This is a genomic window from Nonomuraea endophytica, assembly GCF_014203235.1.
Taxonomy (GTDB): domain Bacteria; phylum Actinomycetota; class Actinomycetes; order Streptosporangiales; family Streptosporangiaceae; genus Nonomuraea; species Nonomuraea endophytica.
This window is the reverse complement of the sequence record NZ_JACHIN010000011.1, coordinates 1-111,192: the sequence shown is the minus strand read 5'-3', so window position 1 is coordinate 111,192 and position 111,192 is coordinate 1. Positions and strand designations below refer to the sequence as shown.

Here is a 111,192-nt window from a genome sequence, read left to right as displayed (position 1 = left end):
CATCGCCAGCGACCGCACCGACACCGTGCTGCAGGTGTGGCCGGGCGACGGCGAGCAGGAAGGCGACATCCAGGCCGTCTACGAGGGCGGCACCCTGATGGTCTCCTCCGCCGCGCCCCGCGACCCCGGCCTGGCCGGGACGGTACGCCAAGCCGCCGCCTCCGTGGGCAGGCGGCCCGGCTGGAGCCTGTCCGGGCTGGTGCGCATGCTCGGCGAGTGGGGACAGTCCTCGCCCAGCGTCACGATCGAGGTGCCCTCCGGCTCCCACGTGCAGGGTGAGGCGATGGCCGGGGAGTTCCACTGCACCGGGCGGCTGGGCGAGGTACGCCTGCGCACCGACTACGGCGACATCCGCCTCGACCAGGCCGGCGCGGTCCGCCTGACCACCGACAGCGGCGAGATCTCCCTGGACCGCGCCCACGGCCGCGCCGAGATCACCACCGGCTCCGGCGAGGTCAGGATCCACGAGATCCACGGCAGCGCCGTCATCAGGAACGACGACGGCGAATGCGCCATCGGCGAGGTCACCGGCGACCTGCGGCTGACCGGCGTGCACGGCGACATGCAGGTCGAGCGCGCCCACGGCGGCGTCGAGGCCAAGACGGTGTACGGCAGCGTGCGCATCGGGCAGGTCAGGCGCGGCACCGTGGTGCTGACGAGCACCGGCGGCGACCTGGAGGTCGGCATCCGGCAGGGCACGGCGGCGCTGCTGGACGTGAGCACGGCCGAGGGGCGGCTGGTCAACACCCTGGAGCCGCGCGAGGGGCCGGAGGGGTTCGAGGAGACGGTCGAGATCCGCGCCCGCAGCCACGAGGGCGACATCACCATCCGCCGCGCCTGACCCCCGTCTTTCGAGGTCCCCCGGCGTCCGCACGCCGCCTGGCCGAACGGAGGCGGCGCCTGTCCCCCGGGGGAGGGGGAACAGGCGCCGGTAGTGGCGGGCCCTGGGGGTGGGGCCCGCCACTGGTCTTTCTCACCCCCGCTGTCCTGCCCCGCTGTCCTGCCCCAGGCGTGCCGGCCGCTGCGGGTCCCCGCCACCGGCGGGGCTGACGACCAGTGGGCTGGCGACCACGGGTGTCCGCCCTTGGGCGCGCAGGGCACCCGGGTCTGGCGGTGTGGTCCGCCGCGTCGGGCGGTGGGTCACAGGTAGGGCGGCGGTGAAGAGCTGCGGCGGCGGTAGCGGGGGCTCCTGGTGGGCTCCCTGGTGGGGCTCTTGGCGGTGGTAGGGGTGGTTGGGGGGCTCTCTTGGTGAGGCTCTCGGCCGTGTGGGGGTTAGAAGAGCAGGCCGGGCAGGTGCAGCAGGGAGTTCAGGGCCACGCGGCGCCCCAGCTGCGCGCCGGCGTCGTCGGCGTTGCGGGTGTGGATGCCGGACCAGACGCGGGCGTCCAGGTTCTCCTGGGTGAACTGCCGCCAGGAGCTGTAGGTGCGGTCGGCCCCGGGCGCCACCGCGCTGGAGGCGGTGATGGGCCGGGCCGGGCGGGGACCGGTCAGCGCGGTGAGGATCTGCTCGGCGGCGCCCGCGTAGGCCGCGTGCCCGCTGACGTAGTCGGGGTGGGGCGGCGTCTCGTGCAGCGGCGTCCAGCCCGTGTAACCCGCGGCGCGCAGCGCCGTCACCGGACGCCAGCGCACGTGCGCGTACTTGGCGTCGGAGGTGGCGATCTGCGTGTCGACGGAGGCCACGTGGAAGGCGGCCACCAGCCCGGCGCGGGCGGCCAGCGGCCACGACGCCTTCTGCTCCAGCGCCCCCCGCAGCAGCTGGGTGAAGATCGGCAGCGGGGTGGTGGCCCAGAACTGCGCCACCGCGGTCTGCTCGGGCGTGCGGGCGGTGGAGTCGGCGGCGCCGTAGACGCGTACTTCCTCCATGTCGCGCAGGTAGCGCTCGGAGTCGAGGGCGTCGGGCGTGGGGCGGAACTGGCTGCCGCTGGCCAGCAGGAACGGCTTGGCGTTGCGCAGGCCGTACTGGATGCCGCGGGCGTTGGCCGGCGGGGTGGGCTGCCAGACGCCCGGCGCGGGCGGCTGCGGGTGATAGGCGGCGTCGATCGAAGCCGGGTCCAGGCCGTCGCCGGCCCGCTCGGCCAGCAGGGCGGCGGTGGCGGCCTTGCCGGCGGCGATCCCGCGCTCCTTGGCGTCCCCGTCGGGGATGCGCGCCAGCGTGCCGGCCAGGACCGCGTCCAGCTGCGGCTTTCCGGGCGGCGCGAAGTCGAGCAGGGCCGCGTGCACGGCCGAGGCCAGCGCGGCCTGCTGGTAGGCGGCAGGGGCCAGCGGCTGGCGCACCAGCGCGCGGGTCGCCGCGCTCCAGCCGATCGCCCACACGCGCGAGTTGGTCGCCGCGGCGGAGGCGCCGCCGAGCTTGACGGTCAGGGCGGAGGCGTCGTACCACTCCAGGGCGACGTCGACCGCGCTGCCGGTGCGCGCGGCCGCGGAGGTCGAGGTGAGGGTGATCGGAAGTGCGGCCAGCACGAGCACGGCCGCTATGCGGGATAAGCGCGACATCGAGCCGGTGGTCCTCTCTGTGGGATTGCCTGGGCGTAACGCTCGTGCCAGGAGCCGATCAGCGGCAACCCCTACCCGCGCGTTGGCCTGCGGCTCTGGGGTGTGGCAGGGGGTAAATCGGTGGACACGGTCGTTAGCGTGGCGGGCATGGATGTCATCGACGTGGAGCGTTTCGCGGCCGACGGGTTCGCCAAGGTGGAGGCGGTCGCCGAACCGGAGGTGGCCGACGCGGCCCGCATGCTGCTGTGGCGCCAGATCGGCCTGTCGCCCGAGGAGCCGGCCGCCTGGCGCGAGCCGGTCGTGTGGGCGATGGACACCACGGGAGCGGGCCCGTTCGGGCAGATCATGAGGAGCCCGCGCCTGCACGCGGCCTACGACGCCGTGGCCGGGCCGGGCGGCTGGCTGCCGCGCGGGGCGCTGGGCAGCGTGCCCGTGCGCTTCCCGCACCTGCCGCCGGTGGAGGACCGCGGCTGGCACATCGACTCCAACACCCAGCGGCCCGACGGCAGCTGGGGCGTCAGCGGCCGGTCGCAGACGATGCTGCTGCTGGTGCTGCTGTCGCACGTGGGGCCGGACGACGCGCCGACCCGGGTGCGGGTGGGCTCACACCGCGACGCCTTCGCCGTGCTGGGCGAGGAGGCGGTCGACGCGATGGTCGCCGGGCCGCTGGTGGATGAGGCCAGCGCGCACCGGCCGCTGGCGTACGCGACGGGGGCGCCGGGGGATGTGTACCTGCTGCACCCCTACACCGTGCACGCCGCCGACGAGCACCGCGGCGAGGAGCCGCGTTTCATGTCGCAGGGGCCCATCATGCTGAAGGAACCGGTCAACGGGCAGGGGGCGAACGTCCTGGCGCGGGCACTGTCGCCCTCCTGACCGTCGACGTGCTTTTGTGGGGTCTCCACAACACAGGGGCCCCACCATGCGCGATGCGGACATTGGTATACCCGGCGGCGATCCAGCAGGGTATGGGGACAGGGTGCAGGCGACGCTCCGGGTTTCGGACGTCGCCTTCTGTGCGTTTCGTCATGGGGAGGCTCAGCCGGTGTTCAGTCGTGTGGCCATCGTCAACCGGGGAGAGGCCGCGATGCGGCTCATTCACGCGGTACGGGATCTTTCGGCGGAGACCGGGCAACGGATCGAGACGGTCGCCCTGTTCACCGACGCCGACCGCGGCGCGACCTTCGTGCGGGAGGCCGATCTGGCCGTGCCGCTGGGGCCCGCGTCGGCGCGGCCGTACCTCGACCATGCCGTGCTGGAGCGGGCGCTGGTGGAGTCCGGCGCGGACGCGGCGTGGGTGGGGTGGGGGTTCGTCGCCGAGGACCCGGCCTTCGCCGAGCTGTGCGAGAAGCTCGGCGTCACCTTCGTCGGGCCCAGCGCCGAGGCGATGCGCAGGCTCGGCGACAAGATCGGTGCCAAGCTCCTGGCCGAGCAGGTCGGCGTGCCGGTGGCGCCGTGGAGCCGGGGCGAGGTCGCCACGCTGGCCGAGGCGCTGAGCGCCGGGCGGGAGATCGGCTATCCGCTGATGCTCAAGGCGAGCGCGGGCGGCGGCGGGCGCGGCATCCGCATGGTCGCCTCCAGCGAGGAACTCGCCGACGCCTACGAGCGCACCAGCCAGGAGGCGCTGCGCGCGTTCGGCTCCGGCGTGGTGTTCCTGGAGCGCCTGGTGACCGGCGCACGGCACGTCGAGGTCCAGGTGATCGCCGACGGGCAGGGCACGGCCTGGGCGCTGGGGGTGCGTGACTGCTCGGTGCAGCGCCGCAACCAGAAGATCATCGAGGAGTCGGCCTCGCCGGTGCTGTCGCCGGCGCAGAGCGCCGAGCTGAAGGCCTCGGCCGAACGGCTGGCCGTGTCCGTCGGTTACCGGGGCGCCTGCACGGTGGAGTTCCTCTACCACCCGGGCGAGCAGCTGTTCGCCTTCCTGGAGGTCAACACCCGGCTGCAGGTCGAGCACCCGATCACCGAGGTCACCACCGGCACCGACCTGGTCCGCCTGCAGCTGCACGTGGCCGCGGGCGGGCGGCTGGAGGGCGAGCAGCCGGCCGAGATCGGGCACGCCGTCGAGGCCCGGCTCAACGCCGAAGACCCCGACCGCGACTTCGCGCCCGCGCCCGGCCGCATCGCCCGCCTCATCCTGCCCTCGGGGCCCGGCATCCGCGTCGACACCGGCGTCAGCGAGGGCGACACCATCCCCGCCGACTTCGACTCCATGATCGCGAAGATCATCGCCTACGGCAGCGACCGCGAGCAGGCGCTGGGCCGGCTGCGCCGCGCCATGGCCGACACCACCGTGATCATCGAGGGTGGCGCCACCAACAAGAGCTTCGTCCTGGACCTGCTCGATCAGCCCGAGGTCATCCAGGCCGGCGCCGACACCGGCTGGATCGACCGCGTACGCGCCGAAGGCGGCCTGGTCAGCCACCGCCACTCCGCCATCGCCCTGGCCGCCGCCGCCATCGAGGCCTACCAGGACGAGGAGGAGGTCAGCCGGCAGCGGCTGCTGTCGACCGCGCACGGCGGCCGGCCCCAGGTCCAGCACGACCCCGGCCGCCCCCTGGACCTCAAGCTGCGCGGCGTCGGCTACCGGGTGAGCGTCGCCCGCGTCGGCCACAACCGCTTCCGCGTCGGCGTCTCCGGCGGCGGCCGCTCACACCCGGCCGACGTCGAGGTCGAACGCTTCGACGAGCACTGCGGCCAGATCGTCGTCAACGGCCGCCGCTTCCGCCTGGTCTCCTCCACCCACGGCCCCATCCACCTGATCGAGGTCGACGGCGTCACCCACCGCGTCAGCCGCGACGAGGGCGGCGTCGTGCGCTCCCCCGCGCCCGCGCTGGTCGTGGCCACGCCGCTGGCCGTCGGCGACGAGGTCGAGGCCGGCGCGCCGCTGCTGGTGCTGGAGAGCATGAAGATGGAGACCGTGCTGCGCGCGCCGTTCCGCGCCCGCGTGCGCGAGTGCCCGGTCTCGGTCGGCAGCCAGGTCGAGACCGCCGCGCCGCTCATGCGCCTGGAGCCGCTGTCGGACGAATCCCCCGATGAGCAGCAGGCGGCCGGCGCCGACGTCGAGATCGAACTGCCCGCCGAGCCCGCCCCCGCCTCCCCCGCCGAACGCGTCGAACGCGGCCTGCAGGACCTGCGCAGCCTGCTGCTCGGCTTCGACGTCGACCCCCACGACGGCCAGCGCGTCCTGTCGGCCTACCTGTCGGCCCGCGCCGAGCTCGGCGGCCGGCTGCTGGAGGGCGAGCTCAACCTGCTCACCCTGTTCGCCGACCTGTGCGAGCTCAGCCGTAACAAGCCGGGCGTCGAACTCGACGCCGAACCCGACAGCGCCGTGCACAGCCCGCGCGAGTTCTTCCACAGCTACCTGCAGAGCCTCGACGCCGAACGCGCCGGCCTCACCGAGAGCTTCCAGGCCAAACTCGCCACCGTCCTGGCCCACTACGGCATCACCGGCCTGGACCGCACCCCCGAGCTGGAGGCCGCGGTCTTCCGCATCTTCCTGGCCCAGCAGCGCATCAGCACCGACGTCGCCATCGTCTCGGAACTGCTGCGCCAGTGGCTGGGCGGCACACCCCCGCTGGAGTCGCTGTACGAGCGCGCCGGGCTCGGCCTGGAACACCTGGTCGAAGCCACCCAGGTGCGTTTTCCCACCGTCTCGGACCTGGCCCGTGGCGTGGTCTTCCGCTGGTTCGCCCAGCCGCTGCTGCGCCGCAACCGCGCCAAGGTGTACGCCGCCGTCCGCGACGAGCTGCGCTACCTCGACCACAACCCCGAGGCGCCCGACCGCGCCGACCGTATCCAGGTCATGGTCGCCAGCGCCGAGCCGCTGGTGCGCCTGATCGGCCAGCGCATGCGCCGCCCGGGCCGCGACCACGCCCCCCTGCTGGAGGTCCTGACCCGCCGCTACTACGGCAACCGCGCCCTGTCGCAGGTGGGCCTCAGCCAGGCCGGCGGCAGCCGGTTCGTCACCGCCGAGCACAGCGGCCCCAACGGGCTGGCCCGCGTGGTCACCACCGCCGTCGACATCGCCGCCCTGCCCGAGGCCGTCACCGCGCTGGCCGCCTTCACCGAACCCGACACCGGGCAGGAGCAGGGCCTGCGCCGCGAGCTGGTCGCCGACCTCTACCTCACCTGGGAGGACCAGCCCGACGCCGAGGCCATGGCGCGGCGCCTGGGCCGCATCCTGGCCGAGCACGCCCGCTCGCACGGCGTGCGCCGCATCACCACCACCGTCGCCGGCACCGGCGGCGCCGTCATGCACCACCACTTCACCTTCCGCCCCGACGGGTCCGGCGGGTTCGCCGAGGACCGGCTGATCCGCGGCCTGCACCCGCAGATCGCCCAGCGCCTGCAGCTGCAGCGGCTGCGCGCCTTCGACCTGACCCGGCTGCCGTCGGCCGACGAAGAGGTCTACCTGTTCAAGGCCGTGGCCAAGAGCAACCCGGCCGACGAACGGCTCATCGCCATGGGCCAGGTCCGCGACCTGACCCCGCTGCGCGAGGCCGACGGCCGGCTGGTGGCGCTGCCCGCGGTCGAGGACGCCATCACCGCCGGCCTGGACGCCATCCGCAACATCCAGGCCCAGCGCCCCCAGAACAAGCGCTTCGACACCAACCGCATCATGATGTACGTCTGGCCCTCCACGGAGATCTCCACCGACGAGCTCAACATGCTGGTCCAGCGCATCCTGCCCACGACCGCCGGCGCCGGGCTGGAGGAGGTCCAGTTCGTGGCCCGCCAGCGCACCGCCTCGGGCGAGCTGGCCGAGGTGTCGGTGCGCATCACGCTGGACGCCGGCCGCGGCGCGCACGTGCACGTCGGCAAGCCCTCCACCGAGCCGCTGCAGCCGCTGGACGACTACCGGCAGAAGGTGCTGCGCGCCGCCCGCCGCGGCACCGTCTACCCGTATGAGCTGACCGGCCTGCTGGCCGGGCCGCGCGGCGGCTTCGCCGAGCACGACCTCGACGAGCACGGCGCGCTCGTGCCCGTCCAGCGGCCGCCGGGCAAGAACTCCGCCGCGCTGGTGGCGGGCGTGGTCACCACGATCACCGAACGCCACCCCGAGGGCGTCACCCGCGTGGTGCTGCTGGGCGATCCGACCAAGGCGCTGGGCGCGCTGTCGGAGCCGGAGTGCGCGCGCGTCATCGCCGCCCTCGACCTGGCCGAACGCATGCGGGTGCCGCTGGAGTGGTTCGCGCTGTCGGCCGGGGCGCGCATCTCGATGACCTCCGGCACCGAGAACATGGACTGGGTCGCGGCCGCGCTCAAACGCATCGTCACCTTCACCCAGGCCGGCGGCGAGATCAACATCGTGGTCGCCGGGATCACCGTCGGGGCGCAGCCGTACTGGAACGCCGAGGCGACGATGCTCATGCACACCAAGGGCATCCTGGTCATGACGCCGGACTCGGCGATGGTGCTCACCGGCAAGCAGTCGCTCGACTTCTCCGGCGGCGTCTCGGCCGAGGACAACTTCGGCATCGGCGGCTACGACCGGGTGATGGGGCCCAACGGGCAGGCGCAGTACTGGGCGCCGAGCCTGGCCGCCGCCCGCGAGGTGCTCATGGCGCACTACGACCACACCTACGTCGTGCCCGGGGAGAGCGGGCCGCGGCGGGCGTACACGATCGACCCGGCCGGGCGGGACGTGCGCGCCTACCCGCACCAGATCGGCGGCAGCGACTTCACCACCGTCGGTGAGATCTTCTCCGCCGAGCACAACCCCGACCGCAAGAAGCCGTTCGACATCCGCACGGTGATGCGCGCGGTCTCCGACCAGGACCACCCGGTGCTGGAGCGGTGGGCGGGCATGGCCGACGCCGAGACCTCCGCCGTGCAGGACGCCCACATCGGCGGCTTTCCCGTCTGCCTGATCGGCATCGAGTCGCGCTCGGTGCCGCGGCGCGGGTTCCCGCCCACCGACGGCCCCGACACCTACACCGCCGGCACGCTGTTCCCGCGCTCGTCGAAGAAGACCGCGCGCGCGATCAACGCCGCCTCCGGCAACCGGCCGCTGGTGGTGCTGGCAAATCTGTCCGGCTTCGACGGCTCGCCGGAGTCGATGCGCAAGCTGCAGCTGGAGTACGGCGCGGAGATCGGCCGGGCGATCGTCAACTTCGACGGCCCGATCGTGTTCTGCGTCATCTCCCGCTACCACGGCGGCGCGTTCGTCGTCTTCTCCAAGGCGCTCAACCCGAACATGACGGTGCTGGCGCTGGAGGGCTCGTTCGCCTCGGTGCTCGGCGGCGCCCCGGCCGCGGCCGTCGTCTTCTCCGGCGAGGTCAACAACCGCACCGCCACCGACCCGCGGGTCACCGACCTGCAGGCGCGGGTCTCGGCGGCGAGCGGGGCCGAGCGGGCGGCGCTGAACGCCCAGCTCGCCGAGGTGCAGTCCGCGGTGCGGGCGGAAAAGCTCGGCGAGGTCGCCGCCGAGTTCGACCGGGTGCACAGCATCCAGCGGGCGGTCGAGGTGGGGTCGGTGGATGCCATCATCAGCGCCGCCGAGCTGCGCCCGCGCATCATCGCCGCCATCGAGCAGGCAACGATCGGGCAGGCCACGGGAGGCTGACGGCTCACGCGCCGCCGCGGCTGCCGACCGTTCACGCGTCGCCGCGGCCGAGGCGGCGCGAGCCCAGGGCGAGCGCGAGCGCGGCGTAGGCGGCCAGCACCGCCAGCCCGGCCCAGCCCGGCAGCGGGAAGTCTCCCTCCTGCGGCAGCCCGCCGCCCGGCACGTGCGCGTAGGAGGGCACGCTCTGCTGGACGGCGAAGCCCGCCGCGGGCGTGAGGCGCAGCAGCCACTGCCCCACCGGCGGCGCCAGCAGCGACGTGGTGGCCAGCACGTACGGCAGCACCACGGCGGCCACGGCGACGATGACGGCGGGGGCGGCCCGGCGCAGCCACGCGCCGAGCCCCACCGCCAGCACCGCCGTCAACGCCACCTGCGCCGCCGTGCCCGCCACCACCCCCACCTGGGTGGCGGCGGGCACCGGCAGGACGACGTTGCCGTTGGCGCGCAGGATCGGCAGGCCCACCAGCGCGCTCGCCGTCAGCGCGGCCAGCGCGCCCGCGAAGGTGACCGCGCCGGCGACCACGGCCTTGGCCGCCGGCAGCAGGCCGCGGCGCGGGCCGGCCAGCAGGCTGGCGGCGATCAGGCCACGCCGGTACTCGGCGGTGACGAACACGGTGGCCACCACGATGACGGCGATGAGCGCCAGCACCACCCCGGTCAGCAACTGCTGAAGCGTCGCGCCGCCACGGGCGCCCAGCGGGGCGATGTCACCGCCACCGGACACCGTGTACACGCCGCCCGCCTCGCTCACGCCGCCGATGCCCGAAGGCGTCCACGCCGGGCCGGGACTGTCGCCCTGCAGGGTGAGGTGGTCGAAGACGCCGGTCGCCGCCACCGGGTGCGCCCGGGCGATCACGCCGCCCAGATCGGCGTAGCGCACCGTCTGATCATCCGGGGAGGCGACGAACATCCCCACCCGCGCCCGCGCGCCCAGGCCCGCCGGCCGCACGGTGCCGAGCGTGCGCCACTCGCGGCCGTCGGCGGATTCGGCGCCGCTCACCTGCTGGCCGGTGCGGGTCAGGCGCAGCCACCGGGGCGCCGCGCCCGGGCTGCCGGCACGGTCCTGGGTGAAGTCGTGCTGCAGGCGCGTCCCGTGCCCGGCCGTCACCATCACCGCCGCGTACGACGCTCCCGGCCGCGTCCCGTCCTTGATCAGCAGGCCCGCCTTGGCCCACGGCAGCGCCCCGCGCAGCGACGCCACCCGCACCGTGACGCTGCCATCACCGCTCAGCTCCCGGTGCACGAAGGCGAAGGTGTCCTGCACCGCCTGCCCGTCCGGCCCCGCCGGCGGCACCGGGCAGGCCACCACGGTGTCGTTCACCCCGCAACTGGTCGTGCTGCCCGCCGCCGTCGCCACCGCCAGCACGAAGATCGCCAGCAGCCCGGCCGCCAGCCCCGCCACCCAGGCGCGCACCGTGCGGAACTTCGTCCACTCCGCGCGCACCATCCGGCCGAACGCCACGCTCACCTGGTCAGCTCCATGTAGGCCTCCTCCAGCGTGGCCCGATGGGCGACGATCTCGGTGTACGGCACCGCGGCGCCGTTCAGCACCTGCTCCACCCGCTCGCGCCCGGCGAGCCCCGAGACGGTGAGCACCTCCGGCCCGCAGGCCGCCACCGTCGCGCCCGCGCCGGCCAGCACCGCCATGGCCGCCTCCCGCGCCCCCGTCCGCACGGTGAAACGCCCGCGCGAGGCGTCGGCGACGAGCTCGTCCACGCCCAGGTCGGCCACCACCCGCCCGCGCCCCGCCACGACCAGATGTCCGGCCGTGTCCTGCACCCGGCTCATCAGCCGGCTCGCGACCAGCACCGCGCGCCCCTCACCGGCCAGCCCCCGCAACACCCCGCCCAGCCAGGCGGCCTCCTGCGGATCCAGGCCGGTGAACGGCTCGTCCAGCACCAGGATCGGCGGATCCCCCAGCAGCGCCGCCGCCAGCCCCAGCCGCTGCCGCGACCCGTGCGACAGCGAGCCCGCCCGCCGCCGGATCGCCGCCCCCAGCCCCACCAGCTCGGCCACCTCATCCACCCGCCGCGCCCCGGCCCCCTGCGCGTGAGCCAGCCACAGCAGATGGTTGCGCGCGGTGCGGCCCGGCTGCAGCGCGCCGGCGTCCAGCAGCGCGCCGACGTGCCGCGACGGCTCCCCCAGGCTCCGGTACGGCCGGCCGCCCACCAGCGCCCTGCCCTCCTGCGCCACGTCCAGCCCGAGCACGACCCGCAACGTCGTGGACTTGCCCGCGCCGCTCGGGCCGACGAACCCGGTGACCCGCCCCGGCGCGACCGTGAACGACATGCCGTCCAGCGCCGCCACCGCGCCGAAACGCTTGCGCAACCCGTCGACCTCGATACTCGCCTCCATGTCCGGCAGCGTAGGCGGCCCGCCCGCGTGGGTCGTCCCGCACACGAGCGATCCTCGCCTCCTGGGTGGCTCCCTCCCGGGAGGGATGCCGGGCGCCTTACGGGCAGGCCACAATGGCTAGCGTGAAACAGGGCGATGACCAGCGCCGACAGCGCGGCGGTGGGTGGTGGACGCGGGAGCGGGCGCAGCTCGCGGCGGGCGTGGCGCTGACGGCACTGGCCGTGGGCGAGGCGCTGCTGCGGGTGCGTGGGCTGTCCCCGGACGGGTGGGGCTCGGTGAGCGACATCACCCCGGCCGGAACCCACCTGCCGTCGGGCATGAGCCCGGCGGACCCGGGTGCGGGCGGCCTGGGCTCGGGGGGTGTGGGGTCTGAGGGTGTGGGGCCTGAGGGTGTGGGGCCTGAGGGTGTGGGGCCTGAGGGTTCGGGGCCTGCGGGTTCGGGGCCTGCGGGTTCGGGGCCGAGGGGTGGGCCGTGGCTGGCCGTGCTCGTGGTGCCGCTGCTCGCGCTGGCCACCACCGTGCCGCTCGTGCTGCTGCGCGGCCAGCGGGTGGCCTGCGCGGCGCTGGTGAGCGCCTCGGTGGTGCTGTCGCTGCTGGCCTTCCAGACGCTGACCGCCGCCGGGGTGGGGGCGCTGCTGCTGGCCTGCTACCTGGCCGGACGGACCGGGCCCGCGGTGGCGGCCGTGGCGGTGGCGGCGCCGTACCCGGTGATGGAGCTCATCGGCACGGCCGGACCCGCCACCGCCACCCACACGCTCGTGCTGGCCTGCCTCGCGCCCGCCACGGCGCTGGCCGCCATCGCCCGCCGCGCCCGCGCCGAGGCGCGCGAGCACACCGAGGCCCGGCAGGTCATCGCCGACTCGCTGCTGGAGCACACCGCGCGCGGCGAACGCGCCCGCATCGCCCGCGAACTGCACGACGTGGTCGCCCACCACATCTCCATGGTCGCCGTGCAGGCCGAGACCGCCCGCGTCAGCGTCGCCGGAATGCCGCCCGCCGGGGCCCAGCGGCTGTCGGCCATCGGCGACACCGCCCGCGCGGCGCTGACCGAGATGCGGCGCCTGCTCGGAGTGCTGCGCGAGGACGCCGGTGAGAGCACCGCGGCCCGGCGCCCGCAGCCGGGGCTGGGCCTGGGCGAGCTCAACGAGCTGCTGGACGAGGCCCGCCACGCCTCCGGCACCGGCATGCGGCTCATCCTGCGGGGCACACCGGCCGCGCTGGATCCGGGGGTGGAGCTGGCGGCGTACCGGATCATCCAGGAGGCCCTCACCAACGCCCGCCGCCACGCGCCCGGCGCCGCCGTCGACGTGCACCTCGACTACACCGGGCCGGGCCTGCACCTGAGCGTGCGCGACAACGGCCCTGGCCCTGCCGCCGGCGACGACCGCGAACCCCCGGACCGCCACGGGCTGGCGGGCATGCGGGAGCGGGCCGTCGCGGTCGGCGGACGCCTCAGCACCGGAGCCGCCCACGGCGGCGGCTTCCTCATCGAAGCCCACCTCCCGGGAAAGGAGACGCCATGAGCCAGGTGCGCATCGTGGTCGCCGACGACCATCCGGTCGTGCGCACCGGATACGCGGAGATGCTCGGCACCCAGCCCGGCTTCACCGTGGTCGCCACCGCCGCCGACGGCGCCGAGGCGGTGCGGGTCTGCCGCGAGTACGCGCCGGACGTGGTCCTCATGGACGTGCGCATGCCCGGCATGGACGGCATCGAGGCCACCCGCCGCCTGGCCGCCGACGCGGCGGGGCCGCGCGTGCTGATCCTGACGACGTTCGATCTCGACGAGTACGTCTACGACGCGCTGCGGGCCGGAGCCAGCGGCTTCCTGCTGAAGGACGTCACCGCCGAGCGCCTGTTCGAGGCGGTACGCGTCATCGCGGCCGGTGACGCCCTCCTGGCCCCGGCGGTCACCCGGCGCCTGATCAGCGAGTTCGCCCAGCTACGCCCCAAACAGGACCCGTCGGCTGCGGCGTCCCTGCGCGCGCTGACGCCGCGTGAGACCGAGGTGCTGCGCCTGCTGGCCGAGGGCCTGTCCAACCCGGAGATCGCGCTCCGCCTGACGGTCACCGAGGAGACGGTCAAAACCCACGTCAGTCGCATCCTGACCAAACTCGGCCTGCGCGACCGCACCCAGGCCGTGGTCACCGCCTACGAAAGCGGCCTGGTCATCCCGGGCTCACGGCTCTAGAACGTGAAACCGCCGGGCCGGTCGTTGCGGTCGGCGATCAGCCCGGCCAGGGTGGCCACCGCGATCTCGGGTGGCGTCTGGGAGCCGATGTTCAGGCCGATCGGCCGGTGCACGCGGGCGATCTGCGCCTCTTCCACGCCGAGCTCGCGCAGCGCGCTCACGTGCGGGCCGGTGTGGCGGGGGCTGCCCATGATGCCGATCCAGCGGGCGGGTGTGGTCAGCAGGTCGCGCAGCAGAGGGCCGATCTCCTCGCGGTGGTGGTCGGTGAGCACCATGTCGGTGCCGGCGTCGAGGTAGGGGCCCGGTGCGCGCTCGGCCGGGTGGCCGTCCAGGGCGCGGGCGGGGTCGGGTTCCAGCAGGACCGTGCGGAAGCCGAGCTCGGCGCCGTAGCGGAGCAGGCATTCGGCCACGGGCGAGGCGAACACCGCCACCAGGGCGCGCGGCTGCCGTTCGGCGGGGGCGTGCCCGTGGGCGGCCTCGCACGCCGGGTCGTGGTCGTGACCGTGCGTCATGACGGCAGTCTGCGCGGTGCGGGTGCGTCATGACAAGCGGCAGGTGACCTCCGTGGCCATCGCGTTCTGCGGCTGCTCGGCGACGGCGTCGCGGCCCGGGTACTTCCACTGGCAGACCGTCGAGGGGGAGATCTTGGCGTTCGAACCGCCCATGCACCACAAGTTGGCCCAGCCGCCGCCGGCCATGCTCGCGCCCTGCGTCTTGCAGTAGGCGTGGGCGTCGTCGAGGGTGATCGGCGCCTGGGACGGTGCGGCCGGCTCGCTCGGCGGCGCGCTGGTCTTCGTGGGTTTGGCGGTGGGTTTCTGGGTGGGTTTCTGGGTGGGTTTGCGGGTGGGCGCGGCGCCGGTGGGTTCGACGGGGGCCTGGGTGCGGGGCGCCTTGCGGGTGGCGCTCGGGGTGGCGCGGTGCGGGGCGCTGCTGAGCGTGGGTACGGCCTTGGCCGACTGTGAGCGTTTCGTGGCCCCGGGCGTCGGGGTGCCGTGGACGGCCGGGGTGGCGCCCACGTGGGTGGACGGCGCTGGCGTGGCGGGCGCGGGCGTGACGGGCACGGAGGCCTTCGCGGCGGCCGGGGTGGTCAGGGCGGCGTGGTTGCCGGAGGCGCCGGGCCCCAGCACGAAGAAGCCGGTGACCGCGGCGGCCAGCAGGACGGCGCCGGCCGTACCCAGAACAAGGCCGCGGCGCGCCCTCGCACGCGCGGGCGGGAGCGCCACCGGCGCCGTGGGAACACCGGCGGGCTGGCCGGGGACGTCCGGGGCGGCGAAGCCGGTGGCGGCGGTGCGGCGGACCGGGACGGTGTCCCACGCGGGCGCCGGCAGCGCCCGCAGCCGCTCGATCACCTGGGCCGCGGTGGGCCGCTGGGCGGGGTCCTTGGCCAGGCACTCCGCCAGCAGCAGGCGCAGCGGGCCGTCGAGTTCGCCGAGGTCGGGGTCGCCCTGCAGGATGAGGTGCAGGATGCCGGGGATGGAGTCGCCGACGAAGGCCCGCTGGCCGGTGGCGGCGTAGACCATGGTCGCGCCCCAGGCGAAGATGTCGGCGGCCGGGCCGATGTCGCCGCCGGCGATCTGCTCGGGCGCCATGTAGGCGGGGCTGCCGATGGGCTGGCTGCTGACGACCGACTGGCTGAGGTCCAGGGCGCGGGCGATGCCGAAGTCGATGACGACCGGCCCGTCGGGTCCCAGCAGCACGTTGCCGGGCTTGAAGTCGCGGTGCACGACCCCGGCCTCGTGGATGGCGGCCAGCGCGGTCGCGGTGTTGACGGCCAGGCGTTGCAGTGCGGCGGCGCCGCGGGCGCCGTTGTCGCGCACGGAGGCCTGCAGGGACGGTCCCTCGACGTACTCGCTGACGATGTACGGCCGCGCCCCCACGAACCCGGAGTCCAGCACGTGCGCGGTGCAGAACGGCGCGACCCGTTTGGCGGTCTCCACCTCGCGCAGGAAGCGCTGCTGTTCGCGCTGGTCGGCGATCAGGTGCGGATGCAGCAGCTTGATCGCGACGGGCGCGCCCTTGCCGGTGCGGCCGATGTAGACGGTGCCCTGCCCGCCCGCTCCGAGGCGCCCTTCCAGGCGGTAGGGCCCCACCGCCCGGGGGTCCTCGTCCAACAGGGCCAACACCTCGGGCACCAGGCCTCCAGCCAGTAACGTGGGGCCAAGATCGTACCAAAGTCGGTTAAGGGATGAGTCAGGGCCTTAAGCAACCCGAGTTGCTCCATTCGGTTTAGTCAACTACAGTTGCTCACATGTCCGCTGAAGAGACCCTTGCTCCCGCCGACGGCCTGGCCGCGGTGGCGGCGCTGCGGCGGCTGGCCGACCGGCTGGAGGACTCGGCCGTCGAGCGGGCGCTGCGGGCGGGCTGGAGCCGGCCGCAGGTCGCCGAGGCGCTCGCGGTGACACGCCAGGCGATCCACAAGAAGCACGCCGGGCGGCTCGCCGCCGCGGGCGTCCAGCCGAGGAGGCGCTGAGCCGTGACCCCCTCGACCACTACTTCCACACGATCATGACCCAGGGAGAACACGAGGCCCGCCAGGACCACTCGGCCACCATCGAGGCCCACCACCTGCTGCTGGCCATCGCCGACCACCAGGGCGCCACCGCCGGCCGGCTCCTGTCCGAGGTGGGCCTGGACCGGAGCGGCGTGCGCGCGGCGCTGGATCGCGAGTTCGAGCACAGCCTCACCGCCGCCGGCGTCTCCGCCGCCTTCCACCTGCCCCCGGCGGGCCGCCGGCCCAAGCCCCCCGGCATCGGCGCCTCGGCCAAGCTCGCGCTCGAGCGCGCCTTCACCGCCGTCCGCAAGAAGGACGTCGACTCCGCCCACCTGCTCGCGGGCATCCTGCGGGCCCGGGTCGGCACGGTGCCACGCGCCCTGGCCCTGGCCGGCGTCGACCGCGAAGCCCTGCTCACCCGCACCCAAACCGCCTGACCCAAGCCACTCTGACCCGGGCCGCCTGATACGGGCCTGCCTGCCGTTTCGCCGCATCGTGCGGAACGGTCTCATCGCCATGGCCAAGTAAGCACTTACTCACCGACCCGAACCAGGAGAACCCCCGCCATGTCCCCCGGCACCACCGTGCTGGACGTCGACGGCCTGCGCATGCGCTACGGCAGCACCGACGTCCTGCACGATGTCACCTTCCAGGCCCGCCACGGCGAGGTCCTGGCCCTGCTCGGCCCCAACGGCGCGGGCAAAACCACCACCATCGAGATCCTGGAAGGCTTCCGCAGCCGCTCGGCCGGCCGGGTCCAGGTCCTCGGCGCCGACCCCGCCGACGGCGGCGAACGCTGGCGGGCCCGCGTCGGCGTGGTCCTGCAGTCCTGGCGCGACCACGGCAAATGGCGCGTACGCGAACTGCTGGCCCACCTCGCCGCCCACTACACCGCCTACACCCGCCCCTGGGACCCCGACGAGCTCATCGCGGCGGTCGGCCTCACCGCGCACGCCGCCAAGAAGATCAAAACGCTGTCCGGCGGCCAGCGCCGCAGGCTCGACGTGGCCATCGGCATCGTGGGCAGGCCCGAGCTGCTGTTCCTGGACGAGCCCACCGCCGCCTTCGACCCCGCCGCCCGCCACGACTTCCACGAACTGGTACGCGGCCTGGCCGACGACCAGCACACCACGATCCTGCTCACCACCCACGACCTGGCCGAGGCCGAGAAGCTCGCCGACCGCATCGTCATCCTCGACGGCGGCCGGGTGATCGCCGACGGCAGCGCCGCCGACCTGGCCCGCGGCATCGCCGGCGAGGACGAGGTCCGCTGGGTGCACGAAGGCCGCCGCCACACCCACCGGGCCGCCGACTCCACCGCCTTCGCGCGCGAGCTGTTCGCCCGCCACGGCGCCGCCGTACAAGAGCTGGAGGTGCACCGCGCCTCCCTGGAGCAGACCTACCTCGCGCTGGTACGCCACGCCGAACAGGAGAGCCGATGAACGCCGTGGTCCTGCGCGCCGGGTGGAGGCGCGGCGTGATCGAGCTGCGCCAGTCCTTCACCAACGGGCCCGACGTGGTCAGCCATCTGCTGTGGCCGGTGCTGATGCTCGTCGTCATGTACTTCCTGCGCGAGAGCTCCTTCGGCGCCTCCGGGCTGCTGCTGGGCACGCTCGCGCTGCCGAGCGTGCTGGGCATGAACGCGGCCCTCGGCCTGGTCAGCCTCAGCCAGCAGCTCACCTACGAACGCGAGGACGGCACCCTGCTGCGCGCCAAGGCCACCCCGCACGGCATCCAGAGCTACCTGGTGGGCAAGGTCGTGTCGGTCTCCGGCGGCCTGCTGGCCGATCTGGCGATCTTCCTCGTGCCCGGCCTGCTGATCGTCAAGGGCCTGGACCCCGGCTCCGCCTCCTGGGCGGCGCTGTTGTGGGTGCTGGCGCTGGGCATGGTGGCCACGCTGCCGATCGGCGCGGTGCTGGGTTCGGTGTTCCCCAGCGCCCGTGGCCAGGGGCTGCTGCAGCTGCCGGTCATCGGCATGATCGCGATCTCCGGGATCTTCTACCCGATCACCGCGCTGCCGGAGTGGGTGCAGTGGATCGCCCAGGTCTTCCCCTTCTACTGGCTGGGCCTGGGGATGCGCTCGGCGCTGCTGCCGGACGCGGCGGTCGCGGTCGAGATCGGCCAGTCCTGGCGGCACCTGGAGACGGCCGGGGTGCTGGTCGCCTGGGCGGTGCTCGGGCTGCTGCTGGCTCCGGTGGTGCTGCGCGGGATGGCGCGTAAGGAGTCGGGCTCCAGCGTGGCCGAGCGCCGCGACAAGGCCCTGCGGCGCGCGATGTGAGCTACAGCGAGCGCAGGCCGCGCATCGCCAGTTCGGCCGCCTGGCCGCCGGCCTTGATCCGCTCCGCTTCGGTGTAGCCGAGTTCGTGGCTGAGCAGCGACGCGGCCTGCAGCGCGCCCATGAGGGCGCCGATCGCGGCGGCCGCGGTGACCTGGTCGATCTCCTCGGGGAAGGTCTCGGCGAACGCGGCCGCGATCTTGCGTTGCAGGTCGAGCAGCACCATCAGCGCCTTGGCCTGCACGGAGGGCACGGTCATGACCAGCGTGCGGTAGAGCGCGACCCACTGCGGCTGGTGGCTGAGCGGGCCGTGGTCGAGGAAGCGGGCCACGACCTCCTCGTAGGTGCGCAGCAGCAGGTCGGAGATGGTCTCGTCGGGGCGGCGGCCGGCCAGCACCTCCAGCGTGACCTCGTAGTAGTCGCCGGCGGCGAAGAAGACCACGTCCTCCTTGCTGGGGAAGTGGTTGAAGAACGTCTTGGTGGCCACGTCGGCCGCGGCGGCGATCTGGGCGACCGTGGTCTGCTCGAAACCCCGCTCGGCGAACAGCCGGAAGGCCGCCTCGGCGATGAGTTCCGTGGTCTGCCGCTTCTTGCGCGCGCGGCGCGTCTCCTCCATTCGCGAAGCTTACACCATCAGTATTTTTACATCGGTTGTAACTTTACTTCGAGTGGTGTTACCTGGAGGCATGATGCCTCTGCAACCCCCGGCGGGCCGCCCGTTCGACCCGCCCGACGACCTGGCCCGGCTGCGCGGCGAATGCCCGGTCAGCCCGATGACCTACCCCGACGGGCACGAGGGCTGGCTGGTCACCAGCCACGAGCTGGTCCGCGCGGTCCTGGCCGACCGCCGCTTCAGCCACCGCGCCGACCTCGTGCACACCCCCATGCCCGGCGCGAGCGCCCGCGCGCCCCTGCAGCCGGCCCCGCCCGGCGCGTTCCTGGCCATGGACCCGCCCGAGCACACCCGCTACCGTCACCTGCTCACGGGCGAGTTCACGGTACGGCGCATGCGGCAGCTGACCGGCAGCATCGAAGCCGTGGTGGCCGACCACCTGGACGCGATGCTGGCCAAGGGCCCGCCCGCCGATCTGGTCGCCGACTTCGCCCAGCCGATCCCCGGCGTGGTGATCTGCGAACTGCTCGGCGTGCCCGACGACGAACGCGAGCGCTTCCGCCACCACATGCCCGTCTTCGGCAGCACCAGCGCCAGCCTTGAGGACAAGGCCGCCGCCTTCGCCGCCGCGACCGGCTCCATCGCCGAGCTGATCGCCGCCAAACGCGCCCACCCCACCGACGACCTGCTCAGCGGCCTGGTCACCGGCGGCGAGCTGAACGACGACGAGCTCGTCACGATCGCCTTCCTGCTCATGGGCGGCGGCTTCGACACCACCGCCAACATGCTCTCCCTGGGCGCGTGGGCGCTGATGCGCGAGCCGGGCGGCGTCGAGAAGCTGCTGCGCGAGCCCGGCCCGGCGGTGGAGGAGCTGCTGCGCTACCTCAGCATCATCCCCGTCAGCGCGCGGGCGGCGCTGGAGGACGTCGAGCTCGGCGGCCGGATCATCCGCAAGGGGCAGACGGTCACCGTCTCCATCCCGGCCGCCAACCGCGACCCGGCGCATTTTCCCGACCCCGACCGCCTCGACCTGGACCGTTCGACCGCCGGGCACGTCGCCTTCGGGCACGGCATCCACCAGTGCCTGGGCCAGCAGCTGGCCCGGGTGGAGATGACGGCCGGGCTGCCGGCGCTGTTCGAGCGCCTGCCCGGGTTGCGGCCGGCCGTACCGGATGAGGAGGTGACGCTGCGCACGGACATGCTGATCTACGGCCTGCACGCGCTGCCCGTCACCTGGCAGGCGGGCTAGCCGACCGGCGGCGGATCGCGCTCGTGCCGTGAACGGCGGGGCTAGGATGCACCCCCGTGATCGAAGCCGACTTTATCCTCCGAACCCGTACGTCCTACGACGCCATCGCCGTCGAATACGACGAGCTGGCCCGTGACGAGATGGACCGCAAGCCCCTCGACCGCGCCATGGCCGGCGCCTTCGCCGATCTGGTGCGCGGCCGGGGACCGGTGGTCGACGTGGGGTGCGGCACCGGAAACCTCACCCGGTTCCTGCACGAGCGGGGCGTGGAGGTCTTCGGCGTGGACCTGTCGCCCGGCATGCTCGCCCTGGCCGGCAAGACGCTGCCGGACGTGCGCTTCGTCGAGGGCTCGATGCTGGATCTGCCGGTGCCGGACTCCTCGGTGGTGGGGGTGGCGGCCTGGTACTCCACCATCCACATCCCCGACGAACTGCTGCCCCAGGCATTGGCGGAGTTCCACCGCGTGCTGGCGCCGGGCGGCTACGCGCTGCTGGCCTTCCAGGTCGGCGAGGAGCCGCTGCACCTGACCGACGCGCTCGGTCACCAGATCGACCTGCTCTTCCACCGCCGCCGCGCCGAGCAGATGGCGCGGCTGCTGCGCGCGGCCGGGCTGCCCACGCACGCCCGGCTGGAGCGCGAGCCGGAGGACGAACGCGCGCCTCAGGCGTTCCTGCTGGCCAGGAAAGACGTCACGGACTGAGGTAGGGCGTGGTCGTCGCCAGCGCCGCGAAGCCCAGCCTGGCCAGGATCGGCCGGCTGGTCGGCGCCGCGTCGACCTGCAGGAAGTGGTAGCCGCGCGCGGCCGCCAGCCGGGCGCGGTAGGCCACCAGCGCCCGGTACAGGCCGCGCCCGCGCCAGCCGGCGACGGTGCCGCCGCTCCACAGGCTGGCGAATTCGGTGCCCGGATGCAGCTGCATGCGCGCCGCGCTGACCGGCTGCCCGCCGGCCATCGCCACCACCGCCTCCACCTCTCCCGGCCGCTCGGCCAGTTGCGTCAGCAACTGGTGGCGCACCAGCGAGGAGTCACCGCCGAAGGCCTGCTCGTGCACGGCGGTCATCAGCTCCACCCCGGCCGCGTCGCGCACCGGCCGCAGCTCCACCCCGCCCGGCACCTGCTCGCTCAGGTTCAGCTCGCCGATGCGGCCCACCATGAGCGTCTCGGCCTCATCGGCGACGAACCCGGCCGCGGTCAGCCGTTCGGCGAGGTCCGACGGGCGGTCGTGGCTGTAGAGCTTCCATTCGAAGGTACGGCCCAGCCCGCCGTAGAAGGCGAGCTGCTCGGCGATGACGGCATCGGCCCCGGCGGCGTCCAGGTCGGACCACAGGATGCCGTTCCAGTCCTCGGGCCCGCCCACCTGGCGTACCACCGAGCCGGTCCACTCCACCCGGACGCCGGGGGCGTCGGGCCGCGCCTGCCGGCGCATCTGCAGGTCGAACAGCGGCAACGTCACGCGCCCTACCCTAACGCCCGATTCTTACGTGATCGCGACGGCGGTCTGCCCCGCGGGTTGAGGGTTGGCGGCCTGCCGGCCCTGCTGGAGGCGGTCCAGGGTTCCGGGACGGGTTCAACGAAACGCTGGAAGACATGGATCTCGCACATCGGCGCACGCTGGCGGCCGTCAGCGCCGCCCAACTCCTCGTCGTCCTGGACGGCACCATCGTCAACATCGCCCTGCCCACCGCCCAGCAGGCGCTCGGCCTGACCGACGCCAACCGGCAGTGGGCGATCACCGCCTACGCGCTGGCCTTCGGCGGGCTGCTGCTGATCGGCGGCCGGGTCAGCGGCGCGCTCGGGCACCGGCGCGCCTTCGTCGTCGGACTGGCCGGGTTCGCCGCCGCCTCGGCGCTGGGCGGGGCGGCCTCGGGCCCGGCCATGTTGTTCGCGGCGCGGGCGCTGCAAGGGGTCTTCGCCGCCCTGCTCGCGCCCGCCGGGCTGTCGCTGCTGGCGACCACGTTCACCGAGCCGCGCGAGCGGGGGCGGGCCTTCGGGCTGTTCGCCGCGGTCGGCGCCGCCGGGTCGGCGATCGGCCTGGTGGCCGGCGGGCTGCTGACGGAGTACACGAGCTGGCGCTGGTGCCTGTACATCAACGTGCCGATCGCGCTGCTGGCCGCGCTGGCCATGGCCAGGACCGGCCGGGAGACTCCGGCCGGGGCGCGGGGGCGGATGGACGTGCCGGGCGGGCTGCTGAGCGTGGCGGGGTTCGCCGCCCTGGTCTACGCCTTCAACGAGGCCGAACCGCTCGGCTGGGGCGCGCCCAAGGTGCTCGTGCTGCTGGCCGCCGGGGTCGTGCTGCTGGCGGGATTCGTCGTGGTGGAGACGCGGGCGCCCGAGCCGCTGCTGCCGATGCGGGTGCTGCTGGACCGCGCGCGGGCCGGGGCGTTCGTGGCGATCACCCTGATGTTCGTGGCGATGTTCGGCTTCTACCTGTTCATGAGCTACTACACCCAGGCCACGCTCGGCTACACGCCCGTGCAGGCCGGGCTGGTGCTGATCGTCAACGCGGTCGCGGCGCTGGCCGGGGCCTCGCTGATCGCCGGGCGGCTGCACGGGCGGGTGCCGCCCGGGGTGCTGATCGTGGCGGGACTGCTGGCGGCGGCCGCCGGCATGTTCGTGCTGACCCGGCTGGGTGAGGGAACCACGGGTGTGCTCGGTGGGTACCTGCTGCCGGCGCTCGTGCTCACCGGGCTCGGGCTGGGCTGCGTGCTGCCGCCGACGGCCGCGCTGGCCACGGCGGGGCTGCGCGGGCACGACGTCGGCGCCGCCTCGGCCGCCTACAACGCCGCCCAGCAGGTGGGCGCGGCGCTCGGGGTCGCGCTGCTCAACACCGTGGCCGCCGCGCACCCGGCCGCGGTGCCCGGCTACGTCGCCGCGCTGGGCGTGGCGCTGGCCATCCTGCTGGCCGCCGCCCTGCTCACGGCGCTGCTGCTGCGGCCGCGCCGGGCGCCGAGCCGTCCGGCCCCTGACCCGGACGGCTCGGCCCTGCGGCGCTAGAGCGCGGGCGCGTACCGGCTGGCCGGGCGGGGCAAACCGTAGTGCTCGCGCAGCGTGGCGCCGCCGTACTCGCTCCTGAACAGCCCGCGCGAGCGCAGCAGGGGCAGGACGTGGTCGGCGAAGACCTCGAAACCGCCGTTGAGGTAGGGCGGCATGATGTTGAAGCCGTCGGCCGCCCCGCCGGTGAACCACTGCTCGATGCGGTCGGCGATCTGCTCCGGCGTGCCCGCGGTCACCCAGTGGCCGCGGGCCCCGGCCAGCCGGTGCAGGAGCTGGCGAATGGTGGGGTTCTCGCGCTCGATGATGTCGGTCACGACGCCGAAGCGGCTGCCGTAGCCGCGCTGCTCGTGGGTGGGCAGCTTCTCGCGCGGCACCGGCCCGTCCAGGTCGTGGCCGTCCAGGTCGATGCCGAGGAACTGGCGTAGCTGCTGCAGGGAGTACTCGGGCTGGGTGAGTTCGTTGAACTCCTGCTGCAGTGCCTTGGCCTCGGCCTCGGTGGAGCCGATGAACGGGCTGATGCCGGGCAGCACCTTGACCAGGTCGGGGTCGCGGCCGGCGGCCTTGATCCGGGACTTGACGTCGGCGTAGAAGTCGCGGGCGTTGTCCAAGGTCTGGTGGGCGGTGAAGATCGCCTCGGCGTGGTGGGCGGCGAAGGCCTTGCCGTCCTCGCTGGAGCCGGCCTGGACGTAGACGGGACGGCCCTGCGGGGTGCGCGGGGTGTTCAGCGGGCCGCGTACGCGCAGCCGTTCCCCCGCGTGCTCGATCGCGTGGATCTTGGCCGAGTCGGCGAAGACGCCGGAGGCCGGGTCGATGACCAGCGCGTCGTCCTCCCAGCTGTCCCACAGCGCGCTGACCACTTCCAGGAACTCGTGCGCCCGCGCGTAACGCTCGGCGTGCACCGGGTGCTCGTCCAGGCCGAAGTTCTGGGCGGCCTGCGGGGCGCCGGTGGTCACGATGTTCCAGCCGGCCCGCCCGCCGGACAGGTGGTCCAGCGAGGCGAACAGCCGGGCCAGGTTGTAGGGCTCCAGATAGGTCGTGGAGGCGGTGGCGATCAGGCCGATGCGCTCGGTCACCGCCGCGATCGCCGACAGCCACGTGAACGGCTCCAGCCGGAAGCGGCTGGCGTAGCGCACGTTGTCGGGCAGCGAGGGCCCGTCGGCGAAGAAGACGGCGTCCATCTTGGCCTGCTCGGCGCGCTGGGCCAGCTCCTGGTAGTAGGTGATGTCCAGCACCCGCTCCGGCCTGGCCTCGCGGTGGCGCCAGGCGGCCTCGTGGTGGCCGCCCGGGTAGACGAACAGGTTCAGGTTGAGCTGTCTCATCGGGTCTCTCCCCTCACGCCGAGCGCGCGCAGCAGCTCGGACCTGATCTCGCTGTGCGTCCTGCCGCCGTCCAGGCGCTGCTCGGCGGCGATCCGGCCGTGGGTGAGCACCAGGATCCGGTCGGCCAGCGCGATGGCCTCGTCCACGTCGTGGGTGACGAGCAGGACGGCCGGGCGGTGCTGCTCGTACAGGCGGCGCAGCAGCGCGTGCATCTTCAGCCGGGTCAGCGCGTCCAGCGCGCCGAACGGCTCGTCGGCCAGCAGCAGGCGCGGCTCGCGCACCAGCGAGCGGGCCAGCGCGACCCGCTGCTGCTCGCCGCCGGACAGTTCGTTGGGCCAGGCGCGCTCGCGCCCGCCCAGCCCGACCTCCGCCAGGCTGGCGCGGCCCTTGGCCTCGGCACCGTCCAGGCCCAGGATCACGTTGTCCAGCACCCGCTGCCAGGGCAGCAGGCGGGCGTCCTGGAAGACGACCGAGACCTGCTCGGGCACCTCGACGCGGCCGGTGCCGGCCACGTCGTAGTCGAGCCCGGCCAGGGCGCGCAGCAGCGTGCTCTTGCCCGAGCCGCTCTGGCCCAGCAGCGCCACGAACTCCCCGGCGGGGATCTCCAGGTCGAGGGCGTCCAGGATGACGCGCTCGCCGTAGGAGCGGGTCAAGCCGTGGATGCGTACGGCTGCCGCCGTCAGCCGGCCAGTGTCCGTCGCCATGACAGCGCCCTCCTTTCCACCAGGCGCACGGCGGCGTCGGAGAACAGGCCGAGCAGCCCGTACAGGACGATGCCGACGAGGATCACGTCGGTCTGGCCGTAGGTGCGGGCCAGGTCCATCATGTAGCCGATCCCGCTGGTGGAGTTGATCAGTTCGGCGACCACGAGGAACAGCCAGGCGGTGGTGACGGCGAAGCGCATGCCGAGCAGGAAGCCGGGCAGCGCGCCGGGCAGCACGACCTTGCGGATGAACGCGGCCCGGCTGAGCTCGACGGTCTCGGCCAGTTCGACGTAGCGGCCGTCGATGCTGCGCAGCCCGTTGTGGGTGTGGATGTAGATGGGCACGACGACGCCGAGCGCGATGACGGTGATCTTCATGCCTTCGCCGATGCCGAGCCACAGGATGAGCAGCGGCATCAGGGCCAGCGCGGGCACGGCGCGTTTGATCTGGACGGGGCCGTCGATGAGGGCCTCGCCCCAGCGGCTCAGGCCGGAGGCGAGGGCGAGCAGGGTGCCGGCGGGGATGCCGAAGGCCAGGCCGAGCCCGACCCGCTGGACGGAGGACGCGAGGTTGTCCTGCAGCCGGCCGTTGGCGATGAGCTCGCCGGTGGTGGTCACCACGGTCCAGGGGGCCGACAGGAAGCGGGGGTCGAGCAGGCCGGTGGCCGAGCCGGCCGCCCAGGCGGCCACCAGCAGGAGCGGGCCGTACAGGAAGCCGAGACGCAGCGGGCGGCCGGGGCGCAGGCTGCGGCGGGCGCGGGCCTGGACGAGGGTGTCGGGCGGGGTGGCGAGGAGCATCAGGCACCGTCCCTGACGGTCTGGAAGCGCAGGTCGTAGAGGTCGGCGGCCTTCAGAGGCCGGTTGCCGGTCTCGGCGGCGAGGATGTCGATGGTCTCCTGGTGGCGGGCGACGGCCTGGCTCCAGTCGGTGGGCAGGTCGGGCTCGCCGGCCAGGTCCACCAGGTACTGGCCGTCTGCGGGGGTGAGTCCCTGGTCCTTGACGTAGTAGCCCTCGATCCACTCCTTGGGGTGCTCATGGACCCAGCGGGAGGCGCGCACCCAGGCCGCGACGTACTCGCGCAGCGCCGCCGCCTTGGCCGGGTCCTGCAGGGTTTCGGTGCGGACGTAGAGGTGGCTGGGGTCGTCGCGCAGGTCGTGGCGGATGGTGGTGGCGCCGTCCTTGCCGAACTTGGCCGTGTAGCGCTTGATGTTGACGCCGCCGATGGGCGCCACGTCGACCTGCTTGCTGGCCAGCGCGTTGGGGTAGACGTCGCCGGTGCTGGGCAGCTCGACGAGCGTGACGTCCTGCTTGGTGAGGCCGGCCTTCTTCAGCACTTTGAGCACCAGCGCGCCCTGCGCCTGGCCGGGGCTGTAGGCGATCTTCTTGCCGCGCAGGTCCGCCAGGGTCTTGACGTGCACGCCGGGGGCGATGCCGAGCTCGTAGGTGGGGTGGGCGAGCGGGTCCTTCCTGAACCGCGAGGCGATGATCTTCACGGGCAGCCCGGTCCAGGTGGCGTGGATGGCCGGGATCTCGGCGACCGCGCCCACGTCGAGGGCGTCGGCGCGGAAGGCCTCGGAGGTCTGCGGGCCGCCGCTGAGGTTGGCCCATTCGATCGGGAAGGAGAACTTGTCGATCTCGCCGGACAGCTCCAGCGCGACCTTGGTCGGCGGGTCGCCGACGATCAGCTTGGTTCCCTGGGGCACGGTGGTGGGCAGCGGCGCGTCGGGGGCCAGCGCCTGCTGGGTGGTGCCGCCGTCCGCCTGGCCGCAGGCGGCCAGAAGCACGGACATCAGGAGTACGGCCAGCAGGGGGCGGGGATTTGCGGGCATGCGGAATCGTCCTTCGACGGAAGAGCAGACAGACGGGTTACGGCATGCGGCGGATCGGGTCCGGCGCTAGGACCGGCAACACTGTGCGCTTGCGACGCGGCAGTAGTCGATGTGCGCGCGACGGGTCAGGCCTGGACTCACGATCTTCACGATAGGCGGGCCCGCCCATATTGGCAATATTTCCTACCTGATTTCTAGGAAATATACGCTGACGTCCATGAAGATCAGGACAGGCGGGCCCCAGGACGTGGCGGCCGTACTCGGGATGTTCGACAGCGCGGTGGCCTGGCTGGTGGCGCAGGGACGCACCGGCCAGTGGGGCAGCGAGCCGTTCAGCGGCAACCCCCAGCGCCACGCGCAGGTGTGTGAGTGGGCCGAGGGCGGCGGCATGCGGATCGCGGAGGTGGACGGCGACCCGGCCGGATGCGTGGTGGTCGGCCCGCCGCACCCGTACGTCGACCCGGCCCCCGAGCCGGAGTTGTACGTGCGGGGATTGGTGATCGACCGGCGCTTTTCCGGTCACGGGGTGGGCGAGGCGCTCCTGGACTGGTCGCTGGGCGAGGCCCGCGAGCGGAAGGTGAGGCTGCTGCGCGTGGACTGCTACGCCGGTGACGACGGCCGCCTGATCGGCTACTACGAGCGCTGGGGCTTCACCCGCGAGAAGCCGATCAGCGTCGGCGCGTGGCCGGGCATGGTCCTGAGCCGCGAGGTCGCCTGAGGCTCACTCGCAGCCCTCGAACTGCGGCACCGAGGTGGTCAGCCGCAGCCCCGTCGAACCGAAGCGCTCCCGCAGGAGCCTGGCCGCCGCGCCGCTCTGGTACATGGCGGTCAGCGCCCGGTTGACCTCCTCGCACCCGGCCACGTCGCCGCGCGGCAGCGCGATGCCGTAGCGCTCCTCGGTGAAGGGCGCGTTCACGATGGCGAACGCGCCCTTGTCGGCGGCGGCGAAGCCCGCCAGGATCAGATCCCCGGTGGAGACGGCGTCCACCCGGCCCGCGCGCAGCAGGTCCACGCACTCGCTGTAGGTGGCGGCCGGGACGAGGTCGGCCGGCACCCGGCGCCCCTCGACCACCCGCGAGGCCGAGATCGACCCCTTGGCCTGGCACAGCCTGCGCCCGCGCAGGTCACGCACCCCGCGGATGTCCGTGGTCCGCGCCCGCACGAGGATGTCCTGGTGGGAGACGTAGTACGGCCCGGCGAAGGTCACCTCGGCCTTGCGCTGCGGGCTGATGGAGAAGGTGGCGATCACCATGTCCGCCTCGCCGGAGTTCAGCTTGTCCTCGCGCCCCTCGGAGGTCGTCGGGACGAAGGTGACCTTCTTCCCCAGATGGGCCGCCACATAGGAGGCCACATCCACGTCGAACCCCTCGAACGTCCCGCCCGCGGTCCTGAACCCCAGGCCGGGCTGGTCCGTTTTCACCGCGACGACCAGCTCGTCCTTGTCCAGGATCGACGCCGGTCCGCCCGTCTGCGTGCCGCATCCGGCCACCGTCAGCGCCGCGGCCAGCAGGACGATCTTGCCTGTCATCACACCGGAGCGTAGGCACCGGGCGTGAACGGCGCGTGAATGCCCGGTGGCGCCTACGGCACCGCTGCGGGTATGGCGTCGTTCACGCCTTGCCGTGCAGGGCGCTGCCCTTCTTCCACTGCTTGAACGACATCTGCCAGTAGCCCCAGCCGTTGTTCCACTCCAGCTCGCGGTTGGTGCCGACGATGTCGACGACGTCACCGCGCTGCATGGTGTCGTGGAACCACCTGGCCTGGTCGGGCCGGGAGTTGATGCAGCCGTGGCTGACGTTGCGCACGCCCTGCGCCCAGACGTTGTTCTTGGCGTGGACGTACTCGCCGGAGTTGGAGATGCGCACCGCGTGGTTGATCATCACGTCGTAGTAGCCCGGGTCGCCCTTCTTGCGGCCGGGGGAGATCATGCGTACCGGATTGCCACGCTCCATCGTCAGGTGGACGCCCGAGGTGGTCGTGTACTCGCGGGTGGTGGCCATGCCGGCGCTGATGCGCATGGTCTGCTTCTTCTTGCCGTCCACGTAGACGTACATCATCTTCTTGCGGGTGTCGATCTTGCTGATCTGCTTGGCGCCGATCCGCAGCGTGGTCTCGTGGTCCTTGCCGCCGTACAGGCCCTTGCCGCCCTTGACGCCCTCGATGTCGGCGTGGAACTTGATCTTCTGGTGGGCCGGCCAGTACTTGGCGGTGCGGTAGATCACGTAGGTGTCGTCGATCCAGCGCCAGGCGCCCTCGACCGGCTTTTCCGCCTCGACCTTCAGCGCGGCCTCGACGCTCGCCTTGTCCTTGATCGGCTGGTCGAAGCGGACCATGATCGGCGCCCCCACGCCGATCTTCTCGCCCTTGGCGTTGGGCGTGACGTCCACGACCGTGAACTCCCGTTCCGGCTTCAGCGTCTTGAACGCGCTGGCGGCCTGCGTGACCCCCGACTTGGCGGTGACGTTGTAGTCGGTGGACGGCTTGAGCGGGCTCTTGGAGATCCAGCGCGTCTTGTCGGCGTTGAACTTGCCCTCGATCTGCTCGGCCCCCGCCTGCACCACGACCTCGTCCAGCACGCCGCCGGCCGCCTCGACGACGACCTTCTTGTCCGGGCTCACCTTGGTGCTGCCCTGCTCGGGCGTGATCTTGATGACCGGCGCCTGCGGCGTGGTCGCCGCCTGGCCGGGCTTGCCCTGCTGGCCGGCCGGTGCCCCGCCGCCCGAACACGACACCGTCAACGCGGCGGCGGCCAGCAGCGCCACGCCCGCCGCGGGCCTCCTCCAACCGGGCACAGTACTCACAACGGACCTCTCCCCCATTTACCTAAAACAACTCTCAAAACCTTAATGCTCCTGCATGTATGACGCAGATTCATTCGGGAGAGTTCGGTCACATTTCGATCACTCAGTGACGTCAAGCGCAGGTCAAGAACAGGTCAACCCCGCTGGTACGACGTACCCTGAGCGGATGCTCTCCCCCGGACCGCAAAGGATTGGCAAACGGCTCGCCTGGCTCGACGCGCTGCGCGGGCTGGCGGCCGTCCTGGTGGTCTACGAGCACGCCGTCGCCGGCCTGTCACCCTCCGTGCACGCCGCCAGCGGCGCCTGGTTCGCCGCCGGCTGGTGCGGCGTCATGGTGTTCTTCCTGGCCAGCGGCTACATCGTGCCCGCCTCGCTGGAGCGCCGGGGAGAGGCGCGCGCGTTCTGGATCGGCCGCGTCTTCCGCCTCTACCCGCTGTGGGCGCTGTGCATGGCCGGCGCGCTGGTGCTGCTGCCCGTCACCGGCTCCCCGCTGGCCCACCTCAGCATGCTGCAGGACCTGCTCGGCACGCCGAGCGCCGTCAGCGTGCTGTGGACCCTCTCCTACGAGATGGCCTTCTACCTGCTGGTCACCGCCCTGTTCACGCTCGGCGCGCACCGCCGCAGCGCCGAGATCGCCCTCGGGCTGGCCGCCGTCGCGCTGGCCGGCGCCGCGCTGCTGCCCACCGGCGCCCTCGCGGGCGCCTCCCTGCTCGCGCTGGCCGTCATCGCCGCCGGCCTGGCCGCCGTCCTGGGCGGAGACGGTCGGGTACGGCAGGCCGGCGCGGCCGTCCTCCTCGTCGCGGTCACCACCCTGCTGGCCTTCAACGGCCGGCTGCCCGCCTGGCAGAGCCTCATCGTCGTGGCCACCATGTTCTCCGGAACCGCCCTCTACCGGGCCGAGCAGGGACAGATCACCTGGGCCAGGGCGTGGATCGTGCTGGCCGTACCGGTGGCCGGGGTGCTGCTGTCGCCGGGCACCAACCTCAAGACCGCCTTCGTGGCCGCCTGGGCGATCTTCCTGGCCGGGATGGCGCTGCGCGGGCACGGCGTGCCGTACGTGCTGAGCTGGCTTGGACTGGTCAGCTACTCGGTCTACCTGCTGCACCCGCTGCTGCTGCGGGTGATGCCGGCGCTGTGGGCGGTGCCGGCCACGTTCGCGCTCAGCGCGCTCACCTGGCGCTGGGTGGAAGCGCCCGCCCAGCGTCTGGGCCGGCGGCTGGTGACAGCCGGTGGGTGAGCCCGGTGTGGCGCCGGCCCGCGCCGCGGGTACGCACCGCCTGGGCCAGCGCCCGGCGTGAACCCACGATGACCACGAGCTTCTTGGCCCGGGTGATGGCGGTGTAGAGCAGGTTGCGCTGCAGCATCATCCACGCGCTGGTCGCCAGCGGCACCACCACGCAGGGGTACTCGCTGCCCTGTGAGCGGTGGATGGAGACCGCGTAGGCGTGGGCCAGCTCGTCCAGTTCGTCGAAGGAGTAGTCGACGCTCTCGTCCTCGTCGGTCAGCACGCTCAGCTGGTGCTCGTCCGGCGAGATCGCCTCCACGATGCCGACCGTGCCGTTGAACACCCCCGCTGCGCCCTTGTCGTAGTTGTTGCGCAGCTGGGTGACCTTGTCGCCGACGCGGAAGACCCGGCCGCCGTAGCGGCGTTCGGGCATGTCCTCGCGCGAGGGCGTCAGCGCCTCCTGCAGGGCGATGTTGAGCGCGCCCGCGCCGGCCGCGCCGCGGTGCATCGGCGCCAGGACCTGCACGTCGCGGCGCGGGTTGAGGCCGAACTTGCGGGGGATGCGGCGGGCCACCACGTCCACGGTGAGCTGGGCGATCTCCTCGGGCTCCTCGCAGGGGAACAGGAAGAAGTCCTTCATGCCCTCCAGGACCGGATGCTGGCCCGAGTTGACCCGGTGGGCGTTGACGACCACGCCGGACTCGGCGGCCTGGCGGAAGATCTGCGTCAGCCGTACGCGCGGGATCTCCTCGGCGGCGAGCAGGTCCTTGAGCACCTCGCCCGCGCCCACCGAGGGAAGCTGGTCGACGTCGCCGACGAACAGCAGGTGCGCGCCCGGCGCGATCGCCTTGACGAGCTTGTTGGCCAGCAACAGGTCCAGCATCGAGGCCTCGTCGACCACCACCAGGTCGGCGTCGAGCGGGTTGTCGCGGTCAAAGGTGGCCTCGCCGCCCGGACGCAGCTGCAGCAGCCGGTGGACGGTGGTCGCCTCGTGGCCGGTCAGCTCGGCCAGGCGCTTGGCGGCGCGGCCGGTCGGGGCCGCCAGGATGACGCGGGCGCGCTTGGCCCGCGCCAGCAGCACGATGGAGCGCACGGTGAAGCTCTTGCCGCAGCCGGGCCCGCCGGTCAGCACCGCGACCTTCTCGGTCAGCGCCAGACGTACCGCCTGGCGCTGCTCGGCGGCCAGTTCGGCGCCGGTCTGGCCGTGCAGCCACTGCTCGGCGCGTTCCCAGTCGACGTCGGCGAAGGCCTTGAGCCGGTCGTGGCCGCCCCGCAGCAGCGAGGTCAGCCCGCCGGCCAGCGACAGCTCGGCGCGATGGAAGGGCACCAGGTAGATCGCCGGGACGATGTTGTTCCCGGCCGGGATCTCCTCGCGCACCACCTCCTCGGCGGCCACCGACTCCTGCAGGCAGGCCGCGACCAGCTCGGCGGGCACGTCGAGGATCTTGACGGCGTCGCCGACGAGGTTGGGGGCGGGCAGATAGCAGTGCCCGTCGTCGGCGGCCTGGGACAGGGTGTAGCGCAGCCCCGCCTTGACCCGCTCCGGACTGTCATGGGGGATCCCAACGGCCTGAGCGATGGTGTCGGCCGTCTTGAACCCGATGCCCCACACATCATCAGCCAACCGATACGGCTGACTCTTCACCACTTCCACCGATTTATCGCCATATTGCTTGAAAATGCGGACGGCGATCGAGGTGGAGACGCCCACTCCCTGCAGGAAGATCATCACTTCCTTGATGACCTTCTGCTCCTCCCACGCGGCGCCGATCATCTTGGTCCGCTTGGGCCCCAGCCCCGGCACCTCGACCAGCCGCCCCGGCTCGTTCTCGATCACGTCCAGCGTGTCGGTGCCGAAGTGCCCGACGATCCGCTCGGCCATCTTGGGCCCGATCCCCTTGATCAGCCCCGACCCCAGATACCGCTGAATCCCCTGAATCGTCGCCGGCAGAACCGTGCTGTAGGACCAGACCTCGAACTGCTTGCCGTAGCGCGGATGCGACGTCCACCGCCCCGTCAGCCGCAGCGACTCCCCAACCTGCGCCCCCAGCAACGGCCCCACCACCGTGAGCAGCTCACTGCCGGACCGCTCGGTGGCCACCCGCGCGATGGTGTAGCCCGTTTCATCATTGGCGTACGTGACCCGTTCCAACACGGCTTCAAGGACGCTGCCGGGCGGACGATCAGGTGCCATGCGAGTATTCTGCCGCAGCCCCAGCCCCCCACGACGCGGGCCATCGGTTGCCGCCATCGGGCGGCTACTTCGAGCAGCCCGGCAACGGGATCAAGCGCGCCAGGAACGCATCAGCGCTCTCGAACCTCGCCGGTATGGCGCCCCTCACGGACCCGACTTCCGGTTCCGTCCGTTGACGTTGTCCTGACACCTACGGCCCAGCCCTCTGGCGGTCGATCATCTTGATCTGGTCGGTGCGCCGACGACGTACGGGGTCCTCTGGCTCTGGCCCTAATGTCTCGGGCGGGTGGGGCCCCTATCGTATTCGGCGGATGAGCTGTTCCTGTTCCTTTTTCAGGAGCAGGAATGACGTTGAGATGTACGCGCGCAACGCCGCACCGGGAAACAGAGGGGTGGAGGCGTTGTCATGGCGCAACGGAGAAAAGGAGCCCACCTCTTTCCACCGCACGAGCATCGCTTCGTAGCCGACCACGTGGGCGCACAATTCCTGGAGGCATTCCGGCATGTGGTCTTCGATCAGCAGGTCCGCCCGTCCGATCACGATCTCCATCATGCGTCGGTTCAGCGGCATGAAGGCGTGTTCTATCCAGAGGCGCCACACCTTGGTCTCGTGCTCGGTGGCCAGCCGCTCGCCATCGCCCCAGAAGCTGTGCTTTGACGACAGGTCGCGGAAGATCCGGTCACTGGCCTGAATCAGGCCGTACAACGGGCCGTAGTATTCGCTGAGTTGACGGTTGACCCATTCAAGGTGTTCTTTTCTGCGGGCCAGTCTCAGGCTTATCCCGTAGGTGATGAGGTACCCGCTCAAGGCCAGGATGACGGTGATTGACACGGTCACTGCGGCGCCCACGTTCATGTGGCACCCCTTACCGGAGATCCGAAAAAGGGAGCCGGGTGTTACATGCTCACGCGGCATGGGCGGGCGGGACTCAGCGGATCCTCAACACGTTCTCAACGTCGGCCGCCCTACCTTCCCCTCATCAAAGGAGAGGAAGGCGAGATGAGAGTGAAGCTGTTCGGATCGCTCGCGGCCACCTCCATCGCCGTGGGACTGCTCGCGAGCGTGCCGGCGCACGCCGCGAGCGTCTCCGGCGCGGGATCCGCCGCTGTCAAAGCCACGTCGGTGCTGGGGACGGCTCCGGCCTGTGTCGCGCGTTACGTCAGCGACTTCCACAAGGCGATCGTCCTGCGCAACACGTGCGGCAAGAAGATGTGGGTCAAGGTGATCATCAAGCGCGGCCCCGACAGCCCCTGCTTCGGCATCGGCAAGGGCAGCGTCCGGGCCTGGAAGTGGGGCACGCCGCTGTCCAAGTACGACAAGACCGTCACCTGCTGAAAAGGGGGAAGTCATGACCAGAAGGCTCCGCATCGGGGCGGCCGCGTTCGTCGCCGTCGCCGCTCTCGGGCTCAGCGCGCCCGCGGCGGTCCAGGCCGCCGCCGTTCCTCAGCACGCCGCCGCCGGGTCCGTGCAGATGGCCCGCTGGGTCACCTACGGGCACTACCCGACGAAGTGGCAGTGCAAGGCCGCCGGGAAGTTCTACACGACCGGCAAGAAGCTGGCCAAGGAGTACCGGTGTGTGCGGAAAGTCAAGATCGGTCCGTTCAAGACCTACCGTCTTGATCTGCTGATCACCTGGCTGTGATCCTGCCGGCGTGCCCATGGACCTGTGGTGATATCTCACTGGATATGGGCGCGCCGACGATACCGCTATTGGACAGGGCGGCGCCATGGCTGTTTGGCTCCTGCCGTTCAGTCAAGCGATCAGCAAGGAAATCACGCCCTATGCGCATCTCTCGTATCCCAGCCGGTCTCGCGTTGGCCGCCGCGCTCCTGGTCGGCGGTGTGACGACGGCGCCGGCCGTACAGGCGAAGGAGTCGCCGGAGGCGGCCGCGCGCAAGGAACTGCGCGCGCTGGAGGCGGCCTTCGGCGGCCGCATCGGCGCCTATGCGATCGACACGGGCAGCGGCAGGACGTTCGGTTACCGGGCGGGTGAGAGGTTCCCGCTGCTGTCGACGTTCAAGGCGCCGGTGTGCGGGGCGGCGCTGCACCGGGCGCGCACCGTCGAGCCCGGACTGATGGAGAAGGTGGTGAAATGGACGAAGGCGGATCTGAAGCCCAACTCCCCCACCACCGAGAAACACGTCGAGGACGGGCTGACGGTCGCGCAGCTGTGCGAGGCGACCATCACGCTGAGCGACAACACCGCCGGCAACATGGTGCTCAAGCAGATCGGCGGCCCGTCCGGCCTGACCCGGTACTTCCGCACGCTGAAGGACCCGATCTCCCGCCTGGACCGCTGGGAGACCGAGCTCAACGACTGGAACCCGAAGGAGCGGCGCGACACCACCACGCCCGCGGCCATCTCGCGCGACATGGTCAAGCTCACCGCGGGCAAGGCGCTGCACCCCAAGGACCGCGAGCGGCTGAACGGCTGGCTGATCGCGAGCAAGACCGGTGACGAGCGCATCCGCGCGGGCCTGCCCAAGACGTGGCTCGTCGGCGACAAGACCGGCACCAACACCGAGATCGGCGCCGGCAACGACATCGCGGTCGCCTGGCCGGGCAAGTCGGGCGCGCCGATCATCATCTCCGTCTACACCAACCGCGAGCAGCCCTCGGTCGACAACACGGTGATCGCGAAGACCGCGACCATCCTGGCCCGCGCGCTGGGCAGGGTCTGACCGCTCACGCGCCGGGGTCGCGCGGCAGGAGGGTGGCCAGCGCGGCGGCGCAGAAGAGCGCGGCCAGGATCGCCCACGTCGCGCCGCCCACCGCCTGCAGCAGGCCGGTGACCAGGAGCGGGCCGAGCACGTAGCGGCCGAAGGAGCGGCCCATGCCGAACGCCGCGAGGTACTCGGCGCGCCGTTCGCCGGGGGCCAGCGCGTACGACAGGGTCCAGGCCGCGGCCACCACCGCGATCTCGCCGAACGTCAGCACCACGATCGCCACCGGAAACCAGGACGCCCAGAACGCCAGGCAGGCGGCCGCCAGCGCGACGGCGCCCGCCACCTGGCAGCGCCTGGCCGCCTTGACCGAGGCGGTGAACCTGGCCGACGGCACCATGAGGGCCACGCCCAGCACCGTGTTGATGGCGTACAGCGGCCCGATCCAGGCCCTCGGCACCTGCCCGTCGGCGATCAGCCACAGCGGGAAACCCAGGTTCAGCACCGGCAGCCACAACTGCAGCAGCGTGTCGATGCCGGCGAAGGCCAGCAGCCGGCGGTCGCGCAGCGCGCGCGACCGCCGGACGGGCGAGGGGGCGGGCGCGGGGGCGGTGGTGCCATGCTGGCCGATGGTGCGGACCAGCAACGCGGTCAGCAGGTACGCCACCGCGTTGACCAGCAACGTCACCTGAAAAGCCGACCGCCCCGAGGCTCCCGTCAACAGCCCGCCAAGCGGCCCGCCAACACTGATCCCGATGTTGGCGATCGTGCGGTAGGCGGCCATGACGCGCCCCCGCCGTTCCTCCCCGGCCAGCTCGGCCACGAACGCCTGGGTCAGCGCAGCGATCGCCTGGTCAGCCACGGTCACCACGGTCACGGCGGCCAGGAACCCCCAGAACTCCCCCACGACCGCGTACGCCGCGGTGCCGCCGGCCCGCACCAGGTGCAACGCCACCAGCATGCGGCGTACCCCGACCCGGTCGGCCAGCCGGCCGAGCGGCGTCGCACCGGCCATGGCCACGCATCCGGCCGCGCCCATGCCGAGGCCGACCTGGGCGATGGTCAGGCCGACGAGCTGGGTGAAGTACACGGCGGAGAAGGCCAGGAACAACCCGGCGCCCAGGTAGTCGACCAGCCCCGACACGAGTAACCGGCGAACGGATGCAGTATATTGCGCCATAGACGCAATATACTGGCCGCATGGATCCCGCAGAGCCGGTCAGCCGCGCACTCGCCGCCAACCTCCGCGCGGCCCGGCAGGCACGCGGCTGGCGCCTGGAGGACCTGGCCGAACGTTCGGGGGTCAGCCGCGGCATGCTCCAGCAGATCGAGACCGGCCGGACCAATCCGAGCATCGCCACCCTCGCCCGGATCTGTTCCACGCTGGGCGTCTCCATCGGCCGCCTCGTCGAGCCGCCGGAGGAGCTGGGCCACGTCGTGCGCGCCGCGGAGGTGGCGGTCCGCCCGGCAGGAGCCGGCGGGCAGGCGCGGCTGCTCATCAACGACGGCCGGGCCGAGCTGTGGGACTTCCTCATCGCGCCCGGCGAGGAGTTGCGCTCTCCCGGCCACCCGGAGGGCACCGGCGAGCTCCTGCACGTCAACACGGGTGAGCTGGCGGTGACGGTGGGCGGAGCGGCGTTCTCGCTCGGGCCGGGCGACGCGCTGCGGATGCGCGGGGACCGGCCGCACGTCTACGCCAACCCGGGCGCCGAGCCGGTCCGCTTCACGATGACGGTCATCTACGGCGGCAGGCAGGACCCCCGATATGCCGTGTGATGATCGGTGGATGGTAAGACGGGTCCTCCGCGCGCTGCCGGCCGTACTCCTGACCGCTGCCTGCACGAGCAGCCCCGCCCCGCCCGTACGCACCGCCAAGGCCGAGTGCGCGCTGAAGCCGGGACGGCACAACCTGCGCTTCGCCGGCGAGGAACGCACCTACCTGCTGTCGCTACCGGGGAAGACCAAGGGTCCGTGGCCGATGGTGCTCAACCTGCACGGCCTCGGCTCCAACGCCGGCCGCCAGGCCGACAAGAGCCGCCTGCCCGAGGTCGGCGCCAGGCGCGGGTACGCGGTCGTCACCCCGCAGGTGGCCCGCTACCGCATGGCCTGGACGCTGCCCGGCTACTACGGCCCCGACGACACCGGCTTCCTGACCGCCCTGCTCGACAAGCTGGTGGCAGCGGGGTGCGCGGACAGGGACCGGCAGTTCGCCGCCGGCATGAGCTACGGCGCCGGGATGACCATGGCGCTGATCTGCGCGATGAAGGGCCGGCTGGCCGCCGTCGCGCCGGTGGGCGGGCTCAACATCGTGCCACCCTGCCAGGAGGCGGCGCCCACCACGATCGTGGCCTTCCACGGCACCGGCGACGCCACCGTCCCCTACCGGGGCGGTCATCCGTTCTCGCGGGCGCCCTCGCGGCTGCGGACCCTGGCCAAGCTGGTACGGCTGGCCTCGGTGGAAGGCGCCGCCGGCCGGTGGGCGCGCATCATGGGCTGCCCCGCGCCCGCCACCTCCAAGGTCAGGACCGGCGTACGGCTGCGCACCTGGAAGGACTGCCGCCACCGGGTGAGCCTGCGGCTGTACACGATCAGCGGCGCCGGCCACGTGTGGCCACGCCCGGACGGCGGCCGCCGGATCGACGCGGCCGGGCTGATCCTGGACGCCTTCGACGCCGTCAGTGTCCGGCGGGGCGGGTGATCAGGGCGTCGAGCAGGCCGGGGAAGGCGTCGTCGAGGTCGGCCCTGCGCAGGGTGTTCATGCGCGAGGTGCCGACGTAGTACTGCCGGATCAGGCCCGCCTCGCGCAGCACGTTGAAGTGGTGGGTGGCGGTGGACTTGCTGACCGGGATGTCGAACGCGCCGCATTTGATGTCCTGGCCGGAGGCGTCGAGCTGGGTGACGATGCTGCGCCGTACCGGATCGACGAGGGCTTCGAGCACCTGCTGGAGGTCGAAGGTGTCGGGATGCGGCGGAGTGCGGGCCATGGCCCCATAGTACGACAGACATCAAAGTTTGACACTCGTCGTACTTCTGGCCCACAGTGGTGGCCATGACGAGGACGGTGCGGTTCCACGAGCTCGGCGGCCCCGAGGTAATGCGGCTGGAAGACGTCGATCCGGGCGAGCCGGGGCCCGGCGAGGTGCTCCTGCGGGTGGAGGCGATCGGGATCAACCGGGCGGAGGCGTTGTTCCGCGCCGGCCACTACATCGAACCGGTCAAGGAACTGCCCGCGCGGCTCGGGGCCGAGGCCGCCGGGGTGATCGAGGCGGTCGGGCCGCAGGTGGCGGGGTTCGCCGCCGGGCAGGCGGTCAGCGTGGTGCCCGCCTTCTCCGCCAACGACTACGGCGTGTACGCCGAACGGGCGCTCGTGCCCGCCGCGGCGCTCGTCCACCGCCCCGCTGACGTGGACGCGATCTCCGGCGCCGCCGTCTGGATGCCCTACGTCACCGCCTACGGCGCCCTGGTCGAGGTGGGCGGCCTGCGGGCCGGGGACACGGTGGTGATCAACGCCGCGTCCAGCAGCGTCGGGCTGGCCGCGATCCACACCGCGCTGCGCGTGGGCGCCGTCCCCATCGCGGTGACCCGCACCGGCGGCAAGCGGCGGCGGCTCGTCGAGGAGGGCGCGGCCGAGGTGATCGTCTCCGAGCGGGACGTGAGCGGACGCGTGCTGGAGCTGACCGACGGCCGCGGCGCCGAGTACGTCTTCGACGCCGTCGCCGGCCCCGGCGTCACCGACCTGGCCAGCGCCGTCGCGCCCGGCGGCACCCACTTCCTGTACGGCGCGCTGAGCGGCCTGCCCACCCCCTATCCGGGCTTCGACCTGGGCATGCCCGCCCTGAACCTGCGCACGTACACGATGATGGAGACGACCAGGGACCCGCAGCGGCTCGCCAGGGCCGTCGCCTTCGTCACCGCGGGCCTGCGCGCCGGCGCCTTCCGCCCGATCGTCGACCGCGTCTTCCCGCTGGAGGAGATCGTGGCCGCGCACCGCCACATGGAGTCCGGAACCCGGTTCGGCAAGATCGTGGTGACCACCGGCTGATGGGCCTTCCGGCGCGCGGGCCGGGGCGGTATGAACACCTCGGGGAGATTCTTCATCTTCGACGGGGAGAGTTCATGAGCGACGAGGTTCGCGTCATCATCGAGGCCGTAACGCGCCCCGGACTGTCGGCCGAGCGCGTCCGCCAGATCGTGGCCGAGCATCCGGAGATCCTGGCCGAGCTGGAGGTGGCCGAACCCGGCCGCCTGCTCGTCAGCGGCGCCGAGGCACTCGGCCACGACCCAGGAGACGACGCGCCCTTCCGCGCCACCGTCTTCGACCCGGCCGGCAACCGCGGCCTGGAGCTCAGCGGCACCCTCGGCCGGCTCGACCACACCGAGGTCAGGCCCACCGCCGCCCGCCCCGAACCCAGCAGGGAAGAGCTCGCCGCGGCCGCCGCCGTCCTGCGCGCCCACCCGGTCTTCCCCACGGGCGACGACGTCGTGGTCTACCGCCCGATGCCGCCCCTGGCCGACCTGGACAACCCCGACGGCACCACCACCCGCCGCCCGGCCCTCGGCCTCTACACGCCGAGCGACCCCACCGGCCTTCGCCACCGCATCGTCGCCGTCGACGTCCACGCCCGCACCGTCGACTGGACCCCGGCGGGCATCAACGTGCGCATGCACCACGACTGCGAGGACACCGTCCCGGAGGAGGTCGACGCGCTCACCGACCGCGGCGGCCCCGATCAGGTGCGGGTGCGCGTCGTGCGCGGCGACAGCGAGCTGTGGAACCTCATCGTCGTACGGCCGCGCGCCTCCTCACCCCAGGACGGCGCCGGATCCGGCGTCGAACTGCGCAACGTCCGCTACAAGGGCCGCCTGCTGCTGCGCCAGGCCCACGTGCCCATCCTCAACGTCGAGTACGAGGAGGGCACGACCTTCCGCGACGGCGTCAGCTTCGAGACCCGCTTCTCGGCCACCGGCAGCGACCCGGTCGGCTGGGGCTGGCGCCTGTGCACCAGCGCGCCGCGCACCATCATCGAACGTCCCACCACCGACGCCGGCAACTTCCAGGGCGTCGCCTTCCACCACGACGGCGAGCAGCTGCGCATCGTCAGCGAGCTGGCCGCCGGCTGGTACCGCTACGCCTCCGACTGGCGCCTGGGCGACGACGGCTCCATCCGGCCGCGCTTCGGCTTCGCCGCCACCCGCAACCCGATGACCTGCAAGGTCCACCGCCACCACGCGTACTGGCGCTTCGACTTCGACATCGACGGCGCCGAGAACGACGTGGTCGAGCAGATCAACGAGACCGGCTCGATCATCCCCGAACCGGCGCCGATCATCCGCGAGACCTCCCGCAAACGCCGCCACCCCGCCCTGTACTGGCAGGTACGCGACAAGTCCTCAGGACACGGCCTGCAACTGCACCCCGGCCCCTTCGACGGCACCGCCGACGCGTTCGGCATCTCCGACCTGTGGTTCCTGCGCCACCACCCGGGCGAGCTCTACGACGGCGACCCCGACCCGCGCAACCGCGCCATGCTCAACCGCTTCGTCAACGGCGAATCCATCAACGGCGCCAACCTCGTCATCTGGTACGCCGGCCACTACTACCACGACCAAGCCCACCCGCAGCCGCACCAAGGGGAGCTGATCGGCCCCGAACTGATCCCCATCCCCTGACGGATACGCTGGTCTGCCATGAGTCAGGTTGAGGAGACGACGGCACGCGCCCTGCTGCGCAGGCTCGCCGTCGAGCAGAGTGAGTGCCGGGTCCCGTCGCTCGCGGCGGCGATCGTCCGCGACGGGCAGATGGTCTGGTTCGGCGGGCGCGGGCAGGTCGAGGGCGCCGCACCGACGGCCGACACCCAGTACCGCCTCGGCTCGATCACCAAGAGCATGGTCGCCGTCCTGGTCATGCGGCTGCGCGACGAGGGCGTGCTGGGCCTGCTCGACCCGGTGGGCGGGCACGTGCCGGGCACGCCGTTCGACGAGGTGACGATCGCGCAGCTGCTCTCGCACACCGGCGGGCTGACGGCCGAGCCGCCGACCGACTGGTGGGAGCGCACGCCCGGCCTCACCGCCGAGGACCTGTTCGCCCGGATCGGCCCGGACGAGGCCAAACACCGCCCCGGCCGCACCTTCCACTACTCCAACGTCGGCTACGCGCTGCTCGGCCGACTGATCACCAAGCACCGCGGCATGAGCTGGTACGAGGCGCTGCGCCGCGAGGTGCTGGAGCCGCTCGGCATGAACCGCACCACGCTGCGCCCGGTCGCGCCGCACGCCACCGGCTACGCCGTCCACCCGTGGGCCGACGTGCTGCTGGAGGAGCCCGAGCACGACCACGTCGCGATGGGCCCGGCGGGCCAGCTGTGGTCCACCGCCGCTGACCTGGCCAGGTGGTCGGCGTTCCTGGGCGGCGGCGGCTCCGGCGTGCTGTCGGCCGAGACGCTGGCCGAGATGGGCGAGACCACCGTGGTGGCCGACGGCGACGCGTGGGTGGCCGGGTTCGGACTCGGCCTGCAGCTCGCCCGGATCGACGGCCGCCGCCTGACCGGGCACGGCGGTTCCATGCCCGGCTTCCTGGCCGGCGTCTGGGCCGACGCGAAGGCGGGCACCGGCGTGCTGTTCCTGGCCAACACCACTTCCGGCGTGCGCTACCAGCTGCTCAACGAGCTGCTGGCCATCCTCGACGAGCACGAGCCGCGCCTGCCCGAGGAGTGGCGTCCGGTCGCCACCGACCCCGCGCTGCTGGCGCTGACCGGGCTGTGGCACTGGGGCCCGACCCCCTTCCACCTGCTGGTCCTGCCCGACGGCAAGCTGTCGCTGAACGCCGTCGCCAACTCCAGCCGGGGCTCGCGCTTCGCCCCCCAGGCCGACGGCACCTGGCTCGGCCTCGACGGCTACTACGCGGGCGAGACCCTGCGGGTGGAGGCCGACCACCTGGACCTCAACACCTTCATCCTGACGCGCGAGCCGTACGAGCAGGGGCCGCCGATCCCCGGCGGCGCCGGCGAGTGGCACGCTTGACCAGGTGCGCATAACGATCCTCGGCCCGCTCGCGGCCGGGTCCGCCACCATCGGCGGGACCCGGCTGCGATGGCTGCTGGCCCGCCTGGCCCTGGCCGGCGGCCGCGCCGTCACGGTCGAGGAGCTCACCGACGCCCTGTGGCCGGAGGCCGTGCCCGCCGACCCGGCCAACGCCGTGCAGTCGCTGGTCTCGCGCCTGCGCCGCGCGCTGCCGTCGCCGTCGGCGCTGGAGTCGGTCCCCGGTGGTTACCGTCTGACGGCCGTGACCGACGCCGCCGAGTTCGAGCAGCTGGTACGGCAGGCCGCCGCCACCCCCGACCCCGCCACGTCGGCGACCTTGCTGCGCCAGGCGCTGGAGCTGTGGCACGGACCGGCGCTCGCGGACGTCACCGCCGCCCCCTTCGCCACCGGCCACGCCGCCCGCCTGGAGGAATCCCGCCTGTCGGCCATCGAAGACCTCGCAGAAGCCGACCTCACCCTGGCCGATCTCCGCGGCGCGCCCGGCCTGTCGGAGCTGGTGGCGCGGCTCAGCGAGCTCACCGTCCGCCACCCCCTGCGCGAACGCCTGCACGCCACCCGCATCCGGGCCCTGCACGCCGCGGGCCGCACCGCCGAGGCCCTGGCCGCCTACGAGCACCTGCGCCACGCGCTGGCCGACGAGCTGGGCGCCGACCCCGGCCCCGACCTGCGGGCCCTGCACCTGGACCTGCTGCGCGCCACCCCGTCCCCGCCCCCGCGCACCAACCTGCGCGCCCCGCTGACCAGCTTCGTCGGCCGCACCACCGAGATCGACCGCATCCTCGGCCAGCTCCGCCACCACCGGCTGGTCACGCTCGTCGGGCCGGGCGGCGCCGGCAAGACCCGCCTGGCCACCACGGTCGCCGCCCTCGTCCTCGACCCGGACCGCACGCCCGCCGACGACCTGCGCGAAGGGGCCTGGGTGGTGGAACTGGCCGCGGTCAGCGATCCGGGCGACGTCGCGCCGGCGGTACAGGCGGTGCTGGGCGCGGCGCCGCCGCTGCGGCCGCCGAGCGACACCATGGGACGGCTGGCCGAGGCGCTGTCCGGCGGCCCGGTGCTGCTGGTTCTGGACAACTGCGAACACCTCCTCGACGCCGCCGCCCGGCTGGCCGACGACCTGCTCGGCCGCTGCCCCGAGCTGACCGTGCTGGCCACCAGCCGCGAGCCGCTCGGCATCGCCGGCGAGGCGCTGTCACCGGTCGGGCCGCTGCCACTGGATCTGGCCGCGAGGCTGTTCGTGGAGCGGGCGGCAGCGGCGGACCCGTCGTTCGAGCCAGGGCCGCAGGTGGCCGAGATCTGCCGCCGCCTCGACGGGCTGCCGCTGGCCATCGAGCTGGCCGCCGCCCGGCTGCGCTCGCTGACCCTGAGCCAGGTGGCCGAGCGGCTCGACGACCGCTTCGCGCTGCTGACCGGCGGCAGCCGTACCTCCTTGCCCCGGCACCAGACGCTGCGCGCGGTCGTGGCGTGGAGCTGGGACCTCGCCGACGACGGCGAGCGGGCGCTGGCCGAGCGGCTGTCGGTGTTCCCCGGCACGTTCGACGCCGCGGCGGCGGGCTGCGTGGGCGCCTCGCTGGACGCCCTGGCCGCGCTGGTGGACAAGTCGTTGCTGCAGCAGGCGCCGGGCGGGCGCTACCGGATGCTGGAGACGATCAGGGAGTTCGCCCTGGAGCGCCTGGTCGCCGACGGCGGCGCGGTGGCGGCCAGGGACGCGCACGCCGCGTACTTCCTGCGGCTGGCCGAGACCGCGGAGCCGCACCTGCGCGGCGGCGGCCAGCGCGAGTGGATCAACCGGCTGATCGGCGAGCACGACAACCTGCTCGCCGCCCTTCACCACGCCGCCGCCCGCGAGGACGCCGACACCGCGGTACGCCTGGCCGCCGCCCTGGGCCAGTTCTGGATGACGTGGGGCAACAACAGCGACTCGGTCGGCTGGCTGAGGATGGCGCTGGCGGTGCCGGGTCCGGCGCCGGCGCGAGCCCGTACCATCGCCACGGCCGTCTTCCTGACCAACAGCGCGTTCGGCGGCACGGCGAACGGCCCCGGCGAGGTCCTGGAGGGCATCCAGGAGCTGATCGACGCGATCGACCCCGACGACGACCACCCGCTGCTGGCGCTGATCGAACCGGCGCTGGGCCTGTTCACCGACGACGACGCGCTCGGGCTGGCGGCGGTGGAGCGCAACCTGCACCACCCCGACCCGTGGACCCGGGCGGTGCTGCGCATGGCCAGGGGCGCGCTGCTGGAGAACCGCGGCGACACCCGCGGCATGCGCGCCGACCTGCTGGTGGCCGAGGCCGAGCTGGCCGCGCTCGGCGAGCATTGGGCGCGCTCGCAGGCGCTGACGATCCTGGCGGGCTCTCATGTGCTACTGGGTGAGTTCGACCGGGCGGTGACGGCGCTGGAGACCGCGATCGAGCTGATCCGCGCGCTCGATTCGGCCAACGCCACAGGACACCAGCGGGTCTGGCTGGCCGGCGCGCGCATCCTGCGGGGCGAGGTCGCGCGCGGCCAGGCCGAGCTGCGGGAGCTCGCGGACACGCCGCCGCGCGGCTGGAACGCCAGCAGCGTCGCCTTCGCCCAGCTCGAGCTCGGCGACCTGGCCAGACGCGAGGGCGACCTGACCGAGGCGGCCCGCCTGTACGCCACCTCGTCACGCACGATCGAACGGCTGCCCGTCGTCGCGCCGCAGTTCCACGCGCTGATCCAGGCGCAGCGGGCCCACCTGTCGGCGGAGCTCGGCGACGTCACCGACGCCACGCGGCGGGTGCGGGACGCGGTCGAGGAGGCCCTGTCGGTCAAGGACATGCCGGTGCTGGCCACGATCGGGGTGGGCGCGGCCGCGGTGTGGGCGGCCAGGGGCGAAGCCGCCCGCGCGGCGCGCGTGCTGGGCGCCACCGAGCAGCTGCGCGGCCTGCCCGCCGTCCACCACCCCGACGTGATCGCGCTGTCGGCGCGGCTGCGGGCCGAGCTGGGCGAGGCCGCCTTCGACAAGGAGTACGCCGAAGGGCGCGACCTCACCCGCGAACAAGCGGTCAGCCAGGTCCGCGACCTCGGCTGACCCGCGGCGTCAGTCGGTGCCGACCTCCATGGCGGCGTGGTCGAGCAGCTCGTCGGCGTCGGGACCCTCCGGGCGGGCGGCGATCACGTCGGCGCCGCCCTCGGGCATCGCGCCGATCAGCCCGCTGGCCGCCGTCTGCGTGACGCCGATCAGCGTCGGGTGCGCGCTGCCGACCATGCCGAGCCTGGCATATTGCTCCAGCTTGGCGCGCGAGTCGGCGATGTCGAGGTTGCGCATGGTCAGCTGGCCGATCCGGTCGACCGGGCCGAAGGCGGGCTCCTCGACGCGTTCCATGGACAGCTTGTCCGGGTGGTAGCTGAAGGCCGGGCCCGCGGTGTGGAGGACGGAGTAGTCCTCGCCGCGCCGCAGCCGCAGCGTGACCTCGCCGGTGATCGCGGTGCCCACCCAGCGCTGCAGCGCCTCGCGCAGCATCAGCGCCTGCGGGTCCAGCCAGCGGCCCTCATACAGCAGCCGGCCCAGCCGGCGGCCGTCGTTGTGGTAGGCGGCGAGGGTGTCCTCGTTGTGGATCGCGTTGACCAGCCGCTCGTAGGCCGCGTGCAGCAGCGCCATGCCGGGCGCCTCGTAGATGCCGCGGCTCTTGGCCTCGATGACCCGGTTCTCGATCTGGTCGGACATGCCCAGCCCGTGCCGGCCGCCGATCGTGTTGGCCTCCAGCACCAGGTCGACCGAGGAGGCGAACTCCTTGCCGTTGATGGACACCGGCCGGCCCTGCTCGAAGCCGATCGTCACGTCCTCGGCGGGGATCTCGACGGCCGCGTCCCAGAACCGCACGCCCATGATCGGCTCGACGATCTCGATGCCGGTGTCGAGGTGCTCGAGCGACTTCGCCTCGTGGGTGGCGCCCCAGATGTTGGCGTCCGTCGAATACGCCTTCTCCGTGCTGTCGCGGTACGGCAGGGCGTGCGCGACCAGCCACTCCGACATCTCCTTGCGGCCGCCGAGCTCATGCACGAAGTCGGCGTCCAGCCAAGGCTTGTAGATGCGCAACGACGGGTTGGCGAGCAGGCCGTACCGGTAGAACCGCTCGATGTCGTTGCCCTTGAAGGTGGAGCCGTCGCCCCAGATCTGCACGCCGTCCTCAAGCATGGCGCGCACCAGCAGCGTGCCGGTGACGGCCCGGCCGAGCGGCGTGGTGTTGAAGTAGGTGCGCCCGCCGGAACGGATGTGGAACGCGCCGCACGCGAGCGCCGCGAGCCCTTCCTCGACGAGCGTCTCGCGGCAGTCGACCAGACGGGCGATCTCCGCGCCGTAGGCCGTGGCGCGGCCGGGAACCGACGCGATGTCGGGCTCGTCGGCCTGGCCGACGTCAGCGGTGTACGTGCATGGGATTGCACCCTTGTCGCGCATCCACGCGACCGCTACTGAGGTGTCGAGGCCGCCTGAAAAGGCGATCCCGACTCTTTCGCCGACTGGCAGGGAGGTGAGAACCTTGGACACGAGCAAAAATATATACACACCACTGCATGTCCATGCAAGCCCTTCCGGGAGTGTTCCAGTCTCTGAGACGGGCCGATGTCGAGAAAGTCCCCGGGGTTCCGACTTCTGGATGAAGCCGGTGATCCGAGGGGAGCCCTTGATGAAGTACCTGATCCTGATCTACAGCGGCCCGGAAGGCCCGGAACGGCCGGACCTGGCGGACGAGGTCACCGAGCCCGGCGAACTGGTCGCGGGCGGGGTGCTGGCCGATCCGGTGAACACCGTGACCGTGCGCGTGGCCCGCGGGACCGCGCAGGAGGAGCAGCTGTCCGGCTACCTGGTGGTGGACTGCGACTCGGGCCGGCGGGCCGCCGAGATCGCCGCCCGGCTGCCCGGCGCCCGCACCTCCACCGTGGAGGTACGCCCGATCATGAACCTGTCAGGCCAGGAGATGTGAGCGGGTGCCCGTCGATCACGTGGGCCACCAGTCGGAGACGTCCACACCGTCGTCGTGCAGCCTCCGGCGGATGAAGTCCTCGACGTCGGTCACGGTCCGCGTGTGGCGGCCCTCCCCTGTACGCAGGTCCTGCACCCACGCGGCCAGCCGGGGAGGCGCGCCGGGGACCTCGCGGACCTCCACGTACACGCGCACCAGGAACGCGTGCGCGCCCTGTCCAAGTTGTCCCTCCACCGGCGGCCACCTTTCGGGCGACATCTCGCCCTTTCTACGGCAGGGCCGTCACCCGCCCCTCACCCGAAATCTCCCCGGCGTCACCGGACGGGCTCGCCGCCGGGCGGCGCGCGCCGGGTGAGCGCGCGCAGTTCCTCGGCCGCGCGTCCCAGCACGTCGGCGAGGCCGCGCAGTTCGGTCTCCGCCCGTTGGAGCTGCCCCAGCAGCCGTACGGCGTGCTCCTCTCCCGGTATCCAGGCGACCGGCGCGCCGGAGGCGATGCGGGCCGCGGCGGCGGTCGTCTCCGGCAGCGGGTCCACGCCCAGCTCGTGGGAGAGCAGCCGCCGGCAGACCTCGTACTGGCCCAGCGCCTGCGTGCGGCGGCCCGCCTCGGCGTGCATCTCGATCATGGCGCGGTGCACGTCCTCGCGCAGCGGGTCTGTGTGGAGTATGGCCCGGCCGAACGTGATCGCCGTGTCGAGGTCACCGGTGCTCCGGTGCCAGGTGAGGAGCCTGGCCAGGGCCCGCAGGTGCAGTTCGCGCAGCCGTTCCCGCTCCATGATGACCCAGTCGCCGTAGGCGCCTTCGAGCAGGTCGCCGACGTACAGGCCGACCGCGCCCTTCAGCCGCTCGGCGTCGGCCGCCGACACCCGCCCCGGCCCGAGCGCGGGCGTGACCGCGGCCTCGAAGCGGGCGACGTCCACGCGGGCGTCGCTGCGGCCGTTGAACGACATCGCCCCCGTCGGCTCGACCAGCAGGTACGTGCCCCGCGCCACGTGGGCGGGCTCGATCGCCCGGCGCAGCCGCCAGAGCGCGGTGTTCAGGCGTCGCCTGGCCTCGGCCGTGGACAACTCCCCCCAGAACGCCGCTGCCACCACGTCCCGCGGCTGAGGTCGCTCCCGCTGGAGCACCAGGTAGGCGAGCAGGCTGGCCGCGACCGGCTGCAGCCGCCCTCCGTTGGCGGCGCCTTCTCCCCGGACGATCGAACGATGGTGCCCCAACAGCTTGATCTCAAGCATCCCTGACCCCGTCCCTCACCTACCCGGAGGGCCGGCACGTCCCGCTGATACATCCCTTTGTCTCGCGCTTTCGTGGCGCCGCCGTTCAACCACGCAGTCGCGCGTTGAGCCGCGCGGCCTGTCGCGTGAGGTGCTCGAGTTCGGGGAGGCTGGGGGCCGACCGGGCGGCCTCGGCGTAGAGCCGGGCCGCGGTCACCAGGTCACCGTCACGCTCGTGCAGGTACGCCAAGACGGCGGAGTGACGCGGCAGGGCGGGGTCGAGCCCGGCCAGCGCGGCCAGGCCGGCCCGTGGGCCGTCGGCCTCGCCCACCGCGACGGCCCGGTTGAGGCGGGCCACCGGGCTGTCGGTCAGGCGCACCAGTTCGTCGTACCACTCGACGATCTGCACCCAGTCGGTCTCCTCCGCCTTCTGGGCGTCGGCGTGCAACGCGGCGATCGCGGCCTGGGCCTGGAACTCGCCCAGGCGATCGCGGGCGAGGGCCGCCTGCAGCACGTCGACGCCCTCGGCGATCAGGCGGGTGTCCCACAGGCGGCGGTCCTGCTCGGCGAGCGGCACCAGCCGGCCGTCGGCGCCGGTCCGCGCCGGGCGCCGGGCGTGGTGCAGCAGCATGAGCGCGAGCAGGCCCGCGACCTCCTCGTGGTGGGTCTTGGCGGCGAGCTGGCGGGTGAGCCGGATCGCCTCGGCCGCGAGGTCGACGTCGCCGGAGTAGCCCTCGTTGAAGACCAGGTAGAGCACGCGCAGCACGGTGGCGACGTCACCGGGCTGGTTGAACCGGACCTCGGAGACGGTCCGCTTGGCCCTGCTGATGCGCTGGGCCATCGTCGCCTCCGGCACGAGGTAGGCCTGCGCGACCTGCCGCGTGGTCAGGCCGCCGACCGCGCGCAGCGTGAGCGCCACGGCCGATGCCGGGGTCAGGGACGGGTGCGCGCACAGGAAGTACAGCTGGAGCGTGTCGTCCACCGCCTCGCACTGGCCGGGCACGGGCTCGGCCTCGACGCGTACCTCGCGATTGCGCCGGGAGGTCTCGGCGCGGGCGGCGTCGAGGAACTTCCGCCAGGCCACGGTGACCAGCCAGCCCTTGGGATCTCGCGGCGAGTGGTCCGGCCACACGCGCACCGCCTCGGCCAGGGCCTCCTGCACGGCGTCCTCGGCCGCCGCGAAATCCGCTCCGCGACGGACGAGGACGCCGATCACCGCGGGCACCAGCTCCCGCAGCAGCGGCTCGTTCACTCGGTCACCGTGCACTGCTCGCCGTAGAACGGGCGCACCTCGAGCCACTCGTGGATCGGCTTCCCGCCCGCGCCCGGCGCCGCCGACAGCTCGCCGGCCAGCTCGAGCGCGCGCTCGTAGGTGTCGACGTCGATCACCATCCAGCCGGCGATCAGATCCTTGGTCTCGGCGAACGGGCCGTCGGTGATCGGCGGCCGCCCCTCGCCGTCGTAGCGGACGAACGTGCCCTCCGAGGAGAGCGCCTGCTCGTCGACGAACTCGCCGGTGCTCTCCAGGCGGGTGGCGAAGTCACGCATGTACTGGATGTGGGCCGAAACCTCCTCCGGCGTCCACTGCTCCATCGGCACGTCGTTGACCGATGCCGGTGCGCCTCGGTAGTGCTTGAGCAGCAGGTACTTGGCCATGATGTTTCTCCTTGGTGTGTTATAGGCCCCATTGTGGGCCGTGCTCGGTCCGGGGACGGAGCCGCGCGCGGGTTCTCGACATCCCTGCGCGACTTTTCCCGGCATCTTTTCGCCACGGTTTCCGGCGGGCTTTCGCCGACGCTCGGCAGAGTCGTCTCCCAGGTCGTGCCGTCCTTGGCGGAGGAGCTCCTGGCTGATCGGCAGGGCCGTCAGGTGAGTTCCTCGGCCAGCGCGATGACGATGCCCTCGGGGCCGCGGAGGTAGCAGAGCCGGTAGGTGTCCTGGTAGCGCACCACCTCGCCGACGAGTGCCGCGCCGTGGGCGCGCAGGCGGGCGATGACGTCGTCGATGTCGTCCACCGCGAACATGATGCGGCGGATGCCCAGCGTGTTCGCCGGGGCGTCCTCCGGCACGCCGCTGATCGCCTCCGGCATGTGGTACTTGGCCAGCTCGATCCGCCCGTGCCCGTCCGGGGTCCGCATCATCGCGACGTCGACCCGCTGGTCGTCCAGCCCGACGACACTCGCCGCCCAAGCCCCCTCGATCAGCGCCTTGCCCTCCAGCTCCATGCCGAGTTCCATGAAGAACGCGATCACGGCTTCGAGGTCGTCGACGATGATGCTGACGTTGTCCATCCGCTTGAGCCCCATGGTGGTTCTCCTTCGTCATCGCGCGGCCCGTCCTGGCCACTGGTGTACCGAGGACGGAGCCACCGACACGTTCTCGACACCCGGAGCAGATCTTTTTTGAACCTGTTGGTCTCCGGGGGCGGGTCACGTACTCCTGAAGAGCCGGTCCAGATGCGCGTCGATCGCGTCCAGCGCGTCCTGGGGCTCGATCACGTCGAGTTCGATCAGGGAGGTGAAGCCGGTGAGGGCGAGGAGCAGGTTGGTCTCGGTCGCCGGGTCGCGGCCGGAGTCGATGTGCCCGTCGGCGATCGCCTGGCGTACCAGCTGTTCGACCTGGGCCCGCCCTTGGACGAGGCCGCGGCGCGCCTGCTCGTGCACGGCCTCGTCGTGCAGCGCCTCCAGGACGTAGGCGGCGCTCATCCGGCTGGTCGCGCGGGCGTCGGCATTCAGGGGGAGCATTTCCGCGAGCGTCAGTCGCAGCACGTCACGGGGGTGCGGACGGTCACCGAGCTTTTCGAGCCCCTGGTGTACGCGCGCCGAGGTCTGCTCGGAGGCGAAGTCCATGGCGAAGGAGAGCATGGCGGTCCGGGAGGCGAAGTAGTGCTGCAGCTGCCCGAGTGACATGCCCGCTTCCTGCGCGACCACGCGCATCGTCAGCTGTGTGACGCCGCGCTGCTCCACCACCCGCCACAGTGCGCGGGCGATCGCTTCGCGGCGTCCGCGGTGATCCACCTGTTTCGGCATCGCCGACCCCTTTCCAATACAGTTGACATAATACATCTGACCCATAATCCTGGAAACCACTTGAGGAAAGGAATCGTCATGTCCGAACAGCCGAAGGTACGGACCACGGAAGGCGTGGTGCAGGGGCTCCGGCGGCAGGGGCACGCGGTGTTCCGCGGCATCCCCTACGCCCAGCCCCCGGTCGGAGCGCTCCGCTTCGCCGCGCCCGCGCCGCCGCACCGCTGGGAGGGGACCAGGCAGGCGGTCGAGTTCGGCCCCGTGGTGCCGCTGTCCCTGCCGATCGACGTTCCCCCGCAGGGCCCCGACTGGCTGACGCTCAACGTCGGCACTCCGGATCCCGGCGCGGCGGGACTGCCGGTGCTGGTGTGGATCCCCGTGGGCGGCTACCTCTCGGCGGCGTCGAGCGACCCGATGTTCGACCCGGCGGCGCTGGCCGAGGCGGGACTCGTCGTGGTGACCATCAACTGCCGCGTGGGCGCGGAGGGTTTCGCGTTCCTCGACGACGCACCGCCCAACCGCGGATTCCTCGACCAGATCGCGGCGCTGGAGTGGGTGCAGCGCAACATCGCCGCCTTCGGAGGCGACCCCGGCCGGGTCACCGTGGCCGGGGTGTCCGCCGGGGCGGGGTCGGTCGCCGCCCTGCTGACGATGAAGTCCGCGCGCGGCCTGTTCCGGCGGGCCATGGCCCATTCGGTGCCGGGGCTGAACAGCACCCCCGCGCTGGCACGGCAGGCCACCGCCGCGTTCGCGGACCGGGTCGGCGCGGCGGCCCCCACCGCCGAGGCCCTGCGCGACATCGACCCATGGCATCTGGCCGCCGAGCTCACCTCCTTCAACGCCGGCCTCCACGCGCACCGGGAGAGCTGGGGACGCCTCACGGAGGCCGGCACCGCGCTGTGCCCCGTCGTCGACGGCGAGGTCCTCACCGAGACGCCCTGGCCCGCGCTGACCGGCGGGCGCGCGAGCGGGACCGAACTGCTCGTCGGCCACGCCCGGGACGAATTCCGGTACTTCAGCGTCATGAGCGGACGGTACGGCACCTTCACCGAGGAGGACGCCCAGGCAGCCCTGGAACTGCTCGCCCCGCAGCCGGACGGCGCGCGGGCCTACCGTGCCGCGTTCCCGCAGGCAGGCCCGGAGGAACTGGTGGAGACGGTGTACTCCGACGCCCTGTTCCGCATGCCGTCACAGAAGCTGGCCGAGGCGAACGCCGCGGCCGGCGGCACCTCGTACCTGTTCGAACTGTGCTGGACCACCCCGGTCCTCGGCGGCATCCTGGGCGCCTGCCACAGCCTCGACGTACCCCTGGCGTTCGGCACGCTGGACAGCCCCGTCGGCACCCAGCTCATCGGCGAGGAGCCCACTCCCGAGGCCGTCGCGCTCTCCCGCGAACTCCAGGAGGTATGGGTCCGCTTCGTCACCACCGGCGACGCGGGCTGGCCCGCCCACCGGCCCGGCGGGCGCCTCACCCGCGTCCTGGACACCGAGTCGAAGACTCTGCCCTACCCCGAACAGGCATCCCGCCAGATCTGGGAAGGCCACTCCCCCGCCCCCTTCGACCTCTCGTAAGCGTCCGGGCCACCTCCTGCGACTGCGCCCCCGCCACTCACCTGCCCATCGGCGACTGGCGTACGGCCAGGCGACACCCGGCCCCTCGGCACCAGATCCCACCCGAGGGTGACGGACGATCCCGGCCGGGGCCCGGATGGGCCCGCTGTCCGCCACACCAGCGGCTCCAGACCGGTGACCGGCAGGTAGGCGAGGTCCGGGCCGTGCCCAGTAGCGGGGTCCCCGGATCGGAGCGCGAAGATCAGCCGAGCGTGAACGTCCTGGCGTGGATACGGCGCCGGCTGGGAGGGTGGACCTCATGATGGAAGACTTGCGGGACGCCGAGCACCGACTTCAGGCCGCGCAGCTAGCTGGAGATGTCGAGGCGCTGGATCGGCTGCTGGATGATCGGCTGATCTTTACCTTCGGCGCGAACGTCGCGACCAAGGCGGACGACCTGGAGATGCACCGCACTCGGACGCAGGTGCTGACGAAGGTGGCCGAGGAGGAGTTGACCGTGCTCGCCGACGGGCACACCGGGGTGACGTGGTTTCTCGGCACCGTCGAAGGAACCGTCTCCGGTGCGCCGTTCGCGGCCAGGATGCGCTACACCCGTACGTGGCTGTACGGCGAGACGCACGGCTGGCGAATCATCGCCGTGCACGCCAGCACGACCGATTGACCTAGCCGACACGTTGTCCGACGACCGGCCAGCCGGATGGTCACCGGCGAGGTTCGGCAGCCCCCGTGGGGCGGGCCGAAGCTGGAGGCCAGGCTAATCCGGCAAGATCAAGGACTGGATCTTGGTATTCCAGCTCCGGCCCATGCACGAAAGGATCAAAGCCAGAGGGATCGGAGACACCCTCTCGCCCCCAGGGCAGCGGAGTGCCGGCATCGGGCGCGGCCGAGATGCCCCGGCCGCCGCGGCGAGCGTGACGTGCCCGCCGCGCCACCGTGATTGCTCATGTAGGTCTCTGCCCTGCCCCTGGCTGTGGTGCCCAGGTACCGAATGCAAGCTCTTCTCGCGTAGCGCCAAACCCGGTCCGTTCCTCCCCGGAGGGATGCTTTGTATGCAATGTATGCTGTGCATGCAATCAGGAGGTGGCATGCAGACCGAGTCCGTGTATCGGCGGCTGCGGGAGCGGATCGTGACCGGCGGGTACGCGCCCGGCGAACGGCTGACCGAGTTGTCCGTCAGCGCTGTGCTGGAGGTCAGCCGGACGCCTGTGCGGGAGGCGTTGCGGCGGCTGGAAGGCGATGGCCTGGTCCGCAGCGCCGGGCGGGGTGTGATCGTGGCGGCGCTCAGCGGCGAGGCGCTGGCCCACGCCTACGCGGTGCGGGCCTCCCTGGAGGCGCTCACCGCCGAGACCGCGGCAGCTCGGCAACGGGCCGGCCGGATCGCCCCCGCCGACCTGGCCGACCTCACCCGCGACAACACGCTGCTCGCCGAGGTCACCCAGGCGGGCGACTACGACCAGGCGATGCTGCTCAACCGCCGTTTCCACCGCCGGGTCGCCGAGCTCGCGGCCAACCCGATCGCGCTGGAGATGCTCGACCGGCTCTGGGACCAGATCGTGGTCTCCACGCGTGCCTCCCTCACTCCCCCGCAGCGCCCCGACGCCGTCGTGGCCGAGCACCGGCTGCTGGTCTGCGCGATCGCGGACGGCGAAGCCGAGCTCGCCGGCCGGATCGCCGCCGGTCACGCCCGTGCCACCGCGCTGGCCGCCGAGGCGGGCGTACCCGATGACAGCGGGGCGAACAGCGGCGCAACCGTCAAGAAAGGACCGTGACCCCCATGGCGAAGACGCACCACTACGAGGTCGAAGTGACGTGGACCGGCAATACCGGCACCGGCACCAGCGGCTACCGCGACTACAAGCGCGACCATGACGTCTCCGCGCCCGGCAAGGACGTCATCGCGGGATCGTCCGACCCGGCGTTCCGCGGCGACCCGGCGCGGTGGAACCCCGAGGAGCTGCAGGTGGCGGCGGTGTCGCAGTGTCACATGCTCTGGTTCCTGCACCTGTGCTCGGCCGAGGGGATCGTGGTGACCGGCTACACCGACCGTCCACACGGCACCATGGTCGAGTCGCCCGACGGCGGCGGGCGGTTCGAGGAGGTCGTGCTGCGGCCCGAGGCGACCCTGGCCGATCCCACCACGGCCGCACGCGCGCTGGAGCTCCATGAGCGCGCCCACCAGCTGTGCTTCATCGCCAACTCGGTCAACTTCAAGATCAGCCACGCTCCGGTTTTCCCGGCCTGAGAGCTTCGGTCTCCTCCAGCCGCGCCTTCAGGTAGGCGCGGTCGGCGTCGGTCGGGGCCAGATCCAGCGCTTCCCGGTACGCCCGCGCGGCCCGCGCATACGAGCCCAGCCTGCGCAGCAGATCGGCCCGGGTGGCCGGGAGCAGATGGTATCCGGCGAGCTCGCCCGCGGCGGCGAGCTCCTCGACCAGTAGGAGCCCGGCCTCGGGTCCGTCGGCCATCGCGACGGCGACCGCGCGGTTGAGCCGGACGACGGGCGCGGGCACCAGTTCCAGCAGGTCATCGTAGAGCCGGACGATCTCCGGCCAGTCGGTCGCCTCGACGCTCGGGGCCGTCGCGTGGCAGGCCGCGATCGCCGCCTGGAGCTGGTACGGGCCGGGGGCGCCGGGCAGCAGCCGTACCCCCTCAGTGATCTTCGCCCGATCCCAAAGAGATCGATCCTGGCGGTCCAGCGTGATCAGGACGCCCGCCTCGTCGACCCGGGTCGCCCGCCGCGCGTCGTGCAGCAGCATCAGCGCGAGCAGGCTCCGCGCCTCCGGCTCGGGCAGCAGCCTCACGAGCAGGCGGGCCAGCCGGATCGCCTCGGCGCTGAGGTCCTGCCGGACGAGGCTGGCGCCGGCACTGGCCGCGTACCCCTCATTGAACAGCAGGTAGATCACCGCGAGCACGGCTTGCAGGCGGCTCGGCAGCAGGTGCGCGGGCGGGACCCGGTACGGGATGCCCGCCTCGCGGATCTTCTTCTTCGCCCGGGTGAGCCGCTGGTACATGGCCGGCTCCGCCACCAGGAACGCCCGCGCGATCTCCGCCGTCGTCAGCCCGACCAGCGTCCGCAGCGTCAGCGCGACCCGCGCGTCGAACGGCAGCGCCGGATGGCAGCAGGTGAAGATCAGCCGGAGCCGGTCGTCGGGCACCTCGTCCGGCTCCGGCGGCTCCTCGGCGTGGGTCAGCATGGCGGCCTGGCGCAGCTTGGCGGCGCCGACGGCTTCGCGCCGGAGCAGGTCCATGGCCCGGTTACGCGCCGTCGTGGTCAGCCAGGCGCCCGGGTTGTCGGGAATGCCGGCGTGCCGCCACCGGTCGAGGGCGACCGCGAACGCGTCCGCGGCGCAGTCCTCGGCCAGATCCCAGTCACCGGTCACCCGGATCAGCGTCGCGACGACCTGTCCCCACTCCGCCGCGAACGCCTTCGCCACCGCCGGCTCGACCGCGTCGGTCACTCCCACACCGGCCGCACCTCGACGGTGCCGAAAGCCGCGAACGGGTGCCCCGCCGCGATCTCGATCGCCTCGTCCAGATGCGCGCACTCGACCACGAGGAAGCCGCCGATCAGGTCCTTGGTCTCCGCGTACGGGCCGTCGGAGATCAGCGTCTCGCCGTCGCGCACCCGCACCTTCGTGGTGGCCGTCGGCCGCAGGCGGTTGCCGCCCCGGTAGACCCCGCGGGCCTCCAGGTCGGCGAACCAGGCCTGGTGCTCCGGCCAGGCATCGATCTCCTGCGGCGACTCCGAGTGTTCCTCACCGTGCCAGATCACCAGTGCGTACTTCATCTACAGCACTATGGCACGCCCACCTGCGCGATCAAGGCGCGGTGGTGAGGTCGTCGGAGCGTCCGGCCTCGATGCGCGACCACTGGGAGAGCGGTCTCCCGTCGATCCGCCAGAACTGCGTGGGCTCCTCCTCCCGCCACGCCTGCGGCCAGCCGGGAGGCGAGTCCTCGCCCGGGTGCTGGCGGCCGTACACGGTGAGGTCCATGAGCGCGAGGCTGTAGTCCATCTCCTCCACGCCGCGGCCCGTCGTCCAGTACGTCTCGAAGACCCGGTCGCCGTCGCGCAGGTAGCTCACCAGGTGCATCGAGCCGATCTGGCGCCCGACGAGCAGCGTGTCGACGGAGGGCTTGGACGAGTACCACGGCATGTCCCAGCCCATGAAGTCGCGATAACGGCGGCTTTCCTGGTACGGGCCCTGGCAGAAGACGGCGTAGGTGATGTCGCGCGAGTGCAGGTAGGACAGCTCCGAGATCTGCCCGCCGCACCACGTGCACCCTTCACACTGGTCGGCGGCCGGCCGGCCGTCGCGCCACATGAAGTAGTAGGCGAGGAGCTGCCGCCGTCCCTCGAACGTCTCCAGCAGCGTGACCGGCCCGTCGGGCCCGATCAGCTCGGTCGTGGGGTCCACCTCGACCATGGGCAGACGGCGCCGGGCCGCCGCGATCGCGTCGCCTTCGCGCGTGTGCGCCTTCTCCCTGGCCCGCAACTCGTCCATCTGGGCCTGGAAAGTGGCCCGGTCGACGGCCGCGGGCATGGCAGGCGCGTTGCGGGCGAGGGCTGTCGGCTGGCTGAGGTCGTTCTTCATGGTCTGTCTCCTCCTTTGGTACGTGGCTTCGCCCACCGACGAACGGGGCACCGGGGGATTCGACATCGCCGGAAAACAAACTTCAGCGCGTGGTCACGGAGCCTCCCAGACGGGGCGGATCTCGATGCCGGCGCCGATCGGGCAGTTGCGGGCCACCTCCTCGGCCTCGTCCAGGTCCGCGCAGTCCACGACGTAGAAACCGCCGAACTCCGCGCGCCTCGGCGTGAACGGACCACCGGTGGCGGCGGGGCCGTCGGCGGTCGGGCGCAGGGTGCGGGCCTCCCGCTCGGGGTGCAGCGCCTGCCCGGTGTGGGTGACGCCGCGTTCGTCCAGATAGCGGGCGAACGCCTGGTGCTCGGCCAGCGCGGCCGCCATCTCCTGCTCGGAGACGGCGTCCCAGTAGCCCTCGGGGTCGAACAACAGCAGTGCGTACTTCATTTTCAGACCTCCCTACCCCATGACGCGCAGGTCATCCGAAAATCGACAGCGCTCAGGCGCGACGCCGATAAGCACGCACGGCCAGCGGCGCGAACACCGCCACGATCCCCAGCGCCCACGCCAGCGAAGCCAGCACCGGTCCGCCCGCCGGGCCGCCGAGCATGAGCGCCCGTGAGGCGTCCATCACCCGCTCGACCGGATTGACGTTCAGCCACACCTGCAGCCAGCCCGGCATGGTGCCCTTGGGCGCGGTCATGCTGGTGCCGAACGTCAGCGGGAAGATCACCAGGAACGACAGCCCCTGCACCGCGCCCGGCGTCCTGGCCACCATCCCGAACAGCACGAACACCCAGCTCACACAGAACGCGAAGAACATCGTCAGCAGGCACGCCGCGAGCACGCCCAGCAGCCCGGTCTGCGCCCGGAACCCCAGCAACGTGCCGAATCCCAGCATCGAGGCGGTCGCCACCACGTACCTGATCACATCGCCCAGCACCGACCCCAGCAACGGCGCCGAGCGGCCGATGGGCAGCGCGCGGAACCGGTCGAAGACGCCCTTGTCGATGTCCGTGCTGAGGTTCACCCCGGTGGCCATGGCGGCTATCAGCATGACCTGCACCAGCATCGCGGGCAGGACGAGCTGCAGGTACGCGCCGGTGGAGCCGGACACCGCCCCGCCCAGCAGGAAGACGAAGATGACCAGGAACATCAGCGGCTGGACCGTCACGTCGAGCAGTTGCTCGGGGGTGCGCAGGGTCTTGGTGACGCTGCGTCCGGCCAGGGCGAGGCTGTGCCGTACCAGGGCGAAAGGGCGCGGCTGGAGGCGTGCGGGAGCTTGCTTGTGCACGGTGAGGGTCATGCGGCGGCCTCTCGTTGTCCGGTCAGGGTGAAGAAGACCTCGTCCAGGCTGGGCAGGTGCAGCGACAGCTCGGCCGCGGTGATGCCGGACGCGGCCAGCGCGGCCACGATCTCGGCGAACGCGGCGTCGCCGTCCACCGGGACCGTGACCACGCCGCGGCCGGGGCGCTCGGGGCGGCGGCCGGACAGGCGGGCCAGGATCGACTCGGCTTCGGGCAGGCGTTCGGGGTCGGCGGGGCGTACGAGGGCGGTCTGGCCGCCGACGATGCGCTTGAGCTGGGCCGGGCTGCCGTGCGCGATGACCTTGCCGTGGTCGATGACCGAGATGTCGTCGGCCAGCGCGTCGGCTTCCTCCAGGTATTGCGTGGTCAGCAGCACGGTGACGCCGTCCTCGACCAGATCGCGGACGATCGTCCAGACGTCCTCGCGCTTGGCGGGGTCCAGGCCGGTGGTCGGCTCGTCCAGGAAGATCACGTCGGGACGGCCGACCAGGCTCGCTGCCAGGTCGAGGCGGCGGCGCATGCCGCCCGAGTAGGTCTTGCACCTGCGGTCGGCCGCCGCGTCCAGCCCGAACTCCGTGAGCAGTTCGGCCGCTCGCTGCTTGGCCTGGTTGCCAGGTAGGTCGAGCAGGCGTGCGATGAGCACCAGGTTCTCCCGGCCGGTCAGGTCCTCGTCGACCGAGGCGTACTGGCCGGTCAGGCCGATCAGGCGGCGTACCCGGGCGGCGTGCCGTACCACGTCGAGCCCGCCCACGGTGGCGCTGCCGGCGTCGGCCCGCAGCAGTGTGGCCAGGATGCGTACGGCGGTTGTCTTGCCGGCGCCATTGGGGCCGAGCACCGCCAGCACGCTGCCCTGGCGGGCGGCCAGGTCTATTCCTGCCAGGGCGGTGGTCTTGCCGAAGCGTTTGACCAGCCCTTCGGCTTCGAATGCGTTCATGACCGCCAGCGTGCTCGACGGCCCTGGCAGATCCCGCACAGATCGCTGTCAAACCCGCGCACAAGGGCCTGGCCACTACCTTCTTAGCTGCGAAGGATTTCGACGAGGCTGGCGAAGCTGTCCTTGCCGTGGCCTGCGTCGATGCCCCGGGCGGTGAGTGACTGGATGAGTTCGGGCAGGGCGGTGTCGAGGCCCCGCGCTCGTACGGCGTCGACGAGGTGGTCCATCAGCGGGGCATCCAGCTCCAGCCATTCCTGGTCGCCGGGGTAGCGGTGGTCATCGACCTGGCGGGCGTAGTCGGTGATCACCTCCGTGACGGTCGTGGACAGCCAGTGCGTCAGCAGGGGCGCCACCGTCGTGGCCTGGACCTGGGCGGTGCCGAGCAGGGCGGCGGTCTGCAGGAAGCCGATCAGGGTGGCCCAGGCGAAGTTGAGCATCGCCACGTCATAGAGAGCCGCGGTGCCGGGGGCCGGGCCCAGGTAGGTGGCGCCGCCGAGGTGCGCGAGCGAGCTGTGACGGCGCTCGAACACCTCCCGGGAGCCGCTGTAGACCAGCACCGTTTCCGGCTGACCGACATGCTCGGGATGGGCCATCAACGCGCCGTCGAGGTAGTGCCCGCCCCGGGCCCGCACCCAGGCGGCGGCCCGCTGGGCCTGCTCGCTTGTGCCGGACGTCAGGTTGACCAGGTCGGCGGAGACGAGGTGCGGCCCGGCCCGGCCCAGCACGCGCTGGACGGCGTCGTAGTCGTCCAGGCACATCAGCACCAGTGAAGCCGTGAACGCCGCCTGCGGCGAATCCGCCCGCCGTACGTCCTCGACGGGCTCGGCCGACGCGCCGGCTTCATCCCAGACGACGACGTCGTGACCTGCCGCAGCGATGGCCTTGGCCAGCGCCGCGCCTCGCGGGTTCAACCCTATGACCGACGTACGCACGTTCATCACTCCTCGGATCGGCGCCCTTCGCGTGGTTAGGCTAGACCTTCACATGGATGTGAGAGTCAACAGGAGGCGTGGGTGCGGATCGGAGAGCTGGCGGGGCGGACCGGCGTCAGCCCGCGGCTGTTGCGCTACTACGAGGAGCAGGGCCTGCTGCGGCCGCGGCGACGGCCGAGCGGATACCGCGAGTACGGCGAGGGCGACGTGGAACGGGTGCGACGCATCCGCGTCCTGCTCTCAGCCGGGCTCCCCACCACGACCATCGCCGACGTGCTGCCGTGCACGGTCGACGTCGGCGACGGCCTGGCCGCGGCATGTCCCGGCCTCCTGCCCGAACTGCGCCGTGAGCGGGACCGGATCAGCCGGTCCATCACCGACTTGTCCACCGCCCGGACGATGCTCGACACCATCATCGGCGCCACCTCCCACTGAGCAGAACCTGGGTGGCCACCGGCGTCGCGGCAGTTGAGCGTGGCTCGGAAGTCGGTCAGGAACCGCGCGCCGAGCTCGGGCCCAGCCCGATCGCGGGCAGGATGGCCTGGTCGACGATCGCCGCGAGGTCCTCGTCGGTGGGCGGCGCCGCGGCATCGATCAGGCGCTTGGTGACGAGGGCCTCGCCGATGTCGGCCACGACCGGGGTGAGCAGTGCGGCGGGGAAGTGGCCCCGTTCGGCGTAGTGTTCCAGCACGGTACGGGTGAACGTGCCCCCGCGACCGGCGAAGACCCGCTCGAACAGGGCGTCGGACATCAGTGCCACGCTTCTGGGGTCGGTGAGGATGGCCGCGACCGCCCGGCCGGCCGGGCTGAAGGCCCACTCCACCATGAGCCGCAGGGCGCGGATGAGATCGCCGCGCAGGTCGTCGGCCCCGGGCGTCGGCTCCTCGACCGGGTGCTGGTGGTAGAGCGCGTCGAGCAGCACGTCGATGGGATCCGCCCAGCGGCGGTAGAGGGTCGTGCGGGGTGTCGCCGCGCGCCGGGCGATGCCGTCCATGGTCAGCCGCCCCGCGCCCACCTCGATCACCTCTTCCAGCGCGGCGTCGTGAATGGCCTTGATCAGCTCTTCGCCGCGACGGCGCGTCCGGGATTCGTTCATCGCCACCCCTTGCTTAGCTACGCGCTTGTATCTTACCTTGTGCCTCAGCTACAGTCGTGTATCTAAAGCCGAGGGGACATCCATGTCCATCGCCCCACCGCCTCCCGTCGAGGGAGCCACCCCCATCACCCAGCGCGCGTTGGCGCCCGATCTCGCCCGCGGGTTGATGCTGCTGCTCATCGCGTTAGCGCACGCGCACATGTACCTGTCCGGTCACGCGACCGGCTTCCGCGGCTACGCCCTCGACGGCGGGCTGCCGGACCGGCTGGTCGCCGGGGCACAGATCTTGCTGGTGGACGGCCGCGCGCTGCCGATGTTCGCCGCCCTGTTCGGCTACGGCCTCGTACGGCTCGCCGACCGGCAACTCGCCACCGGCAGGAGCTGGACACAAGTTCGCAAGGTACTGCGCCGGCGGAGCCTGTGGCTGCTGGCGTTCGGGTTCTGCCACGCGCTGTTGCTGTTCTTCGGTGACATCCTCGGGGCGTACGGACTGGTCGGGCTGGTGCTCGTCGGGTTCGTCCGGCGAGCGGACCGGTCAGTGCTCCGGGCCGCCGCCGTCGGGCTGGTGCTGCACGTCGTGGTGATGTTCGGCTTCGGGCTGCTCACCGTCTCCGCCCCCAAGGGCGACACGCCCGCCGCCATGGCCGACCCCATCGCGGCGCTGGTGATGCGGCTCATCGGGTGGTTCGGGATGACGCCCACGTACTTCGCCGCGAGCGTGGTGCCGGCCTTCCTGTTCGGGATCTGGGCGGCCAGGCGCCGCGTGCTGGAGGACCCCGCCGCGCACCGGGACCTGCTGACACGGGTCGCCTTCGTGGGCACCGCCGTGGCCGTTGTCGGCGGGGCGCCGCTGGTGCTGGTCGACATCGGGCTCTGGATGCCGTCGGACCTGGTGGCCGTGTCGGCGTACGCGCTGCACAGTGTGAGCGGCATCGCCGGAGGGCTGGCGTACGCGGCGATCGTCGGGCTCGTCGCCGGCCGCGCTCGCCGCGGTGGTCCGGTGGTCAAGGCGCTCGCCGCGTGCGGTCAGTGGTCGCTGACCTGCTATCTCCTCCAGTCCGTGGTCTTCGTGGCGCTCTTCGCGCCGTACGCGGGCGGTCTCGGCACCCGGGTCGGCGACGCTGCGGCGTCCGGCATCGCGGTGCTGACCTGGCTGAGCACCGTGGTCCTCGCCGCGCTGCTCGCGCCGGGCGGGCGACGGGGACCGGCAGAGGTCGCGCTGCGGCGGCTCACCTACGGCCCCCGGTAATTCTGGCAACCAGTAATTCTGGCCGCCGGTAACTCGTACGGCCCGCCCTGCCCTCACCGGGCCCAGCCTTTCCCTGACCGCGCGTGGGCCCCGGTGTCCAGCCCAGAACTATCTGTAGTCACGGATGCACCGCTCGCGAGTGCGCAGCTGTAGGACATCAGGTCAGGTGGCTGGCCGACTCCGGTGGCTTGTCAGGCCAGGTGGCTGGCCGACTCCGAGGCTTGTCAGGCCAGGGCTTGTCAGGCAACGGAAGGTGTCAAGCCACGACGCGTGCCAGGCCAGATGGCTTGTCAAGGGTGAGCGGCGTGGTGGAGGGATTGGAGGCCTGGGATGGGGATGGTGGCTTGCTGGGTGCCCTTTGCGTCCAGGGCCACCAGGTGGTCGCCGGCGCCGGCCAGCAGCTGCCCGTTCAGCGCGGCCAGTCCGCGCGCCGGGCCGGGCAGCTGCCAGGTTCCGAGAGGTGCCAGCGTGGCCGGGTCGGCCACCTGTACGGAGGTGCCGGCCGCGAGGTAGAGGCGTTGGTGCTCGGCCAGCGCGTACGACTCGCCCGTGTGTTTGGCGCCGAAGGCGGTGCGTTTCACCGTGAGGTCCGTGGTGTCGGCTTGGGCGATGCGGCCGCTGGTGGCGTCGTAGATGAAGAGGGTGCGGCCGTCGGGGCTGAGGGTCAGTGTGTGCGCCTCGGGTGGGCCCATGCCGAACGGCTGCGGCAGGTCGAGGCAGTACGCCCACCGCTGGTCCAGCTGGAGAACGTGCACAAAAGCATGCACGCCGGGCGCGGAGTCGCCGCCTGCGACCAGGTCGCGGGTGTGCAGGTGGTCGGGCTGGTGGGTGTACAGCGTGTAGAGGACCCCCGCGTCCCGGTCCAGCACCGCCTGGCGGCCCTGCCCGCGCATCTCCTCCTCCTTGCCCTCCGGCACGGGCTTCTTGTCGCGCGTGTTGAGCGGCTTCGGGGTGCCTGAGGGCAGGTCCAGCACGCGTACCCGGTAGCGGTCCGGCTTGTCGGGTGGCAGGTATTCCAGGACGTACATGGCCTGGCCGTCGGTGGAGAACGCCTCCGGCTCGACGTTGCCGTCGAGCCGGAGGTCTCGGCTGCCGTCCGGTCCGGCCAGGGAGATGAGGGTGCTGGTACGCGGGCCGGGCGGCGGGCCGACCGCGACGAGCTCTCCCGTGCGGGAGACCGCCTTGACCTGCGCGCCGCTGACGGGCGTTTCGCGCCGCACCTTGCCGTCCGGGAGGTCGAGCACGCGCAGGCGCCCGTCCTTCACCTGGTGCAGCCGCTTCCAACCGGCATCCGGTACGGCTTCGCCGTACTCACGGAGCTGCTTGCCGGTGGCCAGATCCACGGCGACCAGCCCGGACGCGGTCCTGGCATACAGCGTCCCCACCATGGGAGCGGCCGGCGAGCTCACGGGCTTGGCGGCCGCGGGCTCCACCTGGCTCCCGGCGCAGGCGGACAGGGCGGGCAGGGTGGCCAGGGCGAGGGCCCCGGCCAGCAGTTCACGTCGCGTCGTCATCACACCTGCCCTACACCGCCCGGCCACGAAAGGTTCAGCGCCTTCTTCCCCACCGCTCGACCGCGAGAGGTCAGGCGTCTTCCCGGCCACCGTTCTAGCCGCAAAAACCCAGAATCTTCTCCCTCACTGCCCAGCTGCGAAAGCCCAGAGCCTTCCCCCTCACTGCCTACCGCAAATGTCCAGAGCCTTCCCCCTCACTGCCTACCGCAAATGTTCAGAGCCTTCTCCTAGCCGCGAGAGGTCAGCATCTTCTTCGCCGCCACATGGCGTGCGAGCCCTTCGCCACCACCCGGCCGCGAAAGGTTGGCGCTTCTTAGTGGTGGGGTGTTAGGCGGCCGGAGGGCCGTGTTCGATCCGGCGCAGGACTGGGACCAGCTTGTCCAGGGTGTCGCCGCCGATGTGCTGGCGTTCGTCCCACCAGGTGACGCCCTCCTCGGCCAAGGGCGCGATGATGGCCCGTGCCTGCGTGGAGTCCGTGGGGGTGACGCCGCCGGCGACGATGTCGAAGGGGTCGGTCCGGTCCAGGCGGGCGCGTTCTTCGCGGATGAAGGCGATCAGGTCGTGTACCTCCTCGACGCGTGGAGGTTGCCCATGTCTGGCCGACTCGAACAGCGGGACCGCGCCGTCCCAGCGGGCCGCGCGGCGCATGGGGCGGCGGTTCGGCCAGTATCCGGCCACCCACACGGGCGGGCGGGGCTGCTGAACGGTGGCCGGTAGCAAGGCCACGTCGTGGGCCTCGAAGAACCGGCCCTTGTGCGTGACCGGCTCTCCGCTCCAGTAACGCGCCATCAGGTCGAGGCCCTCATCCAGGCGTGCGGCCAGTTCGATCGGGTCGGTGCTCTCGCCGAACGCGCCGTACTCCTCCTCGATCGGCGCCCCCAAGCCCGCACCGAAGATGACCCGGCCGCCGCTGAGGGAATCGAGGGTGGCGACCTGGCGGGCGAGTTGCTGCGGGCGGCGCCTGGCCACCGGGGTGACCAGCGTGCCCAACCGGAGGCGGGTGGTGGCCAGCGCGGCGGCGGTCAGCAGCATCCAGGGGTCGCCGAAGGGGATGCGTTGTTTGCGATGTACCACGTGGTCCCAGACGAACAACGCGTCCCAGCCGGACTCTTCCGCAGCCGCGGCGACCTTGGCCACGTTCCTGGCGTCGGCGAACTCCCCGAAGTTCGGGATGTTGATCGAAAAGCGCATCCTCGCATCCTGTCCCACCCGCAAACACCCCAGCAATCGACAGGCCGCACCAACCTCCCCAGCAACCCGACAACCACCTACCCACCTGCCCCGCCAGCCCACCCGGGTTGCCGGGTTGCCGCGTAGGCGCGTAGGCGGGTAGGCCAGATAGGTGGGTGGGTGCGTGGGTGGACAGGTGGGCTGGCGGACAGACGGGCAGGGGGTCGGTGAACAGACAACCCGACAACGCCTGCCAGGGCGGGGCCACCTCCGCGGCGCTACCGGTGCGACCCGTGGGGCAGCCGCTGGCCGGCACACCGGCGACGATCACGGCGGCACAGGCCACACTGACGACAGACCATCCGCCGAGCCTCATGGCGGGGGCCACCTCTGCGGTGACACCAGTGCGACCTGTGGAGTCCGCCGAGTTCTTCAGCGCCGATCACGCCGGGATCGTGGCGGGGGTGGCACCCATGCTCGCCGGCCGCCTGGGACTGGATCGACCGGCTGGGCCTGAGGAACCCGAGTGCCTGCCGGGGCTACGAGAACCGCCGACCGGGGGCCTGAGAACCACATGCCGGGGGCAGGAGAGCCACATGCCAGGGGCAGAACCGCCTGCTGGGAGGCTGTGAGAACCGCATGCCAGGGGCCTGTGAGAGCCGCCTGCTGGGAGCCTGGCAACCGTGTGCCAGGCGGTCTGGCAGCGGCGGTTGCCGGGCAACCTGACAAGCGGGCGGACGGAGCGATGTGGTGGTGGGCTCTCAGGCGGACGGGGCGGTGTCGTGGTCGGCTCTCAGGCCGACAGGCGGGGGTGGGTAACCTCCTGGCATTCGGGGGCCAAGGTTCCATCGAGGGGTCGGGAAGGGTGGGGAGAGCTGCGACGATAGCCGTTTCATCATTGCCGGATGACGGATATCGGTCTTGGACATATCCCTGCCCGATCTGATCTTATTTGGTGCGAAATTTCGGGGAAAGGGAACGGGGGCACGGGGTGGGGAAGCGGGTTGGCCGGGGCGTCGCGCAGTTGGCGGGGGTGGGACTGGCGGCGGGGGTCGTCGCGGCGGGCATCTGGGCGTTGCCTGTCGGGGGCGCCGGTGTGGCGATCATGGCGGCCACCGACGAGCTGCAGCCGGTCGAGCTGAAGGAGCCGCCGCTGGCGGAGAAGTCCACGCTGCTGGATGCCGCGGGCAAGCCCATCGCTCAGTTTTACGAGGTCTATCGCGAGATCGTCCCGCTGACCGACGTGGCCGAGACGATGAAGACGGCGATCATCGCGATCGAGGACTTCCGCTTCTACGAGCACGGCCCCATCGACTTCCAGGGCATGGCCAGGGCGCTGGCCAAGAACCTGTCGGCGGGCGGTGTGAGCGAGGGCGGCTCCACGATCACCCAGCAGTACGTCAAGCAGGTGCTCCTGACCACGGCCCGTACCAAGGAGGAGAAGGCCAAGGCCCTGGAGACCAGCTACGCCCGCAAGCTCAACGAGCTCCGCTACGCCATGTCCGTGGAGGAGAAGTACACCAAAGACCAGATCCTCGAGAAATATCTGAACATCGCGTACTTCGGCGCCGGCGCCAACGGTGTCGAAGCTGCCGCCAAACGGTTCTTCGGCGTCCCGGCGGCCAAGCTCACGCTCGGGCAGGCGGCCACGCTGGCGGGAGCCGTACAGTCGCCCAGCAACACCGACCCCTCGGTCAGCAAGGCCCACCGCGCGCGGCTGCTGGAGCGCAGGAACATCGTCCTGGACCGGATGGCCGACCTCGGCAGGATCTCCAAGGAGGACGCGGCCGCCGCCAAGGCGAAGAAGCTCGGCTACAAGGGCGTGCCGCTGCCGGGCGGGTGTGAGTCCAGCTCGTACGCCTACTTCTGCCTGTACGCGCGCAACGAGATCCTCAACGACCCGGCCTTCGGCAAGACCAGGACCGCGCGCAAGCAGTTGCTGGAGCGCGGCGGCCTCACGATCCGCACGACGCTCGACCGCCGCATGCAGACCGCGGCCGACCGGGCGATCAAGAAGCGGGTGTTCACCACCGACAACCCGGTGGCCGCCGAGGCGCTCGTCCAGCCGGGCACCGGGAAGATCAAGGCGATGGCGGCCAGCCGCGAGTACGGCAGCGGCAAGGACCAGATGTCTTACAACCTGGTAGCCGACGTCGCGCACGGTGGCGGGACCGGTTTCCAGCCCGGCTCGACGTTCAAGACGTTCACGCTGGTCGCCGCGCTGCAGCAGGGCATGCGGGTCAACGACGGAATGACCGTGGGCGCCGGTTACCGTGCGCCCGGCTATGCCTCGTTCAAGAACTGCAAGGGCGGCAACGCCGGCGACCCCACGCACACCGTCACCAACGACGAGGGCTCGGGCGGGTACAAGACCCTGCAGACCGGGACATGGGGCTCGGTCAACACGTTCTTCCTGGAGCTGGAGCAGCGGGTCGGGCTCTGCGAGACGGTCAAGACCGCCAAGGCGCTCGGCAGCAAGCGGGCCGACGGCAAGCCGCTGGGCGAGGTTCAGACGTTCACGCTCGGCGTCAACGAGAGCGACCCGGTGACGGTGGCCGCCTCGTACGCGGCGCTGGGCGCGCGGGGCAAGTACTGCGAGCCGATGGCGATCACCGCGATCACCGACCGCGACGGCAAGAAGACCGACTACGAGCCGAAATGCCGGCAGGCGATCGACCCTGAGGTGGCTGACGCGACCGCGCACGTGCTGTCGGGGGTGTTCACCAAGGGCACGATGCGCGGTGTGGGCGGCATCGGACGCCCGGCGGCGGGCAAGACGGGGACGACCGACGACTACGCGGCCGCCTGGTTCGCCGGATTCACCCCAGATCTGGCGGCCGCGGTCAGCATCGGCGACCTGCGCGGCGCGCAGCGCTACAAGCTGACCGGCGTCACGATCGGCGGCCGGTACTACGGCCTGGTGGCCGGGGCCACGATCTCCGGGCCGATCTGGCAGGAGACGATGATGGCGGCGCTCAAGGGGGTGCCCCAGACGCCGTTCACGCCGCTCAACACCGCACGCTTCGGCGGCGGCGAGCCGCCGCCCAGCCAGGACGAGCCGACGAACGACGACGAGACGCCGGACGAGGAAGGGCCCCTCCGAGACAACGAAGAGCCGCTCCAAGACGACGAAAGGCCGCGACAGAACGACGAGACGCCGCTGCCGGACGAAGAAGAGGACGGGCCTCAGCGCTGAGCCAGCTCCCCCAGCCTGACCAACGACCGTCGCACCAGCAGCACGGTCGCCGCGTGCACCACCGGCCAGCCCGGCAGCGCCCACCTGGGCACCTCGACCCGCTCTGCCCACACCACCCGGCACCACCGCGGGCCGAGCGGCCGTACCCGGAAGGCGCCTTCCCCGCGCACGATCGCACCAGTGTGCTCCACCCGCACCCGGTGCGGCGGCTCCCACTCCGTGATCGTCATCGTGTCGAGGAAGCCGAACGGCCTGATCCCGGTATAGGCCTCGATCATGTCAGGCCCGGTCTGCCGGGCGTCGGTCATGAACATCCACTCGTGGTGGCGGGGCCAGTCGGTGATGAGGGCGAAGACGTCCTCGGCGGGTGCGTCCAGCTCGACGGCCACGGCGGCGTACCTGAGGCTCATCAACCCAGCCTACGGTGGACAGGTGCAAGGAGATCGCCAGCCCGGACTCAAGGGCTTCCTCGGCTTCGGCCTGCTGGGCGTCGGCGTGCTCTGGGACTGCCTGGCCGGCGTCTACCAGCCGGTCTGGCCGGCCTGGGCGGGGCTGGCGCTCACGCTCGGCCTGTACACGCTGCTGATCCTGGCTCCGCTGCCGGTCGCCGCCGCCCGCTGGGTGGTGGGCGCGATGGCCGCGTTGGTGACGGGCATGGCGCTGGTCTACGCGAACGGCTGGTTCTACCTGTTCCCGTTGCTCGCGCTGGCCTGCGCGCTGGTGCTTCAGGACCGGGCGGTACGGCTGGCGCTGGGCGCGCTGGCGGCGGTGACGGCGTTCGCGGTGTGGCGGGGCGGCGAGGGCATCGGGCCGATCATGGGCTTCGCCTGGGGGTCGTTCAGCACGGGCGTGGTGATGGCGGCGTTCCTGCGGCTGCACGTCGTGATCGCCGAGCTGAACCGCACCAGGGAACGGCTGGCCGAGGCGGCCGTGGCCGAGGAACGGCTGCGCTTCTCCCGGGACCTGCATGACCTGCTGGGCCACACGCTCTCGGTGATCGTGGTGAAGGCGGAGGCGGTGCGGCGGCTGGCCGTACGCGATCCTGAGCAGGCGGCGCGGCAGGCGGCCGACATCGAGTCGGTCGGGCGGCAGGCGCTGACCGAGGTGCGTGAGGCGGTGACCGGCTACCGCGAGGTCAGCCTGGCGGCTGAGCTGGAACGGGTCCGTGAGGCGCTGGAGGCGGCGGGCGTGGAGGTGGTCGTGCGCCGCGACGGCGCGCCGCGTTCCGCGCAGGCCGAGGCGCTGCTGTCGTGGGTGGCCCGCGAGGCGGCCACGAACATCCTGCGCCACAGCACCGCCGCCCACGCGCTCTTCGAGGTGGCCGGCGCCGCGCTCACCGTCCGCGATGACGGAACGCCCAAGCACCCGGACCGGCCGTCGGGCGGCGGCCTGCGCGGCCTGTCGGAACGCCTGGCCAGGGCCGGGGGCAGCGTCCACGCCGGTCCGCTGCCCGGCGGTGGCTACGAGGTGCGGGCGAGCCTGCCCGTCACGACTGCAGATAGCTGAGTACGGCCAGCACGCGCCGGCTGTAGCCGGTGGTGTGGGAGAGTCTCAGCTTGTCGAAGACGGCGTTGACGTGCTTTTCCACCGCGCTCTGCGACACGTGCAGGGCCTGGGCGATCGAGGCGTTGGTCAGCCCCTGGGCCATGTGCTCCAGCACCTGCCGCTCGCGCGCGGTCAGCCGCGACAGCGGATCGGTGTGGCTGGTACGCGCCAGGAGCTGCCGGACCACCTCCGGGTCGAACGCGGCGCCGCCCTCCCCCACCCGCTCCAGCGCGTCGAGGAAGTCGGCCACCTGCGCCACCCGATCCTTCAGCAGGTAGCCGACGCCGTCGACGCTGCCGGTCATGAGCTCGGTGGCGTACTTCTTCTCCACATATTGCGACAGGACGAGCACCTTGACCGACGGCCAGCGGCGCCGGATCTCCAGCGCCGCGCGCAGGCCCTCGTCGGTGTGGGTGGGCGGCATGCGCACGTCCACGACGACGATCTCCGGCTCGTGGACCTCGACGGCCGCGATGAGCGCCTGCCCGTCGCCGACGGCCGCGGGCACCTCGTGGCCCTCCTCGTGCAGCAGCCGTACCAGGCCCTCGCGCAGCAGTGTGGAGTCCTCGGCCAGGATCACCCGCATGGCAGCTCCGCGGTGATCACGGTGGGGCCACCGGCCGGGCTGTCCACGAGGAGCCTGCCGTCGATCGCGGCCACCCGCCGCGCCAGCCCGGACAGTCCCCCACCCGTGGGTACGGCGCCGCCGCACCCGTCGTCTTCGATACGCACGACGACCATTGTCCCGTCCTGCCGGATCTCCACGCTCACCCCGGTGGCGGCGGCGTGCTTGGCGGCGTTCGTGACCGTTTCCGAGACCACGAAGTAGGCGGCGGTCTCCACGGCCATCGGCGGCCGGGAGGTCAGGTCGCAGCGGACGTGCACGGGGACGCTCGATCGTTCGGCGACCCCGGCCAGCGCGTCGGCCAGGCCGAGGGTGTCCAGCCCGCTGGGGTAGACGCGCCAGGCGACCTCGCGCAGTTCGGCCAGCGCCCGCTGGGCGTCCTCGTGCGCCTGGGTCAGCAGTTCGGCCTTGCCGCCGCGGCGGGCGCGGCCGATGAGCATGGACAGCGCGACCAGGCGTTGCTGCAGCCCGTCGTGCAGGTCGCGTTCGATCCTGCGCCGCTCGGCGTCGACGGCGGCCACGATGCCCGCCCTGGTCTCGGCCAGTTGCTCGATGCGCCTTATGAGCGCGGCGGTGGGGTCGGGGGCGAGCATGTTGCGGACCAGGCGGCGCTCGACCACGCGTACACCGACAAGTCCTGAAATATCGAGGAACAGCAGGACGATGCCGATGAGGCCGAAGTAGAGCAGCAGCGGGACCGTGGGCAGCATCCCGTCGTGCGGCTCGTTGTGCGTCCACGCCCAGCCCGCACGGATCACGGTCGCGACACCGAGTTCCAGCAGCGACAGCACGAGGCCGCCGAGCAGCCCGAGCGGCGCCCGTGCGGCCAGGTAGGCCATGGCCCGCCCGGCGTCGGCGCTGTCGTCCACCGGCACCCGCAGCCGCCGAGCCTCGAACCGCGCGAGCCACAGCGCCGCCCGGTCCAGCGCGGTCGGCGAGGTGGCCCCGCGCACCTTCCGCAGGGCGCGGACCGGCGCGGCGACGATCAGGAAGAGGAGTTCGGCCACCGCGGTGAGGGCGCCGAGCGCGATCTCCCAGAGCAGGCGCAGCGCGTCAGCGACGCGCCCCATGCTTGCCCTTCCGCCGCTCGCTGAGGCGCATGCCGATGAAGATCAGCACGGCGAGCACCGCGAGGCCGAGCACGACCTTGCTCCCGATGCCCACGTACGCCTCGACCAGGTGCCAGCTCTCCCCCAGGTAATAGCCGGCGAGCACGAAGATGGAGTTCCAGATCGCGCTGCCTGCCAGCGTGAGCAGGGTGAAGGTGGGCAGCGGCATCCGCTCCACACCGGCCGGTACCGAGATGAGGCTGCGGAAGATGGGGATCATCCGCCCGAAGAAGACCGTCTTCTTCCCGTGCTTCTGGAACCAGGCCTCGGTCTTCTCGATGTCGGAGATCTTCACCAGAGGCAGCTTGCCCGCCAGGCGCAGCGTGCGTTCGCGGCCGAGCATCGCGCCCACCCAGTACAACACCAGCGCCCCGACCACCGAGCCCAGCGTCGTCCACACCAGCGCGTCGATGAGGTCCATCTCGCCACGGCTGGCGGTGAACCCGGACAGCGGCAGGATCACCTCACTCGGCAGCGGTGGAAAGAGGTTCTCCAGCGCGATCGCGAGGCCCGCCCCCGGTGCGCCCAGGGTCTCCATGAGGTCAACCACCCAGTCCGTCATGTCATGAAGGCTAGGCAAGATCCGGGTAAAGCGAGAATGAGGCGTACTCCCGAATCGTGGTGGGGTAAACCACAGGTCTATGTACCGTACACTGTACGGCTGTGACTTCCTTGGTACGGCATGCCGTCGTCTTCGAGCCCGGTGATCCACCACGAACAGGCACGATGGCCTTCCTCGACCCCAGCGGCGAGGACGGCGTCACGGTGGCCGAGCCGGATGGCGGTGCGGTGCGTACCCTCCGGGTTCCGGTGCGCAGAATTCCCGTTTCTGAAGCGGTCGCCGTGCTCGCCAGGGCCAGGACCGACCATGAGGCGCACCCAGCCGCCCGCTTCTGGGGCGCCGCCGCGCTGGTGGCGCTCCAGCTGGTGACCAGGGGGCGGATTCTGCCCGGGGTGTCGGCCGGCGACCACGACGCGTGGCGGGCGGGGCCGTTCGACGCCGCCGACGTGGCCAGGATCAGGGAGCTGGCCGACGCCATGCCCGCCGCGGCGCGAGCCGTACCGCTGGAGGAAGGCCCTGAGGGGCCGGTGCTGCCCGACGCGGAAAGTCTCGTGCGGGCCTTCCTCGACGCGGTCGCCGACGCGATGCCGCGCTCGCCCGGCGCGGTGCGCGCGACGGGAACCTCCGCGTTCGCGGCGATGCGTCCGGTAAAGGTGCCGCAGTTGCGCCCGTGGGCGGAGGAGGTCGCCGCGGGCCTCGATTCCGGGGTACGGCTGTCGCTGCGCGTGGAGTGCGACGACCCGGCCGGATCGGAGTTCCGTGCCGTGGTCCAGCTCCACAGCCTGGCCGACCCCTCGCTCGTGGTCGACGCGGCCGATCTGTGGGCCGGTGAGGACCCCGGCTTCGGCGCCCGCGCCAGGATCGAGACGATCATCGCCGTGCGCCGTGCCGCCAAGGCCTGGACCCGGCTGGAACGCCTGCTGGAGAGCGCTGTCCCCGACGAGCTCACCCTGACCGACGGCGACGTCGAAGAGCTGCTGGCCGGCGCGTCCACCCGGCTGACCGGCGCCGGCGTGGACGTGCACTGGCCCCGGTCGATGGTGCGCGGGCTCAGCGCCCGCGCCGTGCTGGGCGAGAGCGAGCAGGCGCCCTCCGACCTGCCGTCCTACCTGGGCGGCGCGCAGCTGACCAGCTTCAACTGGCAGCTCGCGCTGGGCGGGCAGCGGCTGACGGCGGCCGAGATGGACCAGCTCGCCGAGTCGCACCGCCCGGTCGTCCGCCTGCGCGACCAGTGGGTGCTCATCGACCCCGACCTGGCGCTCAAGGCCCGCCAGCGCGACCTCAAGCCGCTGAGCGGCATCGACGCCCTGGGCGCCGCGCTGACCGGCACGGTGGAGGTCGACGGCGAGCAGGTCGAGGTCGAGCCGAGCGCCTGGCTGCTGGAGCTGCGCGACCGGCTGGCCGAGCCCGAGGAGATCGGCGTGCCGTCCGGGCTGGCCGCGACGCTGCGCGACTACCAGCTGCGCGGCCTGCGCTGGCTGGCCAGGATGACCTCGCTGGGGCTGGGCGCGTGCCTGGCCGACGACATGGGCCTGGGCAAGACGATCACGCTGATCGCCCTGCACCTGCACCGGGGCGGTGGTCCCACACTGGTGGTCTGCCCGGCCTCGTTGCTGGGCAACTGGGAGCGGGAGATCACCCGGTTCGCGCCAGGCGTGCAGGTGCGCCGCTATCACGGGACAAATCGCGATTTGTCGGACGAAGGCTTTGTTCTGACGACATATGGCACGATGCGGTTGGATGCCGAGAAGCTGGCCGCCCATCCGTGGGACCTTCTCGTCGCCGACGAGGCCCAGCATGTCAAGAACCCCGCCTCCAGCACCGCCAAGGCGCTGCGCGACATCCCCGCCACCGCCCGCGTCGCGCTGACCGGCACCCCGGTCGAGAACAACCTGTCCGAACTGTGGGCGGTGCTCGACTGGACCACGCCGGGTCTGCTCGGCTCGCTGGCCCGCTTCCGCGCCCGCTGGGCCAAACCGGTCGAGTCCGGCGACTCCGTGGCGGCCGAGCGGCTGGCCAAGCTGGTCGGGCCGTTCCTGCTGCGGCGCCGTAAGTCCGACCCCGGCATCGCGCCCGAACTGCCGCCCAAGACCGAGACCGACCGGCCCGTGCCGCTCACCACCGAGCAGGCCGCGCTCTACGAGGCGGTCGTGCGCGAGATCATGGAGCAGATCGAGTCCGCCGAGGGCATGGCCAGGCGCGGGCTGATCGTCAAGCTCCTGACCGGGCTCAAGCAGATCTGCAACCACCCCGCCCAGTACCTGCACGAGGCGACGCCGCAGCTCACCGGCCGCTCGGGCAAGCTGGAGCTCCTCGACGAGCTGCTCGACACCATCACCGCCGAGGACGGCGCGGTGCTGGTCTTCACCCAGTACGTGGCCATGGCCAGGCTGCTGGAGAAGCACCTGGCCGCACGGGGCGTCGCCACCCAGCTCCTGCACGGCGGCACCCCGGTGCCCAAACGCGAGGAGATGGTCCAGCGCTTCCAGGACGGCGAGGTCCCCGTCTTCCTGCTCTCCCTCAAAGCCGCCGGAACGGGGCTCAACCTCACCCGCGCCGACCACGTCATCCACTTCGACCGCTGGTGGAACCCGGCCGTCGAAGACCAGGCCACCGACCGCGCCTACCGCATCGGCCAGACCCGGCCCGTCCAGGTCCACCGGCTGATCACCGAAGGCACCATCGAGGACCGCATCGCCGAGATGCTCGCCGCCAAACGCTCGCTGGCCGAGGCCGTGCTGGCCGGCGGCGAGGCCGCCCTCACCGAACTCACCGACGCCGAACTCGCGACCCTGGTGGAGCTGAGATGACCGCCGTCAAGGGATTTCCCGCCTTCCCGCCGCAACGCGCCGGGGCCCGCTTCGCCACCTCCTGGTGGGGTCTGGCGTGGATCAAGGCCATGGAGGACACCTCCCTGGACCACACCCTCCTTCGCAAAGGCCGCGCCTACGCCAAGACCGGGCAGGTCGGGCCCATCGCCGTCTCCCCCGGACGGCTGGCGGCCACGACCGAGGGCGAGTACGACACCGTCGTCCGCGTCGCCCAGCTCACCGACGCCGAATGGGAACGTTTCCTCGACCAGGTGGCCGCCCAGTCGGGGCACATCGCCGCGCTCCTGGACGGGGAGGTGCCGCACGCCCTGGTCGAAGCGGCCGAGGACGCCGCCGTCCCGCTGCTGCCGACGGTCGGCGACCTGGAGCCCGAGTGCGACTGCCCCGACTGGGGGCATCCGTGCAAGCACGCCGCCGCCCTGTGCTACCAGACGTCCTGGCTGCTGGACGGCGATCCGTTCATGCTGCTTCTGCTGCGGGGGCGGGGCCGTACCGAACTGCTGGAGGCCCTTCAGCTACGCGACGCCCCGACGCCCGCCGCGACGGGCATGTCGGCATTGGCGGCGTTCTCGCTGGGCGTCCCCCCGCTGCCCGCACCTCCGCCCGTCGCGGTGGAATACGTCCCGCTGGAGCTGGAGGAGGCCGCGGGCGTGGACGTCGCGGCCCTGAAGGTGCTGGCCGCGTCGGCGTCCGCGCGGGCGCGAGATCTGCTGTCGGGCGGCAGCCCCGCCGTCCTCACCGAACGTCAGGACCGCGTCCGGCTGGCCGCCGAGCACGACCTGGACATCGGCGACGCGCCCGCGGTCCTCGCCTGGCAGTACGGCGGGCCGGCCGGCCTGGAGGTGCTGGAACACGCCTGGACCCCCGGCAGGCAGGAACTGGCCAGAGCCGAGGCCGCCTGGCAGCGCGAGGAACTGCCGCCCGTGCAGGCCGCCCGCAACCGCTGGACGCTGGGCTCCCTGCAGTTGCGGCTGGGGCGGGACGGCCGCTGGTATCCGTTCACGCTGCGCGAGGGCGAGTGGTGGCCCTCCGGAGCACCAGAACGCGACCCCGCGGCCCTCGCCTACTGACCGGCCGCGTAGCTCTAGTCGCGTAGCCAGGACTCCAGGGAGTCGGCCTCCTGGAGAGTTCTGAAGCGACGCGGGCCTGCTCCTCCGAGGTCAGCGAGAGCGCCTTCAGGTCGGTGATCAGGTCGTCCATCCTGTGACGCTCGTCCAGGGCGATGGCCAGCTCGATCATCGTGGCCAGGGCGAGCGCGCGATCCACCGCCGGCGCGTCGTCGGCGTGCCGGCGCAGCGCGGAGGTCAGGGCGCGGAAGGCGGCCCGGTCGTCGTTCTTGAACTCCCGCAGGATCCGCGCGTTGTCGATCGCCTGGGCCAGGCGGGGCAGGCTCCTGTCGCCGCCGTACTCCAGCTCCATGGGCTCGTCGCGCTGGATGAAGATGATCGAGTTGCCCGACGGGTCGATGAGCGTGAAGCGGGAGGCGCCTTTGCGGTAGCGGGTGATGCGCGGCCGTCCCGACGCCAGCACCTTTCCGTAGGCGCCGCGCATCGCGGCGCTGAAATGTTGATGGTACGGCGCCGCCGCGTCGATCATCACCAGGCAGCCACCGCCGTCTTCGTTGGCCGGGTCCATGCCCTCGGGCGGCTTGCCGAAGTGGAGCTCGACGTTGCTCCACCGCAGCGCCAGGTACAGGTACGGCTTGGTCATCTTGTACGTGACCTCGAACCCGAGCGCCTGGTAGAACTCCAGCGTCTCGTCGAGGGACACACACGGCAGGACCGGGATGGTGGTCTCGTTCTGCGGCATCGTTGGAGTCACGGGGTGAGGGTAGGCCGGATCACGAAATCTCGCCTATGGACCGGTCCAAAGCGGCAAGTAGGATGCCCGTGTGTCCTATGAGATCTTGACCGTCGCGCTCGCCCAGACCTCTGCCGTGGCCGGCGATGTGGTCGCCAACGCTCGTGCCGCCGCTGCCTCGATCGAGACCGCTGCCGCTTCTGGCGCGAGCCTGGTCTTGTTTCCTGAACTCTCACTAATCGGCTATGACCTTGACCTTCTTGATGATCCTGGCGTTTGGGTGACTGATGGTGACCCTCGGCTGGATGTCGTGCGCGGGGCCGTACAGGAGGGTGGGCTGACGGCGGTCGTCGGCGCGGCCTACCGGCACCCCGACGGGACTGCGTGGCTCGCGTCGCTGGCGTTCTCGCCGGACGGGCGGGTGCACGTGCACGGAAAGTGTCATCTGCATGGGCGTGAGCGGGAGCTGTTCCGGGCTGCCGGGGCGGGGGCGCTGCTCGACGTGGATGGGTGGCGGGTGGCGCTGGCCATCTGCTACGACGCTGGTGTGCCTGGGCATGCGGAGGATGCGGCTCGGCGGGGGGCTGAGGTTTACGCGGGGTCGGCGTTGTACACGCTGGAGGAGGCTCGCCGGATCGATCTGCATTTCGGGGCGCGGGCGATGGATCACCGGATGTTCGCCGTGGTGGCCAATTATGCTGGTCGTGGGGCGGGGTGGGTGTCGTGCGGGGGTAGTGGCGCCTGGCATCCGGACGGGACCCGGCTCACCCAGGCCGCTACCGGTCCTGGGGTGTTCACTGCTGTGTTGTCGCGGGCTGAGATGGCGGGATTGCGGGAGAAGGACGCTCGTGCGGGGTACCCGCGCGCCGAGTACCAGCGTGCGGCGGACACCCCGTAGCCGCGGCCAGCCTGGACAGGGTGGCTGTACTGAGCCGGGTCGCTCGGTGCTTCGGCTTCCGACTATCGGGCCTCGAATAAACTGCGCGGCATGGACGCGTTCGACGGCATCCTCGCCGCATGGCAGCGGGAACGGCCCGATCTGGATCTTTCGCCCATCGGGGTGTTCGGGCGGCTCGCCGGGGTGACACGGCGGATCGAGACTGCGGTCGAGGAGGTGTTCGCCCGGCACGGGCTGCGGCAGGGCGAATTCGACGTGCTGGCGGCGCTTCGGCGATCCGGCCCGCCGTACACGCTGATCCCGTCGGAACTGGCGGCGGTGCTGATGATGTCCCGCGCCGGAATGACGAACCGCCTGGACCGTTTGGAAGCGGCAGGCTTCATCGAACGCACCCTGGACGCCGCCGACCGCCGCAGCTTCCGCATCACCCTCACAGAACAGGGCCGCCAAGTAATCGACGAAACCCTAACCGAACACGCGGCTACTCTGGCCCGCCTGGCCGCCACCCTCTCCCCCGAAGACACCGCCACCCTCGACCGCATCACCCGCACCATACTCACCAACCTGGACACCTAACCCACCCCATCACCACCTCCGCCACCCCTCAGCCACCCACCCACCCCTCAGCCCCGGCCTCCCCGCTTGCCCCGCCCACCCCGACCACCTCCAGCCCCCGCAGCCCCGGCCGCCCCGCCCACCCCGACCACGTCCAGCCCCCGCAGCCCCGGCCTCCCCCGCCGGCCCGTCCGTCGCCGGCCCCTCCGCCCCGCCCCGCCCCCCCGCCCCCCCGCCCGCGCCCCGCCACTCCACAGCGCCTGACCTTTCCTTTTCCCGGCCGAGGGGCCCGTAGCCCGCACCCCACCCGAACCAGAGCCCACATCGATCCGCACCCGATCCACCCCGCGCGTCAACCCCGAGCCACAGCGGCCCCCAGCCCGTGCCCCAGCCCGGAGCCGCCACGGTCCCAGCCCGTGAGCCCGTGCCCCAAGCCCGTGATCCCGCGCGTCAACCCTGAGCCACAGCGGTGCTCGGCCCGTGAGCCCGTGCCCCAACCCTGAGCCGCCACCGGCCCCGACCAGCGTTGTGACCACGCGGCGCAAACCCGAGGCGCGAGCAGTAGCGGGCCAGGCAGGCGTGCTGGCCTGCTTGCCTGGCCACGCAACGTGCATAGCCGAACGGTCCTGGTGCGGCCCGGTCAAAGCGGGTTGGGTCGTCGAGAAGGTGTCAGGTTGCCTAGCCGCGCGCTAAGATGGCGATCAAACAACATGGCCACACGACGAGGGGTTCCAGGCGATGGCGACGGGCAGCTCGAAGTTCGAGGTGACCCCTGTGGTCAAGAAGAGCGCGGCGGTGCAGGTCGCCGACCAGCTCGTGGTGGCCATCCGCGACGGGCACCTCAAGCCGGGTGACAAGCTGCCGCCCGAACGCGAGCTCGCGCAGAACTTCGACGTCAGCCGCCCGACCATCAGGGAAGCACTGGCAGCCCTTGAGCTTGCCGGGCTGGCCAAGTCGCACAAGGGTAGAGGGACGATCGTCACTGGATCGTCCGCCGTCGTGGCCACCTGGGGTGTTGAGGTGCTGCCGCCACAGGTGTTCGAAGCCCGGCTGGCCATCGAACCGGCCCTGGCGGCACTGGCCGCCGAGAAGCGTTATCCCGAGGACCTCGACGCGTTGGAGTCAACGCTGGCGGAGCTCGAGGACGAATACGCGCGGACCGGGGCGTACGTCAGCGACCTGCCCCTCCACCGCGCCATCGCCCGCGCGGCCCGTAACCCGATCCTCGAGAAGTCCCTGGAGGAGGCGCTGCGCCACCTCGACGGCCCCCTGTGGTCGGAGCTTCGCCGCCGCGCCCTGTCCACGCCGAGTGCGCGAGGCGGACATGTGGCCGAGTTCCGCCTGGTGTTCGAGCACATCGCGGCGGGCCGGGCCGAAGAGGCGGCGGACGTATGGCGCCAGCACCTCCACCTCTACCGCAGCGAGATCATCGGTTCCCCGTCCGCCTGACCGCGGCGCGCGGCTGGCCTGTCCGGCGCTCGATGCCGTCCGGGGTGTCGGCGATACTGTGGGCGTGGAGTACGTGTCCAGAGTGCCGCGGCCGCCGCTGGACGGGCTGATCGACGACCTTTACTACCTTGAGGGTGCGCCGCCGTACGCCCGGCTGATGTTGCCGCCGTCACCGGCGGCGTTGCTCATCGTCAACCTCGGGACGCCGTTCCGCATCCGCGCCGGCATCGACGTCGAGACGGCCGAGTACGCCGACGGCTGCGTGATCACGATGCCCACCCGGGCCTTCGAGTTCGGCTATCCGCCGGGGACCCGGTCAGTGGGTGTGCACTTCAAGCCGTGGGGGCTGGCGCCGTTCCTGCCGATGCCGGCGGGCGAGCTGTGTGACCGGCCGGTGACGGTGGAGCAGGTTTGGGGCCGGCCCGCGATTGCTGGGCTGCGGGATCGGCTGGCGACGGCGGCCGGGCCGTACGAGATGCTGACGCTTCTCGAAGAGGAGCTGATGCGACGGATGTGTGAGACCGCGGGCCTGGGGCTGGTGCGTCATGCGAGCAGCGTCATCGCGGCGGCCGGCGGGGCGGTGGCGATCGGCGACCTGAGCGTGGCGGCCGGTGTCAGCAGCACTCATCTGGCGCAGCGGTTCAAGGAGCTCATCGGGGTCACGCCGAAGCGCCTGGCCCGCTCCTACCGCTTCACCGCCGCCGTGTTCGCGATCAACCCCGCCGGACCGGTCGACTGGGGCGACCTCGCCGGTGGCGCGGGCTATTTTGACCAGGCCCATTTCGGCCACGAGTTCCGGGCTTTCACCGGGCTCACGCCGACCCGGTACGTCGAAGTGCGGCGGCGGTTCCTGCGCGAACATCCCGGTCACGTGCTGGACGGCTGGCCGCTGCCGGCCGATTGATTTCTTACAAGAGTGACAGCTCGCGACCCGCTAATTTGGGGCACCCCAAAGCAGAGGAGAGCCCCGTGGGCAAGGTGGTCATGTACGCCTCGGTGTCGGTGGACGGCTTCGTCGCGGACGAGAATGATCAGCCCGGACCGCTGTTCGACTGGTTGACCAGCGGTGACGTTCCGCTGGACGAGAGCGGCGAGCTGAAGGTGTCGCAGGCCTCCTACGATCACACCCGGGCGTACTGGGACCAGATCGGGGTGACCATCGCGGGCCGCCACGTGTTCGACATGACGGACGGCTGGGACGGGAAGCCTCCGGGCGGGATCGACCACGTGGTCGTCGTGACCCGTCGGCCGGCGCCCGAGGGCTGGGATCCCGAGACGCCGTTTCACTTCGTCGACGGGGTCGAGGCAGCGGTGGCCAAGGCGCAGGAGCTTGCGGGTGACCGCTTGGTCGAGGTCGCCGCCGGCGACGTCGGTGGCCAGGTGCTCGCCGCGGGGCTGGTCGACGAGGTGCGCATGGACGTCGTACCCGTGGTGTTCGGGTCCGGCAAGCGCTACTTCGGGTCGGTCGGCGCGCAGCACCTGTTGGAGGATCCTGACGTGGTGATTCACGGCAACCGGGTGCTTCACCTGCGCTATCGGGTGCGCCGTTGACCGAGTCCACCGTGAATGGTGATCGGGCCTCCGGCTGCGTCTGAGCATCGTTGTCCCCGCTCGGGCAGCCGACGCCGATCCGCCCCAGCACCTCGCCGCGGCCCCTGGACGGTGAACGAGGCATTGTCGTGGGAGGTTGCGTTCCTCGCACCGCGGGTGGCTGCGCTCAGCCAGGTACGCGCACCGCTCGGGTTGATGTCACCGGAGGTGACGTACCAACTCATGGAGTGTTTGGCGTAGTTCAGCGGCTTTGCGATGGGCGGCCGGGTCGGCTTCGGTGGTGATACGGGCGGGAGTCCCCTCGCCGAGGTGGACGTAGCGGCCGAGGCCGGCCAGTCGCCAGCATGATCGCTTACGTCGGTTCCAACGGAAACCGCAGGTAGCCTGGCATGGCGGGCACGTTGACCTGGCAGAACGCCGCGCGAAGCGTCAGGGTCCCCCCGCCCGCCCCCTCGACCGACTGGAGACCTGTGTTCAAGGCAACCGGCAGACGATCAGTGGTGCTCGCCACCCTCATGGCCACCGGGCTCGCACTGACCACCGCGACCACGGCCGCGGCGAGCACCGGCCGCCCCGCGATCATCGGTGGAAAAGCCGCGACGGAGACCTACTCGTTCATGGTCTCCTTCCAGCTGCGGAAACTACCCGAGCACCACTGCGGCGGCTCCCTCATCGCCCCGGACTGGGTCGTCACCGCCGCCCACTGCAAGGGACTCATGAAGCCCGGCAGGACGCAGGTGCGGGTCGGCTCACTCGAGCGTGACACGGGCGGAGCTCTCACCAGCGTCAAACGCGTCATCACCCACCCCAACCAGGACAAGCCCGGTATGCGCGGGGAGCCCAAGGACGACATCCTGCTGGTCCAGCTGGATCGGCCGGTAGACCTCGAGCCCATCCGCATCGCCGACGGCCCGGGCCGGGTAGGCGAGCCGAGCCGCGTCATCGGCTGGGGCATGACATGCGACGACCACGACGATCCGACCTGCTCGAACGGTTCACGACGGCTGCAGGAACTCGACACCGTACGCGTACCCGACACCCGCTGCTCCTCCCTCAACCGTGGCGAGGAACTGTGCACCGGCGAGCTCAACGGCCGCGCTGCCAGCGCCTGCAACGGCGACTCAGGCGGACCACAGATCCGCAGCGTCGGCGGCCGATGGGAGCTGATCGGAGCCACCTCACGCGACGGCGACGACATCGAGGACCGCATGAACGGCGACGCCGGCTGCGCCACCAACCCCAGCGGCGGGCCAGGAGTCGGCATCTGGACCGACGTGACCCACTACCGTTCCTGGATCACCGACACCATCAGAGCACACAGCGCCTCCTGACCATCTACCGGACCATCGCGGTCGGCGGTGGAGCGCCCCTTCTTCCGGCGTTTCCAGGCCTGCGTCCGGCACTTCGCCGAACGCATCACGAAGCGCTCGCACTCGTCCTGGTAGCGGCCGGGATGCGCGTGGTCGGCGTCCTGTCCGGGAACGGGACCACCATCGGCACCGCGCTTGGGGGTTATCGGGCTTCTTCCGCGGAGGAGGTGCTTCCGGCCTCCGGGTCGGCTGGGTCCCAGGTCACATGCGGCGAACCCGCCAGCGCAGTGGAGTCGAAGTACCCGGGCTCCAGGACGCGCTCGGTGAACTTCCAGCCGTCCGGGGTGCGCTGATAGCGGTCGTGGAACAGGCCGTACATGACGACCGACCTGCCTCGCGCTGGCGACCGATCTCGAAGACGGATTCCCGGCCGGTCGCGGTGTCACCATCGAGCTGGATCGCGCCCGGGTGCACGTTCTGCACCCAGAACTCCCAGGCACCCTGCAGCCGTTCGACACCAGCGCGGATCTCCTCCCGCCCGATGAACTCGATGTTGGCGGGCGGGATCCGCCACACCGCCTCCCCGGTGAACAGCGACGCGAAACGGTCGAAGTCGCCCATCATTGCCGCGTCGGCGTGCTCGCCCCCGCAGCGCCTCGATCACGACCCGGTCGGCGACACTCTGCAGATCCGTCATCGGATTCCTCTCCTGCGAACGTGATGATCTTCTTGCCGCAGTGGCGGCTGCAGATCATGGACGAATGTGTCCAACACGTCGGGACGTACGACGGACGTGATGGGGCTCACACCGCAACGGCGAATGAGCGCTCGACCAGACCGGGCGGAGCGCGATCCCGAACTTCTCGTACTCCTTGAGGCTGAGATCGGCGAGGCCGCGGGCGATCCACTCCACGGCAGCATCTCCAGCCGCTGGCACCGCACCGGCCGGCCCACCCGGCGGGCACGTCGGTGCGGCTGCTCACGTGGTTGGGGCACACGTCGGCGATCTGGTCGAACCACCACGGCGACAGCTGGGTCACTAGCCCGGGACTCGTAGACGGAGACGCGGTTGGTGGTTCCCAGCCGTTACGGCGCCCGCTTGACCTCAAGGCTGGTTGAGGTACCAGACTGCCCGGCATGAACATTGTTGAAGTGACCAGGTTCGGTGGTCCGGAAGTCCTGCGGGTTCGTCAGTCCTCGCCGGTGACCGCCGGGCCGGAAGAGGTCGTGATCGAGGTGCGCGCGGCCGACGTGTTGTCGATCGAGGTGCAGTTGCGCACCGGCTGGGGACGGGAGTGGTTCGGCACCCGGCCGCCCTACGTTCCCGGGACGGCCGTGGCGGGGGTGGTCCGGTCGGCGCCGGAGGCCGGATCCTGGGAAGGGCGGCGGGTCGCCGCGCTTCTGCCCGGCGGCGGGTATGCCGAGCAGGTGGCCGCGCCCCTGTCCGCGCTTGTGGAGGTGCCGGAGAACGTCTCGCTGATCTCGGCCGCCGCCCTGCTCCAGGTGGGACCGGCGGCGCTCAGCCTTCTCGATGCCGCCGAGCTCAAGCCGGGCGCGCGGGTGCTGGTGACCGGGGCGGGAGGGGCGCTCGGGCTGGTGCTCGTGGAACTGGCGGCCAGGGCGGGCGCCCATGTGGTCGGCGCCGCCCGGGGTCCGGCCAAGCGGGCCCGTGCCCTCTCGCTGGGTGCCTCGTCCGTGGTGGACTACCCGGACCTGGCCTCCGGAGACCTGGAGTTCGACGCCGTCTTCGACGGGGTGGGCGGGCAGGTGGGGGCCGACGCCTTCGCGCTGACCGCCCCGGGTGGGGTGTTCTTCGGCTACGGGGTGCTCAGCGGCGAGTTCGCGGCCGTCGGTCCCGACGAGGCGGAGCGGCGCGGGGTGCGGCTGGTGGGGATCGAGCAGGTGCAGTTCACGCCTGAGGCGCTGCATCGGCTGGCGGAGCGGACGCTGACCGCCGGGATCACACCCACGATCGGGCTGGCGGTGCCGCTGGACCAGGCGCATCGGGCCCACGCGGCTCTGGAGGCGCGGGACGTGGTCGGCAAGGCGGTGCTGGTGACCCACGGGCGGGCGGTGCGCTACTCCGAGCACGGCGGCGCCGAGGTGCTGCGGGTCGACGAGGTGCCGATCCCCGTGCCCGGCCCCGGCCAGGTGCGGGTGGCGGTCAGGGCGGCCGGGGTCAATGCCGTGGACTGGAAGATCCGCGGCGGCGCCTTCGGCATCCCACTGGACGGGCCCACAGGCACGGGGCTGGAGTTCTCCGGCGTCATCGACGCGATCGGACCAGACGTGGACGGCGCGGACGCGGGATGGTTGCGCGTCGGGCAGGAGGTGGTGGGGCGGCACGGTGGGGCGCTGGCCGACTATGTGCTGGCCGTACCGGATGATCTGGTTCTCAAGCCTGACGGGCTCACCCATGTCGAGGCGGCGGCGTTGCCGGTGGCGGTGGAGACGGCGGCGCGGGCGCTGGGGCTGCTCGGGCTTGAGGAGGGGCGGACGTTGCTCATCCATGCCGTCGCGGGCGGTGTCGGGTTGGCCGCCGCTCAAGTGGCCATCCGGGCGGGACTTCGAGTTGTCGGTACGGCCAGCGAACCCCACCACCCCTACCTGAAAGGCCTGGGCGTGCACCCGGTGACCTACGGCGAGGGGCTGGAGGAGCGGATCGGGGAGCCGGTGGACCTGGTGCTGGACGCCTCGGGCAGGGATGTGGTGGCGATGTCGGTCCGGCTCACCGGCGATCCGGACAAGGTGGTCAGCATCGCCGACCCTGGTGCGAGCAGCCACGGGGCGCGCTTCTCCAGCGGATCATCCAATCCCATCAAGCTTCGCGAAATTGCGGGAGAAATCGCCACCACCCGCCTCCCCATCGCCGCCGAGTTCCCCCTCGAAGAAGCCGCCGACGCCCACCGGCTCAGCGAGCACGGCCACTTCCTCGGCAAGATCGTGGTCAATGTGGAAGCGAACGTCTCCCGTTAACGGGTGCCACCGGGATGCGGCGGCCATGGGGCCAACCTTCGACGTGGAGAACGATCTCTGGGGAACTGCGCCCATTGATGACCGCGTACGAGACCTCTGTGGCGCCGCTCCCTGGGCGTGCCTGAACCTCGTCTCGCGGGCAGTGCCAGGAGAGAAGGCTGCCGAGAAGCGGGCGTTGGAGTTGATCATCGTCGCCGCTGCTCACCTGGATGGTTCGAGCGGTTTGTCTTTGTTGTGGGATGTTCGGTCCCAGAACTTGCGCGGCAGCGGGATCGCCTGGGCAGGTGGCAAGGCGATCACAGGACGAGCGTGAGCTTGCCGCCGGGCCGACGGGACTGGCTGAGCTTGGCAGCCTCGTGTATCTGGTCGAGGGTGTAGGTACGGGCGACCGATACGGCCAGGACGCCTTCGCCGGCCAACCTGGCGAACTCCTCCAGCCGGTCGTAGCGCATGTCGATGTGGGTGACCCGGGTGCCCAGCTCGGCCGCGGCGGCGAAGTCGGAGACGGTGAGGACGCGGTCGGGGTCGCCGGTCAGCTTGATGAGGGCCGGCAGTGAGCCGCCGGCCGGACTGGTCTGGTCGGGGCGGTCGATCCGGCCGCCGGTCGGGGCGGCGTCCAGGGCGCGGTCCACGCGGCCTCCGGCCAGAGCGGCGACGCGTTCGGCCATGCCGTCGCCGTAGCCGGTCACCTGGGCCCCGATCGCTTCCAGGGCGGCGGCCCGTGCGGCCCCGGCGGTGGCGATCACCCGGCTACCCCGATGCAGCGCGAAGCGCACCGCCGCCTCGCCGACGGTGGAGCCCGCACCGTGGACGAGCAGCAACTCACCCGGCTGGATGCCGAGGTCGTCGAGTGCGTGCCACGCCGTCTCGGCCGCCATCGGCAGCGCGGCGGCCTGCTCGGCGGTGACGTTCTCGGGAAGGCGCGCCCATGCCGCCATCAGCGCGTACTCGGCGGCCCCGGCCGTCGGGCCGTCGAAGGTCGCCGGGCCGAACACGCGGTCGCCGATCTCGACGCCGGTGACGCCCTCACCGAGCGCGTCGACGGTGCCCGCGACCTCCAGCCCCATTCCGCGCGGCAGCGGCGGCAACTGGTCGGCGAGGAGGCCGTCGACCACCGCCCAGTCGGCCGGGTTCAGTCCGCATGCCCGCACGGCGATCCGGATCTGGCCGGGTCTCGGCTCCGGGCTCGGGACGTCACGGAGCACGATCACGTCCGGGGAGCCGAATCGGTCGAACTGAAGAGCCTGCATGACGATCTCCCATGTGATGACAGCATCTGCTGTCATCGACCCTAACACGGTGATAACAGCATCTGTTGTCGTATCCTGGCCGGTATGCCGAGATGGGAATCCGACGCACAGGGCCGACTCGAGCGGGCGGCGCTCGAGCTGTTCGAGACACAGGGGTTCGAGCGCACGTCGGTCGCGCAGATCGCGCGTGCCGCCGGTCTGGCCGAGCGCTCGTTCTATCGCTATTTCCCGGACAAGCGGGAAGTCCTTTTCACCGGCAACGAGCTCGAGGCCCATCTGGTCGCCCAGGTCGAGGCAGTCGGTCCGGAGGTCACGCCGTTCGAGGCGCTGCTGACGGCGCTGGGGACCGCCGACGAGGTCTTTCGCTCGCGCGAGTTCCTGCTGCGCCGCGTCAGGGTGATCGCCGCCAGCCCGGCACTGGCCGAACGCGACCTGATCAAGCTCGCCGACATCGCCGGCGCGTTGGCGCGGGCGCTTGAACGGCGTGGTGTCGAGTCCGGCGAGGCACGCTTCGTCATCGACGTGGCGATCTCGATCTCCCGGCGCGCCACGTCCCGCTGGCTGGCCGACCCGGACGCTACCTTCTCCGAGCTCATCGCCCAGGCCGCCGCCGAACTGCGCGAGGCGGTCGCGCCGCGAGCCCCGGTCCGCTGAGCAGTATCGCGTGCGCGGTGACCTCACCGCTATACCGCGCCGCCGCCTCCGGCCTGCGCGAACGCGGCCCCATCGGCTCATCCACCAACCAGCGCGTCATCACCATCAGCTGCGTCTGATCGGGAACATCCTGCTCCCCCGCGCCACCGCCATCGCGCTGTGGGTGCTGCTGCCCGAGGAGCGCGACCTGCCCGCCGCGCCCCTCGGGCTGTACAGCAGCATGTCGTACAGCTCCGCGGGCATCGTGATCCTGATTTAACCCATGATCGTGTTGTACGGCTGGCTGGGCCGCCGGATCGTCGACGGCATGACGGCCGGGATCAGCGGGTGAACCCGACCGCGTGGCCGTGGGCTTCCAGGGCCGCCTTGGCCGTGGGCAGGTCGGCGGTGCGTACCAGCAGGTAGTCGGTGTCGAACGTGGAGATCGCGAACACCGAGACCCGCACCTCGGCCAGCGGCGCGGTCAGCGCCGCCAGGATGCCGACGAGGGAGAAGTCCAGCGCGCCGGCCACTCGCAGCGCGCTGAAACCGCTCTCCACCTTGGCCCCGGCCGGCTCCGCGCCGGAGCGGCACACCACCGAGACCTCCTCGGCGGTGACCGTCAGCGCGTAGAGCTCGGCCGCGGCCGGCGGTGGGGGCGGGGCGGTGGCGGCGGGCAGGCGGCAGACGGAGTACTCATTCGTGAGCAGGAGCAGTTCCATGGACGTCACCTTCCCGAGGCGGGCGGCAGGGCGGCCACGACGGGCGCGAGCGCGTCGAGGGCCTGGGCCAGGTGGCCGGTGTCCATGCCGATGTTGATCCTGAACCATCCTTCCCTGCCGAAGAACACTCCAGGCGCGACCAGCACGCTCGCCTCGCGCCGGAACAGGTCGCCGACCTCGACGGACGACAGGTCGCTGTCGTAGCGGACGAACGCCAGCGCGGAGGCCATCGGCGGTTGCGCGGCGAGCCTGCCGCCCTGCCGCAGGGCCCATGCGGAGAACAGGTCGTAGCCTCTGCGCACGCAGGCGCGGTTGCGCTCGAACAGCCGCCGCCTGGCCGCGGGCCTGAGTGCGCACTCGGCGAGGAAGTTGTCGAGGCGGCCGGTCGCGATCGCGACGTACTCATGTCTGCGCCACAGGTCGGCGAGCTCGGGGTGAGTGCATACGGCCCAGCCGATGCGCAGACCGGACAGGCCATAGGACTTAGACAGGCTGCCCACCCCGATGACCTTGTCGGTCATGCCGACGAACGACGGCGTCTCGGCGTCGGTCAGGCGTTCGCTGCCCCGGTAGACCTCGTCGGCCACGAGCCAGGCGCCGCAGTCCTCGGCGATCCGCACGATCTCGGCCATCTCCCGCTGGGTGAGGATGTAGCCGGTCGGGTTGTTGGGGTTGCACACGTAGATGAGCCTGGTGCCGGGGGCGGCGACCCGGCGGAGTTGTTCCAGGTCGGGCGCCCAGCCTCGGTCGGCGTGCAGTTCGAACGCGGCCACGTCGCAGCCGCGGTTGCGGGCCAGGCCCCAGACCTGGCGGTAACCGGGTTCCATGACCACGACGCGGTCGCCCGGCTCGCAGAGCGCGTCGACGATGGCGGCGTTGGCCTCGGAGGCGCCCACGGTGACCAGCACGTCGTCGGTGCCGATGCCGTCGTGGAGACCGGCGATGAGGCCGCGCAGGGACCGTTCGCCGTTGACCTCCGGGTAGTAGAGCGGCACGGACATGATCCGCTCAAGGTCCTCGCCGTCCTCGATGAGGTCGGCCACGGTGACGGGGTCGACGGTCGAGTCGGCGAGGTTGAAGCGGACGGTCTGCTCGTGGTCGGACTGCCAGTTCTCGAGCTCGAACGTCTGGAAGGTCACAGGCACTCCTACAGCGAACAGGTCAGGTTGCCTGGCAGGTTGCCTCACGCCCGAAATCCTGTCAAGAGCGTCTGTTGTCTGCATATTTAGGGATTGACATGCCCTCTTTCCCCATGGAGTCTGGCTGTCTACCTACCAGGCAACCTTTCAAGTGAGGGGTGATGCTATGGATCTGAACCGTGTCGAACATGACCTCCTGGGCGAGATCAGACTTTCCTCGAACGACCTGTTCGGCATCCATACGGCGCGGGCCAGCGAGAACTTCCGCCTCGGCGGCGAGTCGCTGCGCCAGTTCCCCGCCCTGCTGACCGCGCTCGCGCAGGTCAAAAGCGCGGCGGCATGGGCCAACGTCAAGCTCGGCGTGCTGCCCGAGGAGATCGGGAACGCCATCATGGGCGCGGCCGCCGAGGTCGCCGCCGGAGACCTGCACGAGCACTTCCCGCTCGACGTGGTGCAGGGAGGCGGCGGCACCTCGACCAACATGAACATGAACGAGGTCCTCGCCACCCGCGCCGCCGAACTCCTCGCCACAACGCCAGAAACCAGCCCCAACGGCCACGCCCCTCGCACCGACTTGGACGACCACATCACGGGTGATCCGGGCGGCCAGAGCGCGCACATGGATCCGCGTGGCCAGACGACGCTGAGCGCCTCGCATGGTCAGAGCACGCGTGTCGTCCGGGACGGTCACGTGACGCGGGTTGATCCTCATGACCATGTGAACCGGTCGCAGTCGACCAATGACGTGATGCCGACCGCGCTCAACATCGCCGTCCTGACCACGGCTCAAGCGACCGTCCGGTCCCTGCGGGTGGTGGCCGAGTCGCTGCGCCGGCAGGCCGCGCGTTACCGGTCGCTGGAGCGGCTCGGACGCACCTGCCTGCAGGACGCGGTGCCCGTACCGGCTGGACTTGTGCACGACGGGCAGGCGAGTGCGGTGCTGTCGGCGGCCAGGTTGCTGGAGTCGGCGGCCGGTGAGCTCCGGGGGGTGCCGCTCGGCGCGACCGCGATCGGCACCGGGCTCGGCGCCCCGCCCGGCTACGCGGAGCTGGCCCTGGAACGGCTGGCCGAGGAGACCGGGCTGGCCCTCGAACCCGCCGCGAACCTGTCCGACGGCATCGCCTCGCTGGAAGCCATGGCTTCGGTCGCCGACGCCATGGCCAGGGGCGGACGGGTGCTGGCCCGGGTCGCGAGCGACCTGCGGCTGCTGTCATCGGGCCCGGTGGGCGGCATCGCGGAGGTACGGCTGCCGCCCATGCAAGCAGGCTCCTCGATCATGCCGGGCAAGGTGAACCCGGTCATCCCCGAACTGGTCATGCAGGTCTCCTTCCAACTGGAAGGCGGCGCCCACACCGTCCACCTGGCCTGCGCGGCCGGTGAGCTCGAAGTCACCCCCTGGGGCCCGGTGGTCACCGCCGAACTCCTGCGCGGCCTGCGCCGCCTGGAGCGCGTGGCGATGCTGTTCGCCACCCGGTGCCTGGACGGGATGGCGTGGAACGAGGACGCGGTCCGCGACAACCTGCGCGGCTCCCTGCGTGAGGCGGTGGAGTCGGCGGTCGAGCACGGCCACGCCTACGCCGTCACGCACTTCCCCTTGGAACGCCTGGAAGCCCCGGAAGCCCCGGATCCCGCACAGACCCCCGACCCGAACCACCCGGCAGGCACGCCGTGAACCACGATCACGCCCTCATCACCGACCCGATCCACGACGGCGCCACCGATCCGGTCCTCGTCTGGAACGGCGCGGAGTCCACCTGGTGGTGCCTGTTCGTCCACCGCAGGGCCAACACCCGGATCGGCGGAGCGCCCAGGATCGGCCGCTGCCACGGCGGCCGGGTAGCGGCGGCCAGTTCCGCCGACGGCGGGACAAGCTGGCTCTACCGCGGCACCCTGGACCTCCCGGTCGAACCGGGTCTCAACACCTTCTGGGGCCCGGACGTGATCGAACACGACGGCCTGCACCACATGTTCGTCACGTTCATCAGAGGCGTGCCCGACGACCCCGCCTGGGACACCCATGGCCGGCCGAGCCCGTGGCACCGCCAGATCCACCACCTGACCAGCCAAGACCTGTGGACCTGGTCGCACCAAGGACGCGTGGACCTGGGCACCGACCACGCCGTGGACCCCTACGTCCATCCGCTCCCCGAGGGCGGCTTCGGGCTGTGGTTCAAGGACGAGTACCGGGGCGGCTCCATCTGGCTGGCCGTCAGCGACGACCTCGACGGGTGGAAGGTCGAGGAGCAGGCACTGGCCGACTGGCACGAGGGCCCGGCGGTGTTCACGCTGGGCGGCCAGGGGTGGATGGTCGCCGAAACCCGCAGTGGCCCGGCCGTCTACCGCTCGCCCGACCTGCGCCGATGGGAGCACCGGGGCGCGCTGACCGTGCCCGGCCACGCGCCGCGGCAGCCGTACATCCATCCGGTCGCCAACGACCGGGCGGCCATCTTCTACTACGCGCAGACCGGACGGGACAGTTTCGGCGAGGAGGTGCCGACGTCGGGACAGTCGTCGGCCATCCACGCCGCTGAGCTGGTCCTGATCGGGGGCGGCCTCACGGTTCGCACGGCGAGCGCGCTCTCACTGCCCGGCCCCGACTCCGCCGTACGGCGGGCGCCGTCGGCCGGCACACCCAGCCCCTGAACCGCCGCACAGCAAGTTGGTGACACCATGAACAACCGCATCTTCTTCGTCGCCCTCATGACCCTGCTGCCGCTCACCGCGTGCGGCGTCAACACAGCGCCGGACATGGCGAAGACCGCCGTCGGCATCGCCAAGGACGACAAGCTCGCCGCCGGCGTGCCGAAGGAGATCCGCGACCGCGGGACGCTCATCATCGGCACGAACGCGCCCTATGCTCCGCTGGAGTTCTTCGCCGAGGACAACAAGACGCTCGTCGGCTTCGACATCGACACCGGCGACGCCATCGGCAAGCTGCTCGGCCTGAAGGTGGAGTGGCGCAACACCTCCTTCGACAACATCATCCCCGGCCTTGAGGCGGGCAGGTACGACATCGGGATCGCCGGGTTCGGCATCGAGAAGGAACGCCTGGGCGTCGTCGACTTCGTCTCCAACTACCTCAACGGCGGCGGCTTCCTGGTGAAGAAGGGCAGCGGCATCAAGGTCAACGACTTCAAGGACACCGTCTGCGGCCTGCGGGTGAGCGTCCAGAGCGGCACCTCACAGGTGGAGCGGCTGGAGAAGGCCGACGCCTACTGCAAGGGCGCGGGCAAGAAGCCCGTCCAGATCATCAGGATCCCGGACCAGAACCAGGCGGTGCTGACGCTGTCCAGCGGGCGCGCGGACGTGGTGAGCGCCGACAAGCCGGCCGTGGAGTGGGCGGCCAAGCAGTCGGAGGGCACGCTCTGTGTCACCGGGACCTACCGGACGCCGCACAGCCTGTCCGGCATCGCCGTACCCAAGCGCAACTCCGCGATGAACGCGGTGCTGCAGGAGGCGATGACCAGGCTGCTGCAGCAGGGCCACTACACCCGCATCGCCAGCAAGTGGGGCGTCGTGGACGGCGCGATCGAGAAGTCGGAGATCTTCACCGACCCCGCGCAGGTGCAGGACGGCGACGAGATCTTCCCGCAGGCGATCAAGGAAGGGTGTGCCTAGCGATGGCGACCGGCACCGTGCGGACGAGCCGGCGGCCCGACGCCGACATCAAGGCGATCCCGGTGCGGCGCCCGTGGCGGTGGGTCGCCACGGCGGTGGTGCTGGGGCTGCTCGCGCTGCTGCTGACGTCCATGGTCACCAACCCGCGCTACCGGTGGGAGATCGTGGCCAGGTATCTGCTGGACGGCAGCGTGCTCAACGGACTGCTGCTCACGCTGCAGTTCACCGCGATCGCCATGGTCCTCGGCATCGCGCTGGGCGTGCTGTTCGCGGTCATGCGCAGCTCGGACAACAAGGTGCTGTCGTGGACGGCCGCGGCCTACATCTGGTTCTTCCGTGGTACGCCGCTGCTGGTCCAGCTCATCTTCTGGTTCAACCTGAGCGCGCTCTACCCGACGATCCAGCTCGGCCTGCCCTTCGGGCCGACGTTCGCCACCCTTGACGCCAACACGCTCATCACCCCGTTCATCGCGGGTGTGCTGGGGCTGGCGCTCAACGAGGGGGCGTACATGGCCGAGATCGTCCGGGCGGGGATCGTGTCCGTGCCGAAGGGGCAGCTGGAGGCGGCCAGCTCCCTGGGCCTGTCCAAGAGCATGACGATGCGCAGGATCGTGCTCCCGCAGGCCATGCGGGTGATCATCCCGCCCACCGGCAACAACACGATCGCGATGCTCAAGACCAGCTCGCTGATCAGCGTGCTGGCCATCCCCGAGCTGCTCTACAGCGTCCAGATCATCTACGGGCGCAACTTCCAGACCATCCCGCTGCTGCTCGTGGCCAGCATCTGGTATCTGCTGGCGACCTCGATCCTGACCTCCGTGCAGACCCGGATCGAGCGTCGCTTCTCTCCCGACCGCGACCCCGGCGCGTCGTACGGCTCCCGCCTGCGCCGCAACCTGGCCGCCCGCCGCGCCCGCGTCAAGGAGGACCGCTGATGTCCGCTCTGGTCCGCGCCGAGGGGGTGCACAAGCACTTCGGGCGCAACCACGTGCTCAAAGGCATCGACCTGTCCCTGGACGAAGGGCAGGTGATGTGCCTGGTCGGCCCGTCGGGGTCGGGCAAGAGCACGTTCCTGCGCTGCGTCAACCACCTGGAGACGATCAACAGAGGCCGGCTCTGGGTGGACGGCGAGCTCATCGGCTACCGGCAGAGCGGCGAGGCGCTGCACGAGCTCAACGACAAGGAGGTCTGCCGCCAGCGCGCCCGCATCGGCATGGTCTTCCAGAGCTTCAACCTGTTCCCGCACTTCACCGCGCTGGAGAACGTCGTGCTCGGCCCCTGCCTGGTGAAGAAGGAGAGCAAGGCGGCCGCCACCGCGCACGCCGAGGAGCTGCTGCGCAGGGTGGGGCTGGCCGAGAAGCTGCACAGCTATCCGGCCAAGATGTCGGGCGGCCAGCAGCAGCGGGTGGCCATCGCCAGGGCGCTGGCGATGCGGCCCAGGCTCATGTTGTTCGACGAGCCGACCTCCGCGCTGGACCCCGAGCTGGTCGGCGAGGTCCTGGACGTCATGCGGGGCCTGGCCCGCGAGGGGATGACGATGATCGTCGTCACCCACGAAATGGCCTTCGCCCGTGAGGTAGGCGACACACTCGTCTTCATGGACGACGGCGTGGTGGTCGAGTCGGGCGACCCGCGCGAGGTCCTGGCCAGGCCGAGGCACCTGCGTACCCAGGCATTCCTGTCCAAGGTGTTGTGACATGGGGAGCACATCCATGAGAGACGTCATCGTGATCGGGCTGGGCGCCATGGGCTCCATGGCCGCCTGGCAGGCCGCCGCGCGGGGAGCTTCGGTGCTGGGCGTGGAGCAGTTCGGCGTCGGGCACGCACGCGGGTCCTCGCACGGCGGGTCCCGTATTTACCGGCAGATCCTTTTCGAGGGCAAGGAGTACGTGCCGCTGGCCCGCCGTACCCTCGAGTTGATCAAGGAGCTGGAGCGGGGCGGCGAGCGGTTGTTCGAGCCGTCCGGCGGCCTGGTGATCGGCACCGACGGCGGCGAGCTGATCGAGGACGCGCTGGCCAGCGCGGCGGCGGGCGAGGTCGCCTATGAGTGGCTGACGCCCGATGACATGCGCCGGCGCTATCCGCAGCATGCCGTGCTGGACGACGACGTGGCGATCTTCGAGCCGGGCGCGGGGGCGTTGCGGCCGGAGGCGTGCGTCACGGCGGCGGTGCGCGCCGCGCGGCAGGCCGGCGCCGACATCCGCACCGGCGTGCCCGTCTCGGAGCTGCGCGTGGAGGACGGGCGGGTCTCGGTGACCGTGGGCGGCGAACGGTTCACGGCTGCCAAGGTGATCCTCGCCTCCGGCGCCTGGACGTTGGATCTGCTGCCGGAGGTTTCGCTGCCGCTGCGTACCCAGCGCTCGTGTCTGTCGTGGTTCAAGGCGCGCGGCGACGCGGCGGAGTACCGCCCCGACCGCTTCCCCACGTTCGTCCGCGAGAGCCACGAGGCGCACGGCTGGGGCATCCCGGACGTGGACGGCGCCGGCGCCAAGGTCGGCATCAGCGGCCCGCAGGCGAAGAAGGCGTGGCTGGAACGGCCGGAGGACAACTGGCGCGACCCGACGCCCGGGGACCTGGCGCCGATCGAGGAATACTGCGCGACCGCCTTCCCCGGCCTCGTCCCGCGTGTCAGCAAGGCGATGGCCTGCATGAACTCCAAGAGCCCCGACGGCGACTTCGTCATCGGCCCGGTCGGCGCCGGTGGCCGGGTGGTGTTCGCGGGCGGGTTCTCCGGCCACGGGTTCAAGCACTCGGCCGCCGTGGGCCAGATCTGCGCCCAGCTCGCCCTCGACGGCGGCTCGGAGTTCGACCTGTCGGCCTTCTCCCCCACCCGTTTCGGAGCATGACCATGGACTACACCAACCTCGGCCGCTCCGGTCTCCAGGTCGGCAGGCTGGCGCTCGGCACCATGAACTTCGGCCCGCTCACCGACGAGGCGACCTCCCACCGGCTGCTCGACCTGGCCGTGGACAGCGGCGTCAACCTCGTCGACACCGCCGACGTCTACGGCGCCGACGCCAACAAGCAGGTGTACGGGCTGGAGCCGGAGAAGGGCAGGACCGAGGAGATCATCGGGACCTGGCTGGCCAAGACGCCGTCCCGCCGTGACCAGATCATCCTGACCACCAAGGCCTACGGCGCGATGGGGCCGGGCGTGAACGACATCCGGCTGTCGGCGCGGCGGCTGCGCCGGGCGTGCGAGGAGTCGCTGCGCCGCCTCAACACCGACCACCTCGACATCTTCATGCTGCACCACGTCGACCGGTCGACGCCGTGGGGGGAGATCTGGTCGGCGCTGTCGCTGCTGCGCCAGCAGGGCAAGGTCCTGTATTTCGGCACCAGCAACCACGCGGCCTGGCACATCGTGCGCGGGCAGTCGGCGGCCGAACGGCTCGGCGAGTTCGGCTTCGTCGTCGAGCAGAGCATCTACAGCCTGATGCGGCGCACGGTCGAGCTTGAGGTGTTGCCCGCCTGCCGTGAGCTGGGGATCGGTGTCCTGCCGTACAGTCCGCTGCACGGCGGTCTCCTGAGCGGCATCCTGCGCAAGCAGGAGATCGCGCGGGGCAAGGCGGGCCGCGCGGAGGCCGGTCTGCGGGAGGACAGGGACCGGGTGGAACGTTATGAGCGGCTGTGTGATGAGATCGGGGAGCATCCAGCGGCTGTCGGCCTGGCGTGGCTGCTGCACCAGCCGGGGGTGACGGCTCCGATCGTGGGCGCCCGCACGGTCGAGCAGCTGACGCTGGCGCTTGGGGCGCTGACGATCCGGTTGGATGAGGAACGGCTGGCCGCGCTCGACGCCATCTTCCCTGGTCCCGGCGGCCCGGCACCGGAGGCGTACGCCTGGTAGTACCGACAATCTTCACCGTCTTGTCAGATTTTGTTGTCGGTGAGATCGTAGAAGCATGTTCGACGTGACCGTGATCGAGGACCCGGCCGCCGCCGAGGTGTCGCTGGATCCCATGCGTTCCAGGCTCCTGGCCGAGCTCGCCCAGCCCGCCTCGGCGGCGATGCTGGCCGCCCGCGTCGGGTTGCCGAGGCAGAAGGTCAACTACCATCTGCGCACGCTCGAACGGCACGGCCTGGTCGAACTGGTCGAGGAACGACGCAAGGGCAACGCGACCGAGCGGCTGCTGCGTGCCACCGCGGCCTCCTACGTGATCTCGCCCGTGGCGCTGGCCGCCGTGCAGCCCGATCCGGCCCAGTCGCCGGACCGGCTGTCGGCGCGCTGGCTGCTGGCGCTGGCCGCCCGGCTGGTCCGTGACGTGGGCGCGCTCATCACGGGCTCGGCCAGGGCGGGCAAGCGGGTGGCGACGTTCGCGCTGGACGGCGAGGTGCGCTTCGCCACTCCGGCCGCGCGGGCGGCCTTCGCGGAGGAGCTCACGCAGGCCGTCACTACGCTGGTCTCGAAATACCACGATGAAGAGGCCGAATCAGGGCGGGATCACCGCATCGTGGTCGCCGTCCACCCCAGCACGAGGGAGTCGTGAGCATGGGCCACGAGTTCGAGATCGAGCAGCGGGCCGAGGTGCCCGCCTCGCCCGAGGAGATCTGGGCGGCCATCTCCACCGGGCCCGGCATCGACTCCTGGTTCATGGGCCGTAACGAGGTCGCCGACGGCGCCGTCACCACCGTCTTCGGCGACTACTCCCCCACCACCCGCATCACCGGAGCCGAGCCCGGCGCCCGCTTCGCCCACGGCACCGAGACCGCCACCGACGGCCGCTTCGTGGCCTACGAGTTCCTCATCGAGGCCCAGTCCGGCGGCGCCACCCTCCTGCGCGCCGTCACCAGCGGCTTCCTGCCGGGCGACGACTGGCAGGACGAGTTCGAGGCGATGTCGGCGGGCCTGGAGCTGTTCTTCGCCACGCTGGTGGAGTACCTGACCCACTTCCGCGGCCGCACCGCCACCCCGCTCACCGTCTTCGGCCCGCCCGTGCCCGAGTGGGACCAGGCCTGGCCATCCCTCGCCAAGAAGCTGGGCCTGTCCCACCCCGCCAAGCCGGGAGATCGGGTACGGCTGGCCGGCGAAGACGGAGTCGTCTACTTCGTCAACTCCCAGAACGTCGCCGTCCGCACCCCCACCGCCCTGTACCGCTTCATCCGCGGCTTCCACGGCCCCATGATCGCCTCCCACCACCTGTTCGCGGATGACCCCGGCGTCGACTGGAAGTCCTGGCTGGACGGTCAACACACCTCGACGGATCGTGTCTCCGGGACGCAGGCGACCGCGTCGTAGGCCCGCACGACGGGCACGTCCATGAAGTAGTCGAGCATCCGGATCCGGGTGAACGCCTCCGGGTCGAGTCCGCGCAGGTCGGCGACGGCCAGCGGCGCACGGCCGTCGAAGAGCGTCTCGACGCTGCCGGGGGCAAGTTCGGGCAGCTCGACGTCGACCGCCTCGAAGCCGAGCGGATGCTCCGGCGCGACCCGCCCGGCGGAGGTGCGGCCGCCGAGGCTGGTGGCGGCGATGGAGACGTAGTCCGGGCCGAGCGCCTGGGCGAGGTGGTAGCCCTGCGGGAACAGCCCGAAGTCGCCCTCGTGCTCGATCACCGTCTTGCGGATGTGGGTGTTGTGCGTCGCCACCACGACGCGGGCGCCGTCCTCGACGAGCCGGAGCACGCTCTCCGCGCCGAACGCGTCCAGGCACGCGGTGCCCACGGCCAGGCCACGCCCGTTGAGGTCGCGCCCGCCGTGATCCAGGTACCAGGCGTTGCGCAGGTGCTGGAACGCGGCCGTGTGCTCGGCGGCGCGGCCCTGGCCGCGCTGGTATCCGGCCATCGTCTCCATGCGGGCCAGCAGTCGGCTGATCGCCACGGTCAGCTCGTCCTGCGCCTCGATCGGGCGGCGGGCGTGGTCGAGCATGGCCTTCATGGTGGGTACCTCGCGCTCTCCGCCGGCCAGCCGGAAGGCCCGGTCGGCCAGGAGGTGGGCGTCGGGGTCCGCGTCCTTCATGTAGGCGGCGACGGCGCGCAGGGCGGTGCGCGGGGTGCCGGCCAGGCAACCGGCGAAACGCAGCGGTCGCTCGTGTTCGCGCATCCACCTGAGCAGGTCGTGCATCTCCCGGCAGTCGCCCATGCCGTGGTCGATGCCGGCGGAGGCGACCTGCTCGACGGTGCCGGGGCCGCCGCGTACCCACGCGTCTACGGTGTGCGCGTCGGTGAACGGGGCTTCGAGCGCGTAGACGGTGAAGCCCAGGCGTTCGACGAGGAGGCGCAGCAGGCGGTGGCGTAGCAAATAGAACTCGCGCACGTGGTGGGAGCTCTCGCCGATCGCCACCACGCGGGCGTCGCCGACCAGGTCGAGCAGGGGTTCGAGGTCGTCGAGGGGGTCCATGGGGGCGAGGGAGTGGGATTCGATGAGCCGGGCGTACGTCATGGGGACCACGGTGCCGGGAGGTCCTCGCAGATCGCCCACAGATCCCTCGCAGGAGCAGTCAGCCCGGGTGTGCGAGCGCGGTCTTGACGCGGGCGATCGCGACCGCGCGGTCGAGACGGCGGGCGTGCTCGTAGGCCGCGTGGTAGGCGGGTTCGCCCAGTTCGGCTCGGAGAGCGCGGGCCAGCCGTTCGACGTCGGGGTGGCGGGCGTCGGGGCCGCCGCGCAACGCGTGCGCGGCGCCGAGCACCCCGGCCGCCGCCGACGCGTCGGTGGCCTGCAGTGAGGAGGCCACGGCGACGGCGGCCATGGCCACCAGCGGCATGTCCCAGCTCTCCACGGCGAGCGCGAACGCCTCGGCCAGGTCGGGCCCGGCCTCCTCGCCTCTGGCCACCGCCAGTTCGGCACGGGCCAGGAGGAAGAGCGGATCCCGGCTCACGGCCGCCTCGGCCAGGTGCCGTCCGGCCGTGTCGAGGTCGCCTTCGTAGCGGGCGAGGTTGGCCAGCTGGACATGGGCGAGCCCGAGCTGGTGCGCGGGCGGGTTGCCGCCGAGGACGTCGAGCAGTTCCGCGCGGGCGGTGGCCGTCTGTCCGGTGTGGCTGCGGACCATGGCCAGCCAGACCCGCCGCCCGTCGCCGGTCCCGAGGTCGCGCGCCAGCCCGATCGACTCTTCCAGCGCCGCCGCGCCTTCCTCGAACTCGCCGAGCGTGGTGCGCGCGAAGGCGAGATAGCTCAGCGCGATCGCCTGTCCCCACAGCTCCCCGCACGCGCGGAACGCCGCCGCCGCCTGCCCGAGGTCGGTGCGCATCGCCTCCATGTCACCGAGGCTGCCGTCCAGGAACGACCGGACGAACCACAACACCCCCCGATCCCACGCCCCCGACCCGGGCAGCCCGGCGTCGATCGCGGCCAGCCCGGTAGCGGCATCGCCGGTGATCAGCGCGACCAGCGCCTCGATCATCGCCCTGGTCGCGGGCTCGCCGCACCCGGCCGCGAGCGCGAGCAGCCCGTCGGCCTCGCCCTTGGCGCGGCCCCCGTCCGCCGCCAGAACCAGATTGAGCAGGTACGCCCCCGCCACCCCCGGATGCGGCGCCACATCCAGCACCCCGCGCAGCAGGGCGGCCGCCTCGCCCGGATCCTCAGCGATCGTCCAGAAAAGGCGCAGCCCGGCCCCGAGCCGCAAAGCCGTGGCCGCGTCCCCGGAGTCCGCGGCGAACCGCACCGCCGCCAGCAGATCGTCCCGATCAGCCCGCAGTCGCCGGACCCAGGCGAGCTGCCCGGACCCGCGCAGGAGCGGCTCGGCGTGTTCGGCCAGCTCGGCGAAGTACGCGGCATGCGCAGCCCTGGCCGCCGCCAGCCGCCCGGACTCCGCGAGCCGTTCCAGCCCGTACTCCCGGATGGTCTCCAGCATCAGGTAGCGCGACCCCGGCACGAACTGCAGCAGCGAACGGTCGGCGAAGTCCTCCACCGCAGCCCACCCCGACACGCGGGCCGCCGCCTCGGGCGTGAACGAGCCGGGGAAGACCGCGAGCCGCTCGACCGCCGCCCGCTCCTCGTGCGACAGCAGGTCCCAGCTCCACGACACGACCGCGCGCAGCGTGCGATGGCGCGGCAACGCCGTACGGCTGCCGCCGGTCAGCGTCAGGAAGCGGTCGCCCAGCCCGGCCGCCACCTGTTCGACGGTCGAGTACCGCAGCCGCGCCGCCGCCAGCTCGATCGCCAGCGGCAGCCCGTCCAGCCGCGCGCAGATCCGGGCGGTGGCGGCCCGGTCCTCCTCGCCCAGCGTGAACCCGGGCCGCACGGCCGCCGCCCGGTCGGCGAGCAGCCGCACCCCGTCGGCGGCGGGCAGCGGCGCGAGCGGGCTCAGCGACTCCCCGAGCAGGCCGAGCGGCTCGCGGCTGGTGGCCAGGACGCGCAGCTGCGGGCACCGGCCGAGAAGGTCCTCGACGAGGCGGGCGGCGGCGTCGATCAGGTGCTCGCAGTTGTCCAGCACGATGAGCGTCGGGCTCGCGGGCAGCGCGTCGGCCAGTCGTCCCATCGGGTCGCCCGGCCTGCCCTGGCCGGTCAGTCCCAGCGTGGTGACGATGGTCTGCGGCAGCGCCGCCGGATCGGTCACCGACGCCAGCTCGACCAGCCAGGCGCCGCCCGGGAACTCGGCGGACAGTTCGCTCGCGGCCCGCGTCGCCAGCCGGCTCTTGCCGACGCCGCCCGGGCCGAGGAGCGTCACCAGCCGCCGCTCGTGCAGCTGCCTGACCAGGTGCGCCTGCTCCTCGACGCGGCCGACGAAGCTCGACAGCGGCGTGCGCAGGTTGCCTCGCACGGGCCGTTCCGCGCGCAGGAGCGCCAGGTGGAGCCCCTTCAGTTCCGGTCCCGGGTCGGCGCCCAGCTCTTCGGCCAGCCGTACGCGGAAGGACTCGAAGGCGGCGAGCGCTTCGGCCCGGCGGCCGGTGGCGTGGAGGGTTTCGATGAGCAGGGCGCGCAGCCGTTCGCGGAGGGGGTGGGCGGCGAGGTGTTCCTCCAGCTCGGCCACGAGGGGCGAGTGGTCGCCGGGCAGCCGCAGCTCGGCGGCGATCCGGTCCTCGGTCGCGGCCAGCCTGAGCTCGTGGAGCCGGGCGGCGGCGGCCAGCGCGTAGGGCGTCTCGGCCACGTCGGTCAGGGCCTCGCCGCGCCAGAGCGCCAGCGCCGCGCGCAGCCGTTCGGCGGCCGGTTCCGGGTGGTCTTCGCGCAGTGCCTGCCGGCCCTCGCGCGCCAGCCGTTCGAATCGCAGGGCGTCCACGGCGTCGGGCGGGAGGTCCAGGCGATATCCGCCGGGAACCTGCAGGACGGCCACCGGCAGGGCGCGGCGCAGCCGGGAGACGAGGGAGTGCAGGGAGTGCACGGGATCGGCCGGGCCGTCCTGGGGCCAGAGCGCCCCGGTGAGCGCCTCGACCGCGACCACGTTTCCGGCGTTCAGGGCCAGCCGGATCAGCAGCGCACGCAGCCGCGCCCCTCCGACCTCCACCTTTTCGCCGCCGTCGGTGACCTCCAGCGGGCCCAGCACGCCCACCCGCACTAGGCGCCCTTGGTGCGGGCGTAGTGGCGGGCCACCCGCACGCGGTTGCCGCAGCCGGTCGAGCACCATTCCCGGCGCGGGTGCTCCTTCAGGAAGAACTGCACGCATCCGGGCGCCCCGCACGGCCGGACGTGGTCGCGGTCGGGGCCGGACACCAGCAGGATCGCCTGCTCGGCCACCTCGGCCACGGCCGCCAGCACAGGCGGACGCGCCGAACGGGCGGTGACCGACGGCGGCTCCCCCCACGCCAGCTCACGCCATCGCGGGGCCGCCCGCACCGCGTCGTTGAGCGCGCGGACGTGCTCGTCCGTGCCGTCTTCGCCCCCCATCAGCGCGCGTACGGCGTCGCGGGCCCGCCGGGCGGCGGCGGCCTCCTCGTCACCGATCGCCAGCAGGTCGGCCTCCTCCAGGCGGACCTCCAGCTCGGCGCGCCGCTCACGCAGCCAGGCGGTCAGCCCGGCGGCGGTGGCCAGCGCGTCCCCCGTGGAGGCGCGGACGGTGTTGGCGAAAGCGACGGCGATGTGCACCACCCTGCTAATGCTACCCCGCACTTGCACCCATTAGCGGCTAATGCTTGAATTGCGGCACATCCATTAGAAGGGAGTCGCTCTGTGGCGACCGCACTCCAGACCGGGCACGTCGGGCTCAACGTCACCGAACTCGACCGCTCGATCGACTTCTACTGCCAGGTCTTCGGCCTCGGCCTGTTCGGCAAGACCGACGGCGGCGACTGGCGCTACGCGCGGCTGGGCAGGCCGGAGGAGCTCGTGCTCACGCTGTGGGAGCAGAGCTCGGGCCGCTTCGACGGCGGCACTCCCGGGCTGCACCACCTGTCCTTCGAGGCGCCCGGCATCGAGGAACTGGAGGCGATCGAGGCCCGGCTGCGCGAACTCGGCGTCGCCATCCGGCACGACGGGATCGTCCCGCACGGCACCGGCCGCGAGTCCGGCGGGCTGTTCTTCGAAGACCCCGACGGCACCCGGCTGGAGATCTACGTGAACGAGGGAGTCACCGCCCCCGCCCCACACGAGAACGCCCCCACCTGCGGGTTCTTCTAACCATGGGCATTCATCCCGGTGAGGTGAGCGCGCAGCGGCGCGCGGGCATCACCAAGCTGCTCGGCTCGGCCCGCGCCCGTCCCGAGCTGCCCGAGGTGGCCAGGGAGTTCCTGCGCCGCCAGCGGATGCTGGTCGTCGGCATGGGCACGCGGATCGGGCTGATGACGGGCGAGCCCGGCTTCATCGAGCCGCTCGGGGCGACCACGCTGGCCGTACGGGGGGAGGCGCCGTTCGAGGGCGGCGGGGAGATCGGGACCCTGGCGATCGAGCCGTGGACGCGGCGGCGGATGCGGGTCAACGGCACCGCCACCCAGGAGGGCGGCCGGCTGGTCATCGAGACCGACCAGGTGATCTCCAACTGCCCCAAGCACATCGTGACCAGGCAGATCACCTCGGTGGCCGAGCCGGCGGCGCGCCGTACCGTGGAGCACGCGGCGCTCACCGGCGGGCACCGGCGGTGGATCGAGAGCGCCGACACCTTCTTCATCGCCACCCGCGCGGACGGCCAGGGCGCGGACGTCTCGCATCGCGGCGGCCCGCCCGGCTTCGTCGAGGTGCTGGATGGGGGACGGCTGCGCTGGGCCGACTACCGGGGCAACTTCATGTTCCTGACGCTCGGGAATCTGGAGCTGGAACCGGCCGCCGGGCTGCTGTTCGTGGACTGGGAGCAGGGGCACACGCTGCGGCTGGCCGGGCGCGCCCGCGCCGACTGGAGCGGCGAGCAGCGGATGATGGAATTCGAGGTGGAGGAGGTCGTGGAGACCACCGGGGACAGCCCGCTGCGCTGGACCCTCTGCCCTTAGGGGAGCAGCCCGGCGCGCCGGGCCGCGACCACGGTCTCCATCCTGGTGTGGGTGCCGAGCTTGCGCATCGCGCCGCGCAGGTAGCTCTTGACCGTCTCGGGCCGCAGACCCAGCCGCTCACCGGCCTCGGCGTTACCGCAGCCCACCGCGACCAGCGACAACACGTCGAGTTCGCGGGGCGAGAGGGGGTGGTGCGCGGGCGGCGGCTCATGGGGCGCGCTCAGCCGCTCGCACACCTCCCGCAGGCGTTCGCGCAGGGCCGGGTCGGTGATCTCCTGGGCGATGGAGCGCAGCTCGGCGTGTGCCTCGCGCAGGTTCTCCCGCTCCGGCCCGGTGGGCCGCTCGCGGGCCGCGCGGGTGATCGCGGCGGTCTCCAGCTCGGCCATCCGCCGCTCCACCTCAGCCTGTACGGCCAGCTCCACGCCGAGCCGGGCGGCGATCCTGCCCATGGCGTCGAGCACGCGGGTGCCGAGGGTGAGCGGCTCGCGGATGCCGCCGTACAGCAGCCCGCCGACGCTCTCCCCCACGAGCACCGGGACGGCCGCGATCGCCCGCAGCCCCTCGGCCCCCACCGGCCGGTCGTATTCGTGGCTGATGCGGGCGTCGGTGGCGTAGTCCTCCACACTGCCCGGCCGGGCGGTGACCAGCACCCGGCCGCCCAGGCCGCTGCCGGCCCTGATGGCCAGCCCGCGCAGCGCGCCGGTCGTCGTCCCGGCCAGCTCGATCAGCCGCACGGTACGGCCGGCGGGAGTCACGGTGCCGCCGAACGACACAGGCAGCCCGGTGATGTGCCGCATTCGCGCCAGCGCCGCCCGCAGAAGGTGTGGTGCCACCATCGCTCCAGCATGGCACGGCCACCCCTGAACGGGGGTAGCGCGGGACAGGAGCCTGCCGGATGCTTCGGTCATGGGTGACTCACACGCGTCGGGCGTCTCCGCGCTTCCTCTGCTGGGCCAGACCATCGGGGACAATCTGGAGCGCGCCGCGGCCCGCTTCGCCGACCGTGAGGCCCTGGTCGAGGTGGCGAGCGGACGGCGCTGGACCTACGCCGAGTTCGACGCAGCCGTGGACGAGGTCGCCCTCGGCCTGATGGCCAGGGGCGTCGCCAAGGGCGACCGGGTCGGCATCTGGGCGCCGAACTGCGCCGAGTGGGTGCTGACGCAGTACGCCACCGCCAAGATCGGCGCGATCCTGGTCAACATCAACCCCGCCTACCGAAGCCACGAGCTGGACTTCGTGATCCGCCAGTCGGGCATGCGGCTGCTGGTCGGCGCCGTGGCGTTCAAGACCAGCGACTACCGGGCGATGCTCGCCGAGATCGGCTTCGACCAGGTGGTCTTCATCGGCGAGCCGGGCTGGGACGAGCTGGTGGCGAGCGGTCGCGGCGCCGACCCCGCGGCCCTGCGCGAGCGCGCGGCCACGCTCTCCTTCGACGACCCGATCAACATCCAGTACACCTCGGGCACGACCGGCTTCCCCAAGGGCGCGACGCTCTCGCACCACAACATCCTCAACAACGGCTACTTCGTCGCCGAGGGCCTCGGCTACACCGAGGCCGACCGGGTCTGCCTGCCGGTGCCGCTCTACCACTGCTTCGGGATGGTCATGGGCAACCTCGGGGCCACCTCGCACGGCGCGTGCGTGGTGCTGCCCGCGCCCGGCTTCGACCCCGAGGCCACGCTGCGGGCCGTGGAGAGCGAGCGCTGCACCTCCCTGTACGGCGTGCCGACCATGTTCATCGCCGAACTGGGCCACCCGCGCTTCGCCGAGTTCGACCTGTCCAGCCTGCGCACCGGCATCATGGCGGGCTCGCCCTGCCCGGTCGAGGTGATGAAGCGGGTGGCCGGCGAGATGCACATGGAGGAGGTGGCGATCTGCTACGGCATGACCGAGACCTCCCCGGTGTCCACGATGACCGGGCGCGATGACGGGCTGGCCCGCCGTACCGAGACGGTCGGGCGGGTCATGCCGCACCTGGAGGTCAAGATCGTGCACCCGGAGACCGGGCTGGTGGTGCCCCGCGGCGAGCCGGGCGAGCTGTGCACCCGCGGCTACTCGGTGATGCTCGGCTACTGGGACGAGCCGTCGAAGACGGCCGAGTCGATCGACGCCGCTCGCTGGATGCACACCGGCGACCTGGCCACCATGGACGAGGAGGGTTACGTCAACATCGTCGGCCGGATCAAGGACATGGTCATCCGGGGCGGCGAGAACGTCTACCCGCGCGAGATCGAGGAGTACCTCTACACCCATCCCGACGTGGCCGACGTGCAGGTGATCGGGGTGCCCGACCCGAAGTACGGCGAGGAGCTGATGGCCTGGATCGTCATGCGCCCCGGCGCCGAGCCGCTGACGGCCGAGACGGTCAGGGAGTTCTGCGCGGGCCGCCTGGCCCACTACAAGATCCCCCGCTACGTCCACCTGGTCGGGCAGTTCCCGATGACGGTCACCGGCAAGATCCGCAAGGTCGAGATGCGCGAGCGGGCCGTGGAGCTGCTGGAGCTGGGCTGAGAACGCACATGTCCGCTGGCCCCCGACCCGCTCGCCGTCGACGGCCGCGGCGGGATGCCCGAGCGACCCGTGCCCGTGCAGTGGCAGGTGGCCACCGACGAGGGCTTCCGCCGTGTGGTCCGCGAAGGCCACACCCTCGCCCGGCCCCAGTACGGCCACAGCGTCCACGTCGAACTGCACGGCACGCGCATCGCCGACCTGGCCGACACCCGGCTGTGGCGCACCAACACCCGCGCCTCCTACGGGCCGCTGGAGCACATGTCGCGCCACACCATCCGCCTAGACCGCATCCGCCCGCACTGGGCGGACATGGTGCGGGTGGCCGGATCTTTGACCACCGGCAGTGTGCGCGCCTACGACCTGATTCGGATGCTGTCGGCCGACGGCCGCACCACCGGCCTGGGCGAGGCGTTCGCGCGCTACGGCCGCATCTTCAAGACGCTGCACCTGCTGCAGTTCCTGCACGACGGCGGCTACGCCGCATGATCGGCGCCCAGCTGAACGTGCAGGAGGCCCGGCATCGGCCGGCCCGCAAGATCGCCTTCGGCGATCGCGGTCAGCTGCGCCAGCGCTACCGAGAAGGCATGGAGGACCAGCTCGGCGCGCTCGGGCTGGCGCTGAACGCGGTCATCTGGTGGAACAGCCTCTACCTCGACGCCGCCGTCGACCGGCTGCGTGAGCAAGGTTTTCCGGTGACGCAGGAGATGTGCGCCCGCTTGTCGCCGATCGCCTATGAGCACATCAACTTCCTGGGCCGCTACGCCTTCACCCGCGCCGAGGTCGCCGGCGGCCTGCGCGCTTTCCATGACGGCGAGCAGCCCGCGCGCACGCCGTGACCCAGTACCTGCGGGGGCTGGTCAGCAGCAATGCTGCAGGTAGGCCTGGAGTTCGGCCAGGGCGGCGGCGCTGGCCCGCTTGTCGGCCCGGTGGAGCACGGTCTTGCCGTCCTTGCGCGAGGTGAGGATGCCGCCGCGGCGGAGTTCGGCCAGTTGTTCGCTGGCGCGGGGCTGGGCCAGGCCGGTGGCCTCGGCGACCTGGCCGACGGTGAGTTCGGCGCCGCGGGCGAACAGCAGCATGACGCGCTGGCGGGCGGGGCTGGCCAGGGCTTTGAGGAAGGCGTGCACGGCCGGGCTGAGCTCGGCCACCTCCTGCCCGTCCTGCCCGTCCTGCCCCGGAACGGTGCCGTCGGCCGGGCAGCGGGCCGCGCCGCTCGCCTCCGGGCCGGGGGCGCCGGGCGCGGTGTCCCGCGTGGCGGTGTGCTGCGTCATGCTCCTCCTCGTCGGTCGCATCCCATCATCATATCGCTGTTTTGACATATCTGAAATTAGAGATATATGTTCCGGGGTCATGACCTCACCTACCGAACCCGTTGTGATCGTCGGCGGCGGCCAGTCCGGCCTTTCCGCCGCCCGCGCCGCCCTGCAGGCCGGGTTGCGGCCACTGATCCTGGAAGCCTCCGGCGAAGCGGCCGGCTCGTGGCCGCGCTATTACGACAGCCTCACCGCGTTCTCGCCGGCCCGTTTCAGCGCCATGCCGGGCCTGGACTTCGACGGCGACCCCGACCGCTACCCGCACCGCGACGAGGTGGCCGGCTACCTGCGCCGCTACGCCGCCCTGCTGGAGGTGGAGATCCGCACCGGCACCCGGGTGCGGGCCGTCGAGAACGCCGACGAACGACATCCCGCGGGCGCGTTCGTGGTGCGCACCGAGGACGGGCAGGACATCGAGGCCGCGGCCGTGGTGGCGGCCTCCGGCTCGTTCGCCCGCCCGATCCGCCCCGGCCTGCCCGGCGCCCACGCCTTCGCCGGCCGGGTGCTGCACGCGGCCGACTACCGTAACCCGAAGGACCTGGCCGGGCAGCGGGTGGTCGTGGTCGGCGGCGGCAACTCCGCCGTGCAGATCGCCCACGAACTGGCCGGGACGGCGGCGCGGGTGAGCCTCGCCTCGCGGGCCCCGCTGGCCTTCCTGCCGCAGCGGCGCGGCGGCCGGGACGTGCACCACTGGCTGGTGGCCAGCGGCTTCGACGACCTGCCGCCGGCCTGGCTGATCCACCATGTGCGGGCGCGGCTGGTCATGGACGTCGGCGACTACGCCGCCGCCGTGCAAGACGGCCGCCTGGTGCGCCGGCCGATGTTCACCGCGCTGGACGGCGAGCACGTGGTGTGGGCCGACGGGCAGCGGGAGCGGGTGGACGTGGTGCTGCTGGCCACCGGCTACCTGCCCGATCTGGGCTACCTGGCGCCGCTCGGCGTCCTGGACGAGCACGGCCTGCCCGTGCATCAGGGCGGCCTGTCCCTCGTGCGGCCGGGCCTGGCCTATCTGGGGCTGGAGTTCCAGCGCTCGTTCGCCTCCAACACCCTGCGCGGGGTCGCCGCCGACGCCGCGCACATCATGGGCCCGCTGGCCGCGCACGCCCGCCACGCCCCGGCCCAGATCGGCCTCTGATTCGACGACCAGCTAATTTGACATTCCTCTAAGCAGAGGCGCACTATGGGCACTGCTTCGACAAACTTCTAAACAAGCCAGGGTGTGGGTGCGGCCAGCACCCCGGCGCCCTGCGCATCCTTCGTCGTCTTCACACCGTTCGCATCTTGGGGAGAGCCCTGTCATGAGCAACAGCTGCTGCGGCACCACCACCGCTCTCGAACTCGAGCAGATCGTCCATGGCCCCGACGCGGAAGGGCTGCCGGTCGTGGTGATCGGCGCGGGCCCGGTCGGCCTGGCAGCCGCCGCCCACCTGGCCGAGCGCGGCCTGCCGTTCCTGGTGCTGGAGGCGGGCGAGCAGATCGCCGCCTCGATCGCCCGGTGGGGGCACGTGCGGGTGTTCAGCCCGTGGAAGTACAACATCGACGCCGCCGCCCGCCGCCTCCTCCACACCGACGGCTGGAGCGCCCCGGACGACGAATGGCTGCCCACCGGCGCCGAGCTCATCACCGACTACCTCGCCCCGCTGGCCAAACTCTTCGGCGAGCGCGTACGGCTCCGCGCCAAAGTGGCCGCGATCAGCCGTGAAGGCTACGACCGGGTCCGCACCAACGGCCGCCAGGACGTGCCGTTCCTCATCCGCCTGCAAGACAGCGAA

105 protein-coding genes and 2 pseudogenes (1 of these 107 only partly in view) are annotated in these 111,192 nt (G+C 71.8%); 57 read left to right on the top strand and 50 right to left on the bottom strand.

The genetic code is table 11. The annotated features are described in order from the left end of the window. Positions 1–841, top strand: the 3' portion of a protein-coding gene (locus tag HNR40_RS35230) for a DUF4097 family beta strand repeat-containing protein (protein WP_184969177.1). It extends 68 nt beyond the left edge of the window; only the last 841 of its 909 coding nucleotides appear in the window; its start codon lies off the left edge, out of view; it ends in the stop codon at positions 839–841. Between the two features lie 431 nt (positions 842–1,272). Here HNR40_RS35230 and HNR40_RS35225 read toward each other — a convergent pair whose 3' ends face one another. Next, the gene (locus HNR40_RS35225) at positions 1,273–2,493 is read right to left on the bottom strand and encodes a vanadium-dependent haloperoxidase (protein ID WP_184969175.1); all 1,221 of its coding nucleotides are present in this window, start codon (positions 2,491–2,493) and stop codon (positions 1,273–1,275) included. Between the two features lie 147 nt (positions 2,494–2,640). Here HNR40_RS35225 and HNR40_RS35220 point away from each other — a divergent pair, with 147 nt between their 5' ends. Further along, entirely contained in the window at positions 2,641–3,369 is a 729-nt protein-coding gene (locus HNR40_RS35220; protein ID WP_184969173.1) for a phytanoyl-CoA dioxygenase family protein, read from the top strand. 169 nt (positions 3,370–3,538) lie between these two features. Further along, positions 3,539–9,058, top strand: coding sequence for an ATP-binding protein (locus HNR40_RS35215; protein WP_184969171.1), 5,520 nt, complete (start codon positions 3,539–3,541; stop codon positions 9,056–9,058). Between the two features lie 31 nt (positions 9,059–9,089). On the opposite strand, the gene HNR40_RS35210 is transcribed toward HNR40_RS35215, so the two are convergent. After that, on the bottom strand, positions 9,090–10,526 hold the full coding sequence (locus HNR40_RS35210; RefSeq protein WP_312896632.1) for a DUF1349 domain-containing protein: 1,437 nt from the start codon (positions 10,524–10,526) through the stop codon (positions 9,090–9,092). Beyond that, positions 10,523–11,413, bottom strand: a complete 891-nt coding sequence (locus HNR40_RS35205; protein ID WP_184969169.1) for an ABC transporter ATP-binding protein — start codon at positions 11,411–11,413, stop codon at positions 10,523–10,525. The genes HNR40_RS35210 and HNR40_RS35205 overlap by 4 nt, the downstream gene beginning before the upstream one ends. Positions 11,414–11,535: 122 nt before the next feature. Here HNR40_RS35205 and HNR40_RS57490 point away from each other — a divergent pair, with 122 nt between their 5' ends. Both HNR40_RS57490 and HNR40_RS35195 read left to right on the top strand, forming a co-directional pair. Continuing rightward, positions 11,536–12,936: a sensor histidine kinase gene (locus HNR40_RS57490; protein WP_221341233.1), complete on the top strand. Its 1,401-nt coding sequence runs from the start codon at positions 11,536–11,538 to the stop codon at positions 12,934–12,936. Then, the gene (locus HNR40_RS35195; RefSeq protein WP_184969167.1) at positions 12,933–13,604 is read left to right on the top strand and encodes a response regulator; all 672 of its coding nucleotides are present in this window, start codon (positions 12,933–12,935) and stop codon (positions 13,602–13,604) included. Before HNR40_RS57490 ends, HNR40_RS35195 begins: the two co-directional genes overlap by 4 nt. Here the strand turns inward: HNR40_RS35195 and HNR40_RS35190 are convergent. Beyond that, positions 13,601–14,116, bottom strand: coding sequence for an XdhC family protein (locus HNR40_RS35190; protein WP_184969165.1), 516 nt, complete (start codon positions 14,114–14,116; stop codon positions 13,601–13,603). The two genes, HNR40_RS35195 and HNR40_RS35190, sit on opposite strands and share 4 nt — an antisense overlap. A gap of 27 nt (positions 14,117–14,143) precedes the next feature. Continuing rightward, entirely contained in the window at positions 14,144–15,736 is a 1,593-nt protein-coding gene (locus tag HNR40_RS35185; protein WP_184969163.1) for a serine/threonine protein kinase, read from the bottom strand. A gap of 116 nt (positions 15,737–15,852) precedes the next feature. On the opposite strand from HNR40_RS35185, the gene HNR40_RS35180 reads away from it, so the two are divergent. The 4 genes from HNR40_RS35180 (at position 15,853) to HNR40_RS35165 (ending at position 18,373) form a co-directional block, all read left to right on the top strand. Beyond that, entirely contained in the window at positions 15,853–16,074 is a 222-nt protein-coding gene (locus HNR40_RS35180; RefSeq protein WP_184969161.1) for a hypothetical protein, read from the top strand. 35 nt (positions 16,075–16,109) lie between these two features. Next, positions 16,110–16,532 carry a Clp protease N-terminal domain-containing protein gene (locus HNR40_RS35175; protein ID WP_184969159.1) on the top strand — a complete coding sequence of 141 codons (423 nt, stop codon included), beginning with the start codon at positions 16,110–16,112 and terminating at the stop codon, positions 16,530–16,532. 129 nt (positions 16,533–16,661) lie between these two features. After that, positions 16,662–17,537: an ABC transporter ATP-binding protein gene (locus HNR40_RS35170; protein ID WP_184969157.1), complete on the top strand. Its 876-nt coding sequence runs from the start codon at positions 16,662–16,664 to the stop codon at positions 17,535–17,537. Next, the gene (locus HNR40_RS35165) at positions 17,534–18,373 is read left to right on the top strand and encodes an ABC transporter permease (protein WP_184969155.1); all 840 of its coding nucleotides are present in this window, start codon (positions 17,534–17,536) and stop codon (positions 18,371–18,373) included. The genes HNR40_RS35170 and HNR40_RS35165 overlap by 4 nt, the downstream gene beginning before the upstream one ends. Before the next feature lies 1 nt (position 18,374). Here the strand turns inward: HNR40_RS35165 and HNR40_RS35160 are convergent, their stop codons facing one another. Next, complete coding sequence (locus tag HNR40_RS35160) at positions 18,375–18,986, bottom strand: TetR/AcrR family transcriptional regulator (RefSeq protein ID WP_184969153.1); 612 nt, start codon at positions 18,984–18,986, stop codon at positions 18,375–18,377. Positions 18,987–19,056: 70 nt separating this feature from the next. Here HNR40_RS35160 and HNR40_RS35155 point away from each other — a divergent pair, with 70 nt between their 5' ends. Both HNR40_RS35155 and HNR40_RS35150 read left to right on the top strand, forming a co-directional pair. Next, positions 19,057–20,232 (top strand): cytochrome P450, encoded by a 1,176-nt coding sequence (locus HNR40_RS35155; protein WP_184969151.1) that lies wholly within the window; start codon positions 19,057–19,059, stop codon positions 20,230–20,232. Positions 20,233–20,288: 56 nt separating this feature from the next. Then, the gene (locus HNR40_RS35150; protein WP_312896631.1) at positions 20,289–20,933 is read left to right on the top strand and encodes a class I SAM-dependent methyltransferase; all 645 of its coding nucleotides are present in this window, start codon (positions 20,289–20,291) and stop codon (positions 20,931–20,933) included. Here HNR40_RS35150 and HNR40_RS35145 read toward each other — a convergent pair. Next, positions 20,923–21,684: a GNAT family N-acetyltransferase gene (locus HNR40_RS35145; RefSeq protein ID WP_221341232.1), complete on the bottom strand. Its 762-nt coding sequence runs from the start codon at positions 21,682–21,684 to the stop codon at positions 20,923–20,925. The genes HNR40_RS35150 and HNR40_RS35145 overlap by 11 nt on opposite strands. A 134-nt stretch (positions 21,685–21,818) precedes the next feature. Between HNR40_RS35145 and HNR40_RS35140 the strand changes: the two genes are divergently transcribed. After that, positions 21,819–23,225, top strand: coding sequence for an MFS transporter (locus HNR40_RS35140; RefSeq protein WP_184969149.1), 1,407 nt, complete (start codon positions 21,819–21,821; stop codon positions 23,223–23,225). Here the strand turns inward: HNR40_RS35140 and HNR40_RS35135 are convergent. The 4 genes from HNR40_RS35135 to HNR40_RS35120 are packed head-to-tail and all read right to left on the bottom strand — an operon-like array spanning position 23,222 to position 27,076. Then, entirely contained in the window at positions 23,222–24,544 is a 1,323-nt protein-coding gene (locus tag HNR40_RS35135; RefSeq protein WP_184969147.1) for an LLM class flavin-dependent oxidoreductase, read from the bottom strand. The two genes, HNR40_RS35140 and HNR40_RS35135, sit on opposite strands and share 4 nt — an antisense overlap. Continuing rightward, positions 24,541–25,248, bottom strand: a complete 708-nt coding sequence (locus tag HNR40_RS35130) for an ABC transporter ATP-binding protein (protein ID WP_184969145.1) — start codon at positions 25,246–25,248, stop codon at positions 24,541–24,543. Before HNR40_RS35130 ends, HNR40_RS35135 begins: the two co-directional genes overlap by 4 nt. Beyond that, complete coding sequence (locus HNR40_RS35125) at positions 25,224–26,045, bottom strand: ABC transporter permease (protein WP_184969143.1); 822 nt, start codon at positions 26,043–26,045, stop codon at positions 25,224–25,226. The genes HNR40_RS35130 and HNR40_RS35125 overlap by 25 nt, the downstream gene beginning before the upstream one ends. Continuing rightward, positions 26,045–27,076 carry an ABC transporter substrate-binding protein gene (locus HNR40_RS35120; RefSeq protein ID WP_184969141.1) on the bottom strand — a complete coding sequence of 344 codons (1,032 nt, stop codon included), beginning with the start codon at positions 27,074–27,076 and terminating at the stop codon, positions 26,045–26,047. The genes HNR40_RS35125 and HNR40_RS35120 overlap by 1 nt, the downstream gene beginning before the upstream one ends. Before the next feature lie 217 nt (positions 27,077–27,293). On the opposite strand from HNR40_RS35120, the gene HNR40_RS35115 reads away from it, so the two are divergent. Continuing rightward, positions 27,294–27,794, top strand: coding sequence for a GNAT family N-acetyltransferase (locus HNR40_RS35115; protein WP_184969139.1), 501 nt, complete (start codon positions 27,294–27,296; stop codon positions 27,792–27,794). A gap of 3 nt (positions 27,795–27,797) precedes the next feature. Here HNR40_RS35115 and HNR40_RS35110 read toward each other — a convergent pair whose 3' ends face one another. Both HNR40_RS35110 and HNR40_RS35105 read right to left on the bottom strand, forming a co-directional pair. Then, positions 27,798–28,604, bottom strand: coding sequence for a glutamate ABC transporter substrate-binding protein (locus tag HNR40_RS35110; RefSeq protein ID WP_184969137.1), 807 nt, complete (start codon positions 28,602–28,604; stop codon positions 27,798–27,800). An 82-nt stretch (positions 28,605–28,686) separates the two neighbouring features. Then, complete coding sequence (locus HNR40_RS35105; RefSeq protein ID WP_312896630.1) at positions 28,687–29,877, bottom strand: L,D-transpeptidase; 1,191 nt, start codon at positions 29,875–29,877, stop codon at positions 28,687–28,689. Positions 29,878–30,043: 166 nt separating this feature from the next. On the opposite strand from HNR40_RS35105, the gene HNR40_RS35100 reads away from it, so the two are divergent. Continuing rightward, positions 30,044–31,114 (top strand): acyltransferase family protein, encoded by a 1,071-nt coding sequence (locus tag HNR40_RS35100; RefSeq protein ID WP_184969133.1) that lies wholly within the window; start codon positions 30,044–30,046, stop codon positions 31,112–31,114. Here the strand turns inward: HNR40_RS35100 and recD2 are convergent. Together recD2 and HNR40_RS35090 are read right to left on the bottom strand one after the other, a co-directional pair. Beyond that, positions 31,047–33,296 (bottom strand): SF1B family DNA helicase RecD2, encoded by a 2,250-nt coding sequence (gene recD2 / locus HNR40_RS35095; RefSeq protein WP_184969131.1) that lies wholly within the window; start codon positions 33,294–33,296, stop codon positions 31,047–31,049. The genes HNR40_RS35100 and recD2 overlap by 68 nt on opposite strands. A gap of 295 nt (positions 33,297–33,591) precedes the next feature. After that, the gene (locus tag HNR40_RS35090; RefSeq protein WP_184969130.1) at positions 33,592–34,152 is read right to left on the bottom strand and encodes a hypothetical protein; all 561 of its coding nucleotides are present in this window, start codon (positions 34,150–34,152) and stop codon (positions 33,592–33,594) included. A gap of 144 nt (positions 34,153–34,296) precedes the next feature. Between HNR40_RS35090 and HNR40_RS35085 the strand changes: the two genes are divergently transcribed. From HNR40_RS35085 to bla, 3 genes are all read left to right on the top strand, one after another. Further along, entirely contained in the window at positions 34,297–34,632 is a 336-nt protein-coding gene (locus tag HNR40_RS35085; RefSeq protein WP_184969128.1) for an alpha-amylase inhibitor, read from the top strand. A gap of 13 nt (positions 34,633–34,645) precedes the next feature. Further along, entirely contained in the window at positions 34,646–34,939 is a 294-nt protein-coding gene (locus tag HNR40_RS35080) for a hypothetical protein (RefSeq protein ID WP_184969127.1), read from the top strand. A 140-nt stretch (positions 34,940–35,079) separates the two neighbouring features. Further along, on the top strand, positions 35,080–35,979 hold the full coding sequence (gene bla, locus HNR40_RS35075) for a class A beta-lactamase (RefSeq protein ID WP_184969126.1): 900 nt from the start codon (positions 35,080–35,082) through the stop codon (positions 35,977–35,979). Between the two features lie 4 nt (positions 35,980–35,983). Here the strand turns inward: bla and HNR40_RS35070 are convergent, their stop codons facing one another. Then, positions 35,984–37,141 (bottom strand): MFS transporter, encoded by a 1,158-nt coding sequence (locus tag HNR40_RS35070; protein WP_184969125.1) that lies wholly within the window; start codon positions 37,139–37,141, stop codon positions 35,984–35,986. 20 nt (positions 37,142–37,161) lie between these two features. Between HNR40_RS35070 and HNR40_RS35065 the strand changes: the two genes are divergently transcribed. Both HNR40_RS35065 and HNR40_RS35060 read left to right on the top strand, forming a co-directional pair. After that, the gene (locus HNR40_RS35065; protein ID WP_184969124.1) at positions 37,162–37,737 is read left to right on the top strand and encodes a helix-turn-helix domain-containing protein; all 576 of its coding nucleotides are present in this window, start codon (positions 37,162–37,164) and stop codon (positions 37,735–37,737) included. 10 nt (positions 37,738–37,747) lie between these two features. Then, positions 37,748–38,659, top strand: coding sequence for a CE1 family esterase (locus HNR40_RS35060; protein ID WP_184969123.1), 912 nt, complete (start codon positions 37,748–37,750; stop codon positions 38,657–38,659). Here the strand turns inward: HNR40_RS35060 and HNR40_RS35055 are convergent. Next, positions 38,637–38,945: an ArsR/SmtB family transcription factor gene (locus HNR40_RS35055; protein ID WP_184969122.1), complete on the bottom strand. Its 309-nt coding sequence runs from the start codon at positions 38,943–38,945 to the stop codon at positions 38,637–38,639. The genes HNR40_RS35060 and HNR40_RS35055 overlap by 23 nt on opposite strands. 65 nt (positions 38,946–39,010) lie before the next feature. On the opposite strand from HNR40_RS35055, the gene HNR40_RS35050 reads away from it, so the two are divergent. The 4 genes from HNR40_RS35050 to HNR40_RS35035 all read left to right on the top strand — a co-directional run bounded on the left by HNR40_RS35050 (position 39,011) and on the right by HNR40_RS35035 (position 46,060). Further along, a complete protein-coding gene (locus tag HNR40_RS35050) occupies positions 39,011–40,003 on the top strand; it encodes a zinc-dependent alcohol dehydrogenase family protein (protein ID WP_184969121.1) in 993 nt (330 codons plus the stop codon). Between the two features lie 74 nt (positions 40,004–40,077). Then, entirely contained in the window at positions 40,078–41,631 is a 1,554-nt protein-coding gene (locus HNR40_RS35045) for a hypothetical protein (protein ID WP_184969120.1), read from the top strand. An 18-nt stretch (positions 41,632–41,649) separates the two neighbouring features. Next, positions 41,650–42,981 (top strand): serine hydrolase domain-containing protein, encoded by a 1,332-nt coding sequence (locus HNR40_RS35040; RefSeq protein ID WP_184969119.1) that lies wholly within the window; start codon positions 41,650–41,652, stop codon positions 42,979–42,981. A 4-nt stretch (positions 42,982–42,985) separates the two neighbouring features. Beyond that, positions 42,986–46,060: an AfsR/SARP family transcriptional regulator gene (locus HNR40_RS35035; protein WP_184969117.1), complete on the top strand. Its 3,075-nt coding sequence runs from the start codon at positions 42,986–42,988 to the stop codon at positions 46,058–46,060. Positions 46,061–46,069: 9 nt separating this feature from the next. Here the strand turns inward: HNR40_RS35035 and argG are convergent, their stop codons facing one another. After that, positions 46,070–47,518, bottom strand: coding sequence for an argininosuccinate synthase (gene argG / locus HNR40_RS35030; protein WP_184969115.1), 1,449 nt, complete (start codon positions 47,516–47,518; stop codon positions 46,070–46,072). A gap of 139 nt (positions 47,519–47,657) precedes the next feature. Here argG and HNR40_RS35025 point away from each other — a divergent pair, with 139 nt between their 5' ends. Beyond that, a complete protein-coding gene (locus HNR40_RS35025; RefSeq protein WP_184969113.1) occupies positions 47,658–47,954 on the top strand; it encodes a YciI family protein in 297 nt (98 codons plus the stop codon). Between the two features lie 15 nt (positions 47,955–47,969). Here the strand turns inward: HNR40_RS35025 and HNR40_RS35020 are convergent, their stop codons facing one another. The 6 genes from HNR40_RS35020 to HNR40_RS34995 form a co-directional block, all read right to left on the bottom strand. Beyond that, positions 47,970–48,188 (bottom strand): hypothetical protein, encoded by a 219-nt coding sequence (locus tag HNR40_RS35020; protein ID WP_184969111.1) that lies wholly within the window; start codon positions 48,186–48,188, stop codon positions 47,970–47,972. Positions 48,189–48,268: 80 nt separating this feature from the next. Further along, positions 48,269–49,186, bottom strand: coding sequence for an AfsR/SARP family transcriptional regulator (locus HNR40_RS35015; RefSeq protein WP_184969109.1), 918 nt, complete (start codon positions 49,184–49,186; stop codon positions 48,269–48,271). Between the two features lie 85 nt (positions 49,187–49,271). Next, entirely contained in the window at positions 49,272–50,417 is a 1,146-nt protein-coding gene (locus HNR40_RS35010) for an RNA polymerase sigma factor (protein WP_184969107.1), read from the bottom strand. Continuing rightward, the gene (locus HNR40_RS35005; protein WP_184969105.1) at positions 50,414–50,821 is read right to left on the bottom strand and encodes a YciI family protein; all 408 of its coding nucleotides are present in this window, start codon (positions 50,819–50,821) and stop codon (positions 50,414–50,416) included. Before HNR40_RS35005 ends, HNR40_RS35010 begins: the two co-directional genes overlap by 4 nt. Positions 50,822–51,030: 209 nt before the next feature. Continuing rightward, a complete protein-coding gene (locus HNR40_RS35000) occupies positions 51,031–51,456 on the bottom strand; it encodes a VOC family protein (protein WP_221341263.1) in 426 nt (141 codons plus the stop codon). Positions 51,457–51,594: 138 nt separating this feature from the next. Continuing rightward, on the bottom strand, positions 51,595–52,194 hold the full coding sequence (locus HNR40_RS34995; protein ID WP_184969101.1) for a TetR/AcrR family transcriptional regulator: 600 nt from the start codon (positions 52,192–52,194) through the stop codon (positions 51,595–51,597). Between the two features lie 78 nt (positions 52,195–52,272). On the opposite strand from HNR40_RS34995, the gene HNR40_RS34990 reads away from it, so the two are divergent. The 4 genes from HNR40_RS34990 to HNR40_RS34975 all read left to right on the top strand — a co-directional run bounded on the left by HNR40_RS34990 (position 52,273) and on the right by HNR40_RS34975 (position 56,005). Beyond that, on the top strand, positions 52,273–53,763 hold the full coding sequence (locus HNR40_RS34990) for a carboxylesterase/lipase family protein (protein WP_184969099.1): 1,491 nt from the start codon (positions 52,273–52,275) through the stop codon (positions 53,761–53,763). Between the two features lie 298 nt (positions 53,764–54,061). Further along, on the top strand, positions 54,062–54,424 hold the full coding sequence (locus tag HNR40_RS34985) for a nuclear transport factor 2 family protein (protein ID WP_246509787.1): 363 nt from the start codon (positions 54,062–54,064) through the stop codon (positions 54,422–54,424). Between the two features lie 424 nt (positions 54,425–54,848). After that, a complete protein-coding gene (locus HNR40_RS34980; RefSeq protein WP_184969097.1) occupies positions 54,849–55,532 on the top strand; it encodes a GntR family transcriptional regulator in 684 nt (227 codons plus the stop codon). 5 nt (positions 55,533–55,537) lie between these two features. Further along, a complete protein-coding gene (locus HNR40_RS34975) occupies positions 55,538–56,005 on the top strand; it encodes an OsmC family protein (protein WP_184969096.1) in 468 nt (155 codons plus the stop codon). Here HNR40_RS34975 and HNR40_RS34970 read toward each other — a convergent pair. From HNR40_RS34970 to HNR40_RS34940, 7 genes are all read right to left on the bottom strand, one after another. Continuing rightward, a complete protein-coding gene (locus HNR40_RS34970) occupies positions 55,977–57,224 on the bottom strand; it encodes an RNA polymerase sigma factor (RefSeq protein WP_184969094.1) in 1,248 nt (415 codons plus the stop codon). The genes HNR40_RS34975 and HNR40_RS34970 overlap by 29 nt on opposite strands. After that, positions 57,215–57,547 carry a YciI family protein gene (locus tag HNR40_RS34965; RefSeq protein ID WP_184969092.1) on the bottom strand — a complete coding sequence of 111 codons (333 nt, stop codon included), beginning with the start codon at positions 57,545–57,547 and terminating at the stop codon, positions 57,215–57,217. Before HNR40_RS34965 ends, HNR40_RS34970 begins: the two co-directional genes overlap by 10 nt. 31 nt (positions 57,548–57,578) lie before the next feature. Next, positions 57,579–58,352: a DUF899 family protein gene (locus tag HNR40_RS34960; RefSeq protein WP_184969090.1), complete on the bottom strand. Its 774-nt coding sequence runs from the start codon at positions 58,350–58,352 to the stop codon at positions 57,579–57,581. A 93-nt stretch (positions 58,353–58,445) separates the two neighbouring features. Beyond that, a complete protein-coding gene (locus HNR40_RS34955; RefSeq protein WP_184969088.1) occupies positions 58,446–58,790 on the bottom strand; it encodes a YciI family protein in 345 nt (114 codons plus the stop codon). A 52-nt stretch (positions 58,791–58,842) separates the two neighbouring features. Then, positions 58,843–59,649, bottom strand: coding sequence for an ABC transporter permease (locus HNR40_RS34950; protein WP_184969086.1), 807 nt, complete (start codon positions 59,647–59,649; stop codon positions 58,843–58,845). After that, on the bottom strand, positions 59,646–60,584 hold the full coding sequence (locus HNR40_RS34945) for an ATP-binding cassette domain-containing protein (protein ID WP_184969084.1): 939 nt from the start codon (positions 60,582–60,584) through the stop codon (positions 59,646–59,648). The genes HNR40_RS34950 and HNR40_RS34945 overlap by 4 nt, the downstream gene beginning before the upstream one ends. Positions 60,585–60,667: 83 nt before the next feature. Next, a complete protein-coding gene (locus HNR40_RS34940; RefSeq protein WP_184969082.1) occupies positions 60,668–61,522 on the bottom strand; it encodes an NAD(P)-dependent oxidoreductase in 855 nt (284 codons plus the stop codon). Positions 61,523–61,597: 75 nt separating this feature from the next. Between HNR40_RS34940 and HNR40_RS34935 the strand changes: the two genes are divergently transcribed. Beyond that, entirely contained in the window at positions 61,598–61,951 is a 354-nt protein-coding gene (locus HNR40_RS34935; protein WP_184969079.1) for a MerR family transcriptional regulator, read from the top strand. A 55-nt stretch (positions 61,952–62,006) separates the two neighbouring features. Here HNR40_RS34935 and HNR40_RS34930 read toward each other — a convergent pair whose 3' ends face one another. Beyond that, positions 62,007–62,612 (bottom strand): TetR/AcrR family transcriptional regulator, encoded by a 606-nt coding sequence (locus HNR40_RS34930; protein ID WP_184969077.1) that lies wholly within the window; start codon positions 62,610–62,612, stop codon positions 62,007–62,009. Between the two features lie 82 nt (positions 62,613–62,694). Between HNR40_RS34930 and HNR40_RS34925 the strand changes: the two genes are divergently transcribed. Beyond that, the gene (locus tag HNR40_RS34925) at positions 62,695–63,861 is read left to right on the top strand and encodes a DUF418 domain-containing protein (protein ID WP_184969075.1); all 1,167 of its coding nucleotides are present in this window, start codon (positions 62,695–62,697) and stop codon (positions 63,859–63,861) included. Between the two features lie 290 nt (positions 63,862–64,151). Here the strand turns inward: HNR40_RS34925 and HNR40_RS34920 are convergent, their stop codons facing one another. Continuing rightward, complete coding sequence (locus tag HNR40_RS34920) at positions 64,152–65,375, bottom strand: YncE family protein (RefSeq protein ID WP_184969073.1); 1,224 nt, start codon at positions 65,373–65,375, stop codon at positions 64,152–64,154. Positions 65,376–65,702: 327 nt separating this feature from the next. Next, on the bottom strand, positions 65,703–66,566 hold the full coding sequence (locus HNR40_RS34915) for an LLM class flavin-dependent oxidoreductase (RefSeq protein WP_184969071.1): 864 nt from the start codon (positions 66,564–66,566) through the stop codon (positions 65,703–65,705). Positions 66,567–67,536: 970 nt separating this feature from the next. Here HNR40_RS34915 and HNR40_RS34910 point away from each other — a divergent pair. Next, a complete protein-coding gene (locus HNR40_RS34910; RefSeq protein ID WP_312896629.1) occupies positions 67,537–69,741 on the top strand; it encodes a transglycosylase domain-containing protein in 2,205 nt (734 codons plus the stop codon). On the opposite strand, the gene HNR40_RS34905 is transcribed toward HNR40_RS34910, so the two are convergent. Next, on the bottom strand, positions 69,732–70,151 hold the full coding sequence (locus HNR40_RS34905) for an SRPBCC family protein (protein WP_184969069.1): 420 nt from the start codon (positions 70,149–70,151) through the stop codon (positions 69,732–69,734). The two genes, HNR40_RS34910 and HNR40_RS34905, sit on opposite strands and share 10 nt — an antisense overlap. A gap of 22 nt (positions 70,152–70,173) precedes the next feature. On the opposite strand from HNR40_RS34905, the gene HNR40_RS57485 reads away from it, so the two are divergent. Beyond that, positions 70,174–71,247, top strand: coding sequence for a sensor histidine kinase (locus HNR40_RS57485; protein WP_221341230.1), 1,074 nt, complete (start codon positions 70,174–70,176; stop codon positions 71,245–71,247). Here HNR40_RS57485 and HNR40_RS34895 read toward each other — a convergent pair. The 3 genes from HNR40_RS34895 to HNR40_RS34885 are packed head-to-tail and all read right to left on the bottom strand — an operon-like array spanning position 71,228 to position 73,582. After that, entirely contained in the window at positions 71,228–71,872 is a 645-nt protein-coding gene (locus tag HNR40_RS34895) for a response regulator (RefSeq protein WP_184969065.1), read from the bottom strand. The two genes, HNR40_RS57485 and HNR40_RS34895, sit on opposite strands and share 20 nt — an antisense overlap. Continuing rightward, a complete protein-coding gene (locus tag HNR40_RS34890; protein ID WP_184969063.1) occupies positions 71,863–72,981 on the bottom strand; it encodes a sensor histidine kinase in 1,119 nt (372 codons plus the stop codon). The genes HNR40_RS34895 and HNR40_RS34890 overlap by 10 nt, the downstream gene beginning before the upstream one ends. Next, positions 72,965–73,582, bottom strand: coding sequence for a DedA family protein (locus tag HNR40_RS34885; RefSeq protein ID WP_184969061.1), 618 nt, complete (start codon positions 73,580–73,582; stop codon positions 72,965–72,967). The genes HNR40_RS34890 and HNR40_RS34885 overlap by 17 nt, the downstream gene beginning before the upstream one ends. 101 nt (positions 73,583–73,683) lie before the next feature. On the opposite strand from HNR40_RS34885, the gene HNR40_RS34880 reads away from it, so the two are divergent. Together HNR40_RS34880 and HNR40_RS34875 are read left to right on the top strand one after the other, a co-directional pair. Then, positions 73,684–76,392, top strand: a complete 2,709-nt coding sequence (locus HNR40_RS34880; RefSeq protein WP_312896628.1) for an SCO1167/SCO6262 family helicase — start codon at positions 73,684–73,686, stop codon at positions 76,390–76,392. Then, the gene (locus tag HNR40_RS34875; protein ID WP_184969059.1) at positions 76,389–77,483 is read left to right on the top strand and encodes an SWIM zinc finger family protein; all 1,095 of its coding nucleotides are present in this window, start codon (positions 76,389–76,391) and stop codon (positions 77,481–77,483) included. Before HNR40_RS34880 ends, HNR40_RS34875 begins: the two co-directional genes overlap by 4 nt. Here the strand turns inward: HNR40_RS34875 and HNR40_RS34870 are convergent. After that, positions 77,413–78,234 carry a DUF8817 family protein gene (locus HNR40_RS34870; protein WP_184969057.1) on the bottom strand — a complete coding sequence of 274 codons (822 nt, stop codon included), beginning with the start codon at positions 78,232–78,234 and terminating at the stop codon, positions 77,413–77,415. The genes HNR40_RS34875 and HNR40_RS34870 overlap by 71 nt on opposite strands. A gap of 70 nt (positions 78,235–78,304) precedes the next feature. Here HNR40_RS34870 and HNR40_RS34865 point away from each other — a divergent pair, with 70 nt between their 5' ends. The 6 genes from HNR40_RS34865 to HNR40_RS34840 all read left to right on the top strand — a co-directional run bounded on the left by HNR40_RS34865 (position 78,305) and on the right by HNR40_RS34840 (position 83,997). Next, the gene (locus HNR40_RS34865; protein WP_184969055.1) at positions 78,305–79,111 is read left to right on the top strand and encodes a carbon-nitrogen hydrolase family protein; all 807 of its coding nucleotides are present in this window, start codon (positions 78,305–78,307) and stop codon (positions 79,109–79,111) included. A 90-nt stretch (positions 79,112–79,201) separates the two neighbouring features. After that, on the top strand, positions 79,202–79,687 hold the full coding sequence (locus HNR40_RS34860) for a MarR family winged helix-turn-helix transcriptional regulator (protein WP_184969053.1): 486 nt from the start codon (positions 79,202–79,204) through the stop codon (positions 79,685–79,687). A gap of 717 nt (positions 79,688–80,404) precedes the next feature. Further along, positions 80,405–81,115 (top strand): FadR/GntR family transcriptional regulator, encoded by a 711-nt coding sequence (locus HNR40_RS34855; RefSeq protein WP_184969051.1) that lies wholly within the window; start codon positions 80,405–80,407, stop codon positions 81,113–81,115. Positions 81,116–81,179: 64 nt separating this feature from the next. Then, the gene (locus tag HNR40_RS57480; RefSeq protein ID WP_221341229.1) at positions 81,180–82,019 is read left to right on the top strand and encodes a helix-turn-helix domain-containing protein; all 840 of its coding nucleotides are present in this window, start codon (positions 81,180–81,182) and stop codon (positions 82,017–82,019) included. 65 nt (positions 82,020–82,084) lie between these two features. Next, a complete protein-coding gene (locus tag HNR40_RS57475) occupies positions 82,085–82,666 on the top strand; it encodes a dihydrofolate reductase family protein (RefSeq protein WP_184969049.1) in 582 nt (193 codons plus the stop codon). Positions 82,667–83,136: 470 nt separating this feature from the next. After that, positions 83,137–83,997 carry a S1 family peptidase gene (locus HNR40_RS34840; protein WP_221341228.1) on the top strand — a complete coding sequence of 287 codons (861 nt, stop codon included), beginning with the start codon at positions 83,137–83,139 and terminating at the stop codon, positions 83,995–83,997. A 181-nt stretch (positions 83,998–84,178) separates the two neighbouring features. Here HNR40_RS34840 and HNR40_RS55270 read toward each other — a convergent pair whose 3' ends face one another. After that, positions 84,179–84,355, bottom strand: a complete 177-nt coding sequence (locus tag HNR40_RS55270) for a nuclear transport factor 2 family protein (protein ID WP_246509786.1) — start codon at positions 84,353–84,355, stop codon at positions 84,179–84,181. A gap of 53 nt (positions 84,356–84,408) precedes the next feature. Continuing rightward, positions 84,409–84,597 (bottom strand): annotated as a pseudogene (locus tag HNR40_RS57930) (nuclear transport factor 2 family protein); the annotation flags it as partial. Between the two features lie 516 nt (positions 84,598–85,113). Between HNR40_RS57930 and HNR40_RS53795 the strand changes: the two are divergent. Continuing rightward, complete coding sequence (locus HNR40_RS53795) at positions 85,114–86,952, top strand: zinc-binding dehydrogenase (RefSeq protein WP_221341226.1); 1,839 nt, start codon at positions 85,114–85,116, stop codon at positions 86,950–86,952. A 296-nt stretch (positions 86,953–87,248) separates the two neighbouring features. On the opposite strand, the gene HNR40_RS34820 is transcribed toward HNR40_RS53795, so the two are convergent. Further along, complete coding sequence (locus HNR40_RS34820; RefSeq protein WP_184969047.1) at positions 87,249–88,202, bottom strand: NADP-dependent oxidoreductase; 954 nt, start codon at positions 88,200–88,202, stop codon at positions 87,249–87,251. A gap of 84 nt (positions 88,203–88,286) precedes the next feature. On the opposite strand from HNR40_RS34820, the gene HNR40_RS34815 reads away from it, so the two are divergent. Beyond that, a complete protein-coding gene (locus tag HNR40_RS34815) occupies positions 88,287–88,856 on the top strand; it encodes a TetR/AcrR family transcriptional regulator (RefSeq protein WP_184969045.1) in 570 nt (189 codons plus the stop codon). A 105-nt stretch (positions 88,857–88,961) separates the two neighbouring features. Here HNR40_RS34815 and HNR40_RS34810 read toward each other — a convergent pair whose 3' ends face one another. The 3 genes from HNR40_RS34810 to HNR40_RS34800 all read right to left on the bottom strand — a co-directional run bounded on the left by HNR40_RS34810 (position 88,962) and on the right by HNR40_RS34800 (position 90,696). After that, complete coding sequence (locus HNR40_RS34810) at positions 88,962–89,099, bottom strand: hypothetical protein (RefSeq protein WP_184969043.1); 138 nt, start codon at positions 89,097–89,099, stop codon at positions 88,962–88,964. 77 nt (positions 89,100–89,176) lie between these two features. Then, positions 89,177–89,557 (bottom strand): ACT domain-containing protein, encoded by a 381-nt coding sequence (locus tag HNR40_RS34805; RefSeq protein ID WP_184969041.1) that lies wholly within the window; start codon positions 89,555–89,557, stop codon positions 89,177–89,179. 5 nt (positions 89,558–89,562) lie between these two features. Then, complete coding sequence (locus HNR40_RS34800; protein ID WP_184969039.1) at positions 89,563–90,696, bottom strand: aminotransferase class I/II-fold pyridoxal phosphate-dependent enzyme; 1,134 nt, start codon at positions 90,694–90,696, stop codon at positions 89,563–89,565. 166 nt (positions 90,697–90,862) lie between these two features. Here HNR40_RS34800 and HNR40_RS34795 point away from each other — a divergent pair, with 166 nt between their 5' ends. From HNR40_RS34795 to HNR40_RS34755, 9 genes are read left to right on the top strand one after another with little or no spacing between them, the layout of a single operon-like run. Next, complete coding sequence (locus HNR40_RS34795; protein ID WP_184969037.1) at positions 90,863–92,368, top strand: lyase family protein; 1,506 nt, start codon at positions 90,863–90,865, stop codon at positions 92,366–92,368. Beyond that, a complete protein-coding gene (locus tag HNR40_RS34790; protein WP_184969036.1) occupies positions 92,365–93,339 on the top strand; it encodes a glycoside hydrolase family protein in 975 nt (324 codons plus the stop codon). The genes HNR40_RS34795 and HNR40_RS34790 overlap by 4 nt, the downstream gene beginning before the upstream one ends. A gap of 27 nt (positions 93,340–93,366) precedes the next feature. Beyond that, entirely contained in the window at positions 93,367–94,314 is a 948-nt protein-coding gene (locus HNR40_RS34785; protein ID WP_221341225.1) for an ABC transporter substrate-binding protein, read from the top strand. 2 nt (positions 94,315–94,316) lie between these two features. Beyond that, a complete protein-coding gene (locus tag HNR40_RS34780) occupies positions 94,317–95,249 on the top strand; it encodes an amino acid ABC transporter permease (protein WP_184969033.1) in 933 nt (310 codons plus the stop codon). Further along, positions 95,249–96,010, top strand: coding sequence for an amino acid ABC transporter ATP-binding protein (locus HNR40_RS34775; protein ID WP_221341224.1), 762 nt, complete (start codon positions 95,249–95,251; stop codon positions 96,008–96,010). The genes HNR40_RS34780 and HNR40_RS34775 overlap by 1 nt, the downstream gene beginning before the upstream one ends. Before the next feature lie 16 nt (positions 96,011–96,026). Next, the gene (solA, locus tag HNR40_RS34770) at positions 96,027–97,160 is read left to right on the top strand and encodes an N-methyl-L-tryptophan oxidase (protein ID WP_221341223.1); all 1,134 of its coding nucleotides are present in this window, start codon (positions 96,027–96,029) and stop codon (positions 97,158–97,160) included. 2 nt (positions 97,161–97,162) lie between these two features. Further along, positions 97,163–98,161: an aldo/keto reductase gene (locus HNR40_RS34765; RefSeq protein WP_184969028.1), complete on the top strand. Its 999-nt coding sequence runs from the start codon at positions 97,163–97,165 to the stop codon at positions 98,159–98,161. Between the two features lie 55 nt (positions 98,162–98,216). Next, a complete protein-coding gene (locus HNR40_RS34760) occupies positions 98,217–98,801 on the top strand; it encodes an ArsR/SmtB family transcription factor (RefSeq protein WP_184969026.1) in 585 nt (194 codons plus the stop codon). 2 nt (positions 98,802–98,803) lie between these two features. Beyond that, the gene (locus HNR40_RS34755; protein ID WP_184969024.1) at positions 98,804–99,550 is read left to right on the top strand and encodes an SRPBCC family protein; all 747 of its coding nucleotides are present in this window, start codon (positions 98,804–98,806) and stop codon (positions 99,548–99,550) included. On the opposite strand, the gene HNR40_RS34750 is transcribed toward HNR40_RS34755, so the two are convergent. From HNR40_RS34750 to HNR40_RS56650, 3 genes are read right to left on the bottom strand one after another with little or no spacing between them, the layout of a single operon-like run. After that, entirely contained in the window at positions 99,499–100,689 is a 1,191-nt protein-coding gene (locus HNR40_RS34750; RefSeq protein WP_184969022.1) for an erythromycin esterase family protein, read from the bottom strand. The genes HNR40_RS34755 and HNR40_RS34750 overlap by 52 nt on opposite strands. Before the next feature lie 58 nt (positions 100,690–100,747). Continuing rightward, the gene (locus tag HNR40_RS34745) at positions 100,748–103,738 is read right to left on the bottom strand and encodes an ATP-binding protein (RefSeq protein ID WP_184969020.1); all 2,991 of its coding nucleotides are present in this window, start codon (positions 103,736–103,738) and stop codon (positions 100,748–100,750) included. Next, positions 103,738–104,268: an ABATE domain-containing protein gene (locus HNR40_RS56650; protein WP_184969018.1), complete on the bottom strand. Its 531-nt coding sequence runs from the start codon at positions 104,266–104,268 to the stop codon at positions 103,738–103,740. The genes HNR40_RS34745 and HNR40_RS56650 overlap by 1 nt, the downstream gene beginning before the upstream one ends. Before the next feature lie 81 nt (positions 104,269–104,349). Here HNR40_RS56650 and HNR40_RS34735 point away from each other — a divergent pair, with 81 nt between their 5' ends. Together HNR40_RS34735 and HNR40_RS34730 are read left to right on the top strand one after the other, a co-directional pair. Further along, complete coding sequence (locus HNR40_RS34735) at positions 104,350–104,796, top strand: VOC family protein (RefSeq protein WP_184969017.1); 447 nt, start codon at positions 104,350–104,352, stop codon at positions 104,794–104,796. Positions 104,797–104,798: 2 nt separating this feature from the next. Further along, the gene (locus HNR40_RS34730) at positions 104,799–105,599 is read left to right on the top strand and encodes a pyridoxamine 5'-phosphate oxidase family protein (RefSeq protein WP_184969015.1); all 801 of its coding nucleotides are present in this window, start codon (positions 104,799–104,801) and stop codon (positions 105,597–105,599) included. Here the strand turns inward: HNR40_RS34730 and HNR40_RS34725 are convergent. Then, on the bottom strand, positions 105,596–106,435 hold the full coding sequence (locus HNR40_RS34725; RefSeq protein WP_184969013.1) for a helix-turn-helix transcriptional regulator: 840 nt from the start codon (positions 106,433–106,435) through the stop codon (positions 105,596–105,598). The two genes, HNR40_RS34730 and HNR40_RS34725, sit on opposite strands and share 4 nt — an antisense overlap. Before the next feature lie 70 nt (positions 106,436–106,505). On the opposite strand from HNR40_RS34725, the gene HNR40_RS34720 reads away from it, so the two are divergent. Together HNR40_RS34720 and HNR40_RS57925 are read left to right on the top strand one after the other, a co-directional pair. After that, on the top strand, positions 106,506–108,110 hold the full coding sequence (locus tag HNR40_RS34720; protein ID WP_184969011.1) for an AMP-binding protein: 1,605 nt from the start codon (positions 106,506–106,508) through the stop codon (positions 108,108–108,110). A gap of 15 nt (positions 108,111–108,125) precedes the next feature. Then, a pseudogene (locus HNR40_RS57925) lies at positions 108,126–108,946 on the top strand (Tn3 family transposase). Between the two features lie 21 nt (positions 108,947–108,967). Here the strand turns inward: HNR40_RS57925 and HNR40_RS34705 are convergent. Beyond that, the gene (locus HNR40_RS34705; protein WP_184969005.1) at positions 108,968–109,378 is read right to left on the bottom strand and encodes an ArsR/SmtB family transcription factor; all 411 of its coding nucleotides are present in this window, start codon (positions 109,376–109,378) and stop codon (positions 108,968–108,970) included. A gap of 79 nt (positions 109,379–109,457) precedes the next feature. Here HNR40_RS34705 and HNR40_RS34700 point away from each other — a divergent pair, with 79 nt between their 5' ends. Both HNR40_RS34700 and HNR40_RS34695 read left to right on the top strand, forming a co-directional pair. Then, the gene (locus HNR40_RS34700; protein WP_184969002.1) at positions 109,458–110,555 is read left to right on the top strand and encodes a flavin-containing monooxygenase; all 1,098 of its coding nucleotides are present in this window, start codon (positions 109,458–109,460) and stop codon (positions 110,553–110,555) included. A gap of 163 nt (positions 110,556–110,718) precedes the next feature. After that, on the top strand, positions 110,719–111,192 hold a 474-nt coding region (locus HNR40_RS34695), incomplete at its 3' end, for an FAD-dependent oxidoreductase (RefSeq protein WP_184969000.1).

Excerpts from the sequence above, each read along its gene's own strand:
- HNR40_RS35055 (WP_184969122.1), bottom strand. The coding sequence starts at position 38,945 with ATGGCCCGCACTCCGCCGCATCCCGACACCTTCGACCTCCAGCAGGTG.
- HNR40_RS35060 (WP_184969123.1), top strand. The coding sequence starts at position 37,748 with ATGGTAAGACGGGTCCTCCGCGCGCTGCCGGCCGTACTCCTGACCGCT.
- solA (WP_221341223.1), top strand. The coding sequence starts at position 96,027 with ATGAGAGACGTCATCGTGATCGGGCTGGGCGCCATGGGCTCCATGGCC.
- HNR40_RS34960 (WP_184969090.1), bottom strand. The coding sequence starts at position 58,352 with ATGAAGAACGACCTCAGCCAGCCGACAGCCCTCGCCCGCAACGCGCCT.
- HNR40_RS34995 (WP_184969101.1), bottom strand. The coding sequence starts at position 52,194 with ATGCCGAAACAGGTGGATCACCGCGGACGCCGCGAAGCGATCGCCCGC.
- HNR40_RS34820 (WP_184969047.1), bottom strand. The coding sequence starts at position 88,202 with ATGCAGGCTCTTCAGTTCGACCGATTCGGCTCCCCGGACGTGATCGTG.
- HNR40_RS35080 (WP_184969127.1), top strand. The coding sequence starts at position 34,646 with ATGACCAGAAGGCTCCGCATCGGGGCGGCCGCGTTCGTCGCCGTCGCC.
- HNR40_RS35130 (WP_184969145.1), bottom strand. The coding sequence starts at position 25,248 with ATGGCGACGGACACTGGCCGGCTGACGGCGGCAGCCGTACGCATCCAC.
- HNR40_RS34720 (WP_184969011.1), top strand. The coding sequence starts at position 106,506 with ATGGGTGACTCACACGCGTCGGGCGTCTCCGCGCTTCCTCTGCTGGGC.
- HNR40_RS34885 (WP_184969061.1), bottom strand. The coding sequence starts at position 73,582 with ATGACGGACTGGGTGGTTGACCTCATGGAGACCCTGGGCGCACCGGGG.
- recD2 (WP_184969131.1), bottom strand. The coding sequence starts at position 33,296 with ATGGCACCTGATCGTCCGCCCGGCAGCGTCCTTGAAGCCGTGTTGGAA.
- HNR40_RS34815 (WP_184969045.1), top strand. The coding sequence starts at position 88,287 with ATGCCGAGATGGGAATCCGACGCACAGGGCCGACTCGAGCGGGCGGCG.
- HNR40_RS35170 (WP_184969157.1), top strand. The coding sequence starts at position 16,662 with ATGTCCCCCGGCACCACCGTGCTGGACGTCGACGGCCTGCGCATGCGC.
- HNR40_RS35180 (WP_184969161.1), top strand. The coding sequence starts at position 15,853 with ATGTCCGCTGAAGAGACCCTTGCTCCCGCCGACGGCCTGGCCGCGGTG.
- HNR40_RS35040 (WP_184969119.1), top strand. The coding sequence starts at position 41,650 with ATGAGTCAGGTTGAGGAGACGACGGCACGCGCCCTGCTGCGCAGGCTC.
- HNR40_RS35220 (WP_184969173.1), top strand. The coding sequence starts at position 2,641 with ATGGATGTCATCGACGTGGAGCGTTTCGCGGCCGACGGGTTCGCCAAG.
- HNR40_RS35160 (WP_184969153.1), bottom strand. The coding sequence starts at position 18,986 with ATGGAGGAGACGCGCCGCGCGCGCAAGAAGCGGCAGACCACGGAACTC.
- HNR40_RS35115 (WP_184969139.1), top strand. The coding sequence starts at position 27,294 with ATGAAGATCAGGACAGGCGGGCCCCAGGACGTGGCGGCCGTACTCGGG.
- HNR40_RS34785 (WP_221341225.1), top strand. The coding sequence starts at position 93,367 with ATGAACAACCGCATCTTCTTCGTCGCCCTCATGACCCTGCTGCCGCTC.
- HNR40_RS34890 (WP_184969063.1), bottom strand. The coding sequence starts at position 72,981 with ATGGGGCGCGTCGCTGACGCGCTGCGCCTGCTCTGGGAGATCGCGCTC.
- HNR40_RS35015 (WP_184969109.1), bottom strand. The coding sequence starts at position 49,186 with ATGCTTGAGATCAAGCTGTTGGGGCACCATCGTTCGATCGTCCGGGGA.
- HNR40_RS34915 (WP_184969071.1), bottom strand. The coding sequence starts at position 66,566 with ATGCGCTTTTCGATCAACATCCCGAACTTCGGGGAGTTCGCCGACGCC.
- HNR40_RS35140 (WP_184969149.1), top strand. The coding sequence starts at position 21,819 with ATGGATCTCGCACATCGGCGCACGCTGGCGGCCGTCAGCGCCGCCCAA.
- HNR40_RS34860 (WP_184969053.1), top strand. The coding sequence starts at position 79,202 with ATGGACGCGTTCGACGGCATCCTCGCCGCATGGCAGCGGGAACGGCCC.
- HNR40_RS35165 (WP_184969155.1), top strand. The coding sequence starts at position 17,534 with ATGAACGCCGTGGTCCTGCGCGCCGGGTGGAGGCGCGGCGTGATCGAG.
- HNR40_RS35205 (WP_184969169.1), bottom strand. The coding sequence starts at position 11,413 with ATGGAGGCGAGTATCGAGGTCGACGGGTTGCGCAAGCGTTTCGGCGCG.
- HNR40_RS34980 (WP_184969097.1), top strand. The coding sequence starts at position 54,849 with ATGCAGACCGAGTCCGTGTATCGGCGGCTGCGGGAGCGGATCGTGACC.
- HNR40_RS34895 (WP_184969065.1), bottom strand. The coding sequence starts at position 71,872 with ATGCGGGTGATCCTGGCCGAGGACTCCACACTGCTGCGCGAGGGCCTG.
- HNR40_RS34775 (WP_221341224.1), top strand. The coding sequence starts at position 95,249 with ATGTCCGCTCTGGTCCGCGCCGAGGGGGTGCACAAGCACTTCGGGCGC.
- HNR40_RS35090 (WP_184969130.1), bottom strand. The coding sequence starts at position 34,152 with ATGAACGTGGGCGCCGCAGTGACCGTGTCAATCACCGTCATCCTGGCC.
- HNR40_RS34755 (WP_184969024.1), top strand. The coding sequence starts at position 98,804 with ATGGGCCACGAGTTCGAGATCGAGCAGCGGGCCGAGGTGCCCGCCTCG.
- HNR40_RS34930 (WP_184969077.1), bottom strand. The coding sequence starts at position 62,612 with ATGAACGAATCCCGGACGCGCCGTCGCGGCGAAGAGCTGATCAAGGCC.
- HNR40_RS35110 (WP_184969137.1), bottom strand. The coding sequence starts at position 28,604 with ATGACAGGCAAGATCGTCCTGCTGGCCGCGGCGCTGACGGTGGCCGGA.
- HNR40_RS35100 (WP_184969133.1), top strand. The coding sequence starts at position 30,044 with ATGCTCTCCCCCGGACCGCAAAGGATTGGCAAACGGCTCGCCTGGCTC.
- HNR40_RS34725 (WP_184969013.1), bottom strand. The coding sequence starts at position 106,435 with ATGGTGGCACCACACCTTCTGCGGGCGGCGCTGGCGCGAATGCGGCAC.
- HNR40_RS34990 (WP_184969099.1), top strand. The coding sequence starts at position 52,273 with ATGTCCGAACAGCCGAAGGTACGGACCACGGAAGGCGTGGTGCAGGGG.
- HNR40_RS35025 (WP_184969113.1), top strand. The coding sequence starts at position 47,658 with ATGAAGTACCTGATCCTGATCTACAGCGGCCCGGAAGGCCCGGAACGG.
- HNR40_RS34965 (WP_184969092.1), bottom strand. The coding sequence starts at position 57,547 with ATGAAGTACGCACTGGTGATCTGGCACGGTGAGGAACACTCGGAGTCG.
- HNR40_RS34975 (WP_184969096.1), top strand. The coding sequence starts at position 55,538 with ATGGCGAAGACGCACCACTACGAGGTCGAAGTGACGTGGACCGGCAAT.
- HNR40_RS35195 (WP_184969167.1), top strand. The coding sequence starts at position 12,933 with ATGAGCCAGGTGCGCATCGTGGTCGCCGACGACCATCCGGTCGTGCGC.
- HNR40_RS55270 (WP_246509786.1), bottom strand. The coding sequence starts at position 84,355 with ATGTACGGCCTGTTCCACGACCGCTATCAGCGCACCCCGGACGGCTGG.
- HNR40_RS34780 (WP_184969033.1), top strand. The coding sequence starts at position 94,317 with ATGGCGACCGGCACCGTGCGGACGAGCCGGCGGCCCGACGCCGACATC.
- HNR40_RS35045 (WP_184969120.1), top strand. The coding sequence starts at position 40,078 with ATGAGCGACGAGGTTCGCGTCATCATCGAGGCCGTAACGCGCCCCGGA.
- HNR40_RS34950 (WP_184969086.1), bottom strand. The coding sequence starts at position 59,649 with ATGACCCTCACCGTGCACAAGCAAGCTCCCGCACGCCTCCAGCCGCGC.
- HNR40_RS34750 (WP_184969022.1), bottom strand. The coding sequence starts at position 100,689 with ATGACGTACGCCCGGCTCATCGAATCCCACTCCCTCGCCCCCATGGAC.
- HNR40_RS35000 (WP_221341263.1), bottom strand. The coding sequence starts at position 51,456 with ATGGACAACGTCAGCATCATCGTCGACGACCTCGAAGCCGTGATCGCG.
- HNR40_RS34985 (WP_246509787.1), top strand. The coding sequence starts at position 54,062 with ATGATGGAAGACTTGCGGGACGCCGAGCACCGACTTCAGGCCGCGCAG.
- bla (WP_184969126.1), top strand. The coding sequence starts at position 35,080 with ATGCGCATCTCTCGTATCCCAGCCGGTCTCGCGTTGGCCGCCGCGCTC.
- HNR40_RS35070 (WP_184969125.1), bottom strand. The coding sequence starts at position 37,141 with ATGGCGCAATATACTGCATCCGTTCGCCGGTTACTCGTGTCGGGGCTG.
- HNR40_RS34925 (WP_184969075.1), top strand. The coding sequence starts at position 62,695 with ATGTCCATCGCCCCACCGCCTCCCGTCGAGGGAGCCACCCCCATCACC.
- HNR40_RS35135 (WP_184969147.1), bottom strand. The coding sequence starts at position 24,544 with ATGAGACAGCTCAACCTGAACCTGTTCGTCTACCCGGGCGGCCACCAC.
- HNR40_RS35190 (WP_184969165.1), bottom strand. The coding sequence starts at position 14,116 with ATGACGCACGGTCACGACCACGACCCGGCGTGCGAGGCCGCCCACGGG.
- HNR40_RS35225 (WP_184969175.1), bottom strand. The coding sequence starts at position 2,493 with ATGTCGCGCTTATCCCGCATAGCGGCCGTGCTCGTGCTGGCCGCACTT.
- HNR40_RS34940 (WP_184969082.1), bottom strand. The coding sequence starts at position 61,522 with ATGAACGTGCGTACGTCGGTCATAGGGTTGAACCCGCGAGGCGCGGCG.
- HNR40_RS34920 (WP_184969073.1), bottom strand. The coding sequence starts at position 65,375 with ATGACGACGCGACGTGAACTGCTGGCCGGGGCCCTCGCCCTGGCCACC.
- HNR40_RS34955 (WP_184969088.1), bottom strand. The coding sequence starts at position 58,790 with ATGAAGTACGCACTGCTGTTGTTCGACCCCGAGGGCTACTGGGACGCC.
- HNR40_RS34760 (WP_184969026.1), top strand. The coding sequence starts at position 98,217 with ATGTTCGACGTGACCGTGATCGAGGACCCGGCCGCCGCCGAGGTGTCG.
- HNR40_RS35155 (WP_184969151.1), top strand. The coding sequence starts at position 19,057 with ATGATGCCTCTGCAACCCCCGGCGGGCCGCCCGTTCGACCCGCCCGAC.
- HNR40_RS34700 (WP_184969002.1), top strand. The coding sequence starts at position 109,458 with ATGACCTCACCTACCGAACCCGTTGTGATCGTCGGCGGCGGCCAGTCC.
- HNR40_RS35175 (WP_184969159.1), top strand. The coding sequence starts at position 16,110 with ATGACCCAGGGAGAACACGAGGCCCGCCAGGACCACTCGGCCACCATC.
- HNR40_RS34705 (WP_184969005.1), bottom strand. The coding sequence starts at position 109,378 with ATGACGCAGCACACCGCCACGCGGGACACCGCGCCCGGCGCCCCCGGC.
- HNR40_RS34810 (WP_184969043.1), bottom strand. The coding sequence starts at position 89,099 with ATGCCCGCGGAGCTGTACGACATGCTGCTGTACAGCCCGAGGGGCGCG.
- HNR40_RS34875 (WP_184969059.1), top strand. The coding sequence starts at position 76,389 with ATGACCGCCGTCAAGGGATTTCCCGCCTTCCCGCCGCAACGCGCCGGG.
- HNR40_RS34730 (WP_184969015.1), top strand. The coding sequence starts at position 104,799 with ATGGGCATTCATCCCGGTGAGGTGAGCGCGCAGCGGCGCGCGGGCATC.
- HNR40_RS35065 (WP_184969124.1), top strand. The coding sequence starts at position 37,162 with ATGGATCCCGCAGAGCCGGTCAGCCGCGCACTCGCCGCCAACCTCCGC.
- HNR40_RS53795 (WP_221341226.1), top strand. The coding sequence starts at position 85,114 with ATGAACATTGTTGAAGTGACCAGGTTCGGTGGTCCGGAAGTCCTGCGG.
- HNR40_RS34795 (WP_184969037.1), top strand. The coding sequence starts at position 90,863 with ATGGATCTGAACCGTGTCGAACATGACCTCCTGGGCGAGATCAGACTT.
- HNR40_RS35125 (WP_184969143.1), bottom strand. The coding sequence starts at position 26,045 with ATGCTCCTCGCCACCCCGCCCGACACCCTCGTCCAGGCCCGCGCCCGC.
- HNR40_RS35120 (WP_184969141.1), bottom strand. The coding sequence starts at position 27,076 with ATGCCCGCAAATCCCCGCCCCCTGCTGGCCGTACTCCTGATGTCCGTG.
- HNR40_RS34945 (WP_184969084.1), bottom strand. The coding sequence starts at position 60,584 with ATGAACGCATTCGAAGCCGAAGGGCTGGTCAAACGCTTCGGCAAGACC.
- HNR40_RS35085 (WP_184969128.1), top strand. The coding sequence starts at position 34,297 with ATGAGAGTGAAGCTGTTCGGATCGCTCGCGGCCACCTCCATCGCCGTG.
- HNR40_RS34905 (WP_184969069.1), bottom strand. The coding sequence starts at position 70,151 with ATGAGCCTCAGGTACGCCGCCGTGGCCGTCGAGCTGGACGCACCCGCC.
- HNR40_RS34765 (WP_184969028.1), top strand. The coding sequence starts at position 97,163 with ATGGACTACACCAACCTCGGCCGCTCCGGTCTCCAGGTCGGCAGGCTG.
- HNR40_RS35005 (WP_184969105.1), bottom strand. The coding sequence starts at position 50,821 with ATGGCCAAGTACCTGCTGCTCAAGCACTACCGAGGCGCACCGGCATCG.
- HNR40_RS34805 (WP_184969041.1), bottom strand. The coding sequence starts at position 89,557 with ATGGAACTGCTCCTGCTCACGAATGAGTACTCCGTCTGCCGCCTGCCC.
- HNR40_RS35050 (WP_184969121.1), top strand. The coding sequence starts at position 39,011 with ATGACGAGGACGGTGCGGTTCCACGAGCTCGGCGGCCCCGAGGTAATG.
- HNR40_RS34855 (WP_184969051.1), top strand. The coding sequence starts at position 80,405 with ATGGCGACGGGCAGCTCGAAGTTCGAGGTGACCCCTGTGGTCAAGAAG.